The sequence below is a fragment of the Clostridium sp. C2-6-12 genome (assembly GCF_009928485.1).
Taxonomy (GTDB): Bacteria; Bacillota; Clostridia; order Clostridiales; family Clostridiaceae; genus Clostridium.
The window spans coordinates 173,014-262,000 of record NZ_JAABNP010000004.1 but is presented as its reverse complement, the minus strand read 5'-3'; the positions used below and the strand labels follow the sequence as shown (position 1 = coordinate 262,000).

At 29.2% G+C, this 88,987-nt stretch carries 67 protein-coding genes (1 of these 67 cut by a window edge); 56 read left to right on the top strand and 11 right to left on the bottom strand.

All coding sequences use genetic code 11. The features are described 5' to 3' along the window. The first annotated feature begins 142 nt into the window (after positions 1 to 142). Positions 143 to 901: a phage replisome organizer N-terminal domain-containing protein gene (locus GXK56_RS05495; RefSeq protein WP_160685949.1), complete on the top strand. Its 759-nt coding sequence runs from the start codon at positions 143 to 145 to the stop codon at positions 899 to 901. A 22-nt stretch (positions 902 to 923) separates the two neighbouring features. Here GXK56_RS05495 and GXK56_RS05490 read toward each other — a convergent pair whose 3' ends face one another. Next, complete coding sequence (locus GXK56_RS05490; protein WP_160685947.1) at positions 924 to 1,754, bottom strand: helix-turn-helix domain-containing protein; 831 nt, start codon at positions 1,752 to 1,754, stop codon at positions 924 to 926. Positions 1,755 to 1,997: 243 nt separating this feature from the next. Between GXK56_RS05490 and GXK56_RS05485 the strand changes: the two genes are divergently transcribed. The 17 genes from GXK56_RS05485 (at position 1,998) to GXK56_RS05405 (ending at position 24,053) form a co-directional block, all read left to right on the top strand. Beyond that, positions 1,998 to 4,082 carry a beta-galactosidase gene (locus GXK56_RS05485; RefSeq protein ID WP_160685945.1) on the top strand — a complete coding sequence of 695 codons (2,085 nt, stop codon included), beginning with the start codon at positions 1,998 to 2,000 and terminating at the stop codon, positions 4,080 to 4,082. A gap of 272 nt (positions 4,083 to 4,354) precedes the next feature. Further along, entirely contained in the window at positions 4,355 to 5,770 is a 1,416-nt protein-coding gene (locus GXK56_RS05480; RefSeq protein WP_160685943.1) for an MDR family MFS transporter, read from the top strand. A 123-nt stretch (positions 5,771 to 5,893) separates the two neighbouring features. Further along, positions 5,894 to 7,243, top strand: coding sequence for a sigma 54-interacting transcriptional regulator (locus GXK56_RS05475; protein WP_160685941.1), 1,350 nt, complete (start codon positions 5,894 to 5,896; stop codon positions 7,241 to 7,243). A gap of 375 nt (positions 7,244 to 7,618) precedes the next feature. Beyond that, positions 7,619 to 8,956: an acyclic terpene utilization AtuA family protein gene (locus GXK56_RS05470; protein WP_160685939.1), complete on the top strand. Its 1,338-nt coding sequence runs from the start codon at positions 7,619 to 7,621 to the stop codon at positions 8,954 to 8,956. A 3-nt stretch (positions 8,957 to 8,959) separates the two neighbouring features. Then, positions 8,960 to 9,262, top strand: coding sequence for a hypothetical protein (locus GXK56_RS05465; protein ID WP_160685937.1), 303 nt, complete (start codon positions 8,960 to 8,962; stop codon positions 9,260 to 9,262). Between the two features lie 46 nt (positions 9,263 to 9,308). Then, positions 9,309 to 9,965 carry a CoA transferase subunit A gene (locus tag GXK56_RS05460; RefSeq protein ID WP_202127828.1) on the top strand — a complete coding sequence of 219 codons (657 nt, stop codon included), beginning with the start codon at positions 9,309 to 9,311 and terminating at the stop codon, positions 9,963 to 9,965. 4 nt (positions 9,966 to 9,969) lie between these two features. Beyond that, positions 9,970 to 10,626: a 3-oxoacid CoA-transferase subunit B gene (locus GXK56_RS05455; RefSeq protein WP_160685935.1), complete on the top strand. Its 657-nt coding sequence runs from the start codon at positions 9,970 to 9,972 to the stop codon at positions 10,624 to 10,626. 108 nt (positions 10,627 to 10,734) lie between these two features. Beyond that, on the top strand, positions 10,735 to 11,508 hold the full coding sequence (locus GXK56_RS05450; protein ID WP_160685933.1) for an alpha/beta hydrolase family protein: 774 nt from the start codon (positions 10,735 to 10,737) through the stop codon (positions 11,506 to 11,508). Positions 11,509 to 11,640: 132 nt separating this feature from the next. Continuing rightward, on the top strand, positions 11,641 to 12,897 hold the full coding sequence (locus GXK56_RS05445; protein ID WP_160685931.1) for an MFS transporter: 1,257 nt from the start codon (positions 11,641 to 11,643) through the stop codon (positions 12,895 to 12,897). Positions 12,898 to 13,025: 128 nt separating this feature from the next. Beyond that, a complete protein-coding gene (locus GXK56_RS05440) occupies positions 13,026 to 14,750 on the top strand; it encodes a CocE/NonD family hydrolase (protein WP_160685929.1) in 1,725 nt (574 codons plus the stop codon). A 232-nt stretch (positions 14,751 to 14,982) separates the two neighbouring features. Then, positions 14,983 to 17,172 carry a diguanylate cyclase gene (locus tag GXK56_RS05435; protein ID WP_160685927.1) on the top strand — a complete coding sequence of 730 codons (2,190 nt, stop codon included), beginning with the start codon at positions 14,983 to 14,985 and terminating at the stop codon, positions 17,170 to 17,172. 196 nt (positions 17,173 to 17,368) lie between these two features. Beyond that, positions 17,369 to 18,274: an alpha/beta hydrolase gene (locus GXK56_RS05430; protein ID WP_160685925.1), complete on the top strand. Its 906-nt coding sequence runs from the start codon at positions 17,369 to 17,371 to the stop codon at positions 18,272 to 18,274. A gap of 240 nt (positions 18,275 to 18,514) precedes the next feature. Next, on the top strand, positions 18,515 to 20,083 hold the full coding sequence (locus GXK56_RS05425) for an ABC transporter substrate-binding protein (protein ID WP_160685923.1): 1,569 nt from the start codon (positions 18,515 to 18,517) through the stop codon (positions 20,081 to 20,083). 93 nt (positions 20,084 to 20,176) lie between these two features. Beyond that, positions 20,177 to 21,130 carry an ABC transporter permease gene (locus GXK56_RS05420; protein ID WP_160685921.1) on the top strand — a complete coding sequence of 318 codons (954 nt, stop codon included), beginning with the start codon at positions 20,177 to 20,179 and terminating at the stop codon, positions 21,128 to 21,130. A gap of 5 nt (positions 21,131 to 21,135) precedes the next feature. Beyond that, on the top strand, positions 21,136 to 21,987 hold the full coding sequence (locus tag GXK56_RS05415; protein ID WP_160685919.1) for an ABC transporter permease: 852 nt from the start codon (positions 21,136 to 21,138) through the stop codon (positions 21,985 to 21,987). 4 nt (positions 21,988 to 21,991) lie between these two features. Continuing rightward, entirely contained in the window at positions 21,992 to 22,981 is a 990-nt protein-coding gene (locus GXK56_RS05410) for an ABC transporter ATP-binding protein (RefSeq protein WP_160685917.1), read from the top strand. Between the two features lie 91 nt (positions 22,982 to 23,072). Beyond that, the gene (locus GXK56_RS05405) at positions 23,073 to 24,053 is read left to right on the top strand and encodes an ABC transporter ATP-binding protein (RefSeq protein WP_160685915.1); all 981 of its coding nucleotides are present in this window, start codon (positions 23,073 to 23,075) and stop codon (positions 24,051 to 24,053) included. A gap of 222 nt (positions 24,054 to 24,275) precedes the next feature. Here the strand turns inward: GXK56_RS05405 and GXK56_RS05400 are convergent, their stop codons facing one another. After that, positions 24,276 to 25,310 (bottom strand): LacI family DNA-binding transcriptional regulator, encoded by a 1,035-nt coding sequence (locus tag GXK56_RS05400; protein ID WP_160685913.1) that lies wholly within the window; start codon positions 25,308 to 25,310, stop codon positions 24,276 to 24,278. Between the two features lie 401 nt (positions 25,311 to 25,711). Here GXK56_RS05400 and GXK56_RS05395 point away from each other — a divergent pair, with 401 nt between their 5' ends. The 10 genes from GXK56_RS05395 (at position 25,712) to GXK56_RS05350 (ending at position 39,115) form a co-directional block, all read left to right on the top strand. Then, positions 25,712 to 27,559, top strand: a complete 1,848-nt coding sequence (locus tag GXK56_RS05395) for an alpha-amylase family glycosyl hydrolase (protein ID WP_160685911.1) — start codon at positions 25,712 to 25,714, stop codon at positions 27,557 to 27,559. Positions 27,560 to 27,631: 72 nt separating this feature from the next. Next, positions 27,632 to 28,828: a maltose ABC transporter substrate-binding protein gene (locus GXK56_RS05390; protein ID WP_160685909.1), complete on the top strand. Its 1,197-nt coding sequence runs from the start codon at positions 27,632 to 27,634 to the stop codon at positions 28,826 to 28,828. An 85-nt stretch (positions 28,829 to 28,913) separates the two neighbouring features. After that, complete coding sequence (locus GXK56_RS05385; RefSeq protein WP_160685907.1) at positions 28,914 to 29,837, top strand: sugar ABC transporter permease; 924 nt, start codon at positions 28,914 to 28,916, stop codon at positions 29,835 to 29,837. A 1-nt stretch (position 29,838) separates the two neighbouring features. Further along, positions 29,839 to 30,750 carry a sugar ABC transporter permease gene (locus GXK56_RS05380; RefSeq protein ID WP_160685905.1) on the top strand — a complete coding sequence of 304 codons (912 nt, stop codon included), beginning with the start codon at positions 29,839 to 29,841 and terminating at the stop codon, positions 30,748 to 30,750. 251 nt (positions 30,751 to 31,001) lie between these two features. Further along, positions 31,002 to 33,695: a sigma-54-dependent transcriptional regulator gene (locus tag GXK56_RS05375; RefSeq protein WP_160685903.1), complete on the top strand. Its 2,694-nt coding sequence runs from the start codon at positions 31,002 to 31,004 to the stop codon at positions 33,693 to 33,695. Between the two features lie 208 nt (positions 33,696 to 33,903). Beyond that, positions 33,904 to 34,221, top strand: a complete 318-nt coding sequence (locus tag GXK56_RS05370) for a PTS lactose/cellobiose transporter subunit IIA (RefSeq protein WP_160685901.1) — start codon at positions 33,904 to 33,906, stop codon at positions 34,219 to 34,221. 74 nt (positions 34,222 to 34,295) lie between these two features. After that, positions 34,296 to 34,601, top strand: a complete 306-nt coding sequence (locus GXK56_RS05365) for a PTS sugar transporter subunit IIB (protein WP_160685899.1) — start codon at positions 34,296 to 34,298, stop codon at positions 34,599 to 34,601. 42 nt (positions 34,602 to 34,643) lie between these two features. After that, positions 34,644 to 35,912 (top strand): PTS transporter subunit EIIC, encoded by a 1,269-nt coding sequence (locus GXK56_RS05360; protein ID WP_160685897.1) that lies wholly within the window; start codon positions 34,644 to 34,646, stop codon positions 35,910 to 35,912. Between the two features lie 141 nt (positions 35,913 to 36,053). Then, entirely contained in the window at positions 36,054 to 38,339 is a 2,286-nt protein-coding gene (locus tag GXK56_RS05355) for a glycoside hydrolase family 2 TIM barrel-domain containing protein (protein WP_160685895.1), read from the top strand. Positions 38,340 to 38,533: 194 nt separating this feature from the next. Beyond that, positions 38,534 to 39,115 carry a Uma2 family endonuclease gene (locus tag GXK56_RS05350; RefSeq protein WP_160685893.1) on the top strand — a complete coding sequence of 194 codons (582 nt, stop codon included), beginning with the start codon at positions 38,534 to 38,536 and terminating at the stop codon, positions 39,113 to 39,115. A 76-nt stretch (positions 39,116 to 39,191) separates the two neighbouring features. On the opposite strand, the gene GXK56_RS05345 is transcribed toward GXK56_RS05350, so the two are convergent. Both GXK56_RS05345 and uxuA read right to left on the bottom strand, forming a co-directional pair. Beyond that, positions 39,192 to 40,049, bottom strand: coding sequence for an SDR family oxidoreductase (locus GXK56_RS05345; protein WP_160685891.1), 858 nt, complete (start codon positions 40,047 to 40,049; stop codon positions 39,192 to 39,194). 14 nt (positions 40,050 to 40,063) lie between these two features. Then, positions 40,064 to 41,110, bottom strand: a complete 1,047-nt coding sequence (gene uxuA, locus GXK56_RS05340; protein ID WP_160685889.1) for a mannonate dehydratase — start codon at positions 41,108 to 41,110, stop codon at positions 40,064 to 40,066. A gap of 365 nt (positions 41,111 to 41,475) precedes the next feature. Between uxuA and GXK56_RS05335 the strand changes: the two genes are divergently transcribed. Further along, complete coding sequence (locus GXK56_RS05335; RefSeq protein WP_160685887.1) at positions 41,476 to 42,345, top strand: AraC family transcriptional regulator; 870 nt, start codon at positions 41,476 to 41,478, stop codon at positions 42,343 to 42,345. Positions 42,346 to 42,497: 152 nt separating this feature from the next. On the opposite strand, the gene GXK56_RS05330 is transcribed toward GXK56_RS05335, so the two are convergent. Next, positions 42,498 to 43,100 carry an MATE family efflux transporter gene (locus tag GXK56_RS05330; RefSeq protein WP_279283083.1) on the bottom strand — a complete coding sequence of 201 codons (603 nt, stop codon included), beginning with the start codon at positions 43,098 to 43,100 and terminating at the stop codon, positions 42,498 to 42,500. 352 nt (positions 43,101 to 43,452) lie between these two features. Here GXK56_RS05330 and GXK56_RS05325 point away from each other — a divergent pair, with 352 nt between their 5' ends. The 7 genes from GXK56_RS05325 (at position 43,453) to GXK56_RS05295 (ending at position 52,024) form a co-directional block, all read left to right on the top strand. After that, positions 43,453 to 44,403 (top strand): LacI family DNA-binding transcriptional regulator, encoded by a 951-nt coding sequence (locus GXK56_RS05325; protein WP_160685885.1) that lies wholly within the window; start codon positions 43,453 to 43,455, stop codon positions 44,401 to 44,403. Between the two features lie 274 nt (positions 44,404 to 44,677). After that, the gene (locus tag GXK56_RS05320; protein WP_160685883.1) at positions 44,678 to 45,961 is read left to right on the top strand and encodes an ABC transporter substrate-binding protein; all 1,284 of its coding nucleotides are present in this window, start codon (positions 44,678 to 44,680) and stop codon (positions 45,959 to 45,961) included. A 239-nt stretch (positions 45,962 to 46,200) separates the two neighbouring features. Beyond that, on the top strand, positions 46,201 to 46,941 hold the full coding sequence (locus GXK56_RS05315) for a sugar ABC transporter permease (RefSeq protein WP_160685881.1): 741 nt from the start codon (positions 46,201 to 46,203) through the stop codon (positions 46,939 to 46,941). Beyond that, complete coding sequence (locus tag GXK56_RS05310; RefSeq protein ID WP_160685879.1) at positions 46,941 to 47,756, top strand: carbohydrate ABC transporter permease; 816 nt, start codon at positions 46,941 to 46,943, stop codon at positions 47,754 to 47,756. Before GXK56_RS05315 ends, GXK56_RS05310 begins: the two co-directional genes overlap by 1 nt. Further along, the gene (locus tag GXK56_RS05305; RefSeq protein WP_160685877.1) at positions 47,753 to 49,006 is read left to right on the top strand and encodes a glycoside hydrolase family 13 protein; all 1,254 of its coding nucleotides are present in this window, start codon (positions 47,753 to 47,755) and stop codon (positions 49,004 to 49,006) included. Before GXK56_RS05310 ends, GXK56_RS05305 begins: the two co-directional genes overlap by 4 nt. Positions 49,007 to 49,209: 203 nt before the next feature. Next, positions 49,210 to 49,845: a hypothetical protein gene (locus GXK56_RS05300; RefSeq protein ID WP_160685875.1), complete on the top strand. Its 636-nt coding sequence runs from the start codon at positions 49,210 to 49,212 to the stop codon at positions 49,843 to 49,845. A gap of 157 nt (positions 49,846 to 50,002) precedes the next feature. Continuing rightward, positions 50,003 to 52,024 carry a methyl-accepting chemotaxis protein gene (locus tag GXK56_RS05295; RefSeq protein WP_160685873.1) on the top strand — a complete coding sequence of 674 codons (2,022 nt, stop codon included), beginning with the start codon at positions 50,003 to 50,005 and terminating at the stop codon, positions 52,022 to 52,024. 340 nt (positions 52,025 to 52,364) lie between these two features. Here GXK56_RS05295 and GXK56_RS05290 read toward each other — a convergent pair whose 3' ends face one another. Next, positions 52,365 to 54,122: a histidine kinase gene (locus GXK56_RS05290; protein WP_160685871.1), complete on the bottom strand. Its 1,758-nt coding sequence runs from the start codon at positions 54,120 to 54,122 to the stop codon at positions 52,365 to 52,367. Between the two features lie 5 nt (positions 54,123 to 54,127). After that, positions 54,128 to 55,372, bottom strand: coding sequence for a response regulator (locus GXK56_RS05285; RefSeq protein ID WP_160685869.1), 1,245 nt, complete (start codon positions 55,370 to 55,372; stop codon positions 54,128 to 54,130). A 417-nt stretch (positions 55,373 to 55,789) separates the two neighbouring features. Between GXK56_RS05285 and GXK56_RS05280 the strand changes: the two genes are divergently transcribed. From GXK56_RS05280 to GXK56_RS05230, 11 genes are all read left to right on the top strand, one after another. Next, the gene (locus GXK56_RS05280; RefSeq protein ID WP_160685867.1) at positions 55,790 to 57,529 is read left to right on the top strand and encodes an ABC transporter substrate-binding protein; all 1,740 of its coding nucleotides are present in this window, start codon (positions 55,790 to 55,792) and stop codon (positions 57,527 to 57,529) included. Between the two features lie 106 nt (positions 57,530 to 57,635). Beyond that, entirely contained in the window at positions 57,636 to 58,526 is an 891-nt protein-coding gene (locus tag GXK56_RS05275) for an ABC transporter permease subunit (protein ID WP_160685865.1), read from the top strand. Between the two features lie 12 nt (positions 58,527 to 58,538). Then, positions 58,539 to 59,420: a carbohydrate ABC transporter permease gene (locus tag GXK56_RS05270; RefSeq protein WP_160685863.1), complete on the top strand. Its 882-nt coding sequence runs from the start codon at positions 58,539 to 58,541 to the stop codon at positions 59,418 to 59,420. A gap of 344 nt (positions 59,421 to 59,764) precedes the next feature. Continuing rightward, positions 59,765 to 61,870, top strand: coding sequence for a methyl-accepting chemotaxis protein (locus GXK56_RS05265; RefSeq protein ID WP_160685861.1), 2,106 nt, complete (start codon positions 59,765 to 59,767; stop codon positions 61,868 to 61,870). 99 nt (positions 61,871 to 61,969) lie between these two features. Continuing rightward, complete coding sequence (locus tag GXK56_RS05260) at positions 61,970 to 62,431, top strand: transposase (RefSeq protein ID WP_279283065.1); 462 nt, start codon at positions 61,970 to 61,972, stop codon at positions 62,429 to 62,431. Positions 62,432 to 62,719: 288 nt separating this feature from the next. After that, a complete protein-coding gene (rhaB, locus tag GXK56_RS05255) occupies positions 62,720 to 64,117 on the top strand; it encodes a rhamnulokinase (protein WP_160685857.1) in 1,398 nt (465 codons plus the stop codon). Between the two features lie 128 nt (positions 64,118 to 64,245). Then, positions 64,246 to 65,502, top strand: coding sequence for an L-rhamnose isomerase (rhaA, locus tag GXK56_RS05250; protein WP_160685855.1), 1,257 nt, complete (start codon positions 64,246 to 64,248; stop codon positions 65,500 to 65,502). A gap of 121 nt (positions 65,503 to 65,623) precedes the next feature. Continuing rightward, positions 65,624 to 66,442, top strand: a complete 819-nt coding sequence (gene rhaD, locus GXK56_RS05245) for a rhamnulose-1-phosphate aldolase (protein ID WP_160685853.1) — start codon at positions 65,624 to 65,626, stop codon at positions 66,440 to 66,442. A 265-nt stretch (positions 66,443 to 66,707) separates the two neighbouring features. Beyond that, on the top strand, positions 66,708 to 67,286 hold the full coding sequence (locus GXK56_RS05240; RefSeq protein ID WP_160685851.1) for a serine/threonine protein kinase: 579 nt from the start codon (positions 66,708 to 66,710) through the stop codon (positions 67,284 to 67,286). A 312-nt stretch (positions 67,287 to 67,598) separates the two neighbouring features. Beyond that, positions 67,599 to 68,750: a lactaldehyde reductase gene (gene fucO / locus GXK56_RS05235; RefSeq protein WP_160685849.1), complete on the top strand. Its 1,152-nt coding sequence runs from the start codon at positions 67,599 to 67,601 to the stop codon at positions 68,748 to 68,750. A gap of 206 nt (positions 68,751 to 68,956) precedes the next feature. Continuing rightward, on the top strand, positions 68,957 to 69,463 hold the full coding sequence (locus tag GXK56_RS05230; protein ID WP_160685847.1) for a GNAT family N-acetyltransferase: 507 nt from the start codon (positions 68,957 to 68,959) through the stop codon (positions 69,461 to 69,463). A 124-nt stretch (positions 69,464 to 69,587) separates the two neighbouring features. Here the strand turns inward: GXK56_RS05230 and GXK56_RS05225 are convergent, their stop codons facing one another. Together GXK56_RS05225 and GXK56_RS05220 are read right to left on the bottom strand one after the other, a co-directional pair. Then, complete coding sequence (locus tag GXK56_RS05225; protein WP_160685845.1) at positions 69,588 to 70,262, bottom strand: hypothetical protein; 675 nt, start codon at positions 70,260 to 70,262, stop codon at positions 69,588 to 69,590. A gap of 110 nt (positions 70,263 to 70,372) precedes the next feature. After that, a complete protein-coding gene (locus GXK56_RS05220; RefSeq protein ID WP_160685843.1) occupies positions 70,373 to 71,074 on the bottom strand; it encodes a YesL family protein in 702 nt (233 codons plus the stop codon). A 270-nt stretch (positions 71,075 to 71,344) separates the two neighbouring features. On the opposite strand from GXK56_RS05220, the gene GXK56_RS05215 reads away from it, so the two are divergent. The 6 genes from GXK56_RS05215 to GXK56_RS05190 all read left to right on the top strand — a co-directional run bounded on the left by GXK56_RS05215 (position 71,345) and on the right by GXK56_RS05190 (position 81,861). After that, entirely contained in the window at positions 71,345 to 72,379 is a 1,035-nt protein-coding gene (locus GXK56_RS05215) for a LacI family DNA-binding transcriptional regulator (protein ID WP_160685841.1), read from the top strand. Positions 72,380 to 72,896: 517 nt separating this feature from the next. Further along, a complete protein-coding gene (locus tag GXK56_RS05210) occupies positions 72,897 to 73,865 on the top strand; it encodes an ABC transporter permease subunit (RefSeq protein ID WP_347707938.1) in 969 nt (322 codons plus the stop codon). 12 nt (positions 73,866 to 73,877) lie between these two features. Further along, the gene (locus tag GXK56_RS05205; RefSeq protein WP_347707937.1) at positions 73,878 to 74,810 is read left to right on the top strand and encodes a carbohydrate ABC transporter permease; all 933 of its coding nucleotides are present in this window, start codon (positions 73,878 to 73,880) and stop codon (positions 74,808 to 74,810) included. Positions 74,811 to 74,888: 78 nt separating this feature from the next. Then, entirely contained in the window at positions 74,889 to 76,469 is a 1,581-nt protein-coding gene (locus GXK56_RS05200) for an ABC transporter substrate-binding protein (protein WP_160685839.1), read from the top strand. A 210-nt stretch (positions 76,470 to 76,679) separates the two neighbouring features. Continuing rightward, positions 76,680 to 79,010, top strand: coding sequence for a glycoside hydrolase family 43 protein (locus GXK56_RS05195; RefSeq protein WP_160685837.1), 2,331 nt, complete (start codon positions 76,680 to 76,682; stop codon positions 79,008 to 79,010). A gap of 160 nt (positions 79,011 to 79,170) precedes the next feature. Then, complete coding sequence (locus GXK56_RS05190) at positions 79,171 to 81,861, top strand: glycoside hydrolase (protein ID WP_160685835.1); 2,691 nt, start codon at positions 79,171 to 79,173, stop codon at positions 81,859 to 81,861. Between the two features lie 79 nt (positions 81,862 to 81,940). Here GXK56_RS05190 and GXK56_RS05185 read toward each other — a convergent pair whose 3' ends face one another. Next, a complete protein-coding gene (locus GXK56_RS05185) occupies positions 81,941 to 83,308 on the bottom strand; it encodes an MATE family efflux transporter (RefSeq protein ID WP_160685833.1) in 1,368 nt (455 codons plus the stop codon). 38 nt (positions 83,309 to 83,346) lie between these two features. Between GXK56_RS05185 and GXK56_RS05180 the strand changes: the two genes are divergently transcribed. Then, a complete protein-coding gene (locus tag GXK56_RS05180; protein WP_347707936.1) occupies positions 83,347 to 84,270 on the top strand; it encodes an AraC family transcriptional regulator in 924 nt (307 codons plus the stop codon). Between the two features lie 4 nt (positions 84,271 to 84,274). Here GXK56_RS05180 and GXK56_RS05175 read toward each other — a convergent pair whose 3' ends face one another. Next, a complete protein-coding gene (locus GXK56_RS05175) occupies positions 84,275 to 86,689 on the bottom strand; it encodes a glycoside hydrolase family 2 TIM barrel-domain containing protein (protein WP_160685829.1) in 2,415 nt (804 codons plus the stop codon). A gap of 456 nt (positions 86,690 to 87,145) precedes the next feature. On the opposite strand from GXK56_RS05175, the gene GXK56_RS05170 reads away from it, so the two are divergent. Together GXK56_RS05170 and GXK56_RS05165 are read left to right on the top strand one after the other, a co-directional pair. Continuing rightward, on the top strand, positions 87,146 to 88,174 hold the full coding sequence (locus tag GXK56_RS05170) for a LacI family DNA-binding transcriptional regulator (protein WP_160685827.1): 1,029 nt from the start codon (positions 87,146 to 87,148) through the stop codon (positions 88,172 to 88,174). Between the two features lie 272 nt (positions 88,175 to 88,446). Then, positions 88,447 to 88,987: the 5' end (the start) of a glycoside hydrolase family 2 TIM barrel-domain containing protein gene (locus GXK56_RS05165; RefSeq protein WP_160685825.1), read on the top strand. The gene runs 2,483 nt beyond the window's last position; only the first 541 of its 3,024 coding nucleotides appear in the window; the start codon lies at positions 88,447 to 88,449; its stop codon lies off the right edge, out of view.

Sequence of the window (88,987 nt, the reverse complement as noted above, 5' to 3'; positions counted from 1 at the left end):
TTAAATTGCTATATGAATATGAAGGAGTATGATAGATATGAGGGAAAGAAGATATGCACCTATAAAAAGAGCAGCTATGCTGCAATACGGAACTTTTTTAGTAGATTAAATTGCTATATGAATATGAAGGAGTATGATAGATATGAGGGAAAGAAGATATGTTAAATTCAAGTTAGACATCTACGATGACACAAAAACTAAAGTTATAGATCAAAAACCAGAAAGGGATTTTATTCATTACTTTTTTGCCAGGTGCATTATATTAGCTGGAAAATCTGACTGTGAAGGTGAATTATATATGGCAAAGAATATCCCTTATACAATAGAAACTCTAGCAATAGAGTTTAACAGAGATGAGGCTCTAGTTAAACTGGCTTTAGATGTATTGATGGAATTAAAAATGATTGAAGTGACTGAAGATAATATTTATAAAGTAAAGAGTTTTGTTAAACATCAAAATATTAAGGTAGAGGAAAAAGTAAACTCTAAAGATAGAGGAATAGATTTAAAACATAAGGAAGCAGCTACAAGAGAAGTTATTATTGAAGCAGTTAATAATAAGGAAACAAATAAATCAGAAGAGAAAGCTAAAAATAAGGTGGCCGAGAATAAGTCATATCCTATTATAAACGATGATAAAGTAGCATTACCAATTAATAATAATCAATTTAACAAAGACAATAATCAAAGTATAAAAATTAGTGATAATATATCTCCGAGTAACATACCTATACTTTTTGATGAAAAGAAAAATAGAAAAACAGCAAACAAGAAAAAGAAGGAGCACGTAATTAATATGAGTGACGAAGAAGAGAGAAAAGATGAGGATCTGGTTTCTTTTAAAGAAGACGAATATGTATTAGGTGAAGGCGAAAGGCTTATTTCCGCGTGGACTTTTTAATTCATTTTAGATAATAAATTTATCATACAAGTCTCTTTCTATATTCTGCAGGAGTTAAGCCTTCATTTTCTAAAAAAATTTTGCCAAAATAACTGATGCTTGGATAACCACACTCTAATGCAATTTGCTTTACAGTTAACTCGCTTTTTTCTGTTAGCAATTGTTTTGACTTTTGAAGTCGGCATAACATAATAAAATTAGTAGGTGACATACCAGTAGTCTTTTTAAACATTTTACAAAAATAAAAGGTACTTATGTTTAATTCATCTGCCCAATATTTGAGATTAAAGGGTTTTGATGATAGCTCACGCATTTTAGGTAGAATTGTCACAATTTTATTATATATATCACCTTTATTTATAGTAAGTGCTTCTGCTTGTGATAGGAATTCTGAAATAATTCCATAAGTAAGTGTAGATAAGGTTGATTGATGAAGAATACCAGAGTTTTCTGCTTCCTCTAATAAATTAATGATGTTTATTTTTATATTATTCCATAACTTTAATGTCCATACGTTAGAAAGATGGAAGCCTTTTTCTATAAAAAATTCATTTAAGTAGCTGCCTCTAAAATGAACCCATACTACTTCCCAAGGATTTTCCTTATCTGAATAATAATGTTGCTCTTCAGAAGGAAAGTATAAAAAAGAATCTCCTGGCTGTAGCACATTCACATGATTATTGGCTTTGAGATAACCCTTACCACTTATTACAACATGGAGATTAAAATAATTAAATTCATTTTTTTCTCTAATGGCACAATGTTGAGGTTCGTCCTTATACCATCCAACAGCTTCAGGAAAGCAAAAATAAGGGTTTTCATGTACAATCGGTAGAAATACTTGTCTTTTCATTTAATAACCTTTCCGATAACAATATAATTATATAAATAACAATATAGATGTATATACTCTGTCAATTACGTGTAATACAATAACAATATATTAATATATAAATGAAATAATATCAAACTTATATTACAGAATTATTTTTCTAAACAGAAATCGGAATAGCTTTTGATTAATGTAAAAGCTAAAGCTAATAGTTAGTGTAATAGTTTTCTGTTTATAAGTTAATTGAAAAAGGGAGCGGAGTAAATGTCTATAAATCAAAATAATCAATTAGAAAAATCTTTTAAACTTGATAAACCAACAATTGGAGTTTGTTACTATCCTGAACATTGGCCTGAAAATTTGTGGGAAAGTGATTTAGAAAGAATGCTTGAACATGGTATTGAGGTTATAAGAATTGCTGAATTTGCTTGGAACAAATTTGAGCCACAAGAAGGAGTCTATACTTTTGATTTCTTTGATAATTTCTTAAATCTTGCATATGAAAAAGGAATGAAGGTGATTTTTTGTACTCCTACAGCAACGCCACCAGCATGGCTTACACATAATTACCCTGAAGTATTAAATGCCAAGGAAGATGGTACATTATATAGACATGGAATGAGAAGACATTATACATATAATTCACCAATATACAGAGAATTTACTTCAAAGATAGTTGATAAAATTGCAGCACATTACTGCTCTCATCCTGCTATTATAGGTTGGCAGATCGATAATGAATTGAATTGTGAAGTAGGAGTTTTTTATTCAAATTCTGATCATGCTGCATTTAGAACATATCTTAAGGAAAAGTTTAAAACTTTAGAAGCACTAAATGAAGCTATGGGTACAACTTTTTGGAATCAAACTTATACTTCATGGGAGGAAATTTATTTGACACGTCCTACAGCTAGTAACTCAAATAACCCACATTTATCTCTTGAAGAAAAAAGATTTATTTCATATAGTACTATAAGCTATTGTAAGCTTCAGGCAGATATAATAAAGAAGTACAAGCCTAAGGAACAGTTTATTACTACAAATGGAATTTTTGGACACTTGGATAGTCATGAAATGACTAATTTAGCACTAGATTTTATAACTTATGATTCGTACCCTAATTTTGCATATGACACTTGGACAACACCTAAAAAACCTGGAAATTTAAATGATCGTAGATCTTCCTGGTCTCTTACAAATGCTAGATCTATTTCACCTAATTTTGGTATAATGGAACAGCAATCAGGAGCAGGTGGCTGGGATTCAAGAATGAAGCAGCCTAGTCCAAAGCCAGGACAAATGAGATTATGGACCTTCCAATCCATGGCTCATGGAGCTGATTTTATTAGCTATTTCAGATGGAGAACCTGTTGGATAGGAACAGAAATTTATTGGCATGGCTTAAATGATTACTCTAATCAGCCTAATAGACGTCTCAAGGAATTAGGGGCAGTTCGTGATGATTTTAAAAAGTTAACAGAAATTTCAGGCTCAAAATATGAAGCTAAAGTAGCCTTAATAAAAGATTACGATAATATATGGGATGGAGAACAAGATAAATGGCATGGACCAATAGACAGTTTTAGTGATGATGGTTGGTTTACTGGAGCACAATTAACTCACACTCCGTTAGATTTTTTGTATTTTCAAAATGCTACAAGAAAAACTTCTTTAGAAGATTTGAGTAAATATGAATTACTAGTATATCCTCATGCAACTATTCTTACAGAAGAAACAGCTAAACTTTTAAAAGCTTATGTTGAACAAGGCGGTAAATTAATCATGGGAGCTCGTACTGGTTATAAAGATCAATATGGAAGATGTCCAATGCATCAAATGCCTGGGTTTGCATCGGAAATATGTGGAGTAAAAGTAGTGGATTACACCCATCTTGGACCTGGAGATGAAGATGAATATTCTATTTGGAATGGGGAAGAAATTGAAGCTCCTGTTTTTAATGATATATTAGAACCTTTAGATGGCGCAAAAGTACTGGCTACCTTTAAGGGAAATTATTATGATGGAGCACCAGCTCTTGTAGAAAATAAGCTTGGAAAAGGAACAGCTTATTATTATGGTGCTGGTTTTAGTCCCAATACAGCAGCAGTATTTCTTAGAAAACTAGGATTTACAGCGCCTTATAGCAGCCTTGTAGAATTGCCTAAAGAAGCAGAGCTTGCTGTAAGAAGAAAAGATAATCAAGATTATATATTTATATTAAATTATATGACTCATAATATTGAAGTAAATATAAAGGAACCAATGATTAATTTACTTTCAGGTGCTGAAGTTACTGGTAAGACAGAACTTGAAAAGTATGGAGTTATGGTATTGAAAAAACTTAAATAAAAGATTAATTATAATTAAAAAAATATAATATATTTTTAGTATATTTATAAAGATAAAATGTAAATTTTATCTCATGATATAAATAAAGAGTATAAGGTATTTAAAGGATAGAAATAAACTTTAAGTACCTTATACTAGTTTTATAATTATATTAACTAAGCTAAATATTTAATTATTATGTTTTATAGAAATAAAAAGGTTATTATTATATTATTAAAAATGTATATTAGCCAATGATGAAAAAAAATTTTTAATAAGGAAGTGAGTTAAAAATGAATATAAAAAAGAAAAATATAGTAATAGCATTAATGGTATCTATGTTTTTAGGAGCAATTGAGGGGACTGTTGTGACCACAGCTATTCCAACCATAGTCAAGGATTTACAAGGATTTCAACTTATTAGTTTAGTCTTTTCAGTATATTTATTGGCTTCTGCAATTTCTACGCCTATATATGGAAAGTTATCTGACTTATATGGAAGAAAAAAGATGCTTTCAATTGGAATAGTAATATTTTTAGTTGGAAGTTTTTTATGTGGAGCATCACAAAACATGTATATGTTGATTATATTTCGTATAATTCAAGGGTTAGGTGCAGGTTCAATATTTACGATTCCATATACAATAGTTGGAGATGTATTTACTCTTGAGGAAAGACCAAAAGTCCAAGGAATGATAGGAACAGTATGGGGAGTGGCAAGTCTAGCAGGACCTTTTTTAGGAGGAATATTAATCGATATATTGTCATGGCATTGGATATTTTTCATTAACATTCCATTTGGAATAATATCAATTATACTTCTTGAAAAAAATTTGGAAGAAGATTTTGAAAGAAAAAAACATAAGATTGATTATGCAGGCATTATAATTTTATCAATAGCAATGATTATATTTTTAAATATTTTTAATGAACAACAAAATTCTAATAATATATTTAATATAATATCAGTTTTTATAACAATTATACTATTATTCGTATTTTATAAGATAGAAAGAAAAGCAGAAGAGCCAATTATCCCTTTTGATATATTTACAAGAACAAGTATAATAATAAACTTAATAAGTTTTTTAGTAGCAATTATATTGATTGGTGTTAATGTTTATGTACCAATATATATGCAAAATGTGTTAGGTTTTAGTGCAAAGGCATCTGGTTTAAGTATGGCACCTATGTCTGTTACTTGGCTTATAGCCTCAGTAGTTTTAGGAAAATGCATATTAAAGTATGGGGGAAAAGTGGTAACACTTATAGCTAGTTTTATTTTATTTGTTGGAGTAATATTATTGATTACTTTAAATTTAAATAGTTCACTAGTGCTAGTGTTAGCAGTTGTCTCCATAATAGGCTTTGGATTAGGTGGTGTCCTTAGCATTTTAACTATAATCATACAGGAATCTGTTGGATATGATAAAAGGGGAGTTGCAACTGCAACTAATTCATTGGTTAAGACTATAGGTGAAACAATAGGGATAAGTTTGTTTGGTGGTATATTCAATTTGTACATAGCTAAATATTTTATTGATCGTGGCATAAATGGAGTAGATTCAAGTAGTTTATATAATTCTATTCTAACGAGCGAACAGATAAAACTTTCAATAAACAGCTCATTACATACTTTATTTATACTATTTGTAATTATAGCAATTCCATCTGTGATATTATCTATAGTTATACCTAAGGAAAAATAAATAGTGCGTGGATTATTAAAATAAAGCTAATGTTTAGTCTAAATATTCTATAATAAATTTGATTATTGATAAATTAATGAATAGAAATTAAAAAAATTTTATAGCCATAAGGAGAGAATACCTATGAAATTTGGAGAATTAAATAGCTCTATATTTGATTCCTTGTATGATGGAGTTCTTATTGCAGATAAAGATAATAATGTTGTATATGTAAATCCAGCATATACAAGAATAACTAAAGTAGAAGCAAAGGATATAATAGGAAGAAAAATTGGGGAAGTGAGAATAGGAAGCAGATTACCAGAGGTGATTAATAGTGGTGAAAAGCTTTTGGGGATTAAAAGAAGTGTTAATAATGTAGAATATTTTGTTAATATGGTTCCTGTTTTTGAAAATGGAGAGGTAGTTGCAGGAATATCTATTTTAAATGAGATAAATGATATTTACAAACTAATGGAGGAATTAAATAACTCAAAGCAGATTATTAAAGATTTAAAGAAAAAGATAAAAGCAAATGATAAGGCAAAATATACTTTTGATAGTATAGTTGGAGAAGATAGTAAAACAAAAGAATTGAAGGCCTTTGGAAAGAAAATCGCTAAAAAGAAAGTAAATATACTCATTACAGGAGAAAGTGGAACAGGAAAGGAATTATTAGCGCAAGCTATACATAATGAAAGTGATAGAAGAGAGGAACCCTTTATAGCTATAAATTGTGCAACTTTTGAAGCAAATTTTCTTGAAAGTGAACTTTTTGGATATGAAGAGGGGGCTTTTACTGGAGCTAAAAAGGGTGGAAAAATAGGACTTTTCCAAAAGGCAGAAGGAGGAACTATTTTTTTAGATGAAATTTCAGAAATGGATTATAGTCTTCAAGCAAGGCTGCTTAGAGTGCTACAAGAAAATATAATAAGACCTATTGGTGCTGTTAATGAAATACCTATAGATGTTAGAATTATTGCAGCAACTAATAGAAGCCTAGAAAATATGATAATAAATAAAGAATTTAGAGCTGATTTATATTATAGAATTGCAGTTTTTACAATAGATACAATACCTCTAAGAGAGAGAAAGGGAGATATTGAGACCTTAATAAATTATTTCTTGGAAGAAGCGGAGCAGAAATTTGCTAAGAAAGTTAAAATTTCAGAAGAAGCCTTTAATGTTTTATATAATTATAAATGGGAGGGAAATGTTAGAGAATTAAAAAACACGATTGAGTTTGGAGTTATGATGACAGATGAAGCTGTAATAAGAGTGGAACATTTACCTAAAAAACTTCAAATAGAAGGCATAAAGGAAAGTGTTATAAATATAAAGCTATTAAAAGATGCTGTTAAAGAATTTGAAGAAAAAGAAATTAATAAAGTTATTGATATTTACGGAAATACATTAGAAGGAAAGAAAAAGGCTGCGGAAGCGCTAGGAATCTCTCTTGCCTCCTTATATAATAAAATGCAAAATCTTCGTTAGAGGAAAATAAGTTAATAAAAATGTGAGTCGTTATCTTATGTAAAATCGTAGGTAATGACTCATTTTTTTATTGATAATTATTTAAAGAAAAGATATTCTAAAAATTTAGAAATTACGAATTGTAATTATAATTTTTTAGAATAGAGCTCCAATTAAGGTTTTGTAACATTTAAATAGCTTTTATGTAATTAGTTATAAATAAAATTCTAAAATTTTAGAATTTTATATTTTGATAATTAGAAGTTTAATTTTTTCATTAGAGCTTATAAACCATCATTATAACAAGAATTAAAGCCTAAATAATAAAATAATTATAAGTTGGCATAATAATTGCTTTAAATAAAAGGGAAGAATTAAATAAAGGAGATAATGTCAATGAAAAGCATTAGAATTGGTGGCGGAGCTGGATATGGAGGAGATAGGATTGAGCCTGCAGTTGATTTAATTAAGTATGGAAAGCTTGATTATATTATATTTGAGTGTCTAGCAGAAAGAACTATTGCCCTTGGACAATTACAAAAGCTTTCTGATAATAATAAAGGTTATAATGAACTTTTAGAATATAGAATGGAAAAAGTATTGCCATTAATAAAAGAAAAAAATATAAAAGTTATAACTAATATGGGAAGTGCAAATCCAATCTCAGCAATGAAGGTAATAAAAGAAATGGCAAAGGCCATGAACATTAGTGGCTTAAAAATAGCAGCAGTTTTAGGTGATGATATTAGTGATAATATTGAGAAATATTTAGAAAATCAAGTCATTGAAACAGGTGAAAAGTTAAAATCAGTTTCAAACGTTATATCAGCCAATGCATATATAGGCTGCAAAGGAATAGTTGAAGCTTTAGAAAATGGAGCAGATATTGTAGTTACAGGAAGAGTTGCAGATCCATCCTTAGTACTTGGACCACTGGTATATGAATTTAAATGGAACTTTAATGATTATGACTTATTAGGAAAAGGAACTTTAGCAGGACATCTTTTAGAATGTGCAGCTCAAGTAATGGGAGGGTATTTTGTTGATCCACCTTATAAGGAAATAAAAGATCTTTGGAATTTAGGCTTTCCAATTGGAGAGGTAAATGAAGAAGGACGTATAGTTATTTCAAAATTAGAACAAGCTGGAGGACAAGTTACTATAGATACTTGTAAAGAACAAATTTTATATGAAATTCAAGATCCAGAAAATTATTTTACTCCAGATGTAATTGCAGATTTTTCTAAAGTTAGAGTTAAAGAAATAAAAAAAGATGAGATTTTAGTTGAAGGTGCAAGTGGAAAAGCAGCAACAGGATTATACAAAACCAGTGTTGGTTATAAGGATTGCTACATTGGTGAAGGGGAAATAAGCTATGGTGGTACAGGAGCTTATGAAAGAGCAAAAATAGCAGGTGAAATAATAAAAAAGAGATTGGAGTATATAAAGCTTCCTATTGAAGAACTGAAAATAGATTATATTGGTGTCAATTCATTATATGACGCTAGCTTAAAAGAAAAAGCTTCCTATGATGAAGTAAGGTTAAGAGTTGCTGCTAGAACATTAACTAAAAAGGATGCAATAGTTATAGGCAATGAAGTAGAGGCACTTTACACAAATGGACCAGCTGGTGGCGGCGGTGCAAGAAAATATGTAAGAGAAGTAGTTTCAATTGCATCAATTTTAATTCCTGCAGAGGATATAAAAATATCTGTTCAGTATGAGGAGGTATAAAAAATGAAATTAAGAGAAATAGCACATTCAAGAACTGGAGATAAGGGAAATATTTCAGTTATTTCAGTCATTGCATATGATGAAAAGAATTATAAAAAACTCAAAGAAGAAGTTACTGTAGAAAAAGTAAAGAAACAGTTTGAGCATATTGTAAAAGGTAAAATAACTAGATATGAAATAGAAAGTCTTGGAGCATTAAACTTTGTAATGGAAAATGCATTAGGTGGAGGAGTTACCCGTTCTTTAGCAATAGATCCTCATGGTAAATCTCTAAGTTCCTTATTGTTAGAAATAGAAATAGATTAACATATTAGGAGTAATTACTATGTAAATAAGATTGAAGGAGGTTATTATGTCAAAGATAACAACACCACAAAAAGCAATTGAAATTATCGAAAGTGGAAGTGTATTGATGATTGGTGGGTTTCTTAAAGGAGGACATCCTGAAACCTTAGTAAGGGAACTAGCTACTAAAAAGCAAATAAGTGATCTTACGGTAATTTCAAATGATACAGGAACAACAGAATGTTCTTTATATAATGTAATAAAAAATAAACAGGTAAAAAAGGTAATTGCATCTTATATAGGTGCGAATCCAGAGACAGGTAAAGGGTTAATCACAGGAGAAATGGAGGTTGAACTATTGCCACAAGGAACTCTAGCAGAAAAAATCAGAGCTGGAGGAGCTGGTCTTGGAGGATTTTTAACTCCAGTTGGGGTTGGGACTATAGTTGAAGAAGGAAAAGAAAAAATAACTATAGATCAAAAAGAGTACATATTAGAATTACCATTAAAGGCTGATATTGCTCTTGTTAGGGCAGCTAAAGCTGATGAAAATGGAAACCTTGTATTTAAAGGATCTTCTCGTAACTTTAATGCTATAATGCCTTTGGCAGCAGAACATGTTATTGCAGAAGTCGAAGAAATTGTTCCTATTGGTGAAATTGATCCTAATGAGGTTGATGTGCCAGGAATATTAATAGATAAGATTGTAAAGGTAGGTGAATAAAAGCTTGGATAAAAGAGAAATTATAGCCAGAAGAGTTGCTAAAGAATTTAAAGATGGTGATGTTGTTAATCTAGGAATAGGCATACCAACTTTAGTTGCAAATTATATTCCGAGTCAGATTAAAGTTCATCTGCAATCTGAAAATGGTATTTTAGGCCTAGGACCTGTACCTAATGAGGAAGAAATAGATGATAATGTTTTAGATGCTGGTGGAAAACATATATCAGCAGCAAAGGGAGCTTCATTTTTTGACAGCGCATATTCTTTTTCATTAATAAGAGGAGGGCATATAGATATAACTGTCCTTGGAGCTTTGGAAGTTGATGAAGAAGGAAATTTAGCAAATTGGATGGTTCCAGGTAAAAAGGTTTCTGGAATGGGTGGAGCTATGGATTTAGTAGTTGGAGCTAAGAGAGTTATTGTTGCAATGGAACATTTGAATAAAAATGGAGAATGCAAAATAATTAAAAGATGTAATCTTCCTTTAACAGCAGCTAAACAAGTAAATACAATTATAACTGATATGGGAGTAATGGAAATTGATAAAGAAAAAGGCATAATTTTAAAAGAAATTGCGCCCAATATAACTCTAGAAGAAATCAAAAAAGCAACAAATAGTAATTTGATAATAACAGAAGATTTGAGAGTTATGGAACTTTAGTTATCTAGGAGTAATGCTTATATCAATTCAACTATTAAAGAAAATAGAAATAGTTGATGGACTTTTCATAAATTAACTAAATTTAAATAAAGAAGTGAGGGAGTTAAAATGTCATTATTTCAAGTAAGTTTTTTTTCAAAAGTATTAGGTAAAGCAACAATGTTAAGCGTAATAATACCTGAAAGTGATAACAGAGAATATAGTCCAATAGATAGAACTATAAAACATCCAACTTTATATTTATTACATGGAGGAACAGATGATTATTCTGCATGGATGAGACAATCATCAATAGAAAGATATGCAAAGGAACATAAAATAGCAGTAGTTATGCCAGATGCAGATTTAAGTTACTATACAGATATGGTTCAAGGAAGAAAATATTGGACTTTTATTAGTGAAGAAGTACCAGACTTTGTTAAAGCTCATTTTCCATTATCAGAAAAAAGAGAAGATAACTTTGTAGCTGGATTATCAATGGGAGGCTACGGAAGTTTTAAATTAGCATTAAGAAAGCCAGAAATGTTTAGTGCAGCAGCTAGTTTTTCAGGAACACTTTGTATGGATGATATGATAAATTATGTGCCACATAGAGAAAAAGAATTTAAAGAAATCTTTGGGTCATTGGATGCAATTAAGGGTTCAGAAAACGATTTGAAATATCTAGCAGAAAATGCAGTGAAGGATAAAATTGATTTACCTATATTGTATCAAAGCTGTGGCACAGAAGACTTTTTATATAAGATGAACATTGAATTTAAAGAATATGCTAAAGAATTGGGAATAAACCTTACTTATGAAGAAAGTAAGGGGACACACGAATGGGCATATTGGGATAAATGCATACAAAGAGCTTTAGAGTTTTTTGATATAAAGAAATAATAAATAAATTTAACTTTAGAAATAAGATACTAAAGAATTTGTTCGTAATGTATTTGTATATTACGAACAAACTTAGATACAGATTTTAAGATAAATAAGAAAAATAAATGACAAAAAGGAGTTTAAAGTATTATGGAAAAAACAAAAATGCACTATTCATGGCTTATATTTGCAGGTTGCTGCGTGATGTCCTTTGTAGGATTAGGATTAATTTTAAACACACAAGGATTATTTTTTACACCAGTAGGAAATGAATTAGGGTTTACACGTACTCAAATAGCTTTAATGTTAACGATTCAAAATGTAGCACAAATGATAACAATGCCTTTTGCAGGTAAAATGTTTCCTAAATATAATGCAAAAATTTTATTGACTGGAAGTTTTATAGTATTTGCAGGAGCTATAATAGCATGTTCAACATTTAATAACTTATATATGTTCTATGTAGCAGGTGCTGCAATGGGAGTTGTTCAGCCATTTTGTGTAAGTTTAGTATTACCAATATTTCTTGGGAATTGGTTTGAAAAGAAATTAGGTTTTGCATTAGGTATAGCAGCTGCAGTTTCAGGGTTAGGTGGTACTATATTTAATCCAATAGTAAGTAATATTATTGTAAATTATGGATGGAGAAATGCATACATATTTATCGGTGTTTTAGCATTAATTCTTGTTTTACCGTTTACATTATTTATAATGGTATTCAAACCATCGGATAAAGGATTATATGCATATGGAGTAGATCCATCTAAAGTAAAATCAGAAGAACAAATAGAACAAAGCGGATTTACTGCAAAAGAGGCCTACAAAATGCCAGCCTTTTACTTATTCTGTATAGCAGGGGTTGTATTACAAATGGTAGCAGGCCTTGTACAACACGTATCAGCCCACGTTGTTAATCTTGGATATCCACTAACTGTTGGAGCAACTGTTATATCAGGAATAATGCTTGGAGCAGCAGCAGGTAAATTTATTATTGGATTCCTATTAGATAAATGGTCATCAAAGCTTGTAACTTTTGTATATGCAACACTTGGTTTTATTGGCTGGTTAGGATTAAACTTAGCATTAAATCAACAATTGATGGTAGCTTCAGGTTTTGTAATTGGATTAGCTCAAGCATTAGTACTTGTAGCATTACCATTTTATATTAAAAGAGTATTTGGAACAAAAGAATATAGTGCTATTTTTTCAACTGTAAGCGTGTTAGCCGCATTAGCTTCAGCAGCTTCAGTTTATATTGGAGGAGCTTTCTTTGATGCAACAAAATCATATAGAATTCCATTATCATTAAATTCAGCATATTTTGTAGTTGCATTAATTACAATTATAATTGCAACTTCAAGTAAGAAGAAAAATGAAGCTAGAGCTATTAAAGAGCAATTAAGTTAAGGTTTTGATTATAATTACTTCAGCAGAGGAATTAATTTATAATTTTGATGCTGAAGTATTTTATATACAAATTCATTAAGGTAGTTTGAATATTATTAAAAATGTGAATAAGGACTGGTGATAATATTATGGATATAAAAGAGTTAATAAAAGAAATTAATGACAGAGTTATTAAAGAATTACCCAGTGCAACTCATGAAATTACTGGATGTGAAGTTTTTAATGTAAAAATGAGAGATGAAGTTTCTTTAGTTACTAAGGTATATTTTCCAAATGGTGAAGGACCATGGCCAGCTATATTAATAAGATATCCTTATCCTAGTAATGAACAGATATATTATGCAGCCTACAGCCATTTTGTTGAGCATGGATATGTACTCATAATGCAATCAGCTCGAGGAACAGGTGAATCAGAAGGAAAATGGGAGCCATTTTTTAATGAGAGAAATGATGGCATAGATACTGTAAATTGGCTTGTTAAGCAAAAATGGCAAAATGGAAACATAGGTATGTTTGGAAGTTCTTATTTATCTTTTTGTCAGTGGATGATTTCAGACTCACTTCCAAGTGAAGTGAAAACTTTGGTCATAGACTGTTTTGGAACTGAACGACATGAACAGATTTATATGAATGGTATGTTTAGACACGACATTTATACATCATGGGCATATGGTAATTCAGGATTAAATCCAAAGGAGCATCCAGGAGAATTATATCAAAAAGGTATTTATATGAGACCACATATTGAAGCAGATAAAGAACTATTTGGAGGTGAAATTCCATTTTATAGAGAATATATGTCCAATGTGGAAAGCTCTAGTGAATATTGGACAAACGGTACATGGGCTACACTTAAGGAAATTCCTTCAAAAGTTAAAGTACCAATGCTTTTGATTGATGGGTGGTTTGACCATCATTTAGATGGATTGGTGAAGGGGTATTTAAATTTAAGTGAAGATGTAAAAAGTAAGAGTCGCTTAATAATTGGTCCTTGGGATCATATGGGGAATAGTCCAGGAGAATTAGAATATCCTAATAATGAAACAATAGGATATTTAAAGGTAAAAGCAGGATTAGAATGGTTTGATTATATGTTAAAAGGAAAGCCTTATAAAGATAAGGTTGGAAGTATTGAGGCTTATATTGTTGGAAAAGGCAAATGGGAAACCCTTGAAAGTTGGCCGCCAAAATCAGAAATTCAAACTATGTATTTTGAAAAATTAGAAGAGAAATATAAAGGTGGACTATTGTCAGAAAATACACCATGGAATGAAGAAAAGTTAGAATATAAATATGACCCTGATAAATATATTATGACAAATGGTGGTACAGCACTGCTTGCATGGATTACACCAGGATATGGTGATACTAAACAAGGTGCAAGATTACAGGAAGAACCAGGATATAGAGATGATGTATTGACTTTTATATCAGAAGAATTTTCAGAAGATAAAAAAATAGTTGGGAATATAAAAGTTAAGCTAAAAGTTAGTACAGATGCAGAAGACACAGCTTTTGTAGCTAAAGTGATGGTGGTGCTTCCAGATGGACGTTCATTTAACATTTGTGATGGGATTAGCAGTTTGATTTATAGAAGTAAAACGGAACATGCACTTGAATATGTTCCTAATGAAATTGTAGAAGTTGAAATTGAAATGTGGCCAGTAAGCTGGTGCATTAGCAAAGGATCGAAATTAAGAGTAGATATATCATCATCTAATTTTCCAGCATACAACAATCATACAAATATAAAAGGAAATTGGGCAAAGCAAAAAGAAACTTTCGTTGCTAATCAAACAGTTTACGTTGGACATGTAAATTCATCAAGTATTGAATTACCAATAATAGAATAAAGATTCTTTATATAAGAATAATACAAAAAGACCTAAGTCAATATATGGCTTAGGATTTTTTGTTTAGTTTAATAATTATTTTATTTAAAACATTCATAAATATAATTAAAGATAGATTTAACAGTAATTAAAAACTAATATAACTATATTTTTTACCTAAAAAAAATAGTATAATATAATATAAAAAGAAAATGTATAATTTTAGGAGAGTGTATAGTATAGGAGAAATCTTATGAAAGAAGAGGATATGAGAAATAAGATTAATGCAATTTTAAAAGAGGGAAACGATCTAAGATATATTGATTCAAAGCGCGGAATAGAAACCTTAAAATATGCAATTGACTTGTGCAAAGAGATAAATTACGTATTTGGTGAAAAGTTAGCTAATTTATATATGGCACATTGTTATCATAATATTGGTAAAGGTGAAAAAGCCATACTCTTATTGATTGATTCACTACGCTACTTTATTATAGAAGAATTCTACGATCTTCAATGGATGGCCTATAATATTTTGGGAGTTTTATTTCTTCATGCAGGGGATATAGAAAGAAGTATGGATTTTCATGATAATGCCCAGATGGTTGCGGAAAAAATTGATTTTGGGAAAAAATATCATGAAGAGTTTACTTCGAAAAAGGCAATGGTAATGACTTTTAATAATATAGCAGAGAATTATAAAAAATTAAGGAAATTTGAAGATGCATTAGCTTATTGCATAAAAGCATATGACATTGATGAAAAGTTTGATTATGCATTAACTAAGGGATTGATAATACTAAGTTTGGGTGAAGTATATTATGAACTTGAGGATTATGAAAAAGCTGATAAGCTTTCTTTTCAAGCTCTAAAGTATTTAAAGAAATATAATCATACAATAGCTGAAGCAGATGCTTATAAATTAATGGCATTAAGTTTATGGAAAAGGGGTTTTTATGATAAGGTAGATGAATATTTCCACATTGCAATGGAATTAAATGAAAAGGAAGCTTTGCCTAATTACAAAATTGAAGCATTAATTAGTTATGCTGAATATTTAAAAGATAGAAAAAGAATAAATGAAGCTTTAGAAATATTAATTAGTGCTTGTAATTTATCACTTAAATATAAGATACCTGAAAAGGTATCTAAAATATCTATTATGCTATCAACTTTTTATGGAGAACTAGGAGATTATGAAAATGCCTTTAAATACACTAAGTTGCACTATGAACAGGAAGAAGTTCAAAATAAATCATATTATAGCAATGTAGCAGATAATTTAAGTGTAAAAAAGAAATTAAAAGAAATTGAAAAAGAAAATAACAAGATTGTAGAGAAGAACATAAATTTACAAATGCAAAGAGAATCTTTACAAATGCTTGTTGAAAAGATTTCTATAATTAGTGAGTTGGGGCAAAAGATGACATCAACTTTGGATATGGAGACCTTAATGGAAATACTTCACTTAAGTATTAAGAGTTTTATGAATTTATCTTATTTTGCTGTTGGACTTTATGATGAGGAAAATTACAAGATTGATTATTTATATACTGTGGATAGAGGGCAAAAAGGAAGAAGGGAACTTTTATTAATCAATGAGAGTGACACTTTTGCGTGGAAATGTATTCAGCAGAAAGATTTAATTGTAATAAATGATATAAGTAAAGAGTTTGATAAATATATAGATCAAAAAAAATATGAATATTTATCTAAGACAGGCAATAATGCAGAATTAAATTCTTTTATTTTTTGTCCACTTATAGTAGATACAAAAACTATTGGAATAATTACAATACAAAGTACAGAAAAAGATGCATTTACGCCATATCATGTTGAAATGGTTAAATCACTATCCGCATATGCTGCAATAGCTCTTAATAATGTAATAAAATCTATGGAGTTGAAAAGTTTAAATGAATTATTATTATCTTTATCTGAGGAGGATAAGTTAACAGGGATTGCCAATAGGCGTAAATTTGACGATTATATGGATCATATTTGGAATTCAAGTATTAAAGATAGAAGCAGCATCGCCTTGCTCATTATTGATATAGATTATTTTAAGGAATATAACGATAATTTAGGTCATGTAGAAGGAGATAAATGTATAACAAAGGTAGCTAATGCTTTGAAAAATATGAATATAAAATTACATTTTATTGCAAGATATGGTGGAGATGAATTTATGGTGGTCTTAGAAAAAAGCTCAATTGATCAAGCTGTAAAATTAGCAGAAAATATAAAAAGCGCAATAGCAGAACTTAATATACCACATGAATTTTCAAAGATTTCAGATAGAGTAACACTATCAATTGGTGCAGCAGCAGTAATTCCTAATGAAAATATGACCATAAAGGATTTTATAAGGGAAGCAGATAAAGCTCTTTATAGTGCAAAAAAATCTGGAAGAAATCAAGTTGCTGTTTGCACAGAAGAATAACTAATTGTTAACATCATAAGTTGAATTCAGAATGTCTTTGAAATTAAAAAAATTTCAGAGGCATTTTTTAAACAAGGTAAAAATAAAATGTGAGTTTTAATAATGAAAATGTATACATTTAGTGAAAAGCTACAATTTAATAATTGTATAATAGTGATATAATTGCATTAGAGATTTAAAGAAAGAGGGTATTCTTATGCGAATTACTAAAATTAAATTATGGGAAAACAATGAAGAAGTTACACTAATATCATATATTCTTGATAATTCACCAGAAATAAAAATTAAAAGACGTCCTACAATACTTATATGTCCAGGTGGGGGATATTTAATGACTTCAGATAGAGAAGCTGAGCCAATTGCAATGAAATTTGCAGGAGAAGGCTATAATACTTTTGTACTTAGATATACAACACATTACAATAAGCAAAATATAGATTTTAATAATCTGCCTAAAGGAAATGAAAATTCTAAATATCCACAGCCTTTATTTGATTTAGGAAAAGCAATATTAACTATTAGAAAAAATGCAGATGAATGGTCAGTGGATACAAATAAAATTTTTGTGTGCGGATTTTCGGCAGGGGGGCATTTAGTAGGTAGTTTAGGAGTGCATTGGGATAGTGAATTGCTTAAAAATAAATTTAAAGTTGAAAGCGAATTGTTTAAACCAAATGGACTTATACTAGGATATCCAGTCTTAGATTACAACTTAATGGAGGAACTAAAATTAGAAATAAATGATCCTGGTTTAAATGAATTTTGGGGAATATCTAATAATGCTCTTTTTGGAGAACCAAATCCATCAAAAGAATACCTTAAGGAATTAAGTCCGGTAAATTATGTTTCAAAGAATACTCCTCCAACTTTCATCTGGCATACTGCTAATGATGGTTTAGTGCCTGTGGGAAATTCAATAAATTTTGCTGCTGAATTATCTAAAAAAGGAGTACCATATGAGCTTCATATATTTGAAGACGGTGTTCATGGACTAGCTCTTTGCAATGAAGTAACTGCAAATGAAGCAGCTCATATTAATAAGAGTGCAGAAGCTTGGTTTGGACTGGTTTTAACTTGGATTAAAAAACATATAAAAGCATAGAAATAAAAATAAAATACTTGAATCACCATATGAAAATGTTGTGATTCAAGTATTTTTTTCATTGTCATTTAAGTATTACTACAAAAATATATAAATATTATATTGACAAAGTAAATCTGAGTGATATAATCTGAATATAAACCAAGTAAATGTATAGGGATTGTGTGAAAAAATATTAGCGAATAATATCATACAGTAATAATATTTGTAAATGTTAAAATAAATAAGGGGGAAAAACAAATGAAAATAGGAAAAATATCAAAGATTTTAATTGTAGGAATTACGGCAATAGGGATTTTAACTGGATGCGGTGCCGCAAGTAATAATGCAAAAACTGAAACAAGTACTCCAAAACAAGACACCTTTATATATGGTATTGATGGAGATCCAGGGAATTCTGTAAATGTAATAACAACAAGTGATCGTTATGGCTTGATGGAAATAAAAGCTTTATATTCACCATTATATATGTATAACGCAGACAAAATTGAATATTTCCTAGCGGAAAGTATGACTCCATCAGAAGATAAATTGACATATACAGCAAAGCTTAGGAAAGATGTTAAGTGGAGTGATGGAGAAAAATTCACAGCTGATGATGTAGTTTTCACTTACAATGAAATGTTAAAAGAAAAGAACGCTGGATGGGCATATAGCCAATTAATATTTAATGGAAAACCAGTAAAAGTAGAAAAGGTTGATGATTATACCGTTAACTTTATACTTCCAGAAGTTAGTGCACCAGCAATAGAACTTTTAGGAAATATTTTTATAATGCCTAAGCACATTTATGAAGGTGAATCAAATTTTGAAAACAGTGAAAAGAATGCAAAACCAGTTGGAACTGGGCCTTATAAATTAGAGGAATACAAAGCTGGTCAATATGTTAAGTTTGCAAAAAATGATGACTATTTCTTAGGTGCAGCCAAAATACCAAATGTTGTATTTAAGATTATACCAGATGCAAATACAGCTAAACTTGCTATTAAAAAGGGAGAAATAAATGCATTAATAGTCCAATCTAGTGATTTAAAAGATTTAAAAGATGACAAATTATCTACTTACACTTATGATGAAGGTAGAATTGCTTATATGGTAATGAACTCTAAATCTCCTAAGCTTCAAAATGAAGATGTAAGAAAAGCTATTTTCTATGCACTTAATAGAAAAGATTTAATTAATGCTGCTTATGGGTCAGATGAATATGCAAAGGAAGCTTATACTTTCCTTCCAAATGAAAGCAAATATCATACAACAGATGTTGAAAAATATGACTATAATCAAGATAAAGCAAAGGAACTTTTAGCTAAAGCTGGAGTATCTGGACTTAAACTTAAACTTGGATATGTAGGAAATAATGTGCCTTACCAAAAGGATGCTGCTATAATTCAACAAAATCTTAAAGCGGTTGGAATTGATGTTGAGCTTGCTGGAGGAGAATCAGCAGCTATTACACAAAAAATGAAAGACCCAAGTAGTGATTATGATATGTTCCTTGGTGGATACATTATGGGAATAGATCCAGATACATTTAATTCCTTGTTTATACCAGGTTCACACAACTATAGCCATTTTGATAACAACAAACTTGTGGATTTATTTAATGCTGGAAGAGTAGAAAAGGATGAAGCAAAAAGAAAAGACATATATAATGAAGTTCAAAAACAAATTCAAGCTGATGTATATTTCTATCCAATCCTTGAAAATAAGAGAATCCTTGTTATGAGCTCTAATATAGATGGAGTTAAAGAGGCAGCTCTAGTTCCAGTATATACTTTTGAAGATATGTCAAAGTTGTTTTTTAAATAAGATAAATTAAAAAATTATTATAGTTAATCAAATGGGGAATAACAAATAATTATTCCCCATTTATAATTTATTAATAAAGGAAGTGACAAGGTAGTGGCTAAATATATATTAAAGAGAATTCTTCAAGCAATTCCATTGCTTTTTATAATTTCAATAATATGTTTTACTTTTATTAAGTTAGCTCCATATAATGCAATTGATGCAATGGCTACACCTAATATGCCAGAAGAAACTGTCAATTTAATAAAAGCAAAATATGGATTTGATAAACCAGCTTATGTTCAATATTTTTTATGGCTAAAAGGAATATTAAGTGGACAATTTGGATATTCAATAGTTACTCATGAAAGTATAGCTAATGATTTGGCTGCAAGAATACCAGCTACTATAAAATTGGTATTACCTTCATATTTATTAGCAGTTATAATTTCAATAATTTTAGGATTACTAGCTGGAGCAAATAAGAATAAGCTTATTGACAAAATTATTGATGGGTTTTGCTCAATAGGCATAGCAATACCAACCTTTTGGTTTGCTATGATAATTATATTTATATTTGGATACAAGCTATCTTTATTGCCTATATTAGGAATGAACACTATTGGTAAGGAAGATTCCTTTTCAGATTTTATAGTTCATTTTATAATGCCTTGTTTTGTTTTAACTTTTGCTTTTTTACCAGAACTTATAAGATACGTAAGATCCTCAACAATAGGTCAAGTAACACAGAATTATGTAATGGTTCAAGATGCATTTGGTGGAAGTAATGTAGAAATATTATTTAAGCACATATGCAAAAATGTATTATTACCTATAGTGACGAAGGTTGGAATGGCATTGCCTATGCTTGTAACAGGTGGAATGATAACAGAAACTATCTTTGGATGGTCAGGCGTTGGGCCATATTTTATAACAGCTATTAAGGGGATGGATTATCCTGTAATTATGGCAATATTAGTATTATCGTCATCATTAGTTATACTAGGAAATTTATTGTCTGATATATTGTATAGCTTAATAGACCCAAGAATAAGAGGAATGAGGTGAAGTTTGTGAAAAATAGACGAATAAAGAATTTTAAAGATGAACTCAAAAATAGTAAAAGTGCTATTTTTTCAGTAGTTTTTATTATTTTTATTATAGTTCTTTCAGCATTTGCATTCCTAATACCTATAAATCCTGATGCAACAAACACAGCTAATATGCTTCAAACTCCAAGTATGGAGCATTTATTTGGTACTGATGAACTTGGAAGAGATTATTTAACTAGAACCATATATGGGGGAAGAGTATCACTTATAGTGGGAGTACTTGCAATGATAATTTCTACATCAATAGGCGTTTTTGTTGGGACAGTAAGCGGTTATTTTGGAGGGAAAATAGATAATATTTTAATGAGATTTGTTGATATTATATCATCTATTCCATGGTTAATACTTGTAACAGTAATAAGTATTTTCTTAAAACCAGGACTTCAAGCTATAATAATTGTAATAGGTCTATTTACTTGGATGGAGATTGCAAGGCTTGTTCGTGCAGAAACCCTTTCTATAAAGGAAAGAGAATATGTCTTATATGCAATTTCTATTGGACAATCTTCTAAAACCATAATAATTAAGCACATTATTCCAAGTGTATTTCCAACTATTATAATTGCTTCAACAACAAGTATAGCGGGAGCGATAATGACAGAATCTTCTCTTAGCTTCTTAGGACTTGGAATTCAACAGCCAATGTCGTCCTGGGGAAATTTACTTCAAAATGCGCAGGCAAATTTGCAAAGTGCTCCATATATGGCTATATTGCCAGGTATATTAATAATTCTTACAATATATTCATTTAATAAACTTGGAAATACTCTTAGAGTGCTTGTAGAGCCTAAGACTGCTGGAGGTGAACGATAATAATATGAATAAAGAAACGCTTCTTAAAGTAAAAGATTTGAAAACTACTTTTTACAGCAAGGATAACAAAATAGAAGCAGTAAGAGGAGTAAATATTGAAATAAACTCTGGAGAAATTTTAGGTATCGTAGGAGAATCAGGGAGTGGGAAAAGTGTTCTTATGAAATCTGTAATTGGAATACTTCCTAAAAATGCTAAGATAGATTCAGGGGAAGTTTATTTTGAAGAAAAGAATATATTAAATTTATCAAGCAAAGAAATGAGAAAAATCAAAGGAAAAGAAATAGCTATGATATTTCAAGATCCTATGACAGCCTTAAATCCCTTAAAGAAAATAGGGGATCACATTATAGAGGTTTTAGTTAGGCATAGAGGTGTTAATAAAAGAGAAGCTAAAAAAATGGCAATCGATGTCTTAAAGGATGTTGGAATACCAATGGCTGAAAAAAGGATTGACCAATATCCTCATGAATTCAGTGGTGGCATGAGACAAAGAGTTTTAATAGCAATGGCACTTGCTTGTGATCCTAAGCTTTTAATAGCAGACGAGCCTACAACAGCATTAGATGTAACTATTCAAGCTCAAATATTAGAACTTTTAAAGGAACTTAAAGATAAAAATAATATGTCAATAATTCTTATAACACATGATCTTGGGGTAGTAGCTAGTTTATGCAATAGAATTGCAGTTATGTATGGTGGCTTAATAATGGAAGAAGGAACTACAGAAGAAATCTTTTATTCTTCACTTCATCCATATACAAAAGCATTATTAAATTCAATACCTAAGGTAAACGGGGATGAGAAAGTAAGATTAGAACCAATAAAGGGTTCAGCACCTTCTCTATTAAATCCACCAAAGGGATGTCCATTTGCAGAAAGATGTGCATTTGCAAAGCCAGAATGTAGTAGCAAAATTCCAGAATATAAGAGCTTTAGTGAAACACATAAGAGTATGTGTCTTTTCAATTTACAATTAACAGTTAACAATTAACAATTGTGGAGGAAAAGCTGAAGGCTTTTCGATTATTATTGTGGGGTTAGATTAAAAATATTGGGTATTGGTGTTTAGAAAGGAGATAAGTATGGATAAAAATAATGACATATTAATAGAAGTAAAAGATTTAAAAAAGTATTTTCCAGTTAAAAATGGAATTATTAATAGTAAATATAATGTTATAAAGGCTGTAGATGGAGTTTCTTTGGAAATTAAAAGGGGAGAAACATTTGGATTGGTTGGAGAATCAGGTTGTGGAAAATCTACCTTAGGCAGAACAATAACTAGGCTTTATGATGTAACGGATGGAGATATATTTTTCGAAGGAACTAATATTGCCAAATTAAATAAAAAACAAATGAAAGAATATTATAAAAAAATGCAGATTATCTTCCAAGATCCATATTCATCTCTTAATCCTTATATGAATGTTAAAGAATTAATTGATGAACCTTTATCTTTACATACAAGCTTAAACAAAATTGAAAGAGAAGAAAAAATTCAAAATCTCCTTCAAATGGTTGGTCTCAAAGAAGCTGATATGGAAAAATTTCCACATGAATTTAGTGGAGGTCAATGTCAAAGAATTGGTATTGCAAGAGCAGTGTCAACCAATCCAGATTTTGTACTGTGTGATGAACCAATATCAGCCTTAGATGTATCTATACAAGCTCAAGTTGTTAATATGCTAGAGGATTTGCAAAAAGAAATGGGATTAACGTATCTTTTTGTAGCACATGATTTATCTATGGTAAGGCACATTTCGGATAGAATTGGAGTAATGTATTTAGGAAGTATTGTTGAAGTGGGAAGAAGTAATGATTTATATAAGAATCCACTTCATCCATATACAAAAGGGCTTTTATCTTCTATACCAATAGCTGATCCTATAAAAGCAAATGAGGCAAAAAGAAATATTATTGAAGGAGATATTCCAAGTCCTATGAATATTCCAACAGGATGTAGATTTCACACTAGGTGTCCATATGCAAAATCAATATGTGCTGAAGTTTCACCAGAGGAAAAAATGGTTGAAGATAATCATTTAGTTGCATGTCACCTATATTAAGCCTTACAATCATATAATTTAAAAGTATTTCTTTTTAAATTTAATAATAAATGTTTAAAATAGCCTAGAGTATTTTTATTTCTATACTCTAGGCTATTTTTGCTAGCAAATATAATTCTTTTATTTAGATTCATTTTAAACTTAAAAAATATAAAAGTATCACAAATTGGGACAATTTAATTATTAAATATCCTAATTTATCTTGATTATGATTTATATAATTTAAGATATTGTATTAACAGATTCTCTTTCAATAAAATCAACTGGATTTAAAATTGTTTCATTATGAAGTTTATCTGGAGATGAGCCTCTCTCCATTATTAATTCAACAGCTGTTTCACCCTTTGCAAAGATATCTTGGTTTACAGTAGTTAAACCTGGTATAAAAAATTTGCTGTGCTTTATATTATCAAAACCTACTATTGAAAGCTCATTTGGAACGTGGATACCATAAGAATATAGGCCTTTAATAATTCCTAAAGCTAAAATATCCGAAGTGCAAAAAAGTGCAGAAAAATTATTCAAATTATTTTTAATGGTTTCGGCAAGTATAAATCCATCATCATAAGATACTTCTGTTTGAAAAATTAAATTAGTATCGAAGCTTAAGTTGTGGAGACTGAGGGCTTTTCTAAAACCATCGAAACGATGGCTGAAAACTGAAGAAGTCCAAAAGTTTCCTGAGGCAAAGGCTATTTTTTTATGACCGTGATTTATTAAGTATTCTGTAGCCATAAAGCCGCCAGCTTCATCAGCTGATAATAAGTTTATGAATGGTTTTTCGCTTCGTTCTTGATCTAATAATATTATTGGAATTGATAACTTAGATAATACTTGATAATGTTTTTCGCCAATATATCCCAGAATTATTATTCCTGATAAATCACCTGAATTAATAAGACTTAAAAATTTTTCTTCATCATCTATACCTAGAAAGGTAGTATTAAAGCCATTTTCACTGCATTTATAATGAACTCCGCTTATAAATTCTTGGAAAAAGGGATTTTCACTAAGTATTGAACGCTTAGATTTATCTTCAAAAGGGGTAATTAAAGCAATATATTTTGACTGCTGTCTTGCAAGGCTTCTAGCAACGCTACTAGGCGTATAATTTAATTTTTTTATTGTTTCCAAAACCTTTTCTCTAGTATCAGGTGTAACTTTATTTATATTATTTATGACATAAGAAACAGTAGCAGTAGACACTTGAGCTTCTCTAGCCACATCCTTAATCGTTGACTTGCCGTTGCTTTTCATAAATGTTTCTCCTATTCATATAAAAATTTGCTTGGTTAAATATAACTAGACATTAGCATAATAATGCGTATTATTCAATATAAATAACCAGATATCTGCAAAATTTGTGAAGAAATATAACCGATTAACCAAAAATAAATAAAAAAATACAAAATAAAAATTATTGACAATGTTTACAAAAGTGATAATATAAAGATATAATCTAGATTGAAATTAAAATGTTTTAAATTTAACCGGTTAACTAAATGGATTAGAAATTATATAATATATTGCAATAATAAGTTTATAGCAAAAAGTGGATATAATCATTTATTAATAATAAAATTATAGAAATTTTATGCAATATATATTTAATTATGATTTCTTGTAAAACTTAATTTAAGGAGGCGAAAAGAAATTCTATGCAAATTTGTAATTCTAGTTGGTTAAATACTATATTTTCAGATGGTAGCGAGAGATTTTTAAGCAAACCAAACCCCAGTATTGGAGATAAGATTAAAGTAAAAATAAGAATCATACAAAAATCTCCTGTTCAAAGAGTTTATCTTAGAAGGTTAACAAATGGAGAAGAAACTTTAGTTCAAATGGAAGAAACAGAAGAGGGAAAGTATAGCGTTTATATAGCATATGTAAAAATAAATCAACCAATAATAAACTATCATTTTATAATATTAACTGAAGATCGAACTTATTTTTATAATCAATTAGGAGTATTTCAATATAACATTAATGAAGATTATGATTTTAAAATTATAGCTGATTTTCTTGAACCTTCATGGGTAAAAGAATCAATATTTTATCAAATCTTTGTTGATAGATTTTTTAATGGTGATGTAAGTAATGATGTTAAGGATTTTGAATATGAGGAGTATGGTTTCTCTTCAAAAGCAATATCTTGGAATGAACCGCCAGGTAATTATGAAGAATATGGCAATTTAAATTTTTATGGAGGCGATTTAAAGGGAATAGAAAAAAAGATTGATTATTTAAAAAATCTTGGAGTTAATGCTTTATATTTAAATCCTATATTTTCTTCACCATCAAATCACAAATATGATTGTGATAACTTCTTTAATGTGGACAAGCATTTTGGTGGAAATAAAGGGTTAGAAGAACTAGTTGAAAAATTACATGAAAATGGAATAAAGGTTATTCTTGATATTTCAATAAATCATACAGGAATAACGAATAAGTGGATTGAGGAGCATCCTGAATATTATTATGAAAAAGAAAATGGTGATTTTGAGCTTTGGAATGGAGTGAAAACATTACCAGTATTAAATTATACCAATATTGAATTACAAGACGTTATATTTAAAAGTGAAGATAGTGTATTAAAGCGCTGGCTTAAGGGTCCATACAATATTGATGGATGGAGATTAGATGTAGGTCATAATGTAGGAAAAATGAACAAGGTTCAAATGGATAAAGATATTTGGAGAGAAGTCAGACAATCAATTAAATCAGTAAATGATAATGCATATATAGTAGCTGAGCATTGGACTGATTGCAGTGAGTATCTTCAAGGTGATATGTGGGATGGAACTATGAATTATTTTGGATTTATGAGGCCAGTTAGAAGATATTTAGGAGAAAATGATAAATTCTTAAGCTGGAAAATTGATAATTTAAAAATGAAGACCAATAATGGAGAAATTTTCAAGGAAGAGGTAATAAGGCATTATGGAAAATTACCTCATCAGCTTCAAAATCTACAGCTAAATTTATTAAGCAGCCATGATTTACATAGGCTTCACACATCACCAATTATAGATAGAGATAATTTAAAGACTGCAATAGTAATGCTATTTACTTTCATCGGAGCGCCATGTATTTATTATGGAGACGAAGTGCTGATTCAAGGAAATCATTTAAGTGATCAAGGTTCAAGATATCCAATGGAGTGGAGAAGTGAATATCAAGACAAAGAAATATATGAGTTATATAAAAGGATGATTGAACTTAGAAAAAAGGAAAGTGTACTTAAAAATGGAAGCTTCAAATTTTTAAAGTGTAACAGTAAAAATGTAGTGTATAGCAGATTTAATGAAAATGAAGCAATAATATTTGTTAAGTCGCAAGATAGAAGAAAGAATTTTATTGTAATACCACTAGATTCTATTGGAGATGTAGACTCTTTGGAAATACTATATGGAGATGGCTTTAAATATGAAGTTAATCAAAATGTATTACATTGTCATGTTAATAAAGAAGAGACAATATTAATTAAGGCTTATTTAAAAAAGTAATTTAGTTAGAAATTTAACCGGTTAACTGAATTGTTAATAGGTTTACTGAATAGAAATAGGGAGGAATTAATAATGAAAAAGTCAATAAGAACTATAATAGCAGGTTTACTTTCAACAGCTGTGTTAGGAACAATGTTTATGGGATGTGGTAAAAAGGATGATCCAAATGAAATAACAATTTGGTCTCAATATCAAAATGAAGACTTAAAAATAGTCCAAGATATGGCTAACGATTGGGCTAAGCAGTCTGGACATAAAGTTAAAGTAGTTGAAGATAAAGGTGGATATGATTCTCTAGTTACAGCAGCTAAAGGTGGTAAAGCTCCAGATGTTCTTATAGGAGTTGCAAATGACCACTTAGGCGCACATGTAAAAGGAGGATTATTAGATGAAGTTAAAAGTGGTGTAATGGATGAAAGTGATTATATTGATGCAGCTTTAGAAGCAAGTGCAATTGACGGTAAGAGATATGGTGTACCTCTAACATTAGAAACTTATGTACTATTTTATAACAAAGATTTAGTAAAAACTGTACCTAAGACCTGGGATGAAATGATTGAACAAGCTAAGACAGTAGGTTTTAATTATTGCTTAAATGATTTTTATTATAGTTTAGCTTTGATTCAAGGAAATGGGGGCTATGTATTTAAGAGTAAAGATGGGAAAATTGATACTAATGATATTGGATTAAACAATCCAGGAGCCATAAAAGGTTTTGAAATGATAAATTCCCTTGCGACTTCAAATATGATTAGTGCAAGTGTTACTGGTGATATAGCTAAGGGAAATTTCCAAAATGGAAAAATAGGTTTTTATTTAAGTGGACCATGGGATGTAAATGCATTTAAATCTGCTAATGTTAATTTTGGTGTAGCACCATTTCCTCAAATAAATGGAGCCCCAACACCAACAGTTTGTGGAGTTAAACTTGCTTTAGTTCCAAGTTCTTCAAAAAAGAAGGATTTAGCATGGGACTTCATGGGTTATTTAGCTAAAAGCGGACCATATAAATTATTTAAGCAAACAGCTGCAATTCCTGTCCTTAAATCGGAACAACAAAAGGATGAAATTAAAAATGATCCTATAACTAATGTATTTGCAGAACAATCTAAACATGCTACACCTATGTCTTGTGCTCCTGAATTTGGACAAGTGTGGGAACCAGCAAAACAAAATATTACAGCCATGGTAACAGGTGAACAAAATCCAAAAGATACTGCTGATAATATTGTAAAGCAAATGAAAGAAAAAATTACAGCTATGAAATAAATATTTATTAATTTGCTGCTTCGAAATTACATATAGATATTATGATTTTTTAGCAGCAAATCGAATGTAGTAGGGAGGAGAGAAAATGGAAAAAACTAAAAGTAAAAGCAGATTTATGCCATATATTTATTCATCACCACTTATGTTATCTATATTTATATTAAGCTTTTTACCTGTTATTTATACAATATGGATAAGCTTCACGAATTTTAACTTGGACCATCTTCTTAGTTATGATTTTGTTGGATTCAAAAATTATAAAGAAATATTAACAGGTCCCTTAAAATCTATATTTTTACCTGTATTTATTTGGACTATAGTTTTTGCACTTATATCTGCTTTTGGAACATATCTTATAGGCCTTATATTTGCACTAGTGTTAAGCAATGAAAATATGAGGGAAAGGAATATATATAAAGCATTACTTATTTTGCCATGGGCAATTCCAGGAACAATTTCTATGCTTGCATGGACTGGATTATTAAATCAAGATTATGGTGGAATAAATATAGTATTAACTAAATTCCATCTTATTGATAATAATATTCCATGGCTTACAAGCGTATTTTGGGCAAGAGTTGGAGTTATAATGGTTAATCTATGGCTAGGGTTTCCTTGGATGATGAATGTATGTTTAGGTGCATTGTCAGCAGTTGATAAATCCTATTATGAGGCAGCCAAAATTGACGGAGCAAGTAGATTTGCAAGGTTTAGATATATTACTTTGCCATCAATTACAGCATCATCACTTCCTTTGCTTATATCAGGCTTTGCATTTAACTTTAATAATTTTATGATCGCATATATTCTTACAGAGGGTGGACCACCAAGATTAGATACACCTTATGCAGGAGCGACAGATTTACTTGGAGGAGCAGCATATAAATTAACTGTATCATCATTTAAATATGATTATTCTGCAACATTAAGTGTATTAATATTTATTATAGTTGGAACATTAAGTCTGTTACAAATGAAGAAAACAGGTGCATTTCAGGAGGTGGATTAATATGCAGGCAAACGCAGTACAATTAGATGTAAATGAAATTAATAACGAATCTATTAGTAAAATTAAATATTGCAAAAAATTAACTGGTTTTGAAAAAAAAGAATTATGGTTTCAAAGATTATTTATATGGATTTCTATAGCAGTGATATTTTTTCCAATATTATGTGTTATAGGAGCTTCACTTGGAACTGGTGATGCATTCTTTAATGGAACAATTATACCTGAAAAAATAACTTTCAATAACTATATAGAAATATTCACAAGTGACAGCACAGATTTTATTGGTGCATTTGGCAGAACCTTTGCGGTTTGCGCAGGGGTTGGAATTATACAAATTGTAATGACAGTAACTGCATCATATGCAGTGTCTAGAATGAGATTTAAAGGGAGAAAATATGGATTATTATCTCTTTTAATACTTCAAATGTTTCCGTCCACTATGACAATATCAGCAATATATGCAATTGTGTCACAATTTGAATTGCAAGGAAATATGCTTGTGTTAATTTTATTCTTAGCTGGCGGAAGCGCTTTTAATGTATGGCTTTTAAAGAACTTTATGGATGGAATACCAAGGGAATTAGATGAATCAGCTAAGGTTGATGGAGCTACACATTGGCAGATATTTACTAAAATAATACTTCCACTCACAAGACCAATGATAGCAGTAATGTTTTTCTTTAGTGTTCAAGGAACCTATAATGAATTCATTCTTTCTAACATGATATTAAACACTCCGGAAACCCAAACTATAATGTGCTTATTAAGATCGTTTATAAGTGGGAATTTTAACAGGCATTGGACTATATTTGCAGCAGGCTCAATAGTAGCGTCAATTCCGTTAGTAGTATTATTTATGTGTTTGCAAAAATTTATTGAAAAGGGATTAGTTGCTGGGGCTGTAAAAGGATAAATTCATTTGTAGAAATCTATTTTATACTCGATAAAATATTTACCACTAAGGTTTTATAATACTTAAAAAAATTATTATAAAACTTTAGTGGTAATTTTTTAAAATCAAATATTGCTGATATTAGCAATTAAATCTAGAGTGATCGAATAAGCTGTTTTTGCAAGTTACATAGCAAGAATAACATATTTAGTATTCATATAATTATGATATACTTAAAATTATAGTAATACTAAGAAAGAGGATTTTTATTTATGAAAAGAATTGAATTAATTCTCATGAAGCTTAAAGAAAAATTGAATACAAATCCCAATGGATGTTCTGCAACGGAAATTGCTGAAGAGTTAAACCTTATCAGAGGTAATGTAAGCAATGATTTAAATAAGTTGGTGAATCAAGGCCTAGCTATTAAGATAAAAGGAAAACCAACCTTATTTATTGCTGTTTCTGATGATGAAAAAGAAGAAGCTGGAATACCTATTATAAATCAATTCTCAGAAGCTAATCCTAGTTTATATACAGCAATAGAACAGGCTAAGGCTGCTATATTATATCCACCTAATGGTATGAATATATTGTTGCTGGGAGAGACTGGTGTTGGGAAGTCTACTTTTGCAGGTTTAATTTATAAGTATGCAATTGAAATGAAGGTAAAGTCTAAAGATAGTCCATTTGTAACTTTTAATTGTGCTGATTATGCAAACAATCCTCAATTATTGCTTGGACAATTGTTTGGGATAAAAAAGGGAGCATATACAGGTGCTGATTTTGATAGAGTAGGTCTTTTAGAAAAAGCTGATGGTGGAATCTTATTTCTTGATGAAGTTCATAGACTGCCAGCAGAAGGACAGGAAATGTTTTTTACTTTCATGGACAGAGGAGTATACAGAAGACTTGGAGAAACTGATAGTGAAAGAAGTGCAAAGGTACTTATAATAACAGCAACAACTGAAGATCCTAACACAACTTTACTTCAAACTTTCACTAGAAGAATCCCAATGGTTATAAATATACCATCTTTACGAAATAGAGGAATGGAAGAAAGATTTAGTCTTATAAAGCAATTTATGATAGAAGAGTCTGGGCGTTTAGGAAAGAGTATTAAAGTTTCAGTAAATTCATTGAAAGCTTTTTTATCTTATGATTGTCCTAATAATATAGGCCAGTTGAGATCTGATATTCAGCTTACCTGTGCTAAGGCATATGCGGAGTTTCTTTCCAATAGAAAAGATGAAATAAGAATAAGCAGCTTAGAATTACAATCATATATTAGAGAAGGTTTATATAAAGAAGTTGAGCATAGACAACTATGGAATAAGCTAATTGATATAAACAATAGGTATTGTATCTTTGATAAAGATGAAAAGCAAATGATTTTTGAAGAAAGTGAATATGAGTCTAATATTTATGAAATGCTAGATGCAAAAACAAGAGACCTTAAAGCAAAAGGAATAGAAGGCAAACAATTTGAAGAAGAAATGGAAAGTGATATAGACGAATATTTCAAAAATTATATGATTAAATTTCATAACAATGTACATTCAACAAATTTAGAGAATATTATAGAACCATATATTATGACTATGATAAAAAAAGTAATTAAATTTTGTGAAGCAGAATTACAACATGAGCTTGAAAAACAGATATATTATGGGTTAGCAGTTCACATAAGTAATTCTATAGATAGAATTAAAAGAAACAAGAAAATAGAAAATCCTAATTTAAATAAAATAAGAAAAGATTATAGTAGAGAATTTAACATTGCAATAGATGCCTTAAAGATAATAGAAGAGTCAATAGATATAGAAGTTCCTATTGATGAAGCAGGATTTATTACTATGTTTCTAATTTACAATAATAAAAAAATTAAAAACATACAGGATAATGTAAAAGTAATAATAATTGCTCATGGCGAAGGAACGGCTACATGTATGGCCAATGCGGTAAATGGGCTTTTGGGTACACAATATACAAAAGGGATAAATGCACCAATAGAAGAGAAACCTAAAGTTATATTAGAAAAGACCAAGGAGTATATTAGAGAAAATAAAATTAAAGCAGATATTTTGTTTTTAGTAGATATGGGTTCTTTATTAACCTTTGGAAAAGAAATAGAAAAGGAATTTAAATTAAAGACAAGGACAATTCCACTAGTGAGTACTTTACATTGCATTGAAGCAACTAGAAAAGCTATGATTGGATATACTTTAGATGAAATATATAGAGACACCTTAGAGGTAAATAATCTATATGATAATAATGTATTAGATTATATTCCAGAAACACCTGAAGAAAGAAAATTAGCAATTGTAACAATATGTACTACAGGTGAAGGCAGTGCTAAAACAATGAAGATATTACTAGAAAGAACCTTGAAATTTGAAAATAATTTTCTAGAAATTGTACCTATTAATTTTATAGGAAAAGAAAGCGTATACAGAAAACTGGATAAATTGTCAAATAAATACGAAATAATTTGTTTGGTTAGTCCTTTTGAGCTGGAGATTGATTATTTGCAATATAACTTAGATGATGTTATTGAGGGAAATTGTATAGAAAATATACAGGATTTAATAAATAGGGAAAAAGTTTATGCCAAGATGGAAGAAACTTTGGAACATCAGTTGAAAAACGTTGAAGGAAGGGTAGTTCTTAATGATATAAAGAGATTTACTACAACTGTTACTAAAGTGTTAAATATTAAGCTAACTTCAAATACAATCATTGGTATAACTCTTCATATGGCAGTAATGATTGATAGATTATGTGGTGACGGCCAAATAGATGCATATAAAAATACAGACTTATATATAAAAGAAAATTCAGAGTTATATAGGATAATAAAAAGTGAATGTTCAAGATTAAATACCAAGTATACAATTTATATTTCTGATGATGAAATATGTTATCTTATGAATCTGTTTACTATGAAGGGGAGAAAAAAATAAAGCACATTATCAATGTGCTTTAGAAAGTTTTCGAAAAGTAAAGCACATAAATTACTTTTTGAAAGCTTTTTTTTGTTAAGTTAAATCGGCTAAAATACAAGCTTGAAAATAATATGTAGCTTTTTTAAAAGTTTTTTTGCTTTGGCACGAAAGTTGCTTTATATATTAGTAAGATGCAAATCAAATAATTGAAATAGAAGGTGAAGACATGGAAGAATTATCAATGGATCAAGTAGTCATGGAATTAGTCGTAAACGGAGGAAATGCAAGAAGTAAATCCATGGAAGCTATTAAAGCAGCTAAGGCAGGAGATTTAGAATTAGCAAAAGAAAAAATAAAGGAAGCAAATGATGCTTTAAATAAAGCCCATAATTTTCAAACTAGCTTAATTCAAAAAGAAGCAGGTGGAGAAGGAGTACAAATTAGTTTATTAATGATACATGCTCAGGATCATTTAATGAATGCTATGACCGTAAGAGATTTAGCAAAAGAAATGGTTTCAATGTATGAGGAGTTTAGAAAATAATTATTAATGAAAAATAAATTTAGTTATCAAATGAAAATAAAATATAAATAAAAAAGTTTTAGGAGGACGAAAAAATGAGATATATAACTTTAGTATGTGCAGCAGGTATGTCAACAAGCATCTTAATGGCTAGAATGCAAGAAAGTGCAGAAAAACAAGGGATTGAAGCAAAAATTATTGCTATGTCAGAATCAAAATTTGAAGAATATGAGGAACCAACAGAAGTTTTACTTTTAGGGCCACAAATTGAATATTTAGCAGATGAGATGAAAGAGCAATATGAACCTAAGGGAATTAAAGTAGCAGTAATAGATATGATGGATTACGGAACACTTAATGGTGAAAAAGTATTAAAAGATGCACTTGCATTATTAGATTAATTGAGAAAAATTAGGATAAATATTTATTGAGGAGGAATTATTATGTCAAATTTTGATGCAAAAGCTATATCTAAGAAAATATCCCCAGTATTAAATAAAATTCAAAAAAGTAAATTAGCTAATGGTATTTCTGGGGGAATGATGGTAGCTATGCCAGTAACACTTTTTGGTGCATTTGCTGCATTGTTTTTAAACGTGCCAATTCCAGCGTGGAAAAGTTTTATTGCGGCAACAGGAATTGCATATGCATTAAATGCAGCTATAATGTTTTCAACAAATTTTTTAGCTGTAGTTTTTGGAGTGACTATAGCAAGCAGTTATGCAAAGCAGTATAAAGAAGATGGAACAGTGCCATCACTATTAGCTTTGGTTTGTTTTTTCATAGTAACGCCGTTTACTACAGATAAGGGAGGAACTACACTCTCTATGTACTGGTTAGGGGCACCTGGTATATTTTCAGCTATGATTATTGCTATAGTATCAACTAGAGTATACATATATATTAAGCAAAAAGGGATCACTATTAAGATGCCTTCAACGGTACCACCAGTTGTATCTAATAGTTTTAGCAGTTTAATACCTGGTTTTGTATCTATTATCATATTTATGACTGTGGCAGCTCTTTTTGGAGCAACTTCATTTAAAACTATGCATCAATTTATATATAACTTTGTTCAAACTCCACTACAAGGTGTTGGTGGAAATATTGTATCAATAATAATTTTATGGACATTTGCACAAGTATTATGGTTTTTTGGTATTCATGGAACATTGGTTATTTATTCAGTTGTACTTCCAATATTTACAGCAATGGATGCTGCACAATTAGCAGCATATTCAGCAGGGGAGGCTCTTCCTAATATAACAGGTAGAGCGTTTGTGAGTACGTATACAATGTCTGCTAGTGCCATTGGATTTGCATTACTGATGTTATTTGCAGCTAAAAGTAAACAATATAAAACTTTAGGAAAGCTAACAACAATACCAGCTCTTTTTGGAATTAGCGAACCATTAGTGTTTGGTACACCTCTTGTTTTTAATTTCAAATTTGTAATACCATTTGTGTTTATGAATGCAATTAACTTAACTATTGCTTATTTTCTAACAGCAATAGGAATAGTTCCAAGAGTTGCAGGAATATCAGGTATGAGTGGAATACCAATAGTAGTTACTGGTTTTATAGAAGGAAGCTGGAAAATAGCTGTATTACAAGTTGTACTTGTAGGTTTATCAACGTTAGTATGGTATCCATTCTTCAGAAAAGCAGATAAAGAAGCTTATGAATTAGAACAAAATACAGAAAATCAATAGTAAATGCTTTAGGTATGATAATTGGCAAATTTGAGCTTTATTGACTAGATACCTTAGCTTTTATATAAATAAGCTTAATTTAAACCACCACTTTTTTAGTGGTGGTTGAATTTATAATTTCATATATGTGGAGGAAAAGTTATGAAAACAATAGATTTAAATGATAACTGGTTATTTACAAAAGAAAATAGCCAAGTTTATATAGATAAAGAAATAGATAAAGGCGATAATGTTAATTTACCACATTGTTTTAATGCTGTGGATGGACAAAGTGGAGATGGTATGTTCAAAGGAGAATGCTGTTATCAAAGAAAACTAAATATAACAGAGGAAGATCTGGAGAAATTTATATTTATTGAAATAGGAGCAGCAAGTCTTGTAGCTAAAGTATATGTTAATGGGAAATTAGCAGGGGAAAGTAAATGTGGATTTTCAATGTTTAGGGCTCATATTACTTCTTTCTTGAGATGTGGAGAAAACCTTATTTCAATTACTGTGGATAATAGTCGTCATGATGATGTTTATCCTCTTATGGCTGATTTCTCATTTTACGGAGGTATATATCGAGAAGTTAAACTTATAATGTTAGAAGCTCTTCACTTTGACTTATTAGAAAATAGTAGAGATGGCATATATTTAACTCAAAAGGGAATTGGGGAAGATAAGTTTGAATTAAAGATAAATGGAAAAATTATAAATGAATTAACAGAAGTTAAAGCTTCTAAAGTTGAATTTAAATTATTAGATAAAGAAGAAAATATTACATTTAACAAAACAATTAATCTTGAGGTCTCAAAGGAAGCAGAATTTGAATTAATAGAAGAGATAAATAACCTTGAGTTATGGCAAGGAATAGAAAATCCTTATCTTTATAAATTTGAAGCTGAATTATATTGTGAAGGAGTAATATGTGATAAACGAAGCATAGATATTGGCTTTAGAATAGTTGAAATTACTCCAGATAAAGGTGTATTTTTAAATGGAAAAGCTATTAAGTTTAATGGTGTAAGCCGTCATCAGGATTTTGCAGGCATAGGTAATGCTTTAACTAAAGAACATATGGATTTAGATATGTCAATTATTAAAGAAATAGGTGCAAATACTGTAAGACTTGCTCATTATCAACATAATGATTATTTTTATAGTCTTTGCGACCGTGAAGGTATATTAGTTTGGGCTGAAATTCCATTTATAAGTGTTCCAACTACTTCAGATAAGGATAATACTAATGCTAAGGAACAACTAGAAAGATTAATTAAGCAGGCCTATAATCATAGTTCAATTTATTGCTGGGGAGTTCAAAATGAAATTACAATAGCAATAGAAAATGAACAAATATATGAAATGGTAAAAGAACTTGCAGTGATAGCTAAAAATTTAGATTCAAACAGATTTATTGCACAAGCTAATATTCATTCTGTAGCTAATGAAAGTCCATTAAACGAATTAACTGATTTTGTAGGATATAACTTATATTATGGTTGGTATTATAAAGAAATGCAGGAGTTAGGAACAAGATTAGATGAATTCCATAAAGTAAGGCCTAATACACCAGTTATGGTTACAGAATATGGAGTTGATACTAATCCAAAGCTTCACTCATATAATCCAACGGTAAAAGATTATACAGAAGAATATCAATTATTGTTCCAAAATAATGCTCTTAAAACTTTCAATGAAAGATCATTTATTTTAGGTGGATATGTATGGGCTATGTTCGATTTTGGAAGTGAAATAAGAAATGAAGGTGGAGAAAAGGGAAGAAATCAAAAAGGCTTAGTGACTATAGATAGAAAGCTTAAAAAGGATTCATTTTATTTATGCAAAGCTTATTGGTCAAAGGAACATTTTGTTAAGTTAGCTGGCAGTAGATTTGTAAACAGACATGAAGAAATGAATGATATAGTGGTGCTTTCAAATATTAAGCATATTAAACTTTATGTTAATGATGAATTTGTAAGTGAAATCAATAGCAGTGAACCAATGAAAAAATTTGAAGCCGTTAAGTTGACTTTAGGAGAAAATAAAATTAAGGCAGAAGCTTTTGATGAAGCAGGAAATACTTATATTGATGAAATGATTTTAAAGCATGTTAAGGAAGCTGATGAAAGCTATGTACTTAAAAAACCAGAAGAACAAACACATGTAACTAACTGGTTCCAAAAATTCGATTTATCAAATGTACAAGAAGTGGCAATTAAAGAAGGGTATTATTCAACCTTTGATACAATTGAAGAGCTTTATAAAAATAATGAAGCAAAAGCTGTATTTATTAAATATTTTGGAGATATAGCTGAAAGTCAACAATTTAAAGTTATGATGGGGTTAATGACTATAGATAGTATGTCTAAGAGATCAAGATTTAATATACCAAAAGAATTATTAACTGTTATTAATACAGAATTGAATGTTATAGAAAAGAAATAAAAAATGAATTTTTTCAGCTAATTCTTTTAAAGAAGAAAGTCAGATAAACTTCACATAAATCTATAGTTACTCTGTCAATATTGTGATAAACTAATTTTAGATAATTAAACTTTCCAAACTGGTGAAAATAACACTACATTGTTAAAGAATAAGAATGTGCAAGAATTTTTAAATAGTTAAAGGATGTGATATTAATGGCTATGAATCCAATAGATAATAAAATATATACTTATGATGATTATTTAAAATTTCCTGAAGATACAATAGTAGAAATTATTGATGGGAGAATATCTGCAATGTCACCAGCTCCAAGTAGAATACATCAAGAAATAATAACCGAAATCTTAAGTGAATTAAGAAATTGCATTAGATTAAATAATGGTCCATGTAAAGTTTACGCAGCTCCTTTTGATGTTGTATTAAAAAATGAAGAAGAAGAAGTAGGCAATAGTAAGAATATAGTTCAACCAGATATATCAGTTATATGTGATAAAAATAAATTAACTGATAATGGTTGTACTGGTTCTCCTGATATGATTGTTGAAGTTGTATCTCCATCTAATTCAAGAGATGATTACGTAAAAAAACTAAACCTCTATGAACAATTTAAAGTAAAAGAATATTGGATTGTTAATCCTATAAAGAAAAATATATTAGTATATGCTTTAAATGATAAAGGTTATGATATGCCTGACATGTATACTTTTAATGATAAGGTTAAAGTTAATATTTATGATAATTTAGAAATAGATTTTAGCACTTTTAATCTCTCATAAATTTAATAGAATAATTTAAAGAGCCATGAATTTCATGGCTCTTTAAATATAAAATGGAATTCCTTTGTAAGTACGGTTAAACTCCCGAATAAGCTGAGAAACCACCATCTATTGGTATAACTATACCATTTACAAAGCTTGAGGCATCTTCATTTACTAAGAATAGAAGTGCACCTATAAGCTCTTCAGCCTCACCAAATCTTCCCATTGGAGTAGCATTTAAAATCTTGTGAGAACGCTCAGTATAGCTTCCATCTGCATTTTTAAGAAGTGCTTCATTTTGTTTTGTTACAAAGAAGCCAGGAGCTATAGCATTAACTCTTATGCCAACCTTTGACATATGAACTGCTAACCATTGTGTGAAGTTTGATACTGCAGATTTTGCACCTGAGTATGCTGGTATTTTTGTAAGTGGAGTGAAGGCATTCATTGATGAAACATTGATAATGCTACAGCCTTTTCTTCCAATCATATCTCTTGAAAATTCTTGAGAAGGAAGTAAAGTTCCAAGGAAGTTTAAGTCAAATACAAATCTAATTCCATCTTCATCAAGATCGAAGAAAGTTACAAGATCTTTGTTTTCTTCCTTTAAATCTTCTTCATATAAATATTCTTTAGTAGTTGTTCCTTTTGGATTGTTACCACCAGCTCCATTTATTAAAATGTCGCAAGGACCAAACTTTTCTAAAATAACTTCATGAGCTTTTTTAAGACTTGCTTTATCAAGAACATTAGCTTCAACGCCTATAGCAGTTTTTCCATTAGCTACAACTTCAGCTGCTTTTTTTTCTGCACTTTCTAAGCTTCTATCTAGGATTGCAACTTTTGCACCACACTCAGCTAAGGCATCAACCCAAGAACTTCCAAGTACTCCAGCTCCACCAGTAACAACTACAACTTTATTATTTAAATCTACATTAAAAGGTAATTTCATTATAAATCTCTCCTTTATTTATTAGTTTTTCCTAGAGTTTCCCAAATTCCTGCAATATACATAGCGCCTAAAGCACGGTCATATAAACCGTATCCGGGTCTTCCAGTTTCTCCCCAAATCATTCTTCCATGGTCTGGACGAAGATATCCATCAAATTTATTTTTATGAAGTACTTTCATAATTTCAACAATATCTAATGAACCACAAGGTGAGTAGTGAGCACTTTCTTCAAAGCTTCCATCTTCAAGAAGCTTAACATTTCTAACATGCATAAAGTGAATACGACCTTGGCTAGAGTATTTATCTACCATTTCAACAATATTATTAAAGCTTGCTGATCCAAGAGAACCTGTACAGAAAGTAAGTCCATTATACTTACTATCAACTAACTTTAAGAATCTATCTAAATTCTTTTCATTTGTTATTATTCTTGGAAGCCCAAAAATGTTATATGGAGGATCATCTGGATGAATTGCCATCTTAATATCATTTTGTTCAGCAACTGGAATAATTTGCTTTAAGAAGTATTCTAAGTTGCTCCATAAAGCTTCTTCATCAACTTTTGAATATTGCTTGAATAAATCTGCAAGTTGATCCTTTGTATAGCTTGAATCCCAGCCTGGAAGTGATAATTCACCAGTAAGAGGATCCATTTTTTCAAGTTGTTCTTTATAATAAACAAGAGCAGTTGAACCATCTTCTAAAACTTTATCAAGTTGAGTTCTAGTCCAGTCAAATACAGGCATAAAGTTATAACAAATTACTTTAACTCCAGCTTTTGCAAGACGTCTTATGTTTTCTTTATAATTTTCAATATATTTGTCTCTTGTAGGTAAGCCAAGCTTTATGTCTTCATGTACAGGAACACTTTCAATAACATCAAAATTTAAGCCTACACCTTCAACTTCAGCTTTTAATTTAAGTATGCTTTCATTGCTCCATATTTCTCCTACAGGAACATCATAAATTGCAGTTACAATACTATTCATACTTGGAATTTGTCTAATGTATTGAAGCTTAACAGCATCGTCAGCTCCATACCATCTAAATGATAATTTCATATTATTAATCCTCCAGTTCTAAATTAATTTTTGTTTCAAATTTTAATGATTTATAGAGCATAAATTTGGTTTGTTTAATAAATAAAAAGAATTAAATTAAAGCTTTTTTTGCAATTAAATCAAAAAAATATATTTAAGTATTTTATTTTATTAATACAAGTTCGAATTTTTGTTCAAATTATTATAAATACATGCACTATAACTGTGAAACAACTAATATTTATATTATAATTATAAAAGTAATATAAAAAATATAATATGTTATTATTGCTATATGACTTGCAAAAAATGCTCATATAAAATAATCTTAGATTAAAGAAACTTTTAATGGTTTTATTTATAAAAATATGAAAGGTGTAATAATAGTGAAAAAAAGAACTCATGAATATCAAAGCAGACAATATATGCTGAAAAATGATTATGAGATTTATCATTATTTAAATGATGATATAAAAAGCGTAAACATTCATCATCATGACTTTTATGAATTATATTATTTTATTTCTGGCGATGTTAAGTATTTAATAGAGGGTAAAGTATATTATTTAAAACCAGGAAATTTAGTATTAATAAATTCCAAAGAACTTCACCAAGCTGTTATAAACTCAGGAGAAAATACTTATGAAAGAATAGTACTTTGGATAGATAAAGAATTTTTAAAACAGCTTTCAACATCTAAAACTGAGTTATCAGCTTGTTTTGAAAGTGATGATAAAAGGAATGTCTTGGAAATGAGCTTGGAAGATCAGAAGAGTATAAGATTAATTTTAAATAAGATTATTAGTCTTGAGAATTATAGTGGAGTTGGCCATGAACTACTTTATAAAGTATATATTATTGAGCTAATGATATATATAAATAATTTAGCTTTTAATGTTCAAAGTGTAGGAAACATTGAGATAAAGAAAAGTAAGATAATTGATCAAATAATAGGTTATATTAATAATCATATAGATGAAGATATTATAATTGATGATATTGCAAAGGAGTTTTATATTAGCAAGTTTCATCTTTCAAGGAAATTTAAAAAATATACAGGAACAACAATTCATAGATACATTATTCAAAAGAAGCTTATTGAAGCAAAGGAATTAATACTTAAAGAAATGCAAATTAAAGATGTATATAAGCAATGTGGATTTGGTGATTATTCTAATTTTTTTAGAGCATTTAAAAATGAATATGGGATTACACCAAAGCAATTTTATGAAGTAATGAAAAATAGTGAAGATTAGAAATTGACTTTAATAATGTAAATAAAATGACACAGGGTTTAACGACTGTGTCATTTTTAATAACATTAGTTAAAAGCATATAATTGAATTTCATCATTTATTTCAAGTTTGCTTGTTACGAGAAAGAATTATTATAAGTGTATATTTTAGGACTAATTAGGTGAACCATATTTTAGAACATAATTCTTTGACTCAGTTTGCTCTGTAATTTTTATAAAGGATTTTCTGCATGTCCAACCTTCGTAGCTTATCATTAGAACCCAGCCAATAGCAGTTGCATAGCATAAACCTGGTAAGCCAAAGTATGGTGCAAGAAGATATGAAAAACCAACTCTTATAGAAATCTGCATAGTAGTTGCTATAAAGGTTGTAGATAATTTTCCAATTCCTCTAAACATGCCCTGAAAAATGTTACAAAAGCCTGAAAGCACATAAAAGATGGACATTGCCTTTAAATATTGAATGCCAAGTGAAATAACTTCTTTTTCTGAACCTGAAACAAACAAAGTCATAATACCTTCAGTGTAAAAAAATATGATTAGCGAAGTAATAATAGAATAAATAGTGATTATTATTGTACTCTTTTTAAAACCATCAATTATTCTTAAGTTTTTACCAGCACCTTTATTTTGAGCAGTATAAGTTGCTATAGAGGAACTTAAACTATCTTCTGATGAAAGTGTAAAGGAGTTAACTCTGGTAACAGAATTATAAGCAGCTATAGCATTTGTTCCATAGTGATTGACTTTTCTTATATAAATTAACTAACAAGGACAATGCGTTATTTTAGTTTAATTTATTGTATTTTAAAAATTATTTTTGATTATTTGTAAAGTGGTGTAAAAAATATAGAATATAGAAGACATAGAGAGAAAAATATATGAAAACGATTGACGATGCCTAAATTTAAAGAAAAATATAATTTTACAATATAATAAATATGCTATAAAATACAGATAGGTAGATTTATCAAATATTTGTGGAATCAAAATTGGTAGCGCTACCAATACCCCTGTAAACCATTTTTGAAAAGTGGTAGTGCTACCTATGGATTTTATTATTTTTAAAATTGGTAGCGCTACCAAAAAAATAAGGAGGATTCACTAAATGGCGACAATTAAGGATGTAGCAGAAAAAGCTGGAGTTGGAACAACAACTATTTCAAGAGTTATAAATAACAGTTCTTTAGTATCTGATAAAACCAAAAAGAAAGTTTTAGATGCAATGAATGAATTAAACTATTCCCCTAATAATTTAGCACGTGGTCTTGCTAGTTATTCAACATATATGATAGCTATTATAATGGACAATACCATGGATAAAGTATATGCTAATCCATTTATATACGAAGTTTTTAGAGGTGTTGAAAAGAGCATTTATGAAGGTGGATATAGTCTTCTATTGTTAGGTAAAGATACATATCGAAATGATAGATTAGCAATAGAGAATATTCTTCATGGAAAAATGGTAGATGGATTAATTTTACCGGCTGGATTAATTATGTCAGATTATTTTAAGAAAATAGAAAAATATCAACTTCCAATAGTTTCAATTGGGAAATTAGAAAAAATAAAGGATATAAGTAATGTTGATGTAGATAATGTCAATGGCGGATATTTATCAGCAGAATATTTATATAATAGGGGGTATAGGAAAATTGCTTTTGCTGGTTATACAGAGGAAAAGCTTTTTGCTAGAGATAGATATAACGGATATAAGAAATTTATTGATGAAAAAGGATTGGATATCATTACTTTAGATAAATCAATAAGCAATGCAGATTCAATTATTTGTCTTGATAATATTTGTGCATATGATATTTTAAAAAAATGCAAGGAATTAAATAGAAGGATACCAGAAGATATAGGAATTATTACTTTTGATACTTATCCATTAGTTGAGTATCTTGAGCCTAATATAACTAATGTTGAAGTTGATTTATATAAACTTGGAATTGAAGTTGGAAATGAAATGCTGAGAAAGGTTAATAAAGGAAATAGTAATGCAAGAAATATAAGAGTTCCAATTTCAATAAATGTACGTTCTTCAACTAAGTAGTAAGTTTGAAAATTTATAAACAATAGGATTAAAGATTTTAAAATCTTTAATATATAATTTAAGTTTGTATTGACTAATTACGGAAAGATACTTTAGAAAGGAGATGATAATATATAGAATTATAGTTATAAGGTTATAGATTTATTTAAATAATAATGATAGGGGGAATAAATAATTATTTGTAAACGTCTAACAAAATCTAGATGAAATATGAATGTTAATTGAATATTAATTTAATATATCTTTAACATCGAAAAACATTAGGAGGGAAAATATGAAAAAATTTTTAAAGGGCTTAATAGCTTCAAGTTTAAGTGCTATGCTTCTAGTTGGTTTTGTAGGTTGCAGTAATAACAACAAAAATGAAATTGCTCAAAAAGAAGGTAAAACAGTAGTTGAATTCTGGCATTATTGGGATGGAAATAATGGAAATGCAATAAATGAATTAGTTAATAAGTTCAATTCAGAAAATAAAGATATAGAGGTTAAAACAATTTTTGTTACAAGTGATCAGCTTATGACTAAACTTCAGACTGCGATTTCTTCTAATACAGTACCTAGTATTGCAGCAGCAGATATATCTGGTATGGCAAAGTTAAGATCATCAGGAAAGCTTCTTGAATTAGATAAATATATACAACAAAATAATATAAAAGTAGGTAATTTTTATGAATCTCTTTTGGAATATGGAAAACAGGATAATAAATTGTATTCACTTCCAGTTAGTACAAATAATCTAGCTTTATTCTATAATAAAGATTTATTTAAAGAAGCTGGATTAAATCCAGAAAATCCACCAAAAACCTGGGAAGAACTTGAACTTTATTCACAAAAAATTATAAGCAAAGATCCAACTAATTATGGATTTGAGTTTTACACTCAAGTTGGAGATAATGGTGAAGGTTTAACATGGCAATTACAACCATACTTATGGCAAACAGGGGCGGATTTTATTAAAGATGGAAAAGCAGCATTTAATAATGAAAATGGAGAAAAAGCATTAAACTTTTTAGTAAAACTGATTAATGAAAAGGTTTCACCTGTTGGATCTTGGGATGATTTTGCAAAGGGAAAATGTGCAATGGTAGTAGATGGTTCATGGATGACTGGGATATGGAAGGATTCTGTAAAATTTGATTTTGGAACTTCTATGATACCAGTACCTTCAGATAATCAATATGCAACTAATATGGGAGGAGAGCAAATATTTGCTTTCAATAAAACTGAAAAAGAAAATGATGCTGCAGCAAAGTTTATTGCTTATATTACTAGTGCAGAAACACAAATTGAATGGGATAAAAAGACATTTTTTATGCCTATAAGAAAAGATGTAGCAGAAAATGCTGACTACTTAAATTGGATAAAATCAACTGAGCCAAGGCTTATGCCATTTGTAGAACAACAAAAATATGCTCATGCAAGACCATCTATAATTGAGTATCCAGCAGCATCGCTAGAATTCGCAAAATGTATGGAAAAGGCTTACTATGGAAAAGTAAGTGTAAAAGATGCACTATCAAGTGCGGAAAAGGCAGTTAATAGTGCATTAAACAATTAAAGATTTATTTATATATTGAGGGCTATTTGTAGCAGGATAGCCACTCACAATATATTTTATATTAAATGCGAATATAAAACAATAATTTTTATAGAGGTGAAATGATGAAAAAACGAAACAAGCAGAATGTTATATCATATACGTTTTTAACACCTGCATTAGTTTTATTCGTACTATTTAGCATTATTCCTATAGTATACTCACTATATTTAAGTTTAATTAAGTGGGATGGATTTAGTATGAATAAGAAATTTATAGGACTTAGAAATTATAGTGACATTTTGAGAAATACCGAGTTCTATAATTCATTATATATTACAATAATATACACAATTTTAGTTACAATAGGAAGTATAATTATTGCTTTATTTTTGGCTAATATTTTAAATAAAGGATTAAAATTTACAACTTTTTTTAGAACAGTATATTTTATTCCAGTCATAACCGCAACTTCTGCAGCTGGAATAGTATGGAAGTATATGTTGGATCCATCTCAGGGGATAGTAAACAAGTTTTTGAACTTTATTCATTTACCTTCAGTTTCATGGCTTACGAATCCATTTTGGGCGTTAATTTCTATCTCAATAGTGGGGATTTGGAAGAGAATTGGATATAACATGATCATATATTTAGCTGCAATGCAAAGTATATCACCAAGCTTATATGAATCTGCAGATATTGATGGAGCTACTAGTTTTAGAAAATTTAAGTCTATCACAGTTCCTTTATTGAAACCTACAACTCTTTTACTTGTAATAATGTGTTTTATTGATTCATTCCAAGTATTTGATATAGTCTACGTAATGACAAATGGTGGACCTATGGGTGCAAGCGATGTTTTAGGACTTTATATGTATAGAGAAGGTTTTGCATCTTCGAATATTGGATACGCTTCTGCAGTAGGCTGGGTTATATTTTTATTTGTATTTATAGCAACTATCATACAATTTAAAATTAGCAGTAAAGGGGAGGCAATGTAATGAAGAAATTAAGAACTACAAAGCAATATATATTTATGCTTCTAGGTGCATTTATAATGATAATGCCATTTCTATGGATGATTACAACTTCACTAAAACCATTAAAGGCTAGCTATGATCCTCCCTATTTAATACCTAATGCTTTTGAATTTAAAAATTATTTGATAGCTTGGCAATCAGCGCCATTTGTGGATTATTATAAAAATAGTTTGATTGTTTCTATAAGCATTACTATTGGAACTATATTAATTTCAGCGATGGCAGCGTATCCATTTGCGAGACTAGACTTTAAAGGAAAGAATGTTTTATTTTATATGTTTTTAGGTACAATGATGATTCCTTTTTATGTGCAAATAATTCCACTTCATAGTATTATTCAGAAATTAGGATGGCTTGATACTTACAAAGCGCTTATAATTCCAAGATTATTTAGTCCCTTTGGAATATTTTTGTTTAGGCAATATTTTTTAACTATTCCTAAAGAATTAGATGAAGCAGCAGAAATAGATGGATGTAGTAAATTTAGACTGTTTTGGAGGGTGATTTTACCGCTTTCTAAACCAGCTATTGCTTCATTAGGAATATTCACTTTTTTATTTGGATGGAATGATTTCTTATGGCCGCTTTTAGTTACTAATAAGCCAGAATTCACGACAGTTCAAATTGGAATAGCAAATTTTTCGGGAAAATATGGTACATTTTGGACTTACTTAATGGCTGGAACAGTAACTTCAGTATTACCTGTCTTTATAGTCTTTATAGCAGGACAGAAAAGCTTTATATCAGGAATAATGTCTGGAGGTGTTAAAGAATGATAGGAAGCGTTATATATCAAATTTTTCCTGAAAGATTTTGCAATGGTGATAAAAGTAATGATCCAAGGGATGTAAAAGTTTGGGGAAGTGACGTAGATAGAGACTGTTTTATGGGAGGAGATTTAAAAGGGATAATTGAAAAGTTAGACTACATTAAAGATTTAGGTGCGGATACTATATATTTAAATCCTATATTTCAATCTCTATCAAATCATAAATACGATACTTCAGATTATTATAAAATAGATAGTTGTTTTGGTACATTACAAGATTTTGAAACTTTAATATTGGAATCTCATAAAAGAAACATAAAAATTATTATTGACGGAGTTTTTAATCATACTAGCACAGAATTCTTTGCATTTAAAGATATATTAATTAATCAAGAAAAATCTAAATATACTAGCTGGTATGATATATTTGAATATCCTGTTGATATAAAAAATAATCCGCCATATAGAGCTTGTGGAGGGGCGTCTTTTTTGCCTAAGTTAAACACAAATGATATGGAAGTACAAGATTATATAATTAAAGTAATAAAGTATTGGGAAGGTAAAGGAATTGATGGAATTAGGCTAGATGTACCTTTTGAAATACATTATTCATTACTGGAAAGAATAAGAAGAGAGACCCAGCTATACTTATTGGGTGAAATTTGGGGATATGGTAAAGTATATGTGCCCAAATACTTTAATGGTATAACAAATTATACATTACGGGATTTAATAAAGAAAGCTGTCGTTGATCAATGTATTTCCACAGAAATATTTATTGATGAATGGAAAAATATTGAGGAGATGTATAAGGAGAATTTAGATTATAATGTGAATCTGGCTGGTTCTCATGATACTAAAAGAATATATAATTTTTGTAATGGCGAAATAAATAAGGAAAAATTATTTTATACATTTCTATTTATATTACCAGGGATACCATTAATTTATTATGGAGATGAAATAGGAATGAAAGGGGAAAATGATCCATATTGTAGAGGATGTATGGATTGGAATATGGAAAATTGGAATCAAGAAATATATACACATATAAAGAAATTGATTGCCCTTAGAAATAAGTTTGATGTTTTAAAAAGCGGTAAAGTTAAAATTAAAGGATTTAATGAAAGAACTTTAATTTTGACTAGATATAATGATTTACAAAGTATTAGTTTTATTATAAACTTTGGATTTCAATCGGAAATAGTGAATGGAGTAGTAGTAGAACCAATGACGTCAACAATTATAGAGTCTTAAATATTTAGTGTTTTGATAGAATATGTATCAAAGTTCAAAAAATAAGAATTTTAAAGTTATGGACGTTTGTAAAAATATAAACTAATATAAAGTTTTTAATTGTAAAAAGGAGGAAGATTATCATAAACCCTTTAGAGTGGAAAAATTACTTCTATTCAAAAAAGTTCATAAAAAATTATGTTTATAATAAACTTGACTTAGGAGTGAATTATTCAAAAGAAAAAACAATATTTAAACTATGGGCTCCTACAGCAAATAAGGTTACACTTAGACTTTATGCAACAGGAAGCGATAAGGAAGAAAGTGCAAAGAAATTGGACGTACATTCTATGGAAAAAGGAGAATGCGGTGTATGGATTAATGAAATTAGTGGTAATCTAAATGGAATATATTATGATTATGAAATAGAGGTTGACGGAAGTGCGGTTATCAGTGCGGATCCTTATGCTACAGCATGTGGAGTAAATGGTATTAGGAGTATGATTTTAGACATTGAGGGTACTAATCCAAAAGGGTGGAATAATGATACATTTGGTGTAAGGATATATAAGTGTCCAATAATATATGAACTTCATATAAAGGATTTTTCATATGATAAAAATTCAGGAATAGAAGTTAAATATAGAGGGAAATATCTTGCATTCACACAAGAAGGTACTACACTGCTAAATGATAGAGTTCATTCAAATAGTACAAAAAATAGAATAAAACTTAGGTTGCCAAAAGGAGAATGGCAGATACTTTTAGATGGACAAAGTTCCAGATTATTTGAAAAGAATATATATTATAATGATGAAATTACCGTCGAATCTAAATCAGCAGTAATTCTAGGTAGATGAGTATATTTTAATAAATTTCAATATCTTAAATAGAAACAATATTGGTATAGTTTTTATTATGATAGGAAAACAAGGGAAGGTTTATTTTTAATTTATTAAAATGAATCTTCCTTTATTTTAATCAATATATCTAGTTAATTAGTGAAATGGAGGCAATATGAAAAGTTTAGTTAACAAGTTAAAAAGTATCAAGATTAATTTAAAAAGTTTTCTAAGAACTATTAAGGGAAAACTGATAATAACATATATATTAATTGGATTTATTCCCATATTCATTGTATCTATCTTAACATATTCAGTTAATAAAAATATTTTAATATCTAAAATAGGGGTATTATCAAATAATTATAGTATACAAACTACAAGGATTTTGGATAATTATATATCTGAGATTGAGAACGCAGCTTCATTGGTATTCGCAAATGAGGAAATTTTAAATTTTAATCCGTCTAATAGCAATATTGATACATATGAAATTGAAAAAACTAAAAGGGGAATTAGGGAGTATTTACTTTCAATAGAGCTATTAAAAGATTTTACAGACTTTTCTTTAGTATATCAAGATGGAACTACTATTGGAAAAGTATCTGAAACAACAAAGAGTTTATATGGTAAGACTAATTTATATAGAGGACTAAATAATGAAATTAAAAATTCAAAATCTAAATCAATGTGGTTAACAGGAATACAGGGAGATTTTAAAAAAATATATTATGTTAAACAGGTAAATAAGTATACAATTATGATTACGTCGATTTATTCTGAAAGTTTTGGTGATATATTTAAAGGAATAGATTATGGAAGTAATTCTACAATATTGCTCTTGGATGATGATGATAATGTAATTTATTCAAATAATTTAGGACTAGTAGGAACGATGATCGATGCTGAAATTAGGGATAAAACATTAAATTCATCTTCAGAAATATTTGAAATAGATAATAAATTAACAACTTTAAATACTTGCAAAAATGGTTGGAAATTTATTAATTTTACTCCCAATAGTTATATCTTAAAAGAGGTCTATATAATAGCACTGATTACTATAATTATTGCTATCATATGTATGATAGGTACTGGTATATTTGGTGCATTAGTCGCCAATAAAATTTCAAATCCAATACGAGATGTAGTGATTAAGATGAAGAAAGCTGAGGAAGGAGATTTAACAGTAAAAAGCAGTGCTATTGGAAATGATGAAATAGCTATGCTTAGTAAGAGTTTTAGCAATATGATTAAGCATATAAGGCAATTAGTAGAAGACACAAAGAATGTCTCATCTGTAGTAATAAATAAATCAGATGAGATAAAAGAAATTTCTAAACAAAATCATGAATTATCCAAAGGAATCACTGAGGTTATGGAGGGGATAGCTCATGGAACAATTGAACAGTCAGTAGAATTAGATAAAACTATGGAGGTTGTAGAAAATTTATCTCAAAAAATAAATGATATAGTTATAAACGTTTCTAATGTTACCGAAATATCTAATGAAACAAAAATTATTGGTGATAAATCACTAAAAATAATTCAAAAGCAACAGATTAAAAATGAAGATAAAAATAAGACTATGGAAGAAATTTTTTATAATATTCAAATTCTTGTTGATAGTATAAAAGAAATTGAAAGAGTAATTGAACTTATGGACGGTATAAGCCAACAGACTAATCTTTTATCATTGAATGCAAGTATCGAGGCGGCACGTGCCGGGGAATATGGAAAAGGATTTTCAGTTGTAGCAGAAGAAGTGAGAAAACTTGCAGATAAATCTAAAATGTCGACCAATAATGTATATGAAATTATAAGAAATGTTTATGAAAAAGCTAATTTAACGATTAAGCTTATCAACTTATCAAAAGATGCATTTAAAGAATCAAACGAAATTTCTAATTTTGCTAATAATTCATTTATTAAGATAATTGATGGTATAGAAAAAATAGATTTTAAAATAAAAAATATAGAGATTTTTATGAAAGATATAAATAGAGAAAAAAATAAAAACATTATTGCTACAAATAACATGAGAATTATAGTCAAAAAGGAATCGGCTAATGCGAAAGAGGCTTTAGCGACAACTGAACAGCAAAATATTAATGCAGAAGTATTGGAAGAAAGAGTTGATATTCTTGGCAATTCAGTGGTGATGCTATCAGACAGTCTAAATAAATTTAAAATTTAGGTAAAGCGTTAAGATATAATTCTTGCAGCTTCAAATTTTAACTCAAATTTAGAATGTTTGTTTATATGGAAATCAACTATATAGTTATATGTAAGGGTTAAAAATTTATTATTAACTCAATTTTTGTAAGATAAAATTGAGAATTTTTCCTTGATATAACAAGGCAAAGCCTCAATAAAACTATCAGTTATTGAGGCAATAATATTATTTGAAAGCATTATAATTTCTATAAAGCTGTTAAATATGTGAACTAGCTATCAAAAAGAACATAAGACTTTATTTTTCAAAAACTATATTATTTAAGAATATAGTTTTTTTACACTAAAAAGTTCATTTAGTGTTATATTAAATTTTTTACATCAGCATCTATTGGAATTGCAGGGATTTTTGCTGTGATTTTTGTACCGATACCTTCTTTGCTTTGAATTTCTAATCCAAATGAATCACCAAAGTAGAGTTTAATTCGGTCGTTAACGTTTTTTAATCCATATCCCTTTGAGTGGATATTTAATAAACAAGGAAGAATATTGCCATTAATGCCAACTCCGTTATCTTGGACGCATACTTCAATTAAATTAGATTCTTCAATAAATGAAGCAGAAACAATAAGTATTTTCTCACCACTTTCTTTTAAATCTAAACCATGAATAATTGAATTTTCAACTAATGGCTGTAGTGTTAAATTTAAAATAGAAAAATTATATATATTTTCATCTAGATTATATTCAACTTTAAATTTATTATTATGAAGCATTAATTGAATTTCAATATATGATTTAGTATTTTCAATTTCATCTCTCATACTTGTAGAATTTTTTCCTTTATTTAAAGAGGTGCGATAAAAAGTAGAAAGTAGTTGAGACATTTTACTGATTTCGTGTTGCTCGGCCATAATAGCTTTCCAATTTATAAGGGAAAGAGAATTATATAAAAAATGAGGGTTAATCTGAGCTTGCAATGCTTTTAATTTAAGTTTTTGTTGTTGTATTTTATTTTCATATATTTCTTTAAATAGAGTATCAATTTGAGTTAACATATTCTGAAAGGTATTAGTCATAATACCTAACTCATCAGTATAGGGACTGGAAATTTGAATATTCAAATTTCCGTTTTTTACTTCATTCATGCTTTTTGTTAGTTTTATCAATGGACTTACAATTAATTTTGATAGCAAAATACCTGTAAAAAATAAAATGATTCCACAGATAGCAATTACAATTAATATTGTGTAGATAATAGAGCTAATACTCTTTGAAATAAAAGTAATTGGTCTATATATGATAATTTTCCAATCGCTATTTTTTAAAGAACTTGATTTAATAGCGTAATTTTTCAGCAATTTTGAATTTGAAGAATTCTGATTAAATTCAAAAATTTGATTGTCAGAAAGTTTAAGATAAGAATAGTTATTATCAAAAAAGTCTTTTGAATAGATAATTTCATTTTTTGAATTTATTATTACTAATCCATAGTTATTTCCAAGACTTGTTTCCAAAGTTCGAAAAATACCTTCCGAATCAACATTTAAATAGACAATGGTATGCTTTGGACTCTTAAAATAACGTAAATTTGGCATTCTTCTTATACAGGATAAAGTATTATCCTCATCAATAAACCAATGAATATTATAATCAGATATTACAGTGTTATACCAATTTTTTTCATAAATACTATTCAGGTTCTTTAATATATTTCCATGTTGGGACATGTTTGTATTGGTATAAAGTGTCAGTTGTTTTATTGATGGATATAGGTATTTCAAAGAAAAGATTATAGGATCGATTAAGTTATCATATACTTGTCCCATTGCATAGTAATTATTTTTATAATCATCTTGTAAGGCAGATTGAATACCACTGTTATAGGTAACATAATTTGATGCATTAGTATAAGTCTCTAAGGCGTAATCTATATTAGTTGAAATTTGACTTATGGTAGTCTCTAAGTTCGCTTCTTCTTGTTTTATAAGTAAAGATTTAGTTTGAAAATAGCAAAAGATTCCTAAAAACAATATTGGTATTAAACTAATCAGTGAATAAGTTATATTTATTTTATTACGAAATTTTAAATTACCATAAAATTTAAAAAAAATATTCATAAGTATTATTCCTTTTTCCTATATTTTTCTGGACTTTTACCGTAAAATTCACGGAAGCTTTGACAAAAGTAAGAAACATTGTTATAACCAACTTGTTTGCATATGGATGCAATTTTCATATTTGTATTTTCAAGTAACTCTTTAGCTTTTTGCATTCTAAAGGATTTAATATATTTATTAATACCAGAGCCTGTCTCTTGTATGAAAATATAACTCAAGTATCTTGGTGTAAGATAAACATGGGAAGCTAAAACTTCAAGACTTAACTCACTTCCATAATTATTTGCTATATATTGTTTTACTAATTCAACAGCATTAGAACCTGAAGAAGTATGTTGCTGTGAGTATAGAGCAAACCTGTCCACTACAGGTTGATTTTCATATATTTCATCATTAGCAAAAATATAAGTATCTGAAAGTAAAAACTTGTTATTTAGTAAATTCTCCAGAGAGGAAATTTCTAATAATATATCTTCAGCTGATTTTATATTATTACTTATGGAAATATAGCAATTAATATTGTATTTTTCTCTTATAATATTCAAAAGAAATTTCGCGGTTTCTCTATAATTATTAGGTGAGTTAGTGAATTTTTTTATAAATAATAAGCTTTGTGAGTTATTTAGGTTTAAATAATCATATTGGAAATTTAATAATGGAAGAATTTCTTTATCAAATAATAATCCTGAATTTTCAAAAAATCCATGTTCAAATTCTAGCATGAATATTTTCGAATAATTGTTTAGAAAGTCTAAATCATAAGATGAATTAAATTCTTGGGATAGAAGTTTTACAGAAGTACCATTTATATACCCCAAAAGAATATAACGACGAATAAATAAATCATTTTGATTTTTTGATTCTAATTGTTTATTCTGATAATCTATTTTTTCTAAAGTAGAATCTATAACTTTTCGAAATTCATCTATATCTATGGGCTTTAAAATGTAATCAATTACACCGAGGGTAAGAGCTTTTTTCGCATATTCAAATTCATGGAAACCACTAAAAATGATAACTTTCAAGTCTTTATAAAGTTTTACTGCTAATTTTGTTAATTCTAAGCCATCTATAAAAGGCATTCTAATATCTGTAAATAGGATATCAAAATGATTTTCTTGTAAATAGGAATAGGCTTGATTTCCATTTTCAGCTTCTATAATTTCAAAATTGTATTGAAATTTTTTTAATAGAAATATAATACCATCTCTTTCAATGTCTTCATCATCGACTACTAATATTTTTAGCATCTTCTGAATCCTCCTTTGTTTCAATTGCTATAATAAAATGATAGCATATTTATATGTAAAAATATACAAATGAAAACCAATACATGAAAATCTGATATATAACGAGAATTATTTATATTTACGCTTAAATTGGTTCAAATTATAATACAAGTAAGGTTAGTTGAATAACTAATTTGTATAAATGATTAGTTAATTATGTATTTTATAATCTCATATGATAGAGTTTTTACATATTTTTTATTACTTAAAAAAGTTTTGCTTTAAGATGTGTAACTCTTTATATTCAAAGCTTGTGTAAACATTTAAACAAGGAATAATTATATATAGTATTTGTTTATTCAACAAACCAAATGTACAAAAACCAAAACATTACCGGTAAAGTATTAGAAATTATTAATATAAAGTGAGGGAATTTTAATGAAATATAAAAGTTTATGTAAAAAATTATTAGCTTTTATTACACTTAGTACATTTCTGATTACTGCTGTTGGTTGTAGTAGCGGAGATAAGAAAGTGTCAAATACCAGTGCAAAAAGTACAGATCCAGCATGGCAAGAGGCTGCTACAACTCCATATGGGAAATACCCAGATTTAGTTACTTATACTATGGGAAAAATGACAGGAGTAAACACTAATCTTCCAGGTGATGGAAAATATGCATCTGATAATTATGAAAATAATGCATATACAAGATTTGTTAAAGGGTTTTATAATATTCAGCAAAAAGATGCCTTTGAAGCAACTGGTGGTGATAATTATAATCAAAAGGTTTCTATGGCAATTGCAGGAGGAGAAATTCCTGATGTAATGATAGTAGATGAAGCTACTCTTAGAAGCTTGGTTGCAAATGATATGATAGAAGATTTATCAAATGCTTATAAGAATTGTGCAAGTGATGAAGTAAAGGCAAGATACAATTCTTATAATGGTAAAGTTTTGGAAAGAGCTACGTTTGATGGTAAGCTAATGGCTATTCCAGATGCTACTATTGATGCAGGTCCTAATCTATTATGGTTAAGACAAGATTGGATGGATTCACTAGGATTAAGTGCTCCCAAAACTATGTCAGACATTGAAAATATCCTAACTCAATTTGTACAAAAGGATCCAGGTAAAAATGGAGCAGGAAAAACAATTGGTTTAACATTGAATAAGAGGGTATGTGGAGATTATACTGGAGAATTTGAGTCAGATAATATTTTTGGATTATTTGGTTCTTATCCACGCCAATGGATGAAAAATAATGCTGGAGATGTGGTTTATGGAAGTACTACTCCTGAAACTAAAAAAGCTTTAGAAAGCCTTACTTCATGGTATAAAAAAGGCATTATTGATAAAGAATTCCCTGTAAGAACAGATGATGACTTAAGAGCAACTGTTATTAATGGTCAAAGTGGTGCATTCTATGGACCATGGTGGGCAGGATATAATCCGCTTCAAGATGCTTATAAGGTAAATTCAAATATTAAGTGGACTCCATATGTAGTACCAGTAGATGATCAAGGAAATGTTAAAATGTATACTCAAAATATGGCAACACGTTTTGTAGTTGTACGTAAAGGATATGAGCATCCAGAAGTAGTAGTTAAAAGCTTCAATGCAAGATGTGGAATTAAAGAAGCTGATACTCCAAGAGCTCAAACAGATGAAATTAAAAAGTTACAAGCAGACGTTAACGAATGCGATAAGTTAGGTATTGATGGTTCTTTATATCCAGTTAACATCATAGTAGATTATAGAGATGCATGTTTAAGATTATATGACACAGCAAATAAATATGTTAATAAAGAAGTTAAGGAAGAAGATATAACTGATGAATATTTCAAAAATGTATCAAAAAGCTGTGCACAATATTTAGCAGATACTGCTGCGGGTAATAAACCTAAGGATTCTGATTATGGAAACTACGTATCAAGAATGCAAGGGTCACCACTTATGAGATCTAAGAATGTAGTTCAAGTTGATCCAGTATTTTTTGGACGAACAGAAAGCATGGAACAAAAGTGGGCAAATCTTGAAAAGCAAGAAAATGAAATGTACTTAAAAATTATTACTGGAGAACAATCAATAGATTATTTTGATGAGTTCGTTAAAACTTGGAAGAGTACAGGCGGAGACGATATTACAAAAGAAGTATCTAAAGCAGTAAAAAAATAATTATTAATGGTATTTAAAATTTCTAATTTTAAATACCATTCTTATTAATAGAAGTCACTAAATTATTTTGTAACAGGCTTGTTTGTACAAGCTAATAGGAGGAAATATGAAGCAAAAAAAGGTACAAATTTCATATCATCTAATGATGTTACCATCAATGATATTTTTAATAATATTCTCGATTATACCTATGTTTGGAATTATCATGGCATTTGAAAATTATGTGCCAGCAAAAGGGATTCTTCACTCTAAATGGGTTGGGTTAGATAACTTTAAATATATGTTTAGCCTTCCAGATTGTGCACAGATTTTTCAAAATACATTAATAATTGCAATAGGGAAAATTGTCTTTGGGACAATCGCAGCAGTAGTGTTTGCACTTCTATTAAATGAAATTAGAGTAAGATGGTTTAAAAAGTCAATTCAAACAATTGTGTATTTACCCAATTTTCTTTCATGGGTAGTACTTGCAACAATAGTATTAAATATATTTAGCATTAGTGGGCCTATTAATGCACTTTTAGGAGTATTTGGTGTTAAGCCCATTTTGTTTATGGGTAGTAATATATGGTTTAGATCCATGCTTATTGGAACCGATGTTTGGAAAGGATTTGGTTATGGGTCAATTGTTTATTTAGCAGCACTAACAGGAATTGATCCTACTTTGTATGAAGCAGCATCAGTAGATGGAGCTAACAGATTTAAGCAGCTAATCAATATCACATTCCCAGCATTAGTACCAACAATTGTCCTAATGACAGCATTAAATTTAGGAAATATATTAAATGCCGGATTTGATCAAATATATACTTTATATAATCCTTTAGTATATCAAACTGCTGACGTTATAGATACTTATGTATATAGAGTAGGTCTTGTTCAAAGACAATATAGTCTTGCAACAGCTGTTGGTTTACTAAAATCAGTTGTTAGTTTTATTTTAATTATTTCTGCAAATGAAATGTCTAAAAAATTAACAAATCAAAGAATATTTTAGGAGGGATATAAAGTGGTAAAAAATAAAACAATCTCAGGAAAAATTTCTGATTTAACAATAGTGATTGTGATTACAATAGTTACTTTATTATGTTTATTGCCTTTATTGAATATGATAGCTATTTCATTTAGTAATAAATCTGCAGCAGCTGGGAATTTAGTAGGGCTTCTACCTGTAGGATTTAATACAGCTGCATACGAGAAGATTTTAGCAGATAGTCAGTTTTGGAGATCATTTTTAATTTCAGTAGAAAGAGTGATACTCGGAACTGCTCTGAATATAGTACTTATTGTATTAACAGCATATCCATTATCTAAAGCCAAGGACAATTTTAAAATGAAAAATATATATATGTATTTTTTTATTTTCTGTATGCTGTTTTCAGGCGGAATGGTTCCTATTTATTTAACTGTTAAAAATTTGAACATGTTAAACAGCATTTGGGCTTTAATTTTACCTGGTGCAGTTCCAGTTTTTAACGTTATATTAATGATGAACTTTTTTAAAGGCATTCCAAAATCATTAGAAGAATCCGCAACCATAGATGGGGCAACACCTCTTCAAGTATTATTAAAGATCTACTTACCTATATCATTACCAGCATTAGCAACAGTAACATTATTCTGTGTTGTTGGCCATTGGAATGATTTCTTTAGTGGAATTTTATATATGAATTCACCAGAAATGTACCCGCTTCAGACTTATATTCAACAGTTAAATGTTGAAGTACAGAAGATTACAAGCATAGAACAACTTAAGCAGTTAGAACTACTTTCAAATAAAACATTAAATGCAGCTAAAATTGTAGTGTCTATGGTACCGTTAATGTGCATTTATCCATTTATGCAAAAGTATTTTATTACTGGACTAGTTATGGGATCAGTAAAAGAATAAAAAAGTTCCCCCCTTTTTAGTGGCTGGAATTTATAAAATTCCCAGCCACTAAAAATAAAAATAATGGACAATTGATGATGAAATTCCTTACAGAATTTCATCATCAATTGTCCATTGTAAGTTGAAGGTTATGAGGAAGGTATACATAGTTTTTTGCACAATAATAACCAGTTTAAAAGAATTACTGCATATTAATTTTAGATGAAGGGGGAGGGGACGTAAATAATGTATAATCAAGAAAAGAGTTTAGTCCTAATTGTGTATGGGTTAGTTAAAGAATTCCAGTATGTTAAGAATTAGCGATTTCTAAAAAACTTTAGTATGATATTGGAGGATATATTAGTATGAAATTTTCGAAAATTAAGATAAAAAAGGCATTTGATTATTCATGGAAAATAAAAAAAATTTTACATAAAATTGAAGAAATTATAAGAAGTTTAAAAATAAAAACTAGATTAATAATTTCATATGGGTTATTGGTTTTAATTCCACTACTAATAGTGGGGATTACATCAGTATTACAATCTAAAAATTCAATTGATAATAAAATTTCTAATTTTTCTTCTCAGATAATGTCACAAGTAGGAATAAACATTTCTAATGCTATGAATGATAATTCTAATTATGCAAGAACTATAGTCACAGAGTCTAATCTCCAAGATTATTTTGAAAATCAACAAAATATTGATTCTTTAGCAGACTATAAAAAAATTAACAATTTAAATGAATTAATACAAGGAAAAGTAGCAGCAAAAAATGGTATAACAGGCTTTGGGATAATAAGTAATGATAATAAAAAAATGGGAAAGCTTCAGTTATCTGATGATATAATTAAAACGTTATTTGATCAATCTAGTAAGGCAAAAGGAAAGTTCATTTGGTCATTAAATAAAAATTCAGCGGGATATAGAATTTATGCTTCTGCTCAAATTAATACCCTAACTACAGGTAAAAATTATGGGATTGTTATAGAAGAATTGAATCCTAAATTGCTTGTTGATTTATTTAAAAATGTGAATTTAGGCAGCGATTCAGAGATATCGGTTATTGATTCAAAGGGAACTATTGTATTAAATGATGATATAAATTTAATAGGAACAGAATATAAGGATAAAAGCATTATTAAAAAAATTCAAGAAGTGGAAAACGACTCAAATGGCGATAAATCAGTACCAATAAAAGAAACTTTTTCATCAAGTGATAGCAAATCTTTAATATCATATGCGCCTTTAAGCGGTACAGATTGGTATGTAGTAGGTGCAATTCCTTATAGTTATATAAATTCAGTATCAAGTATTTTGAGAAACAATACTATATTAATCGGAGCAATTTCATTTGCAATTGCTATGATTGTTGCCTTAATAATATTAAGAAGTATTTCTAATCCACTAGGAAAATTAGTTATACTTATGAATAAAGCAAAAGAAGGAAATTTAGCTATACATATAAATGATAATAGCAAAGATGAGATTGGTGAAGTAATAAGAGCATTTGAAGATATGGTAATTAAAATAAATATTTTAATTGGTGACGTTAAAATTTTAGCTGAAAATGTATTAAGTATTACGAAAATAATGGTAGAAGTTTCAGAACATTCGTATTCAACTTCTGAGGAGATTGCAGCTACAATTAGTGAAATTGCAAAGGGTGCTTCAGATCAGGCTCTTAGTGCTAATGAAGGAATGAATTATATGAATAACCTATCCCATGAAATAAATGAAGTGAGTAGAAAAAAAGAAAATGTAGCTTTAGTATTAGAAGAAACAAAAAGTTTAAAAGAAGAGGCGGGTGTTTCAATTGAGATATTAAATAATAAAGCAGAAGAAACAAATAGAGTTTCTACTAAAATTGTGACAGATATAACTGTTTTAAATTCTAATATTAAAGATATAAAAAGAATTGTTAGATTAATTGGTGATATTGCAGAACAAACTAATTTATTAGCATTAAATGCAGCAATTGAAGCGGCAAGGGCTGGAGAATCAGGGAGAGGTTTTGCAGTAGTTGCAGATGAGGTAAGGAAGCTGGCTGATGAATCAAAAGAATCTGCTATTCAAATTAGCAGAATCATAAAAGACATTCAAGATAAAGCGGAAATGGTAGTAAAAGAAGCAACTAATTCTGGTGATATCATAAAACAACAAATAGAAGCAGTTGAAAAGACAGGCACTGCATTTAATACAATATTTGAAGGTATGGACGAAATATCAAAACAAATAGAAGAAATGATTGGATCTATTAATGAAATAGTATTATCTAAGGATAAAGCTAAAATATCAATAGAAAATATAACTTTTGTTTCAGAAGAAACTGCTGCAGCTACTGAACAGGTATCTGCTGGAGCACAGGAACAAATCCAAGGAATCGAAAAAGTATCTCAATTTTCTGAAGAATTAAATGAAGTAGTCGAGAGATTAAATGTTACAATAGCTCAATTTAAAGTTAATTAGAGAATATAACCGAAAAATTATATCTTATAATATAAGGGGCTGTTGCAAAACTAACATAGTTAGTTTTGTAGCGGCTAATTTTTTTAGATATAAAAAAATGTGAATTCCGAAGAACTCACATTCATTTGTTATAATAATAAAAAATTAGTGCCCTCTTATATTATTCATAAAAAATCCGAAAGTGGATACAAATCAGAAGTAACGGTGTATAAATGCGAAAACTGTGGTAACTTTGCTCACAAAGTAAAGTGTACAAAAGCAAAAGGAAATAGAAAAATGCAGGTTTTAAAAACTTTTGTGGAAAAACGTGAAATATCCTACAAAAATATTACAACTGAATTTGGAACTAAATTAAGAATGAACAGATCTATTCAGGTCGAAGGAGCATTTGGAGTTCTAAAAAGTGATTATGAATTTAATAGATTTTTAACACATGGAAAAAATAGTGTCAAAACTGAATTTATTTTGCTTTGCTTTAGCTACAACATCAACAAATTACATTCTAAAATACAAAATGAAAGAACTCAGAAGCATCTTCATGAATTAAAAACTACTGCCTAATTATGGAATAAAGTAACTAGGCCTATTTGAGTGCGCTTAAAAGTCATAAATCTTTAAATAATTGATGTGGAATTTTAAATATTTGGAAATTTACTAGTTTAAACCGAAAAGGAGCATCGATCCTGATTAAATTTAATCATTTTGCGACACTCCCATTTATAACTGCTAGATATATTTAAAAATTGCAAATAAGGATAATAATTTAAACAAACCTAGATATTAAAAACGGTTTCTTTCTAGAATATAATTTACCTATAGTGTGAATATATAAAGAACAGGAGGAAAGATATGAATTACTATTTAGCTATTGATATTGGAGCTTCTAGTGGAAGACACATCTTAGGTTCAGTAGAAAATGGCAAAATAAAATTAGAAGAGATTTATAGATTTGAAAATGGAATCAGCAAAATAGGAAATGAATATTGTTGGAATATTGAACAATTATTTAAGGATATAAAAGCAGGAATTAAAAAGTGCAAAGAAATAGGAAAAATTCCTACAAGCATAGGTATAGATACTTGGGCAGTAGATTTTGTTCTGTTAGATGAAAACGATGGAATTCTTGGAAATGCAGTTTCTTATAGAGACGATAGAACAGAAGGTATGATGGAAGAAGCCTTTAAGGTTATTCCAAAGGATATGATGTATTTATACACAGGAATCCAATTCCAAAGATTTAATACAGTTTATCAATTACTTTCTATCAAGAAAAATAATCCTGAAATGTTAGAAAAGGCAAAGACCTTTTTAATGATTCCAGATTATTTAAATTTCCTGCTTACAGGTAAAAAAGCAAATGAATATACTAATGCATCTTCAACTCAATTAGTTAATTCCTTTGATAGAACTTGGGATACAAAAATGCTAGAAGAGTTAGGCATTAACAAGGATATCTTCCAAGAAATAAAATTACCTAAAACAAGCCTTGGAAATTTGAGAGAAGAATTAGTAGAGGAATTTGGCTTTGATATGGAAGTTATACTTCCTGCGACTCATGATACAGGCTCTGCGTTTATATCTTCTGTATGTAATGACAGCGACAGCATTTATTTAAGTTCAGGAACTTGGTCATTAATAGGTGTTGAAAATAGATTCCCAATTTGTGTACCTCAAGCAATGGACTATAATTTCACAAATGAAGGTGGAATAGATTATAGATATAGATTCCTAAAAAATATTATGGGGCTATGGGTTATTCAAGAAGTTAGAAGAAATCTTGATAACAAATATTCCTTTGCTGAACTTGTGGATTTAGCTAGAGAGCATATGGACTTTGCTTCAATAGTAGATGTTGATGATGACAGATTTTTAAAACCAGAAAACATGATTGAAGAAATAAAGAAGTATTGTGCTGAGACAAATCAAAAAGCTCCAGAGGAAGTTGGAGAAATAGCTTTATGTGTATTTAACAGCTTAGCTCATTGCTATAAAAAGGCTGTAGGAAACTTAGAAGAAATCTTTGAAAAAGAATTTAAGAGAATAAATATATTTGGTGGAGGCTGCCAAAACAATCTTTTAAATGAATTAGTTGCAAAGATTACAGAAAAAGAAGTACTAGCTGGTCCAGTTGAAGCTACAGCAATAGGAAATTTAGTAGCACAGCTTATAAGTAAAAATGAATTTAAAGATTTAAGTGAAGCAAGACAAGCTATCAAGGAATCTTTTGATATTAAAATCTTTAAATAAATATTAACCAAACTAAAAACTCACTAACTTAAAACATAATTTATTAAATCCATAAATAAAGTAACCAATAATATTAACCTAAAAATTGTTAACTGTTAACTGTTAACTGAATTGAGTGGAGGATAACGATGAATATTAAAGAAAAATATGAAGTAGCTAAAAAAGAATATGAAAAATGGGGCATAGACGTTGATAAAGTTTTAGAAGAACTTAATAAAGTAAAAATATCAATCCATTGCTGGCAAGGTGATGATGTAAAAGGCTTTGAAGTGTCTAAAAATGAATTATCTGGAGGAATTCAATGTAATGGTAATTATCCAGGTGCAGCTAGAAATGCTGATGAATTAAGACGAGATTTAGATAAAGCTTTAAGCTTAATTCCAGGAAAACATAAAGTAAATCTTCATGCAATATATTTAGAAACTAATGGTGAATTTATAGATAGAGATGAAATTAAACCAGAACATTTTGAAAACTGGGTTAAGTGGGCAAAGGAAAATGGTTTAGGACTAGATTTTAATCCAACAATCTTCTCACATCCAAAGTCATCAGATGGATTAACTCTTTCTCATCCAGATAAAGAAATAAGAGATTTCTGGATTAAGCATACAATTGCTTCAAGAAAAATTGGAGAACATTTTGGTAAGGAACTTGGACAAACTTGCTTAACTAATATTTGGATTCCAGATGGATACAAAGATATTCCAAGTGATAGATTAGGACCAAGAAGAAGACTTAAAGAATCATTAGATGAAATCTTTAAAGTTGAAATAGATAAAAAATACAATATTGATTGTGTTGAATCAAAGGTATTTGGAATTGGAGCTGAAAGCTACACTGTAGGTTCTAACGAATTTTATTTAAGCTATGCGGCTAAGAATAACATAATGTCATTAATGGATACTGGGCATTATCACCCAACAGAAGTTGTTTCAGACAAGCTGTCTGCAATGTTATTATTTAATGAAAAGGTAGCACTTCACGTAAGTAGACCTGTGAGATGGGATTCAGACCACGTTGTAGTTTATGATGATGAATTAAAAGAAATAGCTAAAGAAATCGTAAGAAACGATGCTTTAGATAGAGTAATCATAGGACTTGACTTCTTTGATGCAAGTATTAACAGAATAGCAGCATGGACAATTGGTTCAAGAAACATGATAAAAGCATTATTAAATGCAATGTTAACTCCAAATAATAAATTAAGAGAATTACAAGATGCAGGAAACTTCACTGAAAGATTAGCTTTGATGGAAGAATTTAAGACTTACCCAATGGGAGATATCTGGAATTACTACTGTGAAAAGAACAATGTTCCAGTAGGAGAAAGCTGGATTAACGAAGTTAAGGAATATGAAAAGACTGAATTAGCAAAGAGAAACTAAATTTATATTTACAATTACTCATTCATAATTACAAATTAGTAATAATGAATAAGTAATGTATTGAATATTTAAAAATACAAGATAACAAAATTTAATTATATTAAGAAAGTAGGAAAAAAACATGAGTTTAGAAGAGATGAAATTTATACAAAACTTTAAGAAAATAACAGAAGATGCATGGCTTAAAGGCTGGCATGAAAGAAACGGTGGAAATATAACTTACAGATTAACAGAAGATGAAGTTGCTGGAGTTAAAGAATTCATAAATGAAGATACAACATACACTCCAATTGGAGTTACTGTTAAAAACTTAGCTAATGAATATTTCTTAGTTACAGGAAGCGGAAAATTTATAAGAAATATGACTGTGTGTTTAGAAGAAAATGCAGGAATAGTTAAGATTGATGAAAAAGGTGAAAACTATAAAATAGTTTGGGGATTAGTAAATGGTGCAAAACCAACAAGTGAATTACCTTCACATTTAATGAGTCATTCAATAAAATTTGAACAAACAAATGGAGCTCATAGAGTTATAATGCATTCTCATACTACAAATGTAATTGCATTAACTTTTGTATTACCATTAGATGGTGCTGTATTTACTAGAGAATTATGGGAAATGGCAACTGAGTGTCCAGTAGTATTCCCAAGTGGAATTGGTATAGTTCCTTGGATGGTACCAGGTGGAGCTGCAATTGCAGAAGCTACTGGTGAATTAATGAAAAAGCATGATGTTGTAATATGGGCTCATCATGGAATATTCTGCTCAGGAGACACTTTAGATTTAACTTTTGGTCTTATGGATACAGTAGAAAAATCAGCTGAAATCTTAGTTAAAGTATTATCTATGGGTGGAAAGAAACAAACTATAACTTCACAAAACTTTAGAGATTTAGCAAAAGACTTTAAAGTTAGTATTTCAGAAGATTACTTAGCTTAATAAAGCTAGTCTGAGACTTGATTGCATAATTACTAAAAGTATAAACTAAAATCTATCTCTGTATACTCCTATAGTCTCAGACTGTTTATTAAATATATCATAATATGGAAATCTAAAATTACCATTAAGACCCCTTGAGGGTAATCATTAGATTTAGAATTTTTACAATATTTATATTGGGTATTAATCTCATAGTTTTAATTATTTGGTAGAATATTAGTTTACATGTTCATATATTATTATAAACAATATAAAAAGTGATATTATGAGATACATTTTAGATGTAAAAGAATGTAAACCATTAGGTAAAGGTGATGAAGGTAGTGTATACTTAACGCCTGAGGGCTTTGCATTAAAAATATTTTTTAAGAAAAAGAACGCTAAAGATGAAGCTGAAATTTTAGAAAAAGCTAAAGATAGTAGGTTCTTTCCAAAGGTTATTTTTCTTGCAGATAATATGATGCTTAGAGAATATGTGGCTGGCAATAATTTGTATGAATTTTTAAGTAATAATAGATTATCTTATAATTTATCAATAGAAATTATTGAGCTTATTGAAGAGTTTAAAAGATTGAAGTTCAAACGAATCAATATGAGAAATGCTCATATATTTGTTGATGAAAATGAAAAAATACAAGTTATTGATCCTAGAAAAACTTATATTAAAGAAACACCTTATCCAAAAGATATTATCAGTATTCTTATAAAATTAAATTTATTTGATGAATTTCTGAAAAATCTTCTAAGATACCAACCAGCATTGCTAAAATATTGGATTGATGGATATGAGTATTATCAAAGGATGTCAAAAAAAACAATTTGTATCAATATGTACGCATGTTAAAAATAGGCATCTTTAATCACAACAAACTATCTGGAAAACAGTGGTTCTATATTAGTTACCAGATAGTTTGATATATTCGATATAATGTACAGTTTAAATTGTGTAATTTGCCACGAGTGAAATGGTTAAAAGAATTAAAGTGGATATTATAACTTGATTAATTGCTGGGTTACATAATTTTTATTATTACATTTAAATTTGTAAATAATGATATATGATTATTTTTTAATTATATGATAATTTGTAGATATTTAATTTAAATAAAAAATAAGTATATATATCAAAAATTAATTTAGAAGGAGATTGATTATTATGGCAAACAGAATGGTTCTAAACGAAACAAGCTATATAGGAGCAGGTGCAATTGAAAATATTGTAACAGAAGCTAAAGTAAGAGGTTACAAAAAAGCATTAGTTGTAACTGATAAAGATTTAATTAAATTCAATGTAGCTACAAGAGTTACAGATTTATTGAAAGCAAATGATTTAGCTTTTGAAATTTTTGATGAAGTAAAAGCTAATCCAACTATAAATGTAGTTTTAGCTGGTATAGAAAAATTCAAAGCAGCTGGAGCAGATTATTTACTTGCAATTGGTGGAGGATCATCAATTGACACTGCAAAAGCTATTGGTATAATAGTAAAAAATCCTGAATTTTCAGATGTAAGAAGTTTAGAGGGAGTAGCTGATACAAAAAATAAATGTGTTGATATAATAGCAGTACCAACAACAGCTGGAACAGCAGCGGAAGTAACTATTAACTATGTAATTACAGATGAAGAAAAGAAACGTAAATTTGTATGTGTTGACCCACATGACATTCCAGTAATTGCAGTTGTTGATTCAGAAATGATGTCATCAATGCCAAGGGGTTTAACAGCGGCAACAGGTATGGATGCGTTAACTCATGCAATTGAAGGCTATATTACAAAAGGAGCTTGGGAATTAACTGATACTCTTCACTTAAAAGCTATAGAAATTATTTCACGTTCACTTAGAAGTGCAGTAAATAATGAACCAAAAGGAAGAGAAGACATGGCTCTTGGCCAATATGTTGCAGGTATGGGCTTCAGTAACGTAGGTCTTGGAATTGTTCACTCAATGGCACATCCACTTGGAGCATTCTATGATACTCCACATGGAGTTGCAAATGCAGTAATATTACCATATGTTATGGAATATAATGCACCAGCTACAGGGGAAAAATATAGAGAAATAGCAAGAGTAATGGGTGTACAAGGTGTAGATGCCATGACTCAAGAAGAATATAGAAAAGCAGCTATTGATGCAGTTAAAAAGCTTTCAGAAGATGTTGGAATTCCAAAGACATTAAAAGAAATCGGTGTTAAGGAAGAAGATTTGCAAGCTTTAGCAGAATCAGCTATGGCAGATGCATGTACTCCAGGAAATCCAAGAGATACTAATGTACCAGAAATCTTAGAAATCTATAAATCAATATACTAAGATTAATAGAATAAATAATAACTTAAAACTAATCTATAATATATTAGATATGATTACAAGTAACAATATATTATTTATATAGAAAAAATAAAAAATACTCCTATAAAGTAAACAGTTAAATAATAAAGTTGTTTTACTTAAGGGAGTATTTTTTGTGGTATAATTTGTATAATAAGAATATTCAGAGCAAATAAGGGGGCAAATAGATGCATAGTGATAATAAGCAACTAGAACAAGTAAGATTTATAAAAGCTACAGATAAAGACGTTCCAGTAATATTAGCCTTTATAAAACAAATAGCAACTTATGAAAAAATGTTGGATAAAGTAATTGCAACAGAAGAATCTTTAAAGGAATCAATATTTGAGAATAATAGAGCAGAAGCATTATTGATTGAGCTTGATAAAAAGGTTATAGGATATATTGTATATTTCTTTAATTATTCAACTTTTGTTGGAAGAGAGGGATTATATATTGAAGATATTTATATAAAACCTGAATATAGAGGTCAAGGATTAGGAAAAATATGTTTTGAATTTTTGGTAAGAATTGCAAAGAAACATAAATGCCAAAGAGTTGAATGGACTTGTTTAGACTGGAATGAACCTTCCCTTAAATTTTATAAGAATATTGGTGCAAAACAAATGAATGAGTGGATTATACATAGACTAGATAAAGAAGAAATTGATAGAATAAGTGAAGAGGGTCTTTAAATAATTCTAGTAGAAACAAGTCAGCAGGCTGTTTTATTCCTATATCTAAGGGAAAAATAATTTCCACAAGACATAAGATAAATTCATTTCATACTGACTTGTTATTTTTTGCAATAAATTATGCTTAAGGTGTAATAGAGTTAATTGCTTGTTCACGCTCTTTTTTCATTGATAAAAATATTTGAAAATCTTTATTATCCTCATTTAAATTTACATCTGTAGGTCCCCCAACTAAATAAGTAGTATTTCCTATCGTTATATGTCTTTTCCCATTAGGTAAAACAGAGTCAGAGAAATTCTCATCTTCTTGCGTATAGTTTTTCTTTAGGAAAAAAAGCAAACCTAAATTATCAGGTGTATTAGGATCTGTTGATTTAAAATACACATACATGGATTTATCATCTTCTTTAATTTTATATCTGTTTTTCCAATCAGATGGGAAAGTTATAGAAAATCCTAATTTACTTTTATAATTTAAGCTAGTGGTATTTTCTTGTTTATTATTATTTGAATTATTATTGATAGAGCTACTACTAGCAGTATTGTTGTTGGAATTTGTATTTTTACTTGAGTTTGCGCTTTTCTCATCAGAAGAAGTAGTAGCTGTTTTATCTGTATTAGCTTTGTTGTCTTCTTTTTTTGTAGTTTCAGGGGAATTGTTATCCTTATCTGAAGTATTATTTTCAGTCAAACTACTTTCTTTTGAAGATATCTCCTTTGAATTAGAGTTTGAACAACCTAATAATGTAACTGTTGTTGAAATTAATAACGATAAAATTAGTATTTTTTTTAATTTCATAAAATCCTCCTTAATAGGTACACATATACATTATATACAATTACTTTTATCTTTCAATTAAATTTGGAATAAATAATATGGGTAGAAATAAGGAGATGTACATTTCAGTATTAGAGATTTTCCGAAGTGGCTTTGCTTGATGAACTGAACCTATCTTCAATTTCTTTAAAAATGTACCTATCATAAATGAAAAATACGAAACAAATTGCACTAGGCATAAAAATTAAAAATAGCAGTGAAATGCTATTAGCTAGATAATATGTCAATACAAGGGTTCCGACCTTTAATAAGGTTACAGGGAGTTTCCTTAACATGTAGTAAAATGATAATAAATATAAATCTTTTAGTTTAATATGAAATTTAGAGTTTATAGGTAATGAATAAAAACTAATCAATATAAATATCACTATTAAGGCAGCAAAGATAATATGAATATTATTTTCTGGAGCATTTAAGTAAAAATATTGAAGGTCGATAAATAATATAGCCAAGGTAATTAACTGAATCAGCCATAATTTTAGGGAAGAAAGAAAATTACTTTTATAAAAGCTCCAAAAATGTGAGGAAAAATATATATCTTTTTCAGAGACTATCTTTGATACTGAGCTATACAATGCACTTAAGGATGGTCCTAAAGGAATTAAAGAAATAAAGAGAAATAATAAATTAAACTGACCTGGAAGAATTGTGGTAAATATAAAAAATAATATAAGCAATATATTACAAACAGCAAAATAGAGGCTGCTTTGAATAAAACCAAAAACGTAATTTGAAATTGTATAAAGTTGTTTATCATAAAAATCTTTTTTCATATGTCCTCCTAGTTTATATATGATTATATGGGTAAACTTTTACAATAATAGTATACATCTTAAATAAAACAAAATAAATAATATTTAGTAAAAACATTATTTATTTTAGTAAAAAGCGTAATTTGAAACTGGTGTCAATTAGGTTTTTAGAAAAAAATTAAAGTAATTGATATGAAAATGTAAAACCTGTATAATAAAATCGAAAAATTATTTTAATTAAAAACTGAAAAGGGTATATTATGGAGATGAAAATGTAGGAGGTGATAAAGAGTGAGCAAAGAGAGTATAAATATTTATGCAATTGCAAAGGAAGCAGGAGTTTCGCCAGCAACTGTATCCAGAGTGTTGACTAAAAGTGCACGAGTTAGTAAGGAAAAGAGAGATAGAGTTCAGGCCTTGATTGACAAATATAATTTTAAACCTAATATATTGGCAAGAAGACTTAGTAATACAGAATCTAAAACATTAGGAATATTATCACCAGACGTACGTAATCCATATTTTGCGGCTTTATTTGTAGAATGTGAAAAGGCGGCCAATGCAAGAGATTATACTGTTTTATTGAGTAATTCTTTAGGAGAAAATCAATTGGAGGATGCACATTTAGAGGGGTTATTTGAGCAAAGAGTAGATGCTATTATTCAAATTGGTGGAAGAATAGATCAATTAAATTCGGATAAAGATTATGTAGAACGCGTAAATAGAATAGCCAATTCTATTCCTGTTATAATAGCTGGGAAAATGGAAGGTGCTGAATGCTATCAGGTTAGAATTGATCATGATCAGTCTATAAAAATTTTAATGGAGTACTTAATTGAATTGGGACATAGAGAAATAGCATTAGTTGGAGGAACAAAAAAAGCAAGATCAACATATGATAAACAGTTAGCCTTTAAAAAGTCACTTAAAGAACATAATATTAAATTCAAGAAGCATTGGATTGTTGAAGAAGATAATTATGATATTGAAGGTGGTTATAAATGTATGAATCATTTATTTGATTTAAAGAAAAAATTGCCATCAGCTTTAATTGCTGTAAATGATTTTATGGCAATTGGAATTATGAATTCTATAAGAGAACATGGGTTAGAAATTCCAAATGATATATCAGTAGTGAGTTTTGATAATACATTTGTTTCCGAAATTGCAACTCCGAAGTTAACAACTATTGGATATGATTATACATTATTTGGAGAAACCTTAATTGACGCTGCTATTAGTGCTATACAGAAAAAAGAACCACCACGAGTTCAATTGATCAGCTCTGAACTTATAATAAGAGATTCCTGCAAAAATTTGCTTTAAGGCATTATTATGTAGAAGAGATATATGAAGTGAAAGTATTAAAATAGATAATAATAGATATTAAAGATAGAGAAAATGAGAATATAAAGTCATTTACATCTATCTTTAATTTTTCCTATAATATAGATGAAGAATAGTGTTAGTAAAGTTTACTAAAATAAAAAGTAGAAAGATTACAAATTTTATGAAAAACAGATTGACAGTAATTAAAAACTAGATGTATAATAAAAATATGAAATGGGTTTCAAATATGAATTTAGGACAAGCTATAAAATAATGGATTCAGTTAACAATTAATAATTGTAGTTAAAGTTTTAGTAAAACATTTTGAATTCCATTGTAAATAACTATATTATAGTAAATATAAGAATGTAAATTCTTTATATTTATAAAATAATTAAAGTGGTTTTTTAGAAATTTTTAAAATTAAAAAAGCTAGGTGTTAAAAATACATAGAATAATTTTTTTTGATAATTTTTGAAACCAGTTTCAAATTTTAAGATGGGGGAATTTTATTGTGCAAAAGAATTTAAAACAAACAAATAAATCGCAAGTAGCAGCTATAAAAAAGAAAACTTTTTGGAAAAAAGTAAAGGATAGTAAGACGTTAATTTTCATGTGTTTACCTGCAATTATATTCTTTATAATTTTTGCTTATTGTCCCATGCCGGGTGCATATATAGCTTTTACAAATTTTAATTATAAAAGTGGTATTTTTGGAAGTCAGTTTGTAGGTTTTGATAATTTTAAATTTTTAGTTCAATCTGGTAGTTTATGGATGCTTACAAGAAATACCATTTTATATAACTTTGCTTTTATTGTATTAGGTAACATATTACAAATTTTTGTGGCTATTTTATTAAATGAAATAAAAAATAAAGTGTTCAAAAAAGTGTCACAAACAATTATGTTTTTACCATATTTCATTTCAGCAGTATTAGTAGGTTTGTTAGCATTTAATGTTTTAAACTATGATTTTGGATTTATGAATTCTATAATTAAAATATTTGGTGGAGATCCTTTAAAAGTTTATTCTATGCCAAATGCATGGCCAATAATAATTGTTCTTGTGGCTTTATGGCAACAAACGGGATATGGATCTATTGTATATTTTGCATCTATATGTGGTATTGATTCAAGTATTGTTGAAGCGGCAGAAGTAGATGGAGCCAATATAATTCAAAGAATTCGCTATATTATTTTGCCAAGTTTGAAACCGACTGCAGTTATTTTATTCTTATTTGCAATTGGTGGAATAATGAAAGGTAATTTTGGATTGTTTTATAATTTAGTAGGTTCATCTAACTCAATGCTATTCCCAACAACAGATATTATAGAAACTTATGTATATAGAACATTGATGAATAATTTTAATTTTGCAAATTCTACAGCAGTAGGTTTATATCAATCAGTTTTTGGCTTTGCACTTGTTATGGCTTCTAACTGGATTGCTAAAAAAATTGATGAAGAATATGCACTATTCTAAGGAGGAATTGAAATGGAGGCTAAAATAAATAGTAATATTAAAATAGAGACTAAAACTAATATTAAAAAAGATAATATGACAAAAGGTGTACATGCATTTGCATATATATTTATAACACTTTTTGCTTTAGCATGTTTAATTCCTTTTGTACTTATGGTTTCTGCTTCTTTTAGTACCGAGGCGATAATCACAAAGAACGGATTAGCAATATTGCCACAAGGATTTACAATATCAGCGTATGAATTGATTTTTAAAAGTCCTAGGATATTAATTGGATCATATGTTGTTACTATCGTTATGACTGCAGTAGGGACTTTAATTGGATTGTTTATAGTAGCTATGACAGGTTATGCACTTCAACGTAAAGATTTTCCATTTCGAAATGGGATTATGTTTTTTATATATTTTACAACTTTGTTTTCAGCGGGGTTAGCACCTACTTACTTATGGATGACTCAATATTTAAATTTGAAAGATAGCTATTTAGCTGTACTTTTACCACTGTTAATGAGTCCTTGGTTAATTATATTAATGAAAAACTTTGTGAAATCCATTCCATATGAAATTACAGAATCAGGGAAAATGGATGGTGCAGGTGATTTTAAGATTTTCGTTTCATTAATTTTACCTATGTTAAAGCCAGCTTTGGCAACAATAGGTTTATTCATAGCTTTAGGGTATTGGAATGAATGGTATAACGCTATGTTGTATTTATCATCATCTGTAGAATATAAACCATTACAAAATTATTTGTATGGAATTATTAACCAAGCTGCAGCTTTAAAGAACTCAGTAGCTGGAGCTAATGTACCAGTAGGACAACTTCCGACTACAACTTTAAAAATGGCTACAGCAGTACTCGCAACAGGACCAATTATTTTCTTATATCCATTTGTACAAAAGTATTTTATTGCAGGTATTACTGTGGGAGCTGTAAAAGGCTAAATTTACATGACAAGGGTATGATGATATTTCCCGTAATGGGAATTACATAAATTTATATTATTTAGGGAGGCAAGTATAATGAGTAAAATAGGAAGAAAGATTTTAGCTACGTTATTAGTTGGAGCAATGGCTTTAAGTATTGCAGGCTGTGGTGGTACTGCTAAAACATCTGGAAAGGCTTCAACTACTTTGAAATCAGATGGCACAATTGATACATCGGAGCATGTTAAAGTAAAATTTGTTGTTTTAGGTGATAAACCAACTAATGGAAGATTAGAAGCTACAATGGAAAAAGTAAATGCAAAATTAAAAGAAAAGGTAAATGCTGAATTAGAGCTTCAATATGTTGTATGGGCTGATTGGCAAACTCAATATAATTTATTATTAGCTAGTGGAGACCCTTCTATTGATCTAATTACTACTGCTACAGACTGGTTAGATGCATGGCCAAATATTAAAAAGGGTTCTTTCTTACCATTATCAGAAGATATGTTAAAAACATATGCTCCTCAAACATATGCAAGTGTATCACCAGAGCATTGGAATCAATGTAAGTACAATGATAAGATTTATTTAATTCCAGAAGATAATTATGCACAATACACAAACCATGGAATGTTCTATAGAGGTGATTGGGCTAAAGAAGCTGGTCTTGACCAAATTAATAATTTTACTGATTTAGGAAAGTATTTTAAATATGTTAAAGATAATAAAAAAGATTGTATTCCTTGGGATGTAAGTGGAACAGCTGCAGCTGGTAATGCATTAGCTAATGGATATATGAATTCTAATACAAAAAATGTATCAATTGATGGAATTCCAATTGGATTATCTTCATTATTTTATGGAAAATCTAAAGATGATTTATATACATTAACATCTCCATATATGGAAGGTAACACATTAGAAGATATGGCAACATTAATGAAATCTTGGGCAGATGCAGGATACTGGAGAGAAGATGTATTAAATTATGATGGTAACAGCCGTGATTTAATGTATGCAGGGCAATCAGGTGCAGATCAACATCATAGTGAAACATACTTTGGAATAAGACCTTTAATGGATCAAAAACAACCTGGTTCTGAATTAAAAATGTTCCCATTCTCAGAACCAAGCAAAAACCTTACAAAAACAGTTATTACACATGGTGCTTTAGCAATTGGTGCAAATTCTAAAAATCCTGAACGTGCTTTAATGGTATATGATTTACTTCGTAATGATAAAGAAATCTATAGATTATACAATTATGGTATTGAGGGAACAGACTATATAATTACAGCAGACAATAAATTAGGAAGACCAGCAGGATTTGATGCAGCAAAAGATAGTCTTGGTACAAATTTCTGGTGTGGACGTAATGATAACTTAGGACTTGTAGATTCTACATCTTATTCTGGAAGAGCCGATATGATTAAAAATTACAATACTTATGCAATAGAATATCCTTATGGTCAATTCATTTTTGATAATAGTAAAGTAACTACAGAAATTGCTGCTATGGCAGATGTATGTGCAAAGTATATTCCTAAACTTGCATTTGGTAAAGTAGCTGATCCAAAAGCTGAAGTAAAAGCTTTTAAAGAAGAATTAAAAGCAGCTGGATATCAAAAAGTATTTGATGAAATTCAATCACAATTAAAGGCTTCAAAAAAATAAGAAGTAATTAATATAATTTCATACAAATAATATATTGACTAGGTAAAAAAGATTGCTTCAAAATATCATATATATTTATATATATAATTTTGGAGTAATCTTTTTATGTAATAATTTTTTATTACAGCATTAATAAAATTAGATAATAATAAGGTATAAAGGAAATTATTTAATAGATTCTTGTGATTTGAGAAAGGGATGAATATAAATATGAAAAAACTTCAAAAGTCTACGGCAGTATTGGCCTTATTAAGCTCAACCTTAATATTGCAATCCTTACCAGCAATGGCCGAGACCAACCTTAATAATCAAGAGAAAAAATTAGTAGTTAATGCAGATAATGATACAGCTAAAAATAAAGCTAATTCTATATTGGTAAGTAATTCAAATAATATAACTAGTGAAACGACTACAGGGTCTTCAATTAGATTAATAGCAGAACCATCTACAATAACGTTAAATGATTTAAAAAATAAGATAGATACATTATTAGCAAAAGTAGAAGCAGATGAGAAATCAGGCGTTATTTTTGCAGATAAGAAATTAGAAGATATATATTTAGATGCATCGCAAGTAGATGATACATTATCTAATTTCAATTTAAAGATTCAAGCAGGGAAACAACTAATAGCAGTTAATAGTACAGATGCAGAGGCTATAAAAGCTGTCTATAATGCAATAGATACAGCTTATAACTCACTTAGAACATTGAAAAAGTATAGTTCTTTTAGTGGGACAGATGGAGAGCTATGGAAGGATACTAATGGAGTGCCAATTCAAGCACATGGTGGTCAAGTTCAATGGTTAGAGAAAGAAGGCAAATGGTATTGGTATGGAGAGGACAAGACTAAAGGGTATAGAAGTAATGGAATAAGTGCATATTCATCGAAAGACCTTTATAATTGGACTTTTGAAGGATATGTTATGAGAACTATAAGTAGTAGAGAAGAGTTAGATAATGATCCTTATTTCTCTGAGTTATATAAAGATTATACTAAGCAACAAAAAGATAACGTTTACCTATGTTTTAATGATTCCCAAGCCGTTATTGAAAGACCTAAGATGATATATAATAAAAATACTGGCAAATATGTTCTTTGGTTTCATGCAGATGGCCCAACAGCAGAATCTCCAAATAGTAATTATGCAGCAGCAGCAGCTGGAGTTGCAATTAGTGATTCTCCAAATGGTCCATTTAAATTCCTTGGCAGATATCGCTTGAATGTTTGTCCGCCTGAAGATAAAAAGGGAGAGTGGTATGAGTCTAGTGCAGGTTTTGCAAGAGATATGAATTTATGGGTTGATGATGATGGTACCGCATATATAATTTATTCTAGTGAAGAAAATAGAACTATGTTTATTTCAAAATTAAATGATGAATATACTAATTTGGCTACACCTGTAAATAAAGCAGTAAAAGGAAAAGACTTTGTACGTTTATTCCCAGGAGCTCAAAGGGAGGCACCGGCGTTATTTAAATATAATAATAAATATTATATGATTACTTCAAGTGCTACAGGCTGGGATCCCAATCAAGCAAGATACTGGGTTGCAGATGATATATTAGGTGAATGGACTGATATGGGAGATCCTTGTGTTGATGACAAAGATAAAAAGACTTTTTATAGCCAAAGCACAAATGTAATTAATGTGGATAAAGAAAATGGTAAGTTTATATATATGGGAGATAGATGGAAAGCAAATAATTTGGGAGATTCTAGATATATATGGCTTCCATTAGAGTTTGATTATAGTGGTAAATTATTGATTAAACCATATACAAATTGGAAACTCAAAGACTTGGATAATAAATATACTTTTAAAATAAATTCTGAACTTAAAGAGACTTATACTGGGGGTGAAGAACTTCCTAAAACTTTAAGTATTAAAGTATATGAAAATGGAAGTTGGATTGACAAAGTTACTACTGTTAAGTGGAATTTGACAGATATTAAGCCTATGGCGAAAGTAAAAGTTACTGGAGTATTGGAAGGAATTAATAGAACAATTGATGTTAATGTTGTAAATATTCCAAGCAACTTAAAGTATTATATTGATTGTGGTGCGAAAAGTAATTCAAAATTATATGATTTAATAAATAATAAAGTTCAATTAACTAACAATCAAAGTTTTGATCAAGCTTATATACAAGGTTCCTGGGGATACTTGGGTAAAATAGGAACAGATATTAACTTTAAAAATGCAAATAGTACAGATGATTATGATAATGGATTATGGGCATACAAGGATAAAAAAATAGAATATGCAGTTCCTCTAAAGGCAGGAAATTATAATTTATATGCAGGCTTTAATGAATGGTGGGGAGCATATAGAACTATGGGAATTTCTATATCATATAAAAATTCAAATGGAGAAACTGTAAATAATAATTTGGGTACATTTACCAATAATGCTAAGAAGGATGTTAATTACACCTTTAATGTACCAAATGATTCTGAAGTTAAAGTGAGTGTATATAAACCTAATTCTAATAATCCTGATGTAATTCTTAGCTGGCTTGCTATTGAAGCTATTAAATAAGTATTTATAGGTATGAAAAAAATAATCCTTGATATGAAATAAAATTTTTCCTATCAAGGATTAAATCAAAATTATAATTCGTTAAGTTTAATATAAAGATAAATATTTTAATAAATTCAAAAAAATAAAAAAGTATTTAAATTAAATAAGGAGGAAATGTATGTTTAATTTGAAAAAAATAGTGTCTTTATCTTTGTTAATGGCTTTTACTGCATCTATAGTTCCAATTACTTCAATATCCAATATTAAAGCTAATGCTGCCACTGCTAATATAGCAACAATTGATCCTTCGCTTCAATATCAAACCATGGATGGCTTTGGAACATCTCTTGCATGGTGGGCAAAATTAGTTGGGGAATGGAAAACTGATGCAAAGAATGAGATTATGGATTTAACCTTTGATAAAGATAAAGGGCTTGGGTTAAATATGGTTAGATATAATATAGGTGGAGCTAAAAGTCCAGCTGACAAAAATTTAAGACCTGGAGCAGATATTGAATCTTATTTGAATTCAGATGGTGTAACTTATGATTGGACAAAAGATGCAGGTCAGAGATGGGTTTTAAATGAAGCAAAAAAGAGAATAGCCAAAAATGAATTTAAAAGTGAAGCATTTTCTAATTCACCACCATATTTTATGACTATAAGTGGACAATCTTCTGGAAATGTAGATGGTAAAAGTAATCTTAAAGCAGATCAATATGATAACTTTGCAAAATACTTAACAGAAGTTGTAAAGCATTTCAAAGATGCTGAGGGAATAACTTTTGATACAATTGATCCTATGAATGAACCAAGTACTCATTATTGGAAAAAGGGCGGAAATCAAGAAGGTTGTGATTTTGATGCTCCAGCTGAAAAAGATAGAATTTTCCAAGCTTTAGGCAAAAAATTTGATGATAATGGTATTACTACTAAGCTTGCAGGCTTTGACGAAACAGGAATTGATTACTCGGCTGAGGCTATAAAAAAGGCTGATTCTCAAACTATAAGTAAAATTAGTCAATTTAATACTCATGTTTATAGTGATGGTTCAAGAGCTAATCTAAGAGATTTAGCAGCATCGCTAGGAAAACCGCTATATATGAATGAAATATGTACAAGTGGTGGAGCAAAACATGATTCTGATGATATGGATAATGGACTTAAGCTTGCAGATTTTATCTTCAAAGATTTGAGAGATTTAAAGGTACCAGGATGGGATATATGGCAAGTTGTTGATGATGAAGAAATGAACAAAAATAATAACTCAAATTGGGGACTTATAAGTGCTTATTGGTCAGGAAATAAGGTCGAAAAATATAATATTACAAAACAATATTATGCAATGGCTCATTTTAGTAAGTTTATAAGACCAGGATACAAAATAATTGATGCTAATAATTCAAATGTAGTAGCTGCAATTGATCCTGCTTCGCAAAAGCTTGTAATTGTAACAAGAAATGTTTCTGATAGTGAGGAACCATTAATATTTGATGTATCAAAATTTGATACTACAGCAGCTACAATAAAAGCATATAGAACGACAGGAGAAGAAAGTCTTAGAGATATATCATCAAAAGGTGTAACTTTAGCAAATGGAGAACTTAAAGATAAATTGCCAGCGAAATCTATGGTGACTTATGTTATTTCAAATGCTAAATACACAGGAGAAATTGGAACTACTATAAATGATAATGTTAATGGAACAGGCGATAATCAATTCCAATATAGTGATTCTTGGAATTATTATAATGGGCAAAATGGAGCTTATAGTAATGATGTTCATTATTCTAATACTACTGACAGTTATTATAGTGTCAAATTTAATGGTAATAGAATAAAGCTTTATGGAACTTTTGCACCTGATTCAGGAATAGCAGCAATATCAATTGATGGTGGAGAAGAAACTAATGTTGACTTATATTCAGCAGCTAGAAAAGATAATGCAATAATGTATACAAGCCCATTGCTAGATTCAAAAGAACATGTGGTAAAGGTTAGAGTTACAGGAAATAAAAATGATGCTTCAACTGGAACTTTTGTTATAGCAGATAGAGCAGTAGGAATACAAAACAGTTCAAATAATATAGTTGCAGCAAGATCACCACAACTTCTTCAATTAACTCCTGGATATAATAGTATCTATGCTAAATATAATGGAGTAGAAGGTGCTAACTCTTATAATATAAAATATGGAATAAAACCTGGAACATACACAAAAGTAATTAATAATGTAACAGATACCTCTTATTTAATTAAAGGTTTAGATAATGGCACAAAATATTATGTATCAATAAGTGCAGTTGTTAATGGACAAGAAACTAAGAATTCAAATGAATTAGCTGAAATACCTATCTCACCAAAAGATCCAAACTTGTTATACTATGTAAATTGTGGTGATTCAACTCCTAATGTCTTAGAAAATGATGAAATATTAGGAACAAATAATAGTACTCAAGATCAAGAATATGGTATAGATTTATTGACAGGCTTTAAATGGGGATATATTGCAGATGAAGGCAAGCCATGGTCTCAAGATAAAGAAGCTGAAGTTGGATCAAACTATGGCTGTGAAAGACAATATGATGGAAGTGCAGCACAAGGTGGTTTAACATATAAATTTGAAATTCCAAATGGAAAATATTCAGTGACAATGGGCTTATATGACCCTTGGGAGCATAAAGATAGACTTGAAGATATATTAATTAATGGAAATGTAGTAGAGAAGGGACTCTGTCCAACAATAAAAGGTAAAGCACCTAATAAATATGATGCTGAAGTAAAGGATGGAGTATTAACTGTAAGAGTTCAAAAATCAATCAATGGTAAGGATAAGCCTCTTATTTCTTGGATAAAAGTTTCTAAATAAATATAGTTTTTTATTAATGAATTTAAATTAGAGAATGTATTAAAGTATAAAGAGGAACTGGAGTTAGAATCCAGTTCCTTTATACTAAGGCTTTTCGTGTCCATTTACGTGATTTCCAACGGAAGAAGTAAATGACTCCTCTAAAGAGTTCATCCATTGCAAAGGCAATCCAGCACCCAGCTAATCCTAAACCTAATTTTATTCCAAGTATATATGAAAAAAGAATGCTCATTGACCAACAGGAAATAATAGAAATAATCATTTGGAAAAATACATCTCCGGCACCACGCAAGGAGTTTTCTTCTATATGATTAAAACCTCTGCCAATCTCTACAAATAAATCTATAATCATAATAACTTTTGAGATTGTAATAATTTCTAGATTACTTGTAAAAAGTGAAATTATTTTATTTCCAAAAACTATGATGAAAAGCGAAATTAATATATTCAAAGAAATAGCAATTTTTAAATTTTGACGGTTTAAGCGATATGCGTGTTCATAATTGCCTGCACCAACTAGACGTCCAATCATTAGTGATGTGGCAAGACCTAAAGAAAGTCCTATAACATAAACATAAAAGAAAATATTTGATAAATAAATTTTTGATGAAATAGCAGTAACTCCCAAAACAGCAATTATAGAGGTTGATACTACTTGTGAGAGTGAATATGAAATAGAACTGACACCACCTGGTACACCAATATATAAAATATTTTTTATAATTTTAAGACTTTCTAAAGATTTTTTACTAAACTGCAAATCTAAGCGTGCATTTATAAATAATATTGAAATTAATATTAGTGCACAAAATTCGCTGATTATATAAGAAATTGCAATACCGCTGACTCCTTGAAGAGGTGTTTCAAAGGGTCTGAATACTACAATGTAATTTAAAATTGCATTTATAATGTTCATAAACAGAGATACACTAACAGCGATTTTTGGTTTTCCATAACTACGTAATATTCCAGATAAAGATGAATTAATTGCTTGTATGAAGGAAAAAGTTATGCAGATTTTAAAATAGGTGGAAGCATCTAAAAGTAAGGCATCTTTAATCTGCATTATAGATAATATTGAATTTGAAAAAAAGGATAAAGTAACGCCTATAATTAAACTTAAAACACCACTAAATATAATAGCTGTAAAGGCAGCATCACTAGCTGATTTTTTGTTATTTGCACCTAGATTATGGCTGATTACTATTGAAGCACCTGTACTTATTACAGTATAAAATGTAAAAATCATAGTCATAAGTTGTGAAGATGCCCCTACAGCAGCTACGGCATTGTCTGAATAGTGTCCGAGCATCAGAGTATTTACAGTTCCCATCATGTTAATAAGAATAAGTTCAAGAAAAAATGGTATAAAAATTGAAGTTAAAGTAATTACTCCATTTGAGGTTTCTATCTTATTAAGTTCTTTATCTATGATTAAAAATTTCATTTCAAGGTTCCTTTCAGAATTATATTAAAATAGAGGAGGTGTGTTATGTGTTTTTTAGTTTAAATCCTAATATATTACCTAAAATAAGGTTAATTAATTCTGTTACAATTGATCTCCCTTATATACATAAACGCCGAAAAGCCAATGAATATATTTTGTATATTATACGAAAAGGAAACATGTATATTATGGAGGAGGGAAAAAAATATGTTTTGAAAGAAGGAGATTTTTTTCTTTTGGATCCAGCTTATGTTCATGAAGGCTATAAAGCAGCTTATTGTGAATATTTCTATATTCATTTTCAACATTCAGAAATTTACAAAACAGAAAATATGTCAAAGGATTCACTAATACAAATGCTTTTAGAAAATCGAAATGAATATTTGCAAAGTAATTCATTTTCAAATGATATATATCAAACAGAAAAATTGTTAATTCCTAAGAAATATAGTTTTGTGAACTATAATAGTTTTATAAAAACCATCTGTTTGTTAAGTGAAGCGGTTGAACAAAATAAAAATCAAATTGAAAATTATAAAATTATTTGCTCGTGCAAGGTATTAGAAGCCTTTATTGAGGTTTCAAGGAGCTTCATTTTTTCTGAAATTGAAAATTTATCCTCAGGAGTGCCCAAATCGTATAAAAAAATTCAGGAATTATTAAAATATTTAAATACAGAATATGCTGATAAAATTACCAGTAGCACAATTGAAGAGCAGTTTTCATGCAATTTTGATTATATGAATAGGGTTTTTAAGAAATTAACTCAAAAAACTATTTTTACATATTTAAATACAGTAAGAATTGACCATGCTAAAGAATTAATTTCAACTACATCTTTAAAGCTTAGTGAAATTGGTGAAAGTGTAGGTTTCAATGATGAATATTATTTTAGTAAAGTATTTAAAAAACATACAGGTATTCCTCCTACAATTTATGCAAGAGGAATACTAAAAAAATAGTTTATTATAATGTTAGCTTTGCTGATTTTAAATTGCTTCCATAAACATTTATTGATATTGAACTTTGCTTAGAAGTTTTGCGGACATATATAATTAAGCGTCCTTCATAAGCTCTGCGATAATTAGCTGTATATTCAGTAACATCAGAAAGATCACCATTTTCTAAACCTAATAATTCACCATCTCCATCAATTTCTATATGGAGCATTGATGCATCATTTACAACACGACGATTTTTTGTATCAGTAACAGTAACTTCAATTTGATATACATTTTCGTGCATAACTACATCAGAAGCTTTATTTTTCCATAATGAAAGCTGTATGTTACAAGAAGAAGTTGTAGTTTCTATTTTATCTGATATTTCATGTGATTCATTATTAGATATATGGTTTGAAATCACCTCTAATAATCCTTCTTCAAAAGGTAGAATCCAAGAAATATAGCCAGTTTCTTTATCTAAGCTTTGTATGCCTATGCTTTTTTTATTGCAAAATAACTCAGCACTTTCAAGGTTTGTATAGCAACGGACCAAGATTAATTCACCAGGAGTGTAATTCCATGATTCATACATGGCTTTCCACTCATTTTCATTATCATCACTTGATCTTGCAGTTACTATTTTTATCATAGGTTCTAAGGACCATAAACTTTGTCTGCGATAAAAAGCAGTTTTTTCAAAGCCGGCTAAAGTCATAAATCCAGCATATGAACCATGTATAGGCCAGCCGTGGGCTTCACCTAAATAATCAATACCTGTCCATAAAAATTGTCCTGAAATATATTCATTTTCTAATACTGAGTTCCAGGCTTCTAAACTATGACTGTTTTCACTTCCAAGGAAAGGTTTATCTGGGAAGCGATCATGATCTTGAGCATATAAATGTTCCTTGTAATTGTAACCAACAACATCTAAGGAATCTATAAATCCAATTTGTGTAGACAATTCAGGAAAAGCTACAGCGGCAGTAACAGGACGAGTAGTGTCCTCTTCTTTCACAAGCTTAGTAAGCTGTTTTGCAAGAACAGATAAACGTTCTGCATTTGGCTTGCTTGAGTTAAATTGTCTTTCAGCTTCAGGCTTATTTGCATCATTATTTCCAGTCATGGTAGAAAAAAGTGGATGACAGTAAGGATCATTTGGATAGTCAATTTCGTTACCTATACTCCACATTATAATACTAGGATGATTACGATCTCTTTTTATTAAAGCTTTTAAATCTCTTTCATGCCATTCAGGAAAAGCTTCAAAGTATCCTTGGTGTCTTGGTGGATATACATTATGCCCCTGCCACCATTTATTTTTAGCACCTTCCCATTCATCAAATGCTTCATCCATGACTAAGAAACCAACTTCATCGCATAAAGCATATAGTTCAGGCATATGTGGATTATGGCTCATTCTTATGGCATTGCAGCCAGCTTCTTTTAATTTCATAAGACGACGAAGCCATATTTCAGGTAAAACAGCAGCACCTAGACAGCCAGCATCATGATGTACGCATACTCCCTTAAAAATTGTAGATATTCCATTTAGAAAAAATCCTTTATTTGCATCAAAAGAAAAACTACGTATACCTACTTTTTCTTCTTTTACTGTATTCCATAATTCTGAACTATCCGAAGATGTTTCGTTTTTTTCATCTGTTACTTTTACATTTATTTTTGTTATTAACTTATAAAGATTTGGATTTTCTGGAGACCACAATAAAGGTGAATAAATGACTCCTTCTGTTACAATAGTTTTTCTTTCACCTGCTAAAAGTGTTTGTGTATCAGAAAAACATCCAGCTTCAATTCCAGCAGGAGTTATAAGAATATTTTTAACCGTTACTATTGAATCTAAATTACTATCATTTGAGATTTCATTTTTCACTGATATTTGAGCTTCAGTTGAAGTTACTTTAGGTGTAGTGAAAAATATTCCATCAGGTGTAGGGTGAATTAAGTCTTCAACTAGAATCTGTACTTTTCTTGTAATACCTGAACCTGTAAACCAGCGAGAATCAGAAATATCTTGATGGTCTACTTTTATACTTATTACATTTGGAACTTCACCAAAGCATACCTGATCTGTAATATCATAACGAAAGGTTGTATATCCGTAAGGCCACTTACCTTTGTAATAGCTATTACACCAAACTTGACTGTTTTTATATATTCCATCAAAAATAATCCATATTTTTTTGCCTCTAAAAGCTTCAGGTAAGTTAAAGGATTTTCTATACCAGCCAATTCCACCAGAAAGATAACCCGTTCCACTTGAATAAGTTCTAGAAAATGGTTGTTTTATTGACCAATCATGAGGTAAAGTAACTCCTTCCCAATCAGAAGAATCAAAATCTTTTTCAAAAGCTTCAGGGCAATCATTTAAGTGAAATTTCCATTCTTCATTTAGGTTTATATATGTTGTGTTCATTATTTAAATGCCTCCTTAAGTAAAATTTTAATTGCATACAAATATATAATTTGGTAAATATAATTATTAAAAATATATGGATAGTTTACTAAAAATATCTAACTTATTTTTGATAATAACTATATTTTTACTATAAATATTTTTACTGATTTAAATATATTTTAGTATATATTTTCAATCAAATTAGATAGTTTTAGTATATAACTTCAATTGAAAAACACAATGCAAATTGGAGATTGGATTTGTAAAATAGAGACTTTTTTAAGAATAAATAATTTTAATTTGATAAGTTTCCTAAGATTAAAAATAGAAAAGTTTTTTAGTAAAAATTGACTTGATTTTACTTATGATATAAACTTAAATTAAGATCAATTTTAGTAAAATGTTTTATATAGAATTAAAAAAGAGATATTATTATTTTAATAAACTTTATTATGGTGATAGGAGGTCTTTTATTTGGCTACCATAAAAGAAATAGCTTCAATAGCAGGAGTTTCAATGGCAACTGTTTCTAGAGTTTTAAACTTTGATGAAACATTGAACGTAAGTGATGTTACAAGGGAAAAAATATTAAAAATTGCCGATGAACTTGAGTACGTATCGTTGAAAACAAAGAAATCTAAAGGAAAAAAAGGAAAAGAAATAGGGATTATTTACTGGTATAACTATGAAGAGGAGTTAGCAGATCCATATTATTTATCAATAAGACTAGCAGCTGAAAAAAAATGTAATGAGAATAATTTTAATTTAGTAAGATTAACAGAGGAAAGCATTACAGAAGAGATTTCCGATTTAAGTGGGATAATTGCAATAGGAAAGTTTTCTTCGAAAACTATAAAAAAATTATATGGTTATAATGAGAATATAGTATTTGTAGATTTTTCTCCAGATGAGAATATGTTCGATTCTGTTATGGTAGATTTAAGTGAAGCAACTTTAAAAATATTAAATTACCTATATGAGCTTGGTCATAGAAAAATAGGTTTTATTGGTGGAAGTAATTTAGAAAATATAAGTGAAAAAAATGAAGAGGAATATGCAAGATTTGATGGAAGAAATATAAAATATAAAGAGTTTATGGAAAAAAACGGCATATATAATCCAGAATATATATATGAAACAAAAAAGTTTACCTTTAAATCTGGATATAATCTTACAATGAAGGCCTTAGAAACAAAGGATAGACCAACAGCCCTTTTTATTGGAAATGATACTATGGCAGTTGGTGCATATAAGGCCATTTCAGAATCAGGTTTATCTATTCCAGAAGATATTAGTATTGTTGGGTTTAATGATCAGCCAAGTGCTAAATATATGGTTCCATCCTTAACAACCATAAGGATACCAAGTGAATACTTAGGAAGTGCTGCTGTGGATTTATTACTTGAAAATATTAATGGAAGCAGAGAATACAATAAAAAAGTTATAATTCCAACTGAATTTAAGGTGAGAGAAAGCGTAAGTCAGCTAAGAGTTAAGAGTTGAGGATGAAATAACGTGGCTATTCCTGAAAATAAATAAAATTTATTATTAAAAGCTAGAAGAATAAATTAATATAAATAAAAAATATAAAGACATGTATATAAGAGAGTTTTAGGTTATATGCATGTTTTTTACTTTTATCAAGTTTGTAAATTATCACACAAATATTTTAGTAAAATAATGTTGATTTTTTACTAAAAAAAGATACAATATAATTATGATATAAGTTTAACATGCATTAATTGTTTAAAAATAAATGAAAGTGAGGGAGTAAAATGAGTAATATTAAGCCATCATTAGATTGGTTAGAAAATCCAGAAGTATTTAGAGTAAATAGAGTGGATGCTCATTCAGATCATTGGTTTTATGAAAAAATGGAGGAAATTCAATTAGAAGATAACATGCCTCTTAAACAAAATTTAAATGGAAAATGGAGATTTTCTTATAGTGAAAATCCATCTTTAAGACTTAAAGAATTTTATAAAGAAGATTTTGATGTAAGTGGATTCGATTACATTGAGGTTCCGGGACATATACAGCTTCAAGGCTATGATAAATGTCAATATATTAACACAATGTATCCTTGGGAAGGGCATGATGAATTAAGACCACCTCACATTTCAAAAACTTATAATCCAGTAGGAATTTATGTTAAATTTTTTGAAGTTAAAGAAGAACTAAAAGATAAAGAAACTTTTATTTCTTTCCAAGGTGTTGAAACAGCTTTTTATGTATGGGTTAATGGAGAATTTGTTGGATATAGCGAAGATACTTTTACTCCATCAGAATTTAATATTACAAGTTGTTTAAAAGAGG

Bases quoted from the DNA above. Each gene is read 5' to 3' on its own strand.
- GXK56_RS05495 (WP_160685949.1), top strand. From the start codon at position 143: ATGAGGGAAAGAAGATATGTTAAATTCAAGTTAGACATCTACGATGAC.
- GXK56_RS05490 (WP_160685947.1), bottom strand. From the start codon at position 1,754: ATGAAAAGACAAGTATTTCTACCGATTGTACATGAAAACCCTTATTTT.
- GXK56_RS05485 (WP_160685945.1), top strand. From the start codon at position 1,998: ATGTCTATAAATCAAAATAATCAATTAGAAAAATCTTTTAAACTTGAT.
- GXK56_RS05480 (WP_160685943.1), top strand. From the start codon at position 4,355: ATGAATATAAAAAAGAAAAATATAGTAATAGCATTAATGGTATCTATG.
- GXK56_RS05475 (WP_160685941.1), top strand. From the start codon at position 5,894: ATGAAATTTGGAGAATTAAATAGCTCTATATTTGATTCCTTGTATGAT.
- GXK56_RS05470 (WP_160685939.1), top strand. From the start codon at position 7,619: ATGAAAAGCATTAGAATTGGTGGCGGAGCTGGATATGGAGGAGATAGG.
- GXK56_RS05465 (WP_160685937.1), top strand. From the start codon at position 8,960: ATGAAATTAAGAGAAATAGCACATTCAAGAACTGGAGATAAGGGAAAT.
- GXK56_RS05460 (WP_202127828.1), top strand. From the start codon at position 9,309: ATGTCAAAGATAACAACACCACAAAAAGCAATTGAAATTATCGAAAGT.
- GXK56_RS05450 (WP_160685933.1), top strand. From the start codon at position 10,735: ATGTCATTATTTCAAGTAAGTTTTTTTTCAAAAGTATTAGGTAAAGCA.
- GXK56_RS05445 (WP_160685931.1), top strand. From the start codon at position 11,641: ATGGAAAAAACAAAAATGCACTATTCATGGCTTATATTTGCAGGTTGC.
- GXK56_RS05440 (WP_160685929.1), top strand. From the start codon at position 13,026: ATGGATATAAAAGAGTTAATAAAAGAAATTAATGACAGAGTTATTAAA.
- GXK56_RS05435 (WP_160685927.1), top strand. From the start codon at position 14,983: ATGAAAGAAGAGGATATGAGAAATAAGATTAATGCAATTTTAAAAGAG.
- GXK56_RS05430 (WP_160685925.1), top strand. From the start codon at position 17,369: ATGCGAATTACTAAAATTAAATTATGGGAAAACAATGAAGAAGTTACA.
- GXK56_RS05425 (WP_160685923.1), top strand. From the start codon at position 18,515: ATGAAAATAGGAAAAATATCAAAGATTTTAATTGTAGGAATTACGGCA.
- GXK56_RS05410 (WP_160685917.1), top strand. From the start codon at position 21,992: ATGAATAAAGAAACGCTTCTTAAAGTAAAAGATTTGAAAACTACTTTT.
- GXK56_RS05405 (WP_160685915.1), top strand. From the start codon at position 23,073: ATGGATAAAAATAATGACATATTAATAGAAGTAAAAGATTTAAAAAAG.
- GXK56_RS05400 (WP_160685913.1), bottom strand. From the start codon at position 25,310: ATGAAAAGCAACGGCAAGTCAACGATTAAGGATGTGGCTAGAGAAGCT.
- GXK56_RS05395 (WP_160685911.1), top strand. From the start codon at position 25,712: ATGCAAATTTGTAATTCTAGTTGGTTAAATACTATATTTTCAGATGGT.
- GXK56_RS05390 (WP_160685909.1), top strand. From the start codon at position 27,632: ATGAAAAAGTCAATAAGAACTATAATAGCAGGTTTACTTTCAACAGCT.
- GXK56_RS05385 (WP_160685907.1), top strand. From the start codon at position 28,914: ATGGAAAAAACTAAAAGTAAAAGCAGATTTATGCCATATATTTATTCA.
- GXK56_RS05380 (WP_160685905.1), top strand. From the start codon at position 29,839: ATGCAGGCAAACGCAGTACAATTAGATGTAAATGAAATTAATAACGAA.
- GXK56_RS05375 (WP_160685903.1), top strand. From the start codon at position 31,002: ATGAAAAGAATTGAATTAATTCTCATGAAGCTTAAAGAAAAATTGAAT.
- GXK56_RS05370 (WP_160685901.1), top strand. From the start codon at position 33,904: ATGGAAGAATTATCAATGGATCAAGTAGTCATGGAATTAGTCGTAAAC.
- GXK56_RS05365 (WP_160685899.1), top strand. From the start codon at position 34,296: ATGAGATATATAACTTTAGTATGTGCAGCAGGTATGTCAACAAGCATC.
- GXK56_RS05360 (WP_160685897.1), top strand. From the start codon at position 34,644: ATGTCAAATTTTGATGCAAAAGCTATATCTAAGAAAATATCCCCAGTA.
- GXK56_RS05355 (WP_160685895.1), top strand. From the start codon at position 36,054: ATGAAAACAATAGATTTAAATGATAACTGGTTATTTACAAAAGAAAAT.
- GXK56_RS05350 (WP_160685893.1), top strand. From the start codon at position 38,534: ATGGCTATGAATCCAATAGATAATAAAATATATACTTATGATGATTAT.
- GXK56_RS05345 (WP_160685891.1), bottom strand. From the start codon at position 40,049: ATGAAATTACCTTTTAATGTAGATTTAAATAATAAAGTTGTAGTTGTT.
- uxuA (WP_160685889.1), bottom strand. From the start codon at position 41,110: ATGAAATTATCATTTAGATGGTATGGAGCTGACGATGCTGTTAAGCTT.
- GXK56_RS05325 (WP_160685885.1), top strand. From the start codon at position 43,453: ATGGCGACAATTAAGGATGTAGCAGAAAAAGCTGGAGTTGGAACAACA.
- GXK56_RS05320 (WP_160685883.1), top strand. From the start codon at position 44,678: ATGAAAAAATTTTTAAAGGGCTTAATAGCTTCAAGTTTAAGTGCTATG.
- GXK56_RS05315 (WP_160685881.1), top strand. From the start codon at position 46,201: ATGAATAAGAAATTTATAGGACTTAGAAATTATAGTGACATTTTGAGA.
- GXK56_RS05310 (WP_160685879.1), top strand. From the start codon at position 46,941: ATGAAGAAATTAAGAACTACAAAGCAATATATATTTATGCTTCTAGGT.
- GXK56_RS05305 (WP_160685877.1), top strand. From the start codon at position 47,753: ATGATAGGAAGCGTTATATATCAAATTTTTCCTGAAAGATTTTGCAAT.
- GXK56_RS05295 (WP_160685873.1), top strand. From the start codon at position 50,003: ATGAAAAGTTTAGTTAACAAGTTAAAAAGTATCAAGATTAATTTAAAA.
- GXK56_RS05290 (WP_160685871.1), bottom strand. From the start codon at position 54,122: ATGAATATTTTTTTTAAATTTTATGGTAATTTAAAATTTCGTAATAAA.
- GXK56_RS05285 (WP_160685869.1), bottom strand. From the start codon at position 55,372: ATGCTAAAAATATTAGTAGTCGATGATGAAGACATTGAAAGAGATGGT.
- GXK56_RS05280 (WP_160685867.1), top strand. From the start codon at position 55,790: ATGAAATATAAAAGTTTATGTAAAAAATTATTAGCTTTTATTACACTT.
- GXK56_RS05275 (WP_160685865.1), top strand. From the start codon at position 57,636: ATGAAGCAAAAAAAGGTACAAATTTCATATCATCTAATGATGTTACCA.
- GXK56_RS05265 (WP_160685861.1), top strand. From the start codon at position 59,765: ATGAAATTTTCGAAAATTAAGATAAAAAAGGCATTTGATTATTCATGG.
- rhaB (WP_160685857.1), top strand. From the start codon at position 62,720: ATGAATTACTATTTAGCTATTGATATTGGAGCTTCTAGTGGAAGACAC.
- rhaA (WP_160685855.1), top strand. From the start codon at position 64,246: ATGAATATTAAAGAAAAATATGAAGTAGCTAAAAAAGAATATGAAAAA.
- rhaD (WP_160685853.1), top strand. From the start codon at position 65,624: ATGAGTTTAGAAGAGATGAAATTTATACAAAACTTTAAGAAAATAACA.
- GXK56_RS05240 (WP_160685851.1), top strand. From the start codon at position 66,708: ATGAGATACATTTTAGATGTAAAAGAATGTAAACCATTAGGTAAAGGT.
- fucO (WP_160685849.1), top strand. From the start codon at position 67,599: ATGGCAAACAGAATGGTTCTAAACGAAACAAGCTATATAGGAGCAGGT.
- GXK56_RS05230 (WP_160685847.1), top strand. From the start codon at position 68,957: ATGCATAGTGATAATAAGCAACTAGAACAAGTAAGATTTATAAAAGCT.
- GXK56_RS05225 (WP_160685845.1), bottom strand. From the start codon at position 70,262: ATGAAATTAAAAAAAATACTAATTTTATCGTTATTAATTTCAACAACA.
- GXK56_RS05220 (WP_160685843.1), bottom strand. From the start codon at position 71,074: ATGAAAAAAGATTTTTATGATAAACAACTTTATACAATTTCAAATTAC.
- GXK56_RS05205 (WP_347707937.1), top strand. From the start codon at position 73,878: ATGGAGGCTAAAATAAATAGTAATATTAAAATAGAGACTAAAACTAAT.
- GXK56_RS05200 (WP_160685839.1), top strand. From the start codon at position 74,889: ATGAGTAAAATAGGAAGAAAGATTTTAGCTACGTTATTAGTTGGAGCA.
- GXK56_RS05195 (WP_160685837.1), top strand. From the start codon at position 76,680: ATGAAAAAACTTCAAAAGTCTACGGCAGTATTGGCCTTATTAAGCTCA.
- GXK56_RS05190 (WP_160685835.1), top strand. From the start codon at position 79,171: ATGTTTAATTTGAAAAAAATAGTGTCTTTATCTTTGTTAATGGCTTTT.
- GXK56_RS05185 (WP_160685833.1), bottom strand. From the start codon at position 83,308: ATGAAATTTTTAATCATAGATAAAGAACTTAATAAGATAGAAACCTCA.
- GXK56_RS05175 (WP_160685829.1), bottom strand. From the start codon at position 86,689: ATGAACACAACATATATAAACCTAAATGAAGAATGGAAATTTCACTTA.